Annotated in this window: 94 protein-coding genes and 1 pseudogene (2 of these 95 cut by a window edge); 50 read left to right on the top strand and 45 right to left on the bottom strand. The window is 71.5% G+C overall.

Translation table 11 applies throughout. The annotated features are described in order from the left end of the window. Window positions 1–335, top strand: the 3' end of a protein-coding gene (locus GT755_RS21590) for an AAA domain-containing protein (RefSeq protein WP_161481473.1). Its footprint begins 4,423 nt before the window's first position; only the last 335 of its 4,758 coding nucleotides appear in the window; the start codon falls outside the window, past its left edge; its stop codon occupies window positions 333–335. Window positions 336–345: 10 nt separating this feature from the next. Next, on the top strand, window positions 346–1,338 hold the full coding sequence (locus tag GT755_RS21585) for an ADP-ribosylglycohydrolase family protein (RefSeq protein WP_161481472.1): 993 nt from the start codon (window positions 346–348) through the stop codon (window positions 1,336–1,338). A 1-nt stretch (window position 1,339) separates the two neighbouring features. Here GT755_RS21585 and GT755_RS21580 read toward each other — a convergent pair whose 3' ends face one another. Then, a complete protein-coding gene (locus GT755_RS21580) occupies window positions 1,340–1,993 on the bottom strand; it encodes a DUF4328 domain-containing protein (RefSeq protein WP_161481471.1) in 654 nt (217 codons plus the stop codon). Window positions 1,994–2,125: 132 nt separating this feature from the next. Further along, entirely contained in the window at window positions 2,126–5,101 is a 2,976-nt protein-coding gene (locus GT755_RS21575) for a DEAD/DEAH box helicase (RefSeq protein ID WP_161481470.1), read from the bottom strand. Window positions 5,102–5,162: 61 nt separating this feature from the next. Between GT755_RS21575 and GT755_RS21570 the strand changes: the two genes are divergently transcribed. Then, on the top strand, window positions 5,163–7,247 hold the full coding sequence (locus GT755_RS21570) for a DEAD/DEAH box helicase (protein ID WP_161481469.1): 2,085 nt from the start codon (window positions 5,163–5,165) through the stop codon (window positions 7,245–7,247). Between the two features lie 49 nt (window positions 7,248–7,296). After that, window positions 7,297–8,445 (top strand): MFS transporter, encoded by a 1,149-nt coding sequence (locus tag GT755_RS21565; RefSeq protein WP_161481468.1) that lies wholly within the window; start codon window positions 7,297–7,299, stop codon window positions 8,443–8,445. Here GT755_RS21565 and GT755_RS21560 read toward each other — a convergent pair. The 4 genes from GT755_RS21560 to GT755_RS21545 form a co-directional block, all read right to left on the bottom strand. Further along, entirely contained in the window at window positions 8,406–9,260 is an 855-nt protein-coding gene (locus tag GT755_RS21560; RefSeq protein ID WP_062438616.1) for a carbohydrate ABC transporter permease, read from the bottom strand. The two genes, GT755_RS21565 and GT755_RS21560, sit on opposite strands and share 40 nt — an antisense overlap. Further along, the gene (locus tag GT755_RS21555) at window positions 9,260–10,285 is read right to left on the bottom strand and encodes a carbohydrate ABC transporter permease (RefSeq protein WP_161481467.1); all 1,026 of its coding nucleotides are present in this window, start codon (window positions 10,283–10,285) and stop codon (window positions 9,260–9,262) included. Before GT755_RS21555 ends, GT755_RS21560 begins: the two co-directional genes overlap by 1 nt. Window positions 10,286–10,359: 74 nt before the next feature. Continuing rightward, window positions 10,360–11,625: a sugar ABC transporter substrate-binding protein gene (locus tag GT755_RS21550; RefSeq protein WP_161481466.1), complete on the bottom strand. Its 1,266-nt coding sequence runs from the start codon at window positions 11,623–11,625 to the stop codon at window positions 10,360–10,362. Between the two features lie 39 nt (window positions 11,626–11,664). Then, on the bottom strand, window positions 11,665–12,693 hold the full coding sequence (locus GT755_RS21545) for a LacI family DNA-binding transcriptional regulator (RefSeq protein ID WP_161481465.1): 1,029 nt from the start codon (window positions 12,691–12,693) through the stop codon (window positions 11,665–11,667). Window positions 12,694–12,826: 133 nt separating this feature from the next. Between GT755_RS21545 and GT755_RS21540 the strand changes: the two genes are divergently transcribed. Continuing rightward, on the top strand, window positions 12,827–14,881 hold the full coding sequence (locus GT755_RS21540; protein ID WP_328794446.1) for an amylo-alpha-1,6-glucosidase: 2,055 nt from the start codon (window positions 12,827–12,829) through the stop codon (window positions 14,879–14,881). A 54-nt stretch (window positions 14,882–14,935) separates the two neighbouring features. Continuing rightward, window positions 14,936–15,469, top strand: coding sequence for a hypothetical protein (locus GT755_RS21535; RefSeq protein ID WP_161481464.1), 534 nt, complete (start codon window positions 14,936–14,938; stop codon window positions 15,467–15,469). On the opposite strand, the gene GT755_RS21530 is transcribed toward GT755_RS21535, so the two are convergent. Continuing rightward, window positions 15,466–16,275, bottom strand: coding sequence for a PIG-L family deacetylase (locus GT755_RS21530; protein WP_161481463.1), 810 nt, complete (start codon window positions 16,273–16,275; stop codon window positions 15,466–15,468). The genes GT755_RS21535 and GT755_RS21530 overlap by 4 nt on opposite strands. Window positions 16,276–16,432: 157 nt before the next feature. On the opposite strand from GT755_RS21530, the gene GT755_RS21525 reads away from it, so the two are divergent. Then, the gene (locus tag GT755_RS21525) at window positions 16,433–17,170 is read left to right on the top strand and encodes a hypothetical protein (protein ID WP_161481462.1); all 738 of its coding nucleotides are present in this window, start codon (window positions 16,433–16,435) and stop codon (window positions 17,168–17,170) included. A gap of 96 nt (window positions 17,171–17,266) precedes the next feature. On the opposite strand, the gene GT755_RS21520 is transcribed toward GT755_RS21525, so the two are convergent. The 3 genes from GT755_RS21520 to GT755_RS21510 form a co-directional block, all read right to left on the bottom strand. Further along, window positions 17,267–18,913, bottom strand: coding sequence for a solute symporter family protein (locus tag GT755_RS21520; RefSeq protein ID WP_161481461.1), 1,647 nt, complete (start codon window positions 18,911–18,913; stop codon window positions 17,267–17,269). After that, complete coding sequence (locus tag GT755_RS21515) at window positions 18,910–19,287, bottom strand: DUF485 domain-containing protein (protein ID WP_063765536.1); 378 nt, start codon at window positions 19,285–19,287, stop codon at window positions 18,910–18,912. Before GT755_RS21515 ends, GT755_RS21520 begins: the two co-directional genes overlap by 4 nt. A gap of 83 nt (window positions 19,288–19,370) precedes the next feature. Next, window positions 19,371–20,600 (bottom strand): amidohydrolase family protein, encoded by a 1,230-nt coding sequence (locus GT755_RS21510; RefSeq protein ID WP_161481459.1) that lies wholly within the window; start codon window positions 20,598–20,600, stop codon window positions 19,371–19,373. 91 nt (window positions 20,601–20,691) lie between these two features. On the opposite strand from GT755_RS21510, the gene GT755_RS21505 reads away from it, so the two are divergent. Genes GT755_RS21505 through GT755_RS21495 form a run of 3 tightly spaced genes read left to right on the top strand, consistent with a single transcriptional unit; the run spans window position 20,692 to window position 22,567 of the window. Next, window positions 20,692–21,012 (top strand): YciI family protein, encoded by a 321-nt coding sequence (locus GT755_RS21505; protein ID WP_161481458.1) that lies wholly within the window; start codon window positions 20,692–20,694, stop codon window positions 21,010–21,012. After that, a complete protein-coding gene (locus GT755_RS21500; RefSeq protein WP_161481457.1) occupies window positions 21,012–21,338 on the top strand; it encodes a YciI family protein in 327 nt (108 codons plus the stop codon). The genes GT755_RS21505 and GT755_RS21500 overlap by 1 nt, the downstream gene beginning before the upstream one ends. 5 nt (window positions 21,339–21,343) lie before the next feature. Next, entirely contained in the window at window positions 21,344–22,567 is a 1,224-nt protein-coding gene (locus GT755_RS21495) for an RNA polymerase sigma factor (protein WP_161481456.1), read from the top strand. Here the strand turns inward: GT755_RS21495 and GT755_RS21490 are convergent. Continuing rightward, the gene (locus tag GT755_RS21490; RefSeq protein WP_235967006.1) at window positions 22,564–23,427 is read right to left on the bottom strand and encodes an NAD(+)/NADH kinase; all 864 of its coding nucleotides are present in this window, start codon (window positions 23,425–23,427) and stop codon (window positions 22,564–22,566) included. The two genes, GT755_RS21495 and GT755_RS21490, sit on opposite strands and share 4 nt — an antisense overlap. 77 nt (window positions 23,428–23,504) lie before the next feature. Here GT755_RS21490 and GT755_RS21485 point away from each other — a divergent pair, with 77 nt between their 5' ends. Genes GT755_RS21485 through GT755_RS21475 form a run of 3 tightly spaced genes read left to right on the top strand, consistent with a single transcriptional unit; the run spans window position 23,505 to window position 29,060 of the window. Further along, complete coding sequence (locus GT755_RS21485; protein ID WP_161481455.1) at window positions 23,505–26,003, top strand: type 2 lanthipeptide synthetase LanM family protein; 2,499 nt, start codon at window positions 23,505–23,507, stop codon at window positions 26,001–26,003. Further along, on the top strand, window positions 26,000–26,200 hold the full coding sequence (locus tag GT755_RS21480) for a hypothetical protein (protein WP_161481454.1): 201 nt from the start codon (window positions 26,000–26,002) through the stop codon (window positions 26,198–26,200). The genes GT755_RS21485 and GT755_RS21480 overlap by 4 nt, the downstream gene beginning before the upstream one ends. Window position 26,201: 1 nt before the next feature. Then, window positions 26,202–29,060, top strand: coding sequence for a helix-turn-helix transcriptional regulator (locus tag GT755_RS21475; RefSeq protein ID WP_161481453.1), 2,859 nt, complete (start codon window positions 26,202–26,204; stop codon window positions 29,058–29,060). Here the strand turns inward: GT755_RS21475 and GT755_RS21470 are convergent. From GT755_RS21470 to GT755_RS21445, 6 genes are read right to left on the bottom strand one after another with little or no spacing between them, the layout of a single operon-like run. Beyond that, window positions 29,057–29,212 (bottom strand): hypothetical protein, encoded by a 156-nt coding sequence (locus GT755_RS21470; RefSeq protein ID WP_156045245.1) that lies wholly within the window; start codon window positions 29,210–29,212, stop codon window positions 29,057–29,059. The genes GT755_RS21475 and GT755_RS21470 overlap by 4 nt on opposite strands. A gap of 18 nt (window positions 29,213–29,230) precedes the next feature. After that, a complete protein-coding gene (locus GT755_RS21465) occupies window positions 29,231–29,383 on the bottom strand; it encodes a hypothetical protein (RefSeq protein WP_161481452.1) in 153 nt (50 codons plus the stop codon). Window positions 29,384–29,396: 13 nt separating this feature from the next. Next, on the bottom strand, window positions 29,397–29,546 hold the full coding sequence (locus GT755_RS21460) for a hypothetical protein (RefSeq protein ID WP_156045242.1): 150 nt from the start codon (window positions 29,544–29,546) through the stop codon (window positions 29,397–29,399). A gap of 16 nt (window positions 29,547–29,562) precedes the next feature. Further along, window positions 29,563–29,712, bottom strand: a complete 150-nt coding sequence (locus tag GT755_RS21455) for a hypothetical protein (protein ID WP_161481451.1) — start codon at window positions 29,710–29,712, stop codon at window positions 29,563–29,565. 22 nt (window positions 29,713–29,734) lie between these two features. Then, window positions 29,735–29,875, bottom strand: a complete 141-nt coding sequence (locus tag GT755_RS21450) for a hypothetical protein (RefSeq protein WP_161481450.1) — start codon at window positions 29,873–29,875, stop codon at window positions 29,735–29,737. A 10-nt stretch (window positions 29,876–29,885) separates the two neighbouring features. Then, window positions 29,886–30,026, bottom strand: a complete 141-nt coding sequence (locus tag GT755_RS21445) for a hypothetical protein (RefSeq protein WP_161481449.1) — start codon at window positions 30,024–30,026, stop codon at window positions 29,886–29,888. 199 nt (window positions 30,027–30,225) lie between these two features. Between GT755_RS21445 and lxmK the strand changes: the two genes are divergently transcribed. Genes lxmK through GT755_RS39825 form a run of 6 tightly spaced genes read left to right on the top strand, consistent with a single transcriptional unit; the run spans window position 30,226 to window position 37,449 of the window. Continuing rightward, entirely contained in the window at window positions 30,226–31,332 is a 1,107-nt protein-coding gene (lxmK, locus tag GT755_RS21440; protein ID WP_161481448.1) for a class V lanthionine synthetase subunit LxmK, read from the top strand. 2 nt (window positions 31,333–31,334) lie between these two features. After that, window positions 31,335–32,306 (top strand): T3SS effector HopA1 family protein, encoded by a 972-nt coding sequence (locus GT755_RS21435; protein ID WP_161481447.1) that lies wholly within the window; start codon window positions 31,335–31,337, stop codon window positions 32,304–32,306. Continuing rightward, window positions 32,303–33,322, top strand: coding sequence for an LLM class flavin-dependent oxidoreductase (locus GT755_RS21430; RefSeq protein ID WP_161481446.1), 1,020 nt, complete (start codon window positions 32,303–32,305; stop codon window positions 33,320–33,322). Before GT755_RS21435 ends, GT755_RS21430 begins: the two co-directional genes overlap by 4 nt. Next, window positions 33,279–35,015: an ABC transporter ATP-binding protein gene (locus GT755_RS21425; protein ID WP_161481445.1), complete on the top strand. Its 1,737-nt coding sequence runs from the start codon at window positions 33,279–33,281 to the stop codon at window positions 35,013–35,015. The genes GT755_RS21430 and GT755_RS21425 overlap by 44 nt, the downstream gene beginning before the upstream one ends. Continuing rightward, window positions 35,015–36,196, top strand: a complete 1,182-nt coding sequence (locus tag GT755_RS21420; RefSeq protein WP_161481444.1) for a M16 family metallopeptidase — start codon at window positions 35,015–35,017, stop codon at window positions 36,194–36,196. Before GT755_RS21425 ends, GT755_RS21420 begins: the two co-directional genes overlap by 1 nt. Further along, on the top strand, window positions 36,184–37,449 hold the full coding sequence (locus tag GT755_RS39825) for a M16 family metallopeptidase (protein ID WP_161481443.1): 1,266 nt from the start codon (window positions 36,184–36,186) through the stop codon (window positions 37,447–37,449). The genes GT755_RS21420 and GT755_RS39825 overlap by 13 nt, the downstream gene beginning before the upstream one ends. Before the next feature lie 33 nt (window positions 37,450–37,482). Here GT755_RS39825 and GT755_RS39820 read toward each other — a convergent pair. Continuing rightward, a pseudogene (locus GT755_RS39820) lies at window positions 37,483–37,878 on the bottom strand (helix-turn-helix transcriptional regulator); the annotation flags it as partial. A 1,647-nt stretch (window positions 37,879–39,525) separates the two neighbouring features. Between GT755_RS39820 and GT755_RS21405 the strand changes: the two are divergent. Together GT755_RS21405 and GT755_RS21400 are read left to right on the top strand one after the other, a co-directional pair. Beyond that, a complete protein-coding gene (locus GT755_RS21405) occupies window positions 39,526–40,143 on the top strand; it encodes a nucleoside/nucleotide kinase family protein (RefSeq protein WP_161481442.1) in 618 nt (205 codons plus the stop codon). Continuing rightward, the gene (locus tag GT755_RS21400; RefSeq protein ID WP_161481441.1) at window positions 40,140–40,598 is read left to right on the top strand and encodes a peroxiredoxin; all 459 of its coding nucleotides are present in this window, start codon (window positions 40,140–40,142) and stop codon (window positions 40,596–40,598) included. Before GT755_RS21405 ends, GT755_RS21400 begins: the two co-directional genes overlap by 4 nt. Here the strand turns inward: GT755_RS21400 and GT755_RS21395 are convergent. Continuing rightward, on the bottom strand, window positions 40,582–41,025 hold the full coding sequence (locus tag GT755_RS21395; RefSeq protein ID WP_161481440.1) for a hypothetical protein: 444 nt from the start codon (window positions 41,023–41,025) through the stop codon (window positions 40,582–40,584). The two genes, GT755_RS21400 and GT755_RS21395, sit on opposite strands and share 17 nt — an antisense overlap. 18 nt (window positions 41,026–41,043) lie before the next feature. Here GT755_RS21395 and GT755_RS21390 point away from each other — a divergent pair, with 18 nt between their 5' ends. The 6 genes from GT755_RS21390 (at window position 41,044) to GT755_RS21365 (ending at window position 51,229) form a co-directional block, all read left to right on the top strand. After that, window positions 41,044–41,658, top strand: coding sequence for a DUF998 domain-containing protein (locus tag GT755_RS21390; protein WP_161481439.1), 615 nt, complete (start codon window positions 41,044–41,046; stop codon window positions 41,656–41,658). An 84-nt stretch (window positions 41,659–41,742) separates the two neighbouring features. Continuing rightward, the gene (locus GT755_RS21385) at window positions 41,743–42,252 is read left to right on the top strand and encodes a hypothetical protein (RefSeq protein ID WP_161481438.1); all 510 of its coding nucleotides are present in this window, start codon (window positions 41,743–41,745) and stop codon (window positions 42,250–42,252) included. Between the two features lie 3 nt (window positions 42,253–42,255). Next, window positions 42,256–44,265: a flotillin family protein gene (locus tag GT755_RS21380; RefSeq protein ID WP_161481437.1), complete on the top strand. Its 2,010-nt coding sequence runs from the start codon at window positions 42,256–42,258 to the stop codon at window positions 44,263–44,265. After that, window positions 44,262–48,926, top strand: a complete 4,665-nt coding sequence (locus GT755_RS21375; RefSeq protein ID WP_161481436.1) for a DNA repair ATPase — start codon at window positions 44,262–44,264, stop codon at window positions 48,924–48,926. Before GT755_RS21380 ends, GT755_RS21375 begins: the two co-directional genes overlap by 4 nt. Before the next feature lie 312 nt (window positions 48,927–49,238). Further along, window positions 49,239–50,255 carry an LLM class flavin-dependent oxidoreductase gene (locus tag GT755_RS21370; RefSeq protein ID WP_161481435.1) on the top strand — a complete coding sequence of 339 codons (1,017 nt, stop codon included), beginning with the start codon at window positions 49,239–49,241 and terminating at the stop codon, window positions 50,253–50,255. Window positions 50,256–50,278: 23 nt separating this feature from the next. Further along, window positions 50,279–51,229 carry a nitronate monooxygenase gene (locus GT755_RS21365; protein ID WP_161481434.1) on the top strand — a complete coding sequence of 317 codons (951 nt, stop codon included), beginning with the start codon at window positions 50,279–50,281 and terminating at the stop codon, window positions 51,227–51,229. Here GT755_RS21365 and GT755_RS21360 read toward each other — a convergent pair. From GT755_RS21360 to GT755_RS21345, 4 genes are all read right to left on the bottom strand, one after another. Further along, window positions 51,226–52,266, bottom strand: a complete 1,041-nt coding sequence (locus tag GT755_RS21360) for a DUF2293 domain-containing protein (protein WP_161481433.1) — start codon at window positions 52,264–52,266, stop codon at window positions 51,226–51,228. The two genes, GT755_RS21365 and GT755_RS21360, sit on opposite strands and share 4 nt — an antisense overlap. After that, complete coding sequence (locus GT755_RS21355; RefSeq protein ID WP_161481432.1) at window positions 52,263–53,123, bottom strand: D-alanyl-D-alanine carboxypeptidase family protein; 861 nt, start codon at window positions 53,121–53,123, stop codon at window positions 52,263–52,265. The genes GT755_RS21360 and GT755_RS21355 overlap by 4 nt, the downstream gene beginning before the upstream one ends. Before the next feature lie 38 nt (window positions 53,124–53,161). After that, window positions 53,162–56,329: a S41 family peptidase gene (locus GT755_RS21350; RefSeq protein ID WP_161481431.1), complete on the bottom strand. Its 3,168-nt coding sequence runs from the start codon at window positions 56,327–56,329 to the stop codon at window positions 53,162–53,164. Window positions 56,330–56,415: 86 nt separating this feature from the next. After that, entirely contained in the window at window positions 56,416–56,643 is a 228-nt protein-coding gene (locus GT755_RS21345; protein ID WP_030451064.1) for a hypothetical protein, read from the bottom strand. Between the two features lie 153 nt (window positions 56,644–56,796). Between GT755_RS21345 and GT755_RS21340 the strand changes: the two genes are divergently transcribed. Continuing rightward, on the top strand, window positions 56,797–58,353 hold the full coding sequence (locus GT755_RS21340) for an AMP-binding protein (RefSeq protein ID WP_161481430.1): 1,557 nt from the start codon (window positions 56,797–56,799) through the stop codon (window positions 58,351–58,353). Here the strand turns inward: GT755_RS21340 and GT755_RS21335 are convergent. Then, the gene (locus GT755_RS21335) at window positions 58,326–59,690 is read right to left on the bottom strand and encodes an MFS transporter (RefSeq protein ID WP_328794445.1); all 1,365 of its coding nucleotides are present in this window, start codon (window positions 59,688–59,690) and stop codon (window positions 58,326–58,328) included. The genes GT755_RS21340 and GT755_RS21335 overlap by 28 nt on opposite strands. Before the next feature lie 222 nt (window positions 59,691–59,912). Between GT755_RS21335 and GT755_RS39815 the strand changes: the two genes are divergently transcribed. Together GT755_RS39815 and GT755_RS39810 are read left to right on the top strand one after the other, a co-directional pair. Then, window positions 59,913–60,758, top strand: coding sequence for a helix-turn-helix domain-containing protein (locus GT755_RS39815; RefSeq protein ID WP_161481428.1), 846 nt, complete (start codon window positions 59,913–59,915; stop codon window positions 60,756–60,758). Next, complete coding sequence (locus GT755_RS39810) at window positions 60,755–60,967, top strand: DUF397 domain-containing protein (protein WP_285589298.1); 213 nt, start codon at window positions 60,755–60,757, stop codon at window positions 60,965–60,967. Before GT755_RS39815 ends, GT755_RS39810 begins: the two co-directional genes overlap by 4 nt. 115 nt (window positions 60,968–61,082) lie before the next feature. Here the strand turns inward: GT755_RS39810 and GT755_RS21320 are convergent, their stop codons facing one another. The 6 genes from GT755_RS21320 to GT755_RS21295 form a co-directional block, all read right to left on the bottom strand. Next, a complete protein-coding gene (locus tag GT755_RS21320; RefSeq protein ID WP_161481427.1) occupies window positions 61,083–64,382 on the bottom strand; it encodes a PQQ-dependent sugar dehydrogenase in 3,300 nt (1,099 codons plus the stop codon). Between the two features lie 118 nt (window positions 64,383–64,500). Further along, window positions 64,501–65,673, bottom strand: coding sequence for a sugar phosphate isomerase/epimerase family protein (locus GT755_RS21315; RefSeq protein WP_202610327.1), 1,173 nt, complete (start codon window positions 65,671–65,673; stop codon window positions 64,501–64,503). Window positions 65,674–66,700: 1,027 nt separating this feature from the next. Further along, window positions 66,701–67,063: a hypothetical protein gene (locus GT755_RS21310; protein ID WP_161481425.1), complete on the bottom strand. Its 363-nt coding sequence runs from the start codon at window positions 67,061–67,063 to the stop codon at window positions 66,701–66,703. 111 nt (window positions 67,064–67,174) lie between these two features. Further along, window positions 67,175–67,600: a large conductance mechanosensitive channel protein MscL gene (gene mscL, locus GT755_RS21305; RefSeq protein WP_161481424.1), complete on the bottom strand. Its 426-nt coding sequence runs from the start codon at window positions 67,598–67,600 to the stop codon at window positions 67,175–67,177. 1,094 nt (window positions 67,601–68,694) lie between these two features. Continuing rightward, the gene (locus GT755_RS21300) at window positions 68,695–70,134 is read right to left on the bottom strand and encodes a serine/threonine-protein kinase (RefSeq protein ID WP_161481423.1); all 1,440 of its coding nucleotides are present in this window, start codon (window positions 70,132–70,134) and stop codon (window positions 68,695–68,697) included. Next, a complete protein-coding gene (locus tag GT755_RS21295) occupies window positions 70,121–71,125 on the bottom strand; it encodes a LacI family DNA-binding transcriptional regulator (RefSeq protein ID WP_030451054.1) in 1,005 nt (334 codons plus the stop codon). Before GT755_RS21295 ends, GT755_RS21300 begins: the two co-directional genes overlap by 14 nt. A gap of 286 nt (window positions 71,126–71,411) precedes the next feature. Here GT755_RS21295 and GT755_RS21290 point away from each other — a divergent pair, with 286 nt between their 5' ends. Beyond that, window positions 71,412–72,086, top strand: coding sequence for a DUF305 domain-containing protein (locus GT755_RS21290; RefSeq protein ID WP_161481422.1), 675 nt, complete (start codon window positions 71,412–71,414; stop codon window positions 72,084–72,086). A gap of 76 nt (window positions 72,087–72,162) precedes the next feature. Here the strand turns inward: GT755_RS21290 and GT755_RS21285 are convergent, their stop codons facing one another. Continuing rightward, window positions 72,163–72,744, bottom strand: a complete 582-nt coding sequence (locus GT755_RS21285) for a hypothetical protein (RefSeq protein WP_161481421.1) — start codon at window positions 72,742–72,744, stop codon at window positions 72,163–72,165. Between the two features lie 53 nt (window positions 72,745–72,797). Here GT755_RS21285 and GT755_RS21280 point away from each other — a divergent pair, with 53 nt between their 5' ends. The 4 genes from GT755_RS21280 to GT755_RS21265 all read left to right on the top strand — a co-directional run bounded on the left by GT755_RS21280 (window position 72,798) and on the right by GT755_RS21265 (window position 78,621). Then, window positions 72,798–73,478, top strand: a complete 681-nt coding sequence (locus GT755_RS21280) for a response regulator transcription factor (RefSeq protein WP_161481420.1) — start codon at window positions 72,798–72,800, stop codon at window positions 73,476–73,478. Continuing rightward, the gene (locus tag GT755_RS21275) at window positions 73,478–74,761 is read left to right on the top strand and encodes a sensor histidine kinase (RefSeq protein ID WP_161481419.1); all 1,284 of its coding nucleotides are present in this window, start codon (window positions 73,478–73,480) and stop codon (window positions 74,759–74,761) included. The genes GT755_RS21280 and GT755_RS21275 overlap by 1 nt, the downstream gene beginning before the upstream one ends. Window positions 74,762–74,785: 24 nt before the next feature. Then, window positions 74,786–77,860, top strand: a complete 3,075-nt coding sequence (locus GT755_RS21270; protein ID WP_161481418.1) for an AfsR/SARP family transcriptional regulator — start codon at window positions 74,786–74,788, stop codon at window positions 77,858–77,860. Between the two features lie 62 nt (window positions 77,861–77,922). Continuing rightward, window positions 77,923–78,621 (top strand): oxygen-binding di-iron domain-containing protein, encoded by a 699-nt coding sequence (locus tag GT755_RS21265; RefSeq protein WP_161481417.1) that lies wholly within the window; start codon window positions 77,923–77,925, stop codon window positions 78,619–78,621. On the opposite strand, the gene GT755_RS21260 is transcribed toward GT755_RS21265, so the two are convergent. Continuing rightward, window positions 78,618–79,532 carry an alpha/beta fold hydrolase gene (locus tag GT755_RS21260; protein WP_328794444.1) on the bottom strand — a complete coding sequence of 305 codons (915 nt, stop codon included), beginning with the start codon at window positions 79,530–79,532 and terminating at the stop codon, window positions 78,618–78,620. The two genes, GT755_RS21265 and GT755_RS21260, sit on opposite strands and share 4 nt — an antisense overlap. A 147-nt stretch (window positions 79,533–79,679) precedes the next feature. On the opposite strand from GT755_RS21260, the gene glgX reads away from it, so the two are divergent. The 3 genes from glgX to treZ are packed head-to-tail and all read left to right on the top strand — an operon-like array spanning window position 79,680 to window position 85,678. Further along, a complete protein-coding gene (gene glgX / locus GT755_RS21255; protein ID WP_161481415.1) occupies window positions 79,680–81,776 on the top strand; it encodes a glycogen debranching protein GlgX in 2,097 nt (698 codons plus the stop codon). A gap of 38 nt (window positions 81,777–81,814) precedes the next feature. Beyond that, window positions 81,815–83,995, top strand: coding sequence for a malto-oligosyltrehalose synthase (gene treY, locus GT755_RS21250; RefSeq protein ID WP_328794443.1), 2,181 nt, complete (start codon window positions 81,815–81,817; stop codon window positions 83,993–83,995). 3 nt (window positions 83,996–83,998) lie between these two features. Then, complete coding sequence (treZ, locus tag GT755_RS21245; protein WP_161481414.1) at window positions 83,999–85,678, top strand: malto-oligosyltrehalose trehalohydrolase; 1,680 nt, start codon at window positions 83,999–84,001, stop codon at window positions 85,676–85,678. Here the strand turns inward: treZ and GT755_RS21240 are convergent. From GT755_RS21240 to GT755_RS21225, 4 genes are all read right to left on the bottom strand, one after another. Continuing rightward, complete coding sequence (locus GT755_RS21240) at window positions 85,665–87,458, bottom strand: alkyl/aryl-sulfatase (RefSeq protein ID WP_161481413.1); 1,794 nt, start codon at window positions 87,456–87,458, stop codon at window positions 85,665–85,667. The two genes, treZ and GT755_RS21240, sit on opposite strands and share 14 nt — an antisense overlap. Before the next feature lie 38 nt (window positions 87,459–87,496). Beyond that, window positions 87,497–88,438: a YbgA family protein gene (locus GT755_RS21235; protein WP_161481412.1), complete on the bottom strand. Its 942-nt coding sequence runs from the start codon at window positions 88,436–88,438 to the stop codon at window positions 87,497–87,499. Next, a complete protein-coding gene (locus GT755_RS21230; RefSeq protein WP_161481411.1) occupies window positions 88,435–88,935 on the bottom strand; it encodes an RNA polymerase sigma factor in 501 nt (166 codons plus the stop codon). The genes GT755_RS21235 and GT755_RS21230 overlap by 4 nt, the downstream gene beginning before the upstream one ends. An 85-nt stretch (window positions 88,936–89,020) precedes the next feature. Further along, entirely contained in the window at window positions 89,021–89,950 is a 930-nt protein-coding gene (locus GT755_RS21225) for a MerR family transcriptional regulator (RefSeq protein WP_161481410.1), read from the bottom strand. A gap of 78 nt (window positions 89,951–90,028) precedes the next feature. Between GT755_RS21225 and GT755_RS21220 the strand changes: the two genes are divergently transcribed. The 4 genes from GT755_RS21220 (at window position 90,029) to GT755_RS21205 (ending at window position 93,293) form a co-directional block, all read left to right on the top strand. Next, a complete protein-coding gene (locus GT755_RS21220) occupies window positions 90,029–91,288 on the top strand; it encodes a cryptochrome/photolyase family protein (protein ID WP_161481409.1) in 1,260 nt (419 codons plus the stop codon). 71 nt (window positions 91,289–91,359) lie between these two features. Next, window positions 91,360–92,508: an inorganic phosphate transporter gene (locus GT755_RS21215; RefSeq protein ID WP_161481408.1), complete on the top strand. Its 1,149-nt coding sequence runs from the start codon at window positions 91,360–91,362 to the stop codon at window positions 92,506–92,508. Next, window positions 92,505–92,705, top strand: coding sequence for a glycoside hydrolase family 32 protein (locus GT755_RS21210; protein WP_161481407.1), 201 nt, complete (start codon window positions 92,505–92,507; stop codon window positions 92,703–92,705). The genes GT755_RS21215 and GT755_RS21210 overlap by 4 nt, the downstream gene beginning before the upstream one ends. Before the next feature lie 48 nt (window positions 92,706–92,753). After that, window positions 92,754–93,293, top strand: coding sequence for an MOSC domain-containing protein (locus GT755_RS21205; RefSeq protein WP_161481406.1), 540 nt, complete (start codon window positions 92,754–92,756; stop codon window positions 93,291–93,293). Window positions 93,294–93,304: 11 nt separating this feature from the next. On the opposite strand, the gene GT755_RS21200 is transcribed toward GT755_RS21205, so the two are convergent. From GT755_RS21200 to GT755_RS21185, 4 genes are all read right to left on the bottom strand, one after another. After that, window positions 93,305–93,592: a hypothetical protein gene (locus GT755_RS21200; RefSeq protein ID WP_232327006.1), complete on the bottom strand. Its 288-nt coding sequence runs from the start codon at window positions 93,590–93,592 to the stop codon at window positions 93,305–93,307. Between the two features lie 62 nt (window positions 93,593–93,654). Next, complete coding sequence (locus GT755_RS21195) at window positions 93,655–94,332, bottom strand: uracil-DNA glycosylase (protein ID WP_161481404.1); 678 nt, start codon at window positions 94,330–94,332, stop codon at window positions 93,655–93,657. Window positions 94,333–94,343: 11 nt separating this feature from the next. Further along, entirely contained in the window at window positions 94,344–96,050 is a 1,707-nt protein-coding gene (gene treS / locus GT755_RS21190; protein ID WP_161481403.1) for a maltose alpha-D-glucosyltransferase, read from the bottom strand. A gap of 154 nt (window positions 96,051–96,204) precedes the next feature. After that, the gene (locus GT755_RS21185) at window positions 96,205–97,863 is read right to left on the bottom strand and encodes an asparagine synthetase B family protein (RefSeq protein WP_161481402.1); all 1,659 of its coding nucleotides are present in this window, start codon (window positions 97,861–97,863) and stop codon (window positions 96,205–96,207) included. A gap of 144 nt (window positions 97,864–98,007) precedes the next feature. Between GT755_RS21185 and GT755_RS21180 the strand changes: the two genes are divergently transcribed. Continuing rightward, a complete protein-coding gene (locus GT755_RS21180) occupies window positions 98,008–100,047 on the top strand; it encodes a hypothetical protein (RefSeq protein WP_161481401.1) in 2,040 nt (679 codons plus the stop codon). Here GT755_RS21180 and GT755_RS21175 read toward each other — a convergent pair. Then, window positions 99,997–100,827: a PP2C family protein-serine/threonine phosphatase gene (locus GT755_RS21175; protein WP_161481400.1), complete on the bottom strand. Its 831-nt coding sequence runs from the start codon at window positions 100,825–100,827 to the stop codon at window positions 99,997–99,999. The two genes, GT755_RS21180 and GT755_RS21175, sit on opposite strands and share 51 nt — an antisense overlap. Before the next feature lie 61 nt (window positions 100,828–100,888). On the opposite strand from GT755_RS21175, the gene GT755_RS21170 reads away from it, so the two are divergent. The 7 genes from GT755_RS21170 to GT755_RS21140 all read left to right on the top strand — a co-directional run bounded on the left by GT755_RS21170 (window position 100,889) and on the right by GT755_RS21140 (window position 109,189). Next, a complete protein-coding gene (locus GT755_RS21170) occupies window positions 100,889–102,607 on the top strand; it encodes an HsdM family class I SAM-dependent methyltransferase (protein WP_161481399.1) in 1,719 nt (572 codons plus the stop codon). Window positions 102,608–102,616: 9 nt separating this feature from the next. After that, entirely contained in the window at window positions 102,617–103,504 is an 888-nt protein-coding gene (locus GT755_RS21165) for a serine/threonine-protein kinase (protein WP_161481398.1), read from the top strand. Next, the gene (locus tag GT755_RS21160; RefSeq protein WP_161481397.1) at window positions 103,501–103,989 is read left to right on the top strand and encodes a hypothetical protein; all 489 of its coding nucleotides are present in this window, start codon (window positions 103,501–103,503) and stop codon (window positions 103,987–103,989) included. Before GT755_RS21165 ends, GT755_RS21160 begins: the two co-directional genes overlap by 4 nt. A gap of 111 nt (window positions 103,990–104,100) precedes the next feature. Beyond that, window positions 104,101–105,483, top strand: a complete 1,383-nt coding sequence (gene lysA, locus GT755_RS21155) for a diaminopimelate decarboxylase (protein WP_161481396.1) — start codon at window positions 104,101–104,103, stop codon at window positions 105,481–105,483. Further along, entirely contained in the window at window positions 105,480–106,769 is a 1,290-nt protein-coding gene (locus tag GT755_RS21150; RefSeq protein ID WP_328794441.1) for a homoserine dehydrogenase, read from the top strand. The genes lysA and GT755_RS21150 overlap by 4 nt, the downstream gene beginning before the upstream one ends. A 152-nt stretch (window positions 106,770–106,921) precedes the next feature. Then, window positions 106,922–108,262 carry a hypothetical protein gene (locus tag GT755_RS21145; protein ID WP_161481395.1) on the top strand — a complete coding sequence of 447 codons (1,341 nt, stop codon included), beginning with the start codon at window positions 106,922–106,924 and terminating at the stop codon, window positions 108,260–108,262. A 150-nt stretch (window positions 108,263–108,412) separates the two neighbouring features. Beyond that, window positions 108,413–109,189, top strand: coding sequence for a polysaccharide deacetylase family protein (locus tag GT755_RS21140; protein WP_161481394.1), 777 nt, complete (start codon window positions 108,413–108,415; stop codon window positions 109,187–109,189). Here the strand turns inward: GT755_RS21140 and GT755_RS21135 are convergent. The 4 genes in view from GT755_RS21135 to GT755_RS21120 are tightly spaced (each overlapping or abutting the next) and all read right to left on the bottom strand, a layout consistent with a single transcriptional unit that may run on beyond the window. Further along, entirely contained in the window at window positions 109,186–110,619 is a 1,434-nt protein-coding gene (locus GT755_RS21135; protein WP_161481393.1) for a DUF2079 domain-containing protein, read from the bottom strand. The two genes, GT755_RS21140 and GT755_RS21135, sit on opposite strands and share 4 nt — an antisense overlap. Next, the gene (locus tag GT755_RS21130; RefSeq protein ID WP_161481392.1) at window positions 110,619–112,280 is read right to left on the bottom strand and encodes a glycosyltransferase; all 1,662 of its coding nucleotides are present in this window, start codon (window positions 112,278–112,280) and stop codon (window positions 110,619–110,621) included. Before GT755_RS21130 ends, GT755_RS21135 begins: the two co-directional genes overlap by 1 nt. Beyond that, a complete protein-coding gene (locus GT755_RS21125) occupies window positions 112,277–114,103 on the bottom strand; it encodes a glycosyltransferase (protein WP_161481391.1) in 1,827 nt (608 codons plus the stop codon). The genes GT755_RS21130 and GT755_RS21125 overlap by 4 nt, the downstream gene beginning before the upstream one ends. Next, window positions 114,100–115,343, bottom strand: the 3' portion of a protein-coding gene (locus GT755_RS21120; RefSeq protein ID WP_161481390.1) for a glycosyltransferase family 2 protein. Its footprint extends 283 nt past the window's final position; 1,244 of the gene's 1,527 nt are visible here — the last part of the coding sequence; its start codon lies beyond the right edge, outside the window; the stop codon is at window positions 114,100–114,102. Before GT755_RS21120 ends, GT755_RS21125 begins: the two co-directional genes overlap by 4 nt.

The following is a 115,343-nucleotide window of genomic DNA, read 5'->3' as shown; positions in this document are numbered from 1 at the left end:
AAGCGCCTGAAAAGCCGACTGACCTGATCGAACTCGTCCGCTTCTACGAGAGCGACGGCCGCACGCGAACCGTCGCAGAGCTCACGGAGTTGATTCTCGCCGACCTCGGCGTCGAGGAGACCCGCAAGTCCGTCGAGTTGGTGCACAGCGCCATCACCCGTTCCCGCCGAGACCGCCGTCGCCCCCTTCAGGATCGCGAGCCCACTGCTCTGACAGCCGGTACGGACGAGGTCCGCACCTGGGCCCGGAAGAATAAGTACGAAATGGACGATGGCCGGCTGGAGCCGCACATCGTCTTCGCGTACAACCGCGCCCACCCCGAACGGCCCTACTGATGGAGGCCCTATGAAACCCGGCCGTGTTCGCGGTTGTCTTATCGGCGGCGCCGTCGGCGACGCGCTGGGCGCCCCCGTCGAGTTCGACTCCCTCGGCCGCATCCGCGCCCACTACGGCCCCGGCGGCATCACCGACCTGACCGACGGCCTGGTCACCGACGACACCCAGATGACCCTCTTCACCGTCGAGGGCCTCATCCGCGGCTCCGTCCGCGACCGAGAGCGCGGCCACGTTCACGTCCCCTCGGTCGTCCGGCACGCCTACCTGCGCTGGCTCGACACCCAGGACCACCCCGCCCCGCCCGACCCGGGTGACCTCCTCCACCGCACCGGCTGGTTGCGCGAGCAGACCTGGCTCTACGCCCGTCGCGCCCCCGGCAACGCGTGCCTGTCGGGCCTGCGCGGCCAGGTCAACGCCGATTCGAAGGGCTGCGGCACGGTCATGCGCTCGGCCCCCTTCGGGCTCGGCCCGTGGCCGGTCGGCCAGGCCTACGCGTGGGCGGCCGAATGCTCGCGGCTCACCCACGGCCACCCCACGGCCGCCGCCTCCGCGGGCGCGCTGGCGGCGATCGTCCACCATCTCGTGAACGACACCACGCTGGAGAACGCCGTCGCGGCCACGCTCCCGCTCATCGACGACGACGCCACGGCCGACGCCCTGCGGGCCGCCGTCGCCCTCGCCCACACCGGGCCGCCGTCGCCGGAGAAGGTCGAGTCGCTGGGCGAGGCGTGGGTGGCCGAGGAGGCGCTGGCCATCGGCGTCTACTGCGCCCTCGTCGGCGGGTCGTTCACCGAGGGGCTCGTCCTGGCCGTCAACCACTCGGGCGACAGCGACTCCACCGGCTCCGTCTGCGGCAACCTGCTCGGCGCCGAGGGCGTGCGCATCCCGGCCGCGTGGATCGACCGGGTGGAGGGCCGCGACACGATCGAGCGGCTCGCCGACGACTTCGTGAGCGAGATGACCGCGGGCGGCGCGCCCGGCGACCGCTACCCCGGCCACTGACCTAGTTGAGGTACGGCGCCACGGGCCGGGGGAGCCTCTGCAACGAGGTGATCCGGTTGACCACCACGATGGCGAGGACCCCGGACACCAGGATCAGTGGGAAGACCAGCATCTCCACCAGCGCGGCGTTCCGCAGGTCGGGCAGCTCCGAGCCGCCGATCAGGAACCGGGCGACCAGGTTGGAGCCGAACACCGCCAGCACCCACGTCACCCACCAGGTCGTCACCAGCCCTCCGGGCTTGTGCTGCTGCGGGTGGGAGGCGGTCCAGATGTCGTCCACGATCTGCTTGGGGAACCAGAACGAGACGATCGGGACGATCCACCCGAAGACCAGCCAGAACCCGCCGAGCCGCTGTTTGACGTGCGGCGCCAGAGCTTGGGCGTTCGTGCGGACCCGGAACAGCCAGACCCAGTAGAAGATCCCGGCCAGCAGCAGGGTGCCGCCCTGGAGGATGCCGGTGAAGTCGTAGAGTTCGGCGCTCTCGGTCACCGCGGCCACGTCGAAGTCGAGCGGGCTCGCGATCACCTCGCCGATCTTCTGGTAGAGGTCGAGGCTGACGAAGACGGCGGCGGCCTCGACGAGCAGATTGAGGGCGATCGCGACCGTGGTCACGACGGCGAGCCCGCGGGCGGGGCGGACGGGAACGGGATGCATGCGGATCCTTGGATGGGGAGAGAAGGAGCGCACAACGCTAACTTTTCCGCACCCGAATCGAGGATTCCGTAAATGGTGTTCGCGGCTTAGTGGTGCATTTCCCAGCGTGAACGGAAACGAGAACGGGCCACTTCATCCGGCGGTGACCTTCGCGAAGTGGAAGACGTCCGGCGGCAGCGGATGCCGCAACTCCCACCGGAACCTGACGGGACGTTCCCCCTCGTCGGACAGGTAGGTCATCGGCCCGGCGTAGAGATAGGGCGGCGCGCCCTGTTTTGTCTCCCGGATGAACAGATGCACCGTCGTCTCACCGGAACGATAACGGTCGGCCGTCGGGGTGTTCCGCCGGAGTCCTGACTGCGACTCCCATTGGAACAGGGTGTCGGTGATGGCGCGGTCGGCGTACATCGTGGTCGGCGAATAATGCGTGGCGGATTTGTCGATGGTCACGAAGAAGACGTCGGCCCGGGCGTCGCGCACGAAGGCCACCCCCTCCCGCATGTGTTCCGGCCTGGCGACCCCGAAGGCGGCGAGAGCCTCGTTCTTCGTGTACGTCGCATGCACATGCAGCGGAACCGCGCCCTCGGCGGCGTGGGTGACCCGATGCCTGCGCTCGGCCAACAGTGAGGTCAGCTCAAGGAGTTCCCCGGCCCGGTCGGGATGCTCGCGGAGGTCGGCGAGGCCGGTCGTCCGCAACATCGCCAGCAACCGCTGTTCCCGGACGCTCCGGGGCGGGCCGCCCCGTACGGCGTGGGCGATGAAGTCGAGCCGTTCGGCGTCGTCGACGTGCAGGACCCGCCCCAGGGCGTTCCCGATCCGCTTGTCCTCAGGCCCCGGCGGGAGCCCGCGCCCGGCGGCCCGGAGGAGGTCCGACCAGCCGAGACGGTTGCCCCGATAGAGGTCGTCCAGGTCGATCCCGGTCGCCTCCAGGAAACCGGTCAGACGGGTGTCCTCAGGCAACTGGCGCAGCTCGGAGACGATGGCCGGCCAGCGCATGCTGAGGGTGGTCCGCAGATTGGCCAGCACCAGCCGGGAGACCTCGCGGTCGAGGTCGATGTGGCACCCGGCGGGCAGGGTGGGAAACTGCGCCTCGACCTCGGCGACCACGTCGGTCCGCCGCACCCCGGTCAGCGCCCGGAACCGCCGGTCGAACCGGAACTCCCGGTGCTGGTTGCCGATGAAGTCGAGCACCGTCAGGCACGCCTTGCCCTCGGCCAACCGCAGCCCTCGCCCAAGCTGCTGCAGGAACACCGTCGCGCTGTCGGTCGGCCGCAGGAACAGCACCGTGTCGATCGCCGGGATGTCGACGCCCTCGTTGAACAGGTCGACGGTGAACACGACGTTGACGGTCCGCTCGGCCAGCGCCCTGATCGCCGCGGCCCGGTCGGGCGTGCGCGAGGTGACGGCCACGGCCGGGATGCCCGCCTCGGTGAACCGGGCGGCCATGAACTCGGCGTGCGCGATGCTCACGCAGAACCCGAGCGCCCGCATCCCGCGCGGGTCGCCCACCTTGTCGCGCAGCGCCCGCAGCACCAGCCGCACCCGGGCGTCGTTGCCGGTGTAGACCTCGCTCAACGACGCCAGGTCATAACCCTGCCCCCGCCGCCACGGCACGTCGGCCAGGTCGACGCCGTCGTGCACCCCGAAGTACTGGAACGGCGCGAGCAGCTGCCGTTCGATCGCCTCCCACAACCGCAGCTCGGAAGCGATCCGCCCGCCGAACCAGTGCAGCACGTCCTGCCCGTCGGAGCGTTCCGGCGTCGCCGTCAGCCCGAGCAGCACCCGCGGCGTGATCCGGTCGAGCAGCCGCGTGTACGTCGTGGCGGCCGAGTGGTGGAACTCGTCGACGATCACCATGTCGGCGTCGAAGGGGTCGAGCCGGGCCAACGACTGGATGGAGGCGAACACGTGCCGCCACTCGGTGGGCCGCTGCCCGTCGACCAGCAGTTCGCCGAACGACCCGTCCCGCATGACCTGCCGGAACACCTCGCGACTCTGCCCGAGGATCTCCTTCGTGTGGGCCACGAACAACAACGAGTCGACCGTGCCCTCGGCCCGCAGCCGCCGGTAGTCGAGCGCCGACACGATCGTCTTGCCGGTCCCGGTCGCCATCACGACGAGGTTGCGCCACCGGTCGTGCAGCGCACGTTCGGCCGAAAGGTCGGCCAGCACCTCGGCCTGGTACCCGTAGGGCCGGACGTCGATCGTGGTGAGGATCTCCCGGTCGGCGAACCGCTGCTGGCCGAGCGCCCGGTCGAGCAGGTCGTGGTCGCGGGCCGGGTCGTAGGTCTCGAACGACGGATCGGCCCAGTACTCCTCGAAGGTGGCCGCGAACGTGTCGAGCAGGTGGGCCTGCTCCATGGCCGACAACCGGACGTTCCACTCCAGCCCGTCGACCAGCGCCGACTTCGACAGGTTCGACGAGCCGACATAGGCCGTCGAGTAGCCCGACATCCGGCGGAACAACCACGCCTTGGCGTGCAGGCGGGTGGTCCTGGTCTCGTACGAGATCTTGACGGTCGCTCCCAGCTCCACCAGCCGATCGAGGGCCCGCCGTTCGGTCGCCCCCCGGTAGGTCGTGGTGATGACCCGTAACTCGCCACCCCGGCGCACGAACTCGGCCAGCTCGCGTTCCAGGATCCGCACCCCCGGCCACCGGATGAACGCGCACAGCAGGTCGATCCGGTCGGCCGAGCCGATCTCCTTGCGCAGCTCGCTGCCCACGTTGGGCTGCCCGTGCCCGTTGACCAGCAGCGCGCTCGCGCCGAGCGGAGTGCTCGGCCGGATGGGGAACACCGCCTTCCCGTCGGGGGTCCGGGTCTGCGTCACCGCCAGCAGCAGATCGTCGACCGCCTGGTCGTCGGGGTCGCCGACGAGCGCGGCCAGCTCGTTCGCGATGGCGAGTTGCTCCGCGAGCCGTTCCTCGTCGGTGCCCCGCACGGCGCGCAGCCGCCGCCGGACCAGCGAGGCGAGATGAGCGGTCAGCACGTCGGCCGACTCGGCCGGATCGAGACGGCGCGACTGGGCCAAATCGCCATGTTTCGTTAGCTGCCGCTGCCATCCTTCAGTGACGAGTTTCTCGTAGACGCCGGGCGCGAGTTCCGTCATGGCCGGCACCGTATCCAACCGGGCCGGCCTGTTCGGTAGCTTTCCGGGCAGAGGAGGGATCATGGGTGTACGCGAAGCCGACGACCTCTGCCGCGTCGCGGAGGCCCTGGTGCGCAATGCCCGCACCCTCCTCGCCGACCACGCCGCCGTCCAGGCCGGGGCCCTCAGCGCCCTCGACACCCTCCGCCGGCACACCGTCCGCGACGACCTGGAGCAGATGCCCGTCGCCCGGCTCAAGGACGTCACCGGCGGACGCCTGCGCACCGGCATGCTCGAACGTTCCGGCATCACCACGGTCCTCCAGGTCCACGACCTGTCGGCCTACCGTCTCCAGCAGCTCCCGGGCGTCGGCGCGCAGACCGCCCGGCAGATCAAGGCCGCGGCCGACCAGATCGAGGAGGCCGCCCGGCAGCTGGCGAGCGTGCGGATCGAGCGCGGCGACTGGATGTCCGAGGCCCTCGTCGTCGCGCTGAAGCGGCTCCTCGACGTGGGGACCGAGTTGCCCTTTCACGTCAGGGCCGCCCGTGACGTCGACGCCACCCTCACGCCCCTCCTGAGGGCCGCCCATCCCGCCCGTTCCCGGTGGCGGCTGGTCACCACCGGCAGGCGGCGCCGGGCCGAAGCCCACGAGGCCGTCGCGGCGATCGACGCGCTGCTCGACGACGCGACCCGGGCCGGCAGGGAGTTTCCGCAGGCCATCACCGATCTGCTCCGGCCGCCGTCGAGTGGTCACGAAGCGTGGGCCGATTTCGAGCACCGGTCGGCCGACTACTACGCCCTGCTCGCCGACCTCGCGGGGGAGCGGGTCACCGAAGGAGTGCTGCCCGACGACGTCCTGGCCCGGGTGAACGCGCAGCCGCTCGACGACACCTTCCGCCGGGTGTCGTTGCGCGGCTACCAGTCGTTCGGGGCGCGGTTCGCGCTCGCGCAGAAGCGGGTGATCATCGGGGACGAGATGGGGCTCGGCAAGTCCATCGAGGCCATCGCCGCGCTCGCCCATCTGGCGGCCGAAGGGGCGAGCCGGTTCCTGGTCGTCTGCCCGGCCAGTGTCGTCGTCAACTGGGTGCGCGAGATCGAGACGCGCAGCACGCTGAAGGCGCAGAAGATCCACGGGACGCGCCGCGAGGCCGCCCTCGACGAGTGGGAGAAGGAGGGCGGCGTCGCCGTCGTCACGCTCGACGGGCTCCACCGGCTGACGCCCACGCCCGACGTCGCGATGCTGGTCGTCGACGAGGCCCACTACGTCAAGAACCCGGCCACCAAACGGGCCGGGGCGGTGGCCGCCTGGTGCCGCGTCGTCGAGCGGGTGCTGTTCCTGACCGGCACGCCGATGGAGAACCGCGTCGAGGAGTTCCGCGCCCTGGTCGCCCACGTCGACCCCGGGCTGGAGATCAGCCGGGGCGGGCCGCAGGCGTTCCGCAAGTCGGTGGCCGCGACCTACCTGCGCCGGAACCAGGAGGACGTCCTGCACGAGCTGCCCGACCGGGTAGAGGCCGACGAGTGGGTCGAGTTCTCCGGCGACGACCTCGACGCCTACCGTCAGGCGGTCGCCGACCGGCACTTCCCGAGGATGCGCCGTGCCGCGTTCGCCCATCCGGCGACGTCGGCCAAGCTCAAGCGGCTCACCGAGCTCGTCGAGGACGCCGAGGCCAACGGGCTGAAGGTGATCGTGTTCTCCTATTTCCGCGACGTGCTCGACGCCGTCGAGCAGACCCTGGGCACCCCGCACAAGCTCACCGGCGACCTCGATCCCGACCGCCGCCAGGAACTCGTCGACGCGTTCTCGGCCGCCGACGGCCACGCCGTGTTGCTGAGCCAGATCGTGGCCGGCGGGGTGGGGCTGAACCTCCAGGCCGCCTCCGTGGTGATCATCTGTGAGCCGCAGCTCAAGCCGTCGACCGAGACCCAGGCCATCGCGCGCGCCCACCGCATGGGGCAGACCCGGAAGGTCCAGGTGCACCGGCTGCTCGCCGTCGACTCGGTCGACCAGCGGCTGCTGGAGATCCTCGCGGCCAAGACGCGGAGCTTCGACGAGTACGCCCGCCGCAGCGATCTGGCCGAGTCGAGCCCGGCCGCCGTCGACATCTCGGAACAGGCGCTCGCGCACCAGATCATCGAAGAGGAACAACGGCGGCTTTTGAGTTAATGTTCTTGAGCGCTCCCAACGCCACTCCTCTCAGATGGGGTCCCCTGGGATGCGTTCCTCGATTTATCTCTCCTACGCGGCGTTCGTCCTCGTCGGGATCGGCGCCGCGGTCGGCGGGGTGTTGTTACCCGCGCAGATCGACGACTACGGCGTCGACAAGGCCCTGATCGGGCTCGGTTTCTTCACCAACTCGGCCGGGTTCCTGCTGGCCGGGCTCACCAACGGCGCGCTGATCGAGCGGCTGGGGCTGCGGCTGGCGCTCGTCGCGGGCAGCGGGGTGTTCGTGCTCGCCGCCGTCGTCACGGCGGCGCGGCCGTCGTTCTGGGTGCTGATCGCCGCCCAGGGCTTCTGCGGGTACGGGGTGGGGGTGCTCGAATCGGTGCTGAACGTGCACCTGGCGGCGCTCCCCGACGCGGCCACCCTGCTCAACCGGCTGCACGCCTTCTTCGGCGTCGGCGCCCTGGCCGGCCCGGCCGTCGCGGCGCTGACCCTCGGCTACGCCCCCTGGACGGCCGTCTGGTGGGGGCTGGCCGTGGCGACCGCCCTCCTGGGGGTCGCCTTCTACCTGACGTTCCCGAAGAGGGTCGTACAGGAAAAAGAGGAGAAGGAGCGCGGCCTGCTGCCGACCGCGCTGCGCAACAAGTACGTCCTGCTCGCGTCGGTGTTCCTCACGGTCTACTTGGGCGTGGAGATCGGGGTGGGCAACTGGGCCTACTCCTACCTGCGTGAGGTCAACCTGGAGACCCACCTGATCGCCGGTTACGCGGTCAGCGGCTACTGGGCCGGGCTCACCGCGGGCCGGTTCGTCATCAGCCCCGTCGCGAGCAGGCTCGGCCTGACCCCGGCGCGGACGACGCTCTGGTGCTGCGTCGGCGTCGCCGCCTCGACCGTGCTGATCTGGCTCGGCGTCGTGCCGGTGGCCGGGTTCGTGCTGCTCGGGTTCTTCCTCGGCCCGCTGTTCCCGACCACGATGGCGATCCTGCCCGAGCTGCTGCCGGCCCGGCTGGTGCCGACCGCCATCGGGGTGCTCAACGGCGGGTCGGTCATCGGCGGCTCGCTGCTGCCGTGGACGGCCGGGGCGCTGGGCCAGGGCGTCGGCATGCAGGCGCTGATGCCCTTCGCCCTCACGCTCGCCCTGGTCCAGCTCGCCGTCTGGTACTACTTGTCGGCCCCCTCGTTGGCGCCGCGCACGAAGTAACGCTGGAACACCACGAAGATGATCGCGACCGGGATCGTCGCCAGCACCGCCGCGCCCAGCTTGAGCGGATACTGGTTGCCCGATCCCAGCGATCCGCTGACCAGCACCGCCAGGCCTCGCGGCAGCGTGTAGAGATCGGGGCTCTGCACCGCCACGAGGCTGTGGGGGAGCTCGTTCCACGAGCTCTGGAACGAGATGATCGTCAGCGTGATCAGCGCCGGGCGGCCCATCGGCAGCACCACCGACCAGAACGTGCGCCACGTGCCGGCGCCGTCGATCCGGGCCGCCTCCTCCACGCTGCGGGGGATCGACTCGAAGAACTGCTTCATGATGAACACGCCGCCCGCGTCGGCGATGATCGGCAGGATCAGGGCCGTGTACGTGTCGTACATGCCGAACTGCTTGAGCACCAGGAACTTCGGGATGAACAACACGACGCCCGGGACCGCCAGGATGGCGATCACGGCCGAGAACAGCGCCTTGCGGCCCCGAAAGCGCAGCCGCGCCAGCGCGTAGCCGGCCATCGAGTCGAGCAGCACCCGGCCCAGCGTGATCGCGATCGTCACGATGAGCGAGTTGCCCAGCCACAGCGGCATGTCGGTGCTGAGGAACACCTTGTGGTAGGCGTCGGTGACGAACGGGTCGGGCACCGGGTTCAGCGGGTTGAGCGCCGCGTTCGGCTCGGTCTTGAACGACGCCGAGAGCTGGATGACGAACGGGTAGATGAAGACCAGCGCGAAGAAGATCAGGATGAAGTAGCCGACGAACGTCGACGCCACGGTCCGCGCCCCGTGGTCGGCCCTGACGGTGGCCATCAGGCGTTCCTTTCCCTCAGCAACCACCGCTGCACGATCGTGAACAGCACGATGATCGCGAACAGCACGAACGAGATGGCCGTCCCGGTGCCGTACTCGAAGTTGTCGAACGCCTGCGTGTAGGACAGGTACGCCGGCGTCAGCGTCGTCTTGCCGGGGGCGCCCTGGCTCATGACGTACACCTGGTCGAAGACCTGCCAGGTGGCGATGATGCCCATGGTCAGGACCAGGAACAGGGTCGGCTTCAGCATCGGGAGCGTGACGTACCGCAGGCGCTTCCAGCGGCCCGCGCCGTCGAGCATCGAGGCCTCTTCGAGGGTGACCGGGATGTCCTGGAGGGCGGCCAGGAACATCAGCATGAACGTTCCCGAGGTCGTCCAGATGACCAAGAGCATGATCGTCGACATCGCCACCGACGGACCGGCCAGCCACTCCCACCAGCTCAGCCCGAACGGGCCGCCGCCGGTCAGCCACGCCGGCGGGTTGTCCACGTCGACCAGGCCGAGGCCGCCGAGGGCCAGGTGCAGGATGCCGCGCGCGTCCGCGAACCACTGCGGGCCCTGGATCCCGAAGAACGCCAGCAGGTTGTTCACCGCGCCCGAGCTGGCGAAGATGAACAGGAAGACCACGCTGATCGCGACCGAGCTGGTCACCGACGGGAAGAAGAACGCGGCCCGGAAGAAGCCCTTGCCCTTCAGCATCCGCGAGTTGACCACCAGCGCCAGGCCCAGCGCGAGCACCGTCTGCACCGGCACGACGATGCCGACGTAGTAGATGTTGTTGCGCACGCTGGTCATGAAGTCCTGCCGCGTCAGCCCCTCTTCGGTGAACAACCTCGCGTAGTTGTCGAAGCCGACGAACGGGACGCCCGACTTGAACGGGCTGCCCTGCCCGTTCCAGCCGGTGAGGCTGACCCACATCGCCATCAGGATCGGCAGCAGCATGAACAGGCCCAGGATCACGATCACCGGGGCGACGAACAACCAGCCCGCGATGTTCTCCCTGGCCTTCGCCGAGAGCCGCATGGGCGGTACCTCCTCTTGCGCGGGACGACCGCGCCCGGCACCCTCCCCGATGAGTGCCGGACGCGGAGACTTGCCTAGTTGCCGAGCGCGGCCTGGGTGTTCTTCTGCACCCGCTCGAGCAGCGTCTTGGGCACGATGGAGGTGAGCTGCTGGATGCCCGTGTCGAAGTCGGCCAGCACGCTGTCCATCTTGGGGGCGTTCACCGGGCCGTGGGCGTACTCGGCGCCGTTCACGAACGGGGCGTCGTCCGGGAACTCGGCGGTGTAGGCGTCCTTGGCCGACTGGCGCGAGGGCATGACGCCGAACGCCTTGGCGTAGGTCATCTGCTGCTCGGCGGTGGTCATCGCCTCGACGAAGCTGATGGCCGCCTCCTTGTTCTTGGACTTGGCGGCGATGCCCCAGCAGGTGGTGAACGACAGGGTGCCCTTGCCCGCCGGCCCGGCCGGGAGCTCGTGGACGCTGTACTTCACGTCGGGGTAGTCGTTGGTCAGCGCGCCCTTGATCCAGTTGCCCTCGATCGTCATGGCCGCGCTGCCCTTGCCGAACGCCTCGCCGCCCCAGCCCGCGCTGAGCTGCTTGGGGTACTGGGCGGTCTTGTCCTTGACCAGCTTCTGGACGTACGTCAGGGCTTCCAGGTTCTCGGGGGAGTCGGCCGTGGCGGTCTTGCCGTCGGCGCTGGTGATCCAGCCGCCCGCCTGCACCATGAACGCGCCCACCCGGTCACGCGTGTCGCCCAGCGCCAGCGGGGTGATGTCCTTGGCCTTCAGCTTCTCGCCGACCGCGGTGAGCTGGTCCCACGTGGTGGGGATGTCGGCGTCGGTCAGCCCGGCCTTGCTCCACAGGTCGGTGTTCACGATGAGCGCCAGGGTGGAGAAGTCCTTGGGCGCGCAGTAGAACTTGCCGTCGAAGGTGAAGGTGGTGCGCAGGCTCTCGTAGAAGTCGGTCGGGTTGGTGATCCGGTCGCCGTACGGCTCCAGCGCGCCGACGCTGGCGTAGTCGGCGAAGCGGCCGGCGTCCACGTAGAACACGTCGGGCGGGGTGTCGCCCGCGAAGGCCTGGCCGAGCTGCTGGCCGAGGTCCTGCGCCGGGGTCACGGTCGCGGTGTTGCCGGTGGCCGCGCCCCACGCGGCGGCGGCGTCGGTCACCGCCTTGGTCTCGGCGTCGCCGGAGGAGCCGATGAGAACCTGCAGCTGGGCGGGGCCGGCCGAGGCCTGGCTCGGCTGCGCGGCCGGGTCGTCGGTCTCCTCGAAACCACTGCCGCCGCCGCATGCGGAGGAGGACAACAGGACGGCGCCGACGGCCGCCGACAGGGCCGCCTTCCGGACGTTGCTGCGCTTCATCGCGTTTCCTTTGTTTCTCTTCTTCGGGGTGGTGACCGGTCAGCCCGACGCGCGGACGACCAGGGAGGGCGGAAGCAGGAGGTACTCCGGAGGCGCCCCCGCGCCTCCGTCGAGCCGGGTGGCCAGCAGCCGCAGGCAGCTCGACGCCACCTCCGCGATCGGCTGGCGGACACTCGTGAGACCGATCGCCTTGGCGACCGGGGTGTCGTCGAAGCCGACGACCGCGACGGGACGGTGGGACTGGCCGCCCGCGAGCCAGGCGGGGCCGGGGGCGCGCGCGACGTGCAGGGCGCCGAGCGCGAGCGAGTCGCTGGCGCAGACCAGGGCGGTGATCCCGGGGTCGCGGTCGAGCAGGTCGCGGGCGGCGTGTTCGCCGGGGGCGACGTCGTCCTCGGTCTCGCGGTGCAGGCCGGTGACGCCGAGGCCGACCTCGGCCAGCGCCCGCCGCCAGCCCTCCCGCCGGTCGTCGCCGACGCCGGAGCCCTCGGGCCAGCCGAGGAAGCCGATCCGGCGGTGGCCCTGGGCGAGCAGGTGGCGGGTGGCGGCCTCGGTGCCGGCGGCGCCGTCGACGTCGACCCAGCAGTGCGGGGCGGCCGGGTCGCTCCAGGCCCGGCCGAAGGTGACGAACGGCACCCCGCGCTCGGCCAGCCAGCTCGTGCGCCGGTCGCCGTGGTGGGTGGCCATCAGCACGAACGCGTCGGGCTCGTACGCGCCGAGCAGGTCGTCGAAGGCGGCGGTCTCGGCGTCGTCGCCGTCGGCGGTATAGAGCAGCACCCGGTAGCCCTCACGGGCGGCCGTCTCGGTGAGGCCGTGCAGGAAGCGGTCGCCGACCGAGCCGTTGATGCCGTCCTGCTCGGGGTCGATGCGGGCGGCGATCAGCCGCGACCGGCCGGTCCTCATCTGGCGGGCCGCCTGGTTGACCCGGTAGCCGAGCTCCTCGACGACGTCGAGGACCCGGCGGCGGGTCTCCGCACGGACCACCTCGGGGGTGTTCAGCGTGTTGGAGACCGTCTGGCGAGATACGCCCGCGGCGCGCGCCACGTCGGCGATCGTCACCTTTTCGGCCATCTGTGTACCTTTCGGGGGTTGAACGATCAAACCGAAGTAATGCATGATTTGATCGTTCAAGTTAGGGAATTGTTTCGCAATCTGCACCCCTGCTCTTGATCTGTCAAGACACAACTTCGTGAAGGACCACCGCGTGCCTGCCGACTCCCCCTCCGCCACCGACGTCCGGTTGCAGCCGCTCCTGCACGACCTGGTCAGCACCGTCATGGCGCCCACGAGCGCGCTCAGCGGGGCCGACGGCCAGATACGGGCGGCCGGGGTGCAGGGGACCTTCCACGCCGACCGGCGGGTCGTCTCGGAGGCGGTTCTGCTGATCGACGGCCGGGAGGCCGAGCCCATCGCGCACGCCGCCGCCGGTCCCGGCCGCAGCCGGTTCACCTCGCTGGCGCGCTGGCTCGGCGACGTGCAGCCCGACCCGGTGGTGCGCGTCGACCGGCTGCGCGAGATCCGCGCGTACGGCATGGCCGAGGAGATCACCATCACCTCGACCGCGACCATGCCCGTGGCCATGACCGTGGCGATGCGGGTGAACTGCGACCTGGCGGCCATCGAGACCGTCAAGTCGGGCTACGACGCCGAACCGGTCACCCCGGTCGGCGGCGAGCTGACCTGGACCTCCGGCGGCACCACCGTGGCGATGACGGGGGAGGGGGCCGAGGTGCGCGGGCGGGAGCTGCGCTGGGAGGTGGCCCTCGAAGCCGGCGGGACCATGACCTTGTGCTGGCGCGTGATGGTGACCGACCCGGCCGCCGTCGTGGCGGCCCCTGCCGGCCCGGTCGAGTGGTCTCCGCTGAAGGTCGCGGCGGCCGACCGCCGGATCCCGGCACTTCTCGCGCAGAGCCTCGACGACCTCGCCGGCCTGCGCCTCACCGAGACCGGCCACCCCGGCGACACCTTCCTGGGCGCGGGCGTGCCGTGGTTCCTGACCGTGTTCGGCCGCGACAGCCTGTGGGCCGCCCGCATGCTGCTGCCGCTCGGCACCGACCTGGCGCGGGGCACCCTGCGGGTGCTCGCCCGCCGCCAGGGCGTCCGGCACGACCCGCTGACCGGCGAGGCCCCCGGCAAGATCATGCACGAGCTCCGCAGGGGCGAGTTCGTGGTGCCCGTGAACGGCCTCCGGCTCCCGGCCGCCTACTACGGCACGATCGACGCCACCCCGCTGTGGATCTCGCTGCTGCACGACGCCTGGCGCTGGGGCCTGCCCGACGGGGAGGTCGAGGCGCTGCTCCCGGCCATGGAGGCGGCCCTGAGCTGGCTCGCCACCGACGCCGACCCCGACGGCGACGGCTTCCTGGAGTACATCGACACCAGCGGGCGCGGCCTGGCCAACCAGGGATGGAAGGACTCCGGCGACTCGGTCAGGTTCCACGACGGACGCTTGGCCGAACCGCCCATCGCCCTGGCCGAGGTCCAGGGCTACGCCTACGAGGCCGCCGTCAAGGGCGCCGCGCTCCTGGACGCCTTCGGCCGCCCCGGCGCCGACGTCTGGCGCGCGTACGCCGCCGCGATGGCCACCAGGTTCCGCGAGCGGTTCTGGGTCGAGGGCGGTTACCCCGCTCTCGCGCTCGACCGCGACAAGCGGCCGGTCGATGCGCTGACCAGCAACATCGGCCACCTGCTCGGGACCGGCATCCTCAACCACGAGGAGTCGGCCCGGGTAGCCTCCTTCCTCGCCTCACCCGAGATGGCGGCCGGGTTCGGTCTGCGCACCATGTCGTCGGCCGACAAGGGCTTCAGCCCACTGTCCTACCACTGCGGCTCGGTCTGGCCGCACGACACCGCGATCGTCATCGCCGGCCTGGCCCGCGACGGCTTCGGCGCCGAGGCCGCCGTGCTCGCCGAGGGGCTGCTGGCCGCGGCCGAGCCGTTCGAGAACCGGCTGCCCGAACTGCTCTCCGGCGACGCCCGCGACGCGGTCGGCCGCCCGGTGCCCTACCCGGCCTCCTGCCGCCCGCAGGCCTGGTCGGCGGCGGCCGCCGTGGTGATCACCCACGCCGCGCTCGGCCTCCACCCCGACGTGCCCGGCGGCACGGTCGAGCTGCGCCCGATGACCGGCGCGCCCCTCGGCGCGCTCTCCGCTGACGGGTTCGTGGTCGCCGGTACGCCGGTGTCCGTATCGGTCGACGCCGCCGGGGCCGGTGAGATTGATCGGTTGCCCGGCCGATTCAAAGCGGTAACCGCGGGTTAACCGGCCGACCCGACACTGGGCTGTCCTGACCATCGACGCCCAGGAGCGTTCCACATGGCCGAGCCGGTGCAGCCGCCGCGCCCCGCGATGTTCTCCCTGACCGACACGCGGGACGCGGAGGAGGTCTCGGTACGCGGCCTGGTCTTCACCGGTCTGCTGCTCACGGCGCTGGTCACCACGTCGTGGATCCTGCTGACGGTGCCGACCACCCTCACCGAGCAGTGGATCGTCGGCGCGACGGTCACGCTGACCGGCATCGTGGCGTTCTTCGGCCTCTACACGTCGGTCCGCAAGATGCGGGTCGCCCTGGCGGGCGCGCTGTTCGTGGCGTGGCTGCTGCTGAACACCTACGCGTTCGTCATCGGCCCGCTCGACGACCGCAAGGAGTTCTGGGACACACTGCGCCAGTTCATGACGGTCGCCGTCGCCTTCTACTTCGGCTCGGAGACGATCGTGCAGGCCACGAAGGTCTTCCAGGCCGGGAAGATCACCTCGGAGACCATCCGCCGGACCGGCGTGGCGCCCGATCCGGCGGGGGTGCGGGCGGCGCTCAACGTCGACGCCGAACGCGCCCGCCGCAAGGTCTAACGGAGCCCGCGGAACAGGTCGTCCTCGACGCCGTCGGCGGCCGGGACCGTCGACCTGACCAGGGTGTAGGCCTCACCGGAGAACATGCTCCGCTGGACGTCGGGCGGCAGGCCCAGGAAGAACGCGCTGTCGCCCTGGCTGCCGTGGGCGGTGATCGCCTTGATCTTGTGCTCGACGTAGGCCGAGGTGTCGAGGATCGCGCTGATCTCCTCGTCGGGGGTGGTCCAGCTCTCGTACTCGTCCCAGCCCTCGGTCTCCATGCCGGCGGCGACCATGCCGTCGTACATGTCCTTCATCCAGCTGCGCGGGGTCGCGGTGTAGTAGAACTTCGCCGGTACGCCGCTCAGCTCGACCGCCCGCGCCGCCACCCGGTGGGCCTGGATGTGGTCGGGGTGGCCGTAGCCGCCGTTCTCGTCGTAGGTGACCACGACCTGCGGCCGGTAGGTCCGCATCAGCTCGGCCAGCCGCTCGGCCGCCTCGTCGACCGGGACGTTGGCGAACGCGCGCTCGTGGCGGTTGCCGTCCCAGCCGTCCATGCCCGAGTCGCGGTAGCCGAGCAGTTCCACGTCGGAGATGCCCAGATGGGCGGCCGACTCGCGCAACTCCGCCAGCCGGATCTTCGCCACCGCCTCGTCGTCGTGGCCCGGCTCACCCGGTTTGACCCCGTCGGGCCCGTCTCCCTGCTCTCCATTGGTGCACGTCACCAGCACCGTGCGCACGCCCTGGGCGGCGTAGTGGGCGAACGTGCCGCCGGTCCCCATGACCTCGTCGTCGGGATGGGCGTGCACGGCCATCAGTGTGAACATCTCATTACCTCCACGAATTGCTAGAACATCCCGCCCCCATGGGCGATTCCAGTTGCGTCACGGCCGTCGAGGGCCATGAACTTTCACCGTCATCGGCGAGTCCCACTCCCCGAGAGACGTTTTTCAGCACGAACCGACCACCCCCGGGGGAAACCGAATGACCCGCCCGCTGATCGCCGCCGCCGTGACCGCCCTGGCCGCGAGCACACTCATGGCCACACCCGCCGCCGCCACCGCGAAGACACAGACCATCTACGGCTACGCCTGGGCGGACGGTTCCAACCACCTGCGCATCACCCCGACCAAGGCCAGGCTCGTGACGCAGCACGGCGTGCGCCGCTACCAGCTGACCACCGTCGCGGGCGCGAAGGAGCGCCGGATCTTCACCGACGGCGTGCGCTTCCGCCGCATCACCACCGCGTGTGACCTCAAGGAGACCGAGGGCCGGATCAGGCAGGACAAGAAGGGCCTGGGCACCACCGACTGCGACGCCCTCGACCTCAAGTTCGTGCTCAGCCTCGGCCCCGCCCCGGTCAAGATCACCATCACGCCGTCGCTCACCACGGTCGCCGAGTTCCTCGCCGTCCCGACCAACCCGGTCACCGCCTACGGCACGATGAAGCGCGTCGACGACCGGACGGTGCTGTTCAAGCGCCCCGGCAAGGCCGCCGTGAAGCTGCGCTACACCCACCTCGGTTTCAACCGCGTGACGAAGAGCTGCTCCGACGGCTGGACCGCGAACGTGCCGAACGAGGACGCCGGCATCGGCACCAAGCCGTGCAGCGCGACGGCCTTCCGCAACGCCATCAGGCACGCGGGCCCGGTCACGGTGAAGGCCTATTACCAGCCGGTCAGCGGTCACCTGTGGGAGGTCTGGGAGGCTCTGGGCGACTGACCCGCCACCGCGAACGCCTTCGGCCCGAGCACACTCACCTCGGGCCGGAGGCCGTGGCGGGCGAACACCTCGTCGCGGAACCCCCATGCCGCCACGCTAACGAGCACCACCGACATTCTTCGTCGGCTGGCCGTGGGCCCCGGCGCCGGTGAGGGCGCGCACCGACAGTTCCGAGTAGCGGCCCGGGTCGGACTTCTCCCGGCTCAGGAGGGTTCCGGCGACCGCGCACAGGAACGCGAACGGGATCGACACCAGGCCGGGGTTCTCCAGCGGGAACACGTGGAAGTCGACCGGCGAGGGCAGCAGCGAACGCGGGCCGCCCGACACCACCGGTGACAGCGCCACCAGGACGATCGAGCCCAGCAGGCCGCCGTAGACGCCGCAGACCACCCCGGTCGAGTTGAAGCGCCGCCAGAACAACGACAACACGATCGCGGGCAGGTTCGCCGAGGCGGCCATCGCGAAGGCCAGCGCCACCAGGAACGCCACGTTCATGTCGCGCACCAGCACGGCCAGGAACACGGCGAACACCCCGATGACGAACGCCGAGAAGCGGGCAACCGCGACCTCCTGCGACTCCTTCGGCTTGCCGAACATCAGCACGTGCCCGAAGAAGTCGTGGGCCAGCGAGGTCGACGACGCCAGCACCAGGCCCGACACCACGGCCAGGATGGTCGCGAACGCCACCGCGCCGATGAACGCGAGAAGGATCTCGCCGCCGACCGGGCCGGCGACCGACGCGCCGACCGCCTGCGCCAGTTGCAGCGCGGCGGTGTTGCCCGACGGGTCCTGCGCGGTGATGGCCTCCTGGCCGACCAGCGCGGTCGCCCCGAATCCGAGCGCGAGGGTCATCAGGTAGAAGGCGCCGACCAGGCCGATCGCCCAGTTCACCGACGTGCGGGCGGCGCGGGCGTCGGGCACGGTGAAGAACCGGCCGACGATGTGCGGGAGCCCGGCGGTGCCGAGCACCAGCGCGACCGCCAGGCTGGCGAAGTCGAGTTTGCCGACGATGCCGTCGGCGTCCTTGGCGTAGCGCTGGCCGGGGTTGAGGAACTGGCCGGGCCGGCCGCTGCGGGCGTCGGCCGCGCCCAGCATCTCGCTCAGGTTGAAGCCGAACCGGCTGAGCACCAGGACGGTCAGCGCGGTGGTGCCGGCCATCAGCAGCACGGCCTTGATGATCTGCACCCAGGTGGTGCCCTTCATGCCGCCGTAGCTGACGTAGAAGATCATCATCATGCCGACGACGAGGATCGTGATGACCTGCGCGGCCTCCGGCGAGATGCCCATGAACGTCTCGCCGGGATGGATGCCGAGCAGCAGCGACACCAGCGCGCCCGCGCCGACCATCTGGGCGACCAGGTAGAACACCGAGACGGTCACCGTCGAGACGGCGGCGGCGGTGCGCACCATCGGCCGTCTGCCCACCCGGTAGGAGAGCACGTCGGCCATGGTGAACCGGCCCGCGTTGCGCATCAGCTCGACCAGCAGCAGCGTCAGCAGCCACGCCACCAGGAAGCCGATCGAGTAGAGGAACCCGTCGTAGCCCGACAACGCGATGATGCCGGCGATGCCGAGGAACGACGCCGCCGACATGTAGTCGCCGGCGAGGGCCAGGCCGTTCTGCGCGCCCGAGAACGCCCGGCCGCCGGCGTAGAAGTCGTCGGTGCCCCTGGTGTTGACGCGGGCCCAGACCGTCACCCCGAGTGTGATCACGATGAAGACGGCGAACAGCCCGATGGTCATCGGCGGGTCCAGTTCTCGATGCGGTGGCGCTCGGCCAGGATGCGGCGTTCCCGTTCGCGTTCGGCCTGGCGCTGGCCGGCCTCGTCGCGCAGCTCGGCCGACAGCGGGTCGAGCTTGCGCCGGGCGTACCGGGTGTAGCGCCAGGCCAGCACGAACGTCGAGACGAACTGCAGCACCCCGAGCAGCAGCGCGACGTTGACGTTGCCGATCGCGGGCAGGGCCATGAAGTCGCGGGCGAACGCCGACAGGGCGATGTAGAGGAAATACCAGCCCAGGAACGCTCCAACGATCGTCAGCGCCAGTCGCCGGAACCGTGCTTTGAGCAGGCGGAACCGCTCGTCGGTCGCCAGCCCGGCCAGGTCGTCCGCCTGCACGGGGCCTCCATCAGGGGAAAGGTCTCTTGCGGTGACCGTCCGTACACGCGTCACTCCGCACCGAGACCTCACCATAAAGGGGGTTACGCCGATTTTCCGGGGAACGCGGGAAAGTGGGTCGCGGACTTCGTCGAGGCGACCACCCGGCCGCCCACGACGACGTGCCGGGGCGGGTTGTGGCGGGTCAGCGCCTCCCTGATCGTCGTGCCGTCGAGGACGACGAAGTCGGCCGCCGCGCCCTCCTTCAGGCCCTCCGGGTCCCGGCCGATCACCTGGGCGGCGGTGGTGGTGATCATGTCGTACAGGTCGTCGAGGCGGCTCGGGCCCAGGACGTGCGCGGCCAGGAAGGCGACCTCCAGCAGGTTGTGGCGGCCGAAGGGGTAGTAGGCGTCCTCGATGTCGTCCTGGCCCAGCGCGACCGGGACCCCGGCGTCGGTCAGCGGGAAGACGGGCAGGTGCAGCGGGCCGGTGTGGGGATCGCTGACCAGGCCGAGGCCCGCCTTGGTGATCAGTGCGGTCAGCCGGCGCAGGTAGGGCTCGGGGTAGAGGGCCATCGCGCGGGCGTGCTGGGCGCTCGCCCGGCCGGTCATGTCCTGGGCGAGGAGTTCGGCGGCGAGGGTCTCGGTGGTGCGCAGGCCGGGGTCGCCCGCGTCGTCCACGAGCATCGCGACCCTCTTCCCGGTGCGTCGCGCCAGCGCCACCATGCGCCGCACGTGCTCGGCGGCGTCGGCGTCGGTGAACTCGATCCACGGGATGCCGCCGACCACGTCGGCGCCCAGGTCGACCGCCCGCTCGACGAGCTCCTCGGTGCCGGGGGCCTTCAGCAGGCCGTCTTGGGGGAAGGCGACGACCCGGACGTCCACGAACTCCCGGAACTCCTCCTTGAGCGCGAGCAGCGCCCGCACGCCGGTCAGCCCGGCCACCGGGTCGACGTCGGCGAACGCCTGCACCGCCCGCACCCCGTGGCGGACCGACTCGACCAGGGCCGAGCGGGCGCGCTCGGTGACGGCCTCCTCGGTCTGGTGGGTCTTCACGGCCGAGGCGCCGTCGATGGCGTCCATGGCCGCGCCCATGGTGCCCTTCGTGTACGCCGCCAGCGGCCCCTCGCCCGCCAGGTCGAGCGTGTGGACCTTGCAGAGGTGGAGGTGGGCGTCGACGAAGGGCTCGGTGACCAGGTTGCCCTCGGCGTCGAGCGAGGGGGTGGCGGGGGTCGGGCCGGAGTCGGGGCGGATCGAGGTGACGCGGCCCCGCTCGGCGGTCAGCGACCACCGGCCGGAGCGGCCGCGAAGGGCGGCGTTGTGCACGGTGAGCATGCGGAATATTTTCTTGGCTCCGGTGTCCATCTGAAGAGGGCCCGTTCGTCGTCATCCCGTCAGACCACAAGAACCGAGGAGCGTTGGCTCGATGAAATACATGCTCTTGATCTACAGCGGCGGCGCGGCGGGCGACTTCGAGGCCTGGATGGACTACGACAAGTCGGTCAAGGAGGCCGGCGTCTACGTCTCCGGCGAGTCCCTCACCGACGTCGCCCAGGCCACCACCGTCCGCGTCGACGGCGCCGAGCGGGTCGTGACCGACGGCCCGTTCGCCGAGACCCGGGAGGTGCTCGGCGGCTACTACGTGCTCGACGTCCCCGACAAGGAGGCCGCCCTCGACTGGGCGGCCCGCTGCCCCGGCTCGTGGGAGGGCGGCGCGATCGTGCTGCGGGAATGCGAGGTGTACTGATGAAGTACCTGCTGCTGATCCACGGCGCGAGCGACGCCTGCACGCTCCAGGAGTGGGCCGACTACGACAAGTCGCTGCGCGACGCCGGCATCCACGTCGACGGCAACCCCCTGGGGGAGCCGTCGTTGTCGACCACCGTCCACATCACCGACGGCGGCGAGAAGGTCGTCACCGACGGCCCCTACGCCGAGGCCCGTGAGGTGCTCGGCGGCTACTACATCATCGACGTGCCCGACCTCGACGCCGCCACCGACTGGGCGGCCCGCTGTCCCGGCGCCCGATACGGCGGCTCGATGGTGGTGCGGCCGATCATCGAGTACACCTGACGTCCATGACCGGCGACGTCAACGCGTCGGTCGAGGCGATCTTCCGTGAGGAGCGCGGCCGGCTGCTGGCCGCGCTCGTCCGGCGGTTCGGCGACCTCGACCTGGCCGAAGAGGTGACCTCCGAGGCGATCGAGGCGGCCCTGCTCCACTGGCCCGCCGACGGTGTCCCGGCCAGCCCGGGGGCCTGGCTGATGACCACCGCCCGCCGCCGCGCCGTCGACCGGCTCCGCCGCGACAAGACCTACGCCGCCCGGCTGGCCCTGCTCCAGGTCGAGGCCGACCGGAGCGGGCCGCCGGTCTTCGAGGGCGCCCTGCCCGACGAGCGGCTGCGCCTGTTCTTCACCTGCGCCCACCCCGCTCTCCCGGAGGCCGACCGGGGCGCGCTCACGCTGCGCTACCTGGCCGGGCTGACGACGGCCGAGGTGGCGCGGGCCTATCTGGTGCCGGTGGAGACCATGGCCAAACGCCTGGTCAGGGCCAAGAAGAAGATCAGCGTGGCGCGCATCCCGTTCCGCGTGCCGGAACCCCACGAGCTGCCCTCGCGGCTGCCCGGCGTGCTCCAGGCGATCTACTCGATCTTCACCGAGGGCTACGCCGCCAGCGCCGGCCCCGACCTCGTCCGCCACGACCTGGCCGAGGAGGCGCTGCGCCTGGCCCGCATCCTGCACCGCCTGCTGCCGGGCGAACGCGAGGTCACCGGCCTGCTGGCGCTGCTGCTGCTCACCCACGCCCGCCGCGCCGCCCGCACCGGCCCCGACGGCGGGCTGGTCCTCCTCGAAGACCAGGACCGCTCCCTGTGGGACCGCGCCATGATCGACGAAGGCGAGCCCCTGGTCGTCACCGCCCTGACCGGCGGCCCGCCCGGCCCCTACGGCGTGCAGGCGGCCATCGCCGCGCTGCACGACGAGGAGCCCACCGACTGGCCCCAGATCGTCGGCCTGTACGACGTCCTCCGGTCGCTGACCCCCTCGCCGGTGGTCGACCTGAACCGCGCGGTCGCCGTGGCCATGCGCGACGGCCCTGAGGCGGGCCTGGCCCTGCTCGACGCCCTGGCCGGGGAGCCCCGGCTGCGCAGCCTGCACGTCTACCCGGCCGCCCGGGGCGAGCTGCTGCGCCGGCTGGGCCGTCCGGCCGAGGCGGCGGAGGCGTTCCGCGCGGCCCTGGAGCTGGTCGGCAGCGAGCCGGAACGCCGCCACCTGCTGGCCCGCCTCGACGAGGTGACCGGCTAGTCGACCTCGGCGCTCCCGTTGACGCGCAGCTTCCGCCGGGCCCGCTCGTAGAAGGACGTCGACCCCAGCCGCACCACCCGCGCCGCCGCCCGGACCGCCGTGACGGTGATCCGGTGCCCGGGAGACAGGTGCCCGGCGATCGTCCCGTCGACCTCGACCGCGATGTGGCCGCTGGTCGGCAGCACCTCCAGCGTCACCTCCTCGTCGGCCGACAACACCAGCGCCCGGTTGAACGTCGAGTGGGCCGCCGCCGGCACCACGAGGAACCCCTCGACGTTGGGCGAGACGATCGGCCCCCCGGCCGAGAAGCTGTAGGCCGTCGACCCGGTCGAGGTAGCCACGATCACCGCGTCGGCCGCCAGCCGGACGAACGGATGCCCCGCCACCGACACCGCCACGGCCGCCATCCCGTCGCCGGGGTGCCGGACCAGCGCGATGTCGTTGAACGCCAGCACCTCGCCGTCGTCGGGCAGCAGCGTCCGGACGGCCATCCGCGCCTCGACGAAGTGCTCATGGGCGTCGATGGCCGTCAGCGCCGGAGGCAGCTCCTCGACGTCGATCTCGGCGAGGAAGCCCAGCTTGCCCAGGTTGACCCCGAGGACCGGCGTCGGCAGCCCCGCGATCAGCCGCATCGCCCGCAACATGGTCCCGTCGCCGCCGAGGCTGACCATCAGGTCGGACCGCGCGGCCAGCTCGGCGGGCCCGACGGGCAGGGCGCTGCAGTCGATCCGCCCGACCTCCTCGGGCAGCCCGACCACCGTCACGCCCCGTCCGCGAGCCCACTCGATGATCGTGTCGATGGCCTCTTTCGAGTCGCGGCGCGGATGCAGGACCAGCCCGACCGTGTTCACCATGCCCATCCGCCCACTGTAGATCGCCCATTTCCGTACCTGTTCGCCCCCCTTATCGGGAACTCCAGGTCGACATAATCGCGGGCGTGACCCACCCCTTCGCCACCGTCGTCGAACCCGTCGCCCGCCGTGCCGCCGAGCGCCTGGTGGCCGCCCACCCCGGGATGGCCGCGTTCGCCGAGGCCTTCGCGGCCGACCTGGTGGGCCGGTTGTCGGAGCGGGCCGCGCCGGGGCTGGCCGTACGGCTGGCCGAGGCCAGGTCCCGGGGGGAGTTGTCCGGGGCGACTCCGGAGGAGAGGTACGCCGACTTCGCCAGGCGGGAGGCGCGTGCGCCGGATCCGGCCGTCGCCGGCCTGGCCGACCTGGCGTTACGCCACGCGACGGAGCTGCTGGACCGGCTCGGGCAGGACGAGGCGGCCGTGCGCGGCCTGCTGCCCGCGGACGCGGGGGCACCGGTCGGGTTCTCGGCCGCGGGTGATCCGCATGCCGGAGGACGGCCGGTGTCGGTGGTGCGCTTCGCCTCGGGCGCCCGGGTCGTCTACCGGCCGCGACCGGTCGAGGCGCATCTGTGCCTGAACGCCGTGATCGGCTGGCTGAACGGCCGGGTGCCCGGCCTGGGGCTGCGGACGTTGCGGGTCGTCGCCCGCGAGGGCCATGGCTGGGTCGAGTTCGCCGAGGCGCGGCCCTGTGCGTCCGCGGCGGAGGTGGCGCGGTTCTATCGCCGGATGGGGGCGCTGCTCGCGTTGGCGTACACGCTGGACACGATCGACCTCCACTTCGAGAACGTCGTCGCGGCCGGGGACCAGCCCGTCGTGGTCGACGCCGAGACGCTGTTCCATCCGGTGCTGGGAGGAGACCTGGCCGATCCGGCCCACGACGCGCTGGTGCGTTCGGTCGACGCGACCGCGATCCTGCCCCGGCCGCTGATCGGCGACCAGGGGGTCCAGGACGTCTCGGCGCTGGGCGGCGAGCCCGGCGTGCACGCCTTCTCGGGGATCGGGTGGGAGGACCGCGACACCGATCTCATGCGGCCGGTGCGGGGGCCGCTTCCGTTCGCGGGGGCCGCCAACCGTCCCCGGCTGGACGGGCGGCCCGCCGACCCCGCCGCGTACGCGGACGACCTGCTCGACGGCTTCCGCGCGGCCTATGACGCCGTCGCCGAGGGTCGGCGGGACCTGGACCGGTTGTTGTTCCCCCGGTTCGGCCCCATGCGGGTGCGACTGCTCCTGCGGCCCACCCGAATCTATTCCGAGCTGTTATGGCGATCGGCCCTCGACGACTCGGGCGAGCGCACACATGCCCTGCTCATGGAGCTGTCGGGGCACGATTCCCTCCAGACGGCGGCGGTGCCGTTCGAGGTCCAGGACATAAATTCCTGCGATGTCCCTTATTTCTGGACATCACCTGACTCCTCTACGATCTACGCTGGGGACGGCACGGGGGTGCCGTGGCAGTCGGCCCGTACGGGCCGTGAATCGGTGGCCGAGAAGCTGACGGGGCTGGGGCCTGCCGACCGGGGCAAGCAGGAGTGGATCATTCGCGCGTCACTGGCAACGCGGGCGGGGGCCCCGAGCCATGACCCGAAAGGGGTCGATGGCGATCCGCCACGCCCTGACCAGCCGGACGGACACCGCGCCGGTTACCTGGCGGCGGCCGTCGCGATCGCCGATGAGTTGCTCGCCACCGCGCACCGCCGGGGTGCGGCCGTCAACTGGCTGGGGCTGGAGGCCGTCGACGGCGACCGGCTCGCCGTCATGCCCCTGGGCGGAGGGCTGGCCTCCGGGTATCTCGGGGTGGCGTTGTTCCTGGCCCAGGCCGGCACGGTCACCGGGCGCGGCGACCTCCTGGAGACCGCGCGGCAGGCCGTCTCCCCGCTGCCCGCGCTGCTCGACCACCTTGCCGCCGAGCCGTCGCTGGCCGAGATCGTGGGGTGCGGCGGGTTCGGCGGGCTGGGGGGAATGGCGTACGGCCTGACCCAGATCGGGCGCCTGCTCGGGGACGCGGAGGTGCTCGCGTGGTCCGGCCGGGCGGTCGAGCTGGCCGGGGCGACGATCTCCGAGCGGAGCGCCCTCGACGTGCACGACGGGCTGGCCGGGTGCCTGGCGGCGATGCTCGCCATCGGGGCGGAGCCGGTCGCGGCGGCCTGCGCCGACCTGCTGACCGGCCGTGACCTGCCGCCGGACCTGCCCGAGGGGTTCGCGTTCGGGCGGGCCGGCATCGCCTGGGCGCTCGGCCGGTACGGGCTCGACGTCCCGATCGGCCCCGTGGAGGCCCACACCTGGTGCGGCGGGTTGCCGGCCCGCCGGACGGCCCCTCCGCATGTGCTCCTGCCCGACGACAGCCTGTGCCACGGACGCGTGGGCAGGCTCGACGTCCCCGAACTCCAGGAACGCGAGGGCCCGTCGGTGCTCGCGTCCCTGCGCCGCCATGGAGCACGGTGTGCCACCCCCGGCCACGTCTCCACGCCCGGCCTGCTTCTCGGGCTGGCCGGGATCGGGCACGGTCTGCTCAGGCTGGCCGCGCCCGAGCAGATTCCATCGGTGCTGTTGCTGCACCCTTTTCGAGAGGTGACGAAGAGCAGATGAACACTGAGCAGAATCCGGTGCTCGCGGCCGGCGCGCGGCTGGCGAACGTCAGGCCGGTGACCCGGGCGCTCGTGCTGGCGGGGCTGACCGCCGGGGCGACCCTGATCCTGAAGTCGCCGGACACCGCCGCGGGCGCGACCGTCGCGCTCGGACTGGAGGGCGACCCCGTCAACCCCGTCTCGGTGTCGCACAAGTAACGTGCCCAGGTCGCCGGTCCTGATCGGGCGGGAGCCCGAGAAAGCGCTGTTCGACAGGTGCCTGAAGCAGGTCGGGGACGGTCACGGGAGAACCGTCTTCCTGGTCGGCGATCCCGGCATGGGGAAGTCCCGGTTGACGTCGGAGGTGCTCCGGCAGGCCGGTGACCTGGGGCTGGTCAGCCTGCGCGGGCGGGGAAGCGCGGTCAGCGCGGACATTCCGTTCAAGCCGCTGAGTGAGGCCCTGTTCTCGCTCGCCCGCTCGCGCAGGCCGCCCGACGACCCGCTGCTGCGGCCCTACCTGCCGGCGTTGACGACGCTGGTGCCCGAGTGGCGGGAGGAGGGAGGCGCGCAGCGGCTGGAGTCGGCGGTCATCCTCGCCGAGGCCGTGTTGCGGCTGCTCATCGTTCTCGGACGGGAGTCGCGCGGCGGCGTGCTGGTGCTGGAAGACCTGCACGACGCCGACCCGGGCACGCTGGGCGTGGTCGAGTACCTGGCCGACAACCTGGCCGGCGTGCCGGCGCTGCTCCTGGTGAACCTGCGCGGGCACGCCGGTCCGGCGCGGAAGCTGGCCGACGACTGCGCCCGCCGCCAGGTGGCGGACGTCGCCGAGTTGCCGCCGCTGTCGCCCGGCGAGACCCGCCGGCTCGTCGCGGCCTGCCGGGGACGTCCGGACGAGTTGCCGGCCGAGGTGCTGGACCGGCTCGTGGCCGACACCGAGGGCGTGCCCTACCTGGTCGAGGAGTTCGTCGACGCCCTGGACGACGACCCGGGCGCACGCGGGATCGCGGCGCGTCTGGCGACGCTCGTACCGGCCGCCCACGAGCTGCTGCTCACCGGGGCGGTGTTCGGGAACCGGTTCCCGGTGCCGGTCATCAAGGACGTCTCCGGCCTGGACGACCGGGAGACCGAGGCGATTCTGCGGGCGGCCACCACGGCGCGGCTCGTCGTGCCCGACGAACCGGCCGGCGAGTGGTACGCCTTCCGCCACGCCCTGACCGCCGAGGCCCTGTCGGCGGAGCTGATCCCGGCGGAGCGGGCCCGGCTGGCCCGCCAGGCCGCCCGGTCGGTCGAACGCCTGCATCCCGGGCTCCCGGGCGAGTGGCTCCAGATCGCCGCGAGCCTGCGCCTGACGGCCGGGGAGGTCCACACCGCCGGGGCGCTGCTGGCCGAAGCGGGCGAACGTTACCTCAACGGCGGCGCCGCCGACGTCGCGGCGACCCTGCTCGAACGGGCCGACCGGCTCCAGGAGGGCGGGCCCGCCGAGCGCCGGGCCCACACGCTGCGGCGGCTGCTGCACGCGCTGACCGAGGGCGGCCGGGCCGACCGGGCGCTTGAGCTGGTCCGCGAGGGCTTGTCGGACGACCTGTCGATGGGCCTGTGGCAGGAGATCGACCTGCGCACCAAACTGGCCTGGGTCGCCGCCGAGATCGGCGAGCTGCCCGCCGGGCGCGTCCACGTGGCGGCCGTGCGGCGGTTGCTGGAGAGCCTGCCCGACGAGGCGCGCGGCGCCGCGATCGACGTGATCGAGGCGCAGTTGTTGTTCCCCGACCACGGCGTCAACGAGGCCGGGCCGGCCGAGATGGCCGCCGCCGAGGCGCTGTCGCGACGGGCCGCCGAGGTGGCCGAGCGGATCCCGCTGCCCGAGGTGGCCTGCCAGGCGTGGGAGCGGCTGGCCATGCTCACGAGGGTGCACGGGTTCGGCGAGCCCGACCGGTGCCTGACCCGGATGATGGCCATCGCCGAGGTGCACGGGCTGAGCCTGTGGCGGTTGCGGGCGATGTACCGGCTGGCGGCCAACCACAACATGCGTACCGGGGAGAGCGAGCCGCTTGAGGAGGTGCTGCGGGCGGCCACCCAGGCGGGCGCGATCAGCCTGGTCCACAGCGCGGAGGCGTCCCTGGTCATGACGCGGGTGTTGCGGGCGGAGTACAAGAGCGCCGCCGAGACCGCCGCCGCCTGCGTCGAGACCACGATCCGGCTGGGGCACACGGCGTACACGCAGTACCTGCTGATGGCGCAGGCGACGCTGGCCGCCCACCAGGGGCGGCGCGACGCCATGGAGCACGCCCTGGCCGAATTCCGCAGGTGGGGCGGCGAGCAGAGCCTGCACACCCCCGTCGTGTACGGCCTCTGCCAGGCGTTCTGCGCCCTGCTGGAGGAGGACCGCGAACAGGCGGCGGAGTTGCTCGAAAGGGCTCGCGCGTGGGAGGACGACCATCCCACGCTCTACTACATGACGGGCCGCTACGGCCTGGCCGTGCTGCTGGGCGCGCTGGCCGGCGAGCTCACCCTGGACGACTGGGCGGCCGTGCACGCGCGCCCGGCCGCCGAACTGCGGTGGAACCGGCACTTCCTGCTGCTCGCCCGCGCGGTGCTGCTGGGCAGGCGAGGGGAGCACGCGGCGGCCGGCCGGACGATGGCGGAGGCGCGGGCGGCCGGGGAGCCGTTTCCGCAGGCGGCGCACCTGGGAGCCCGGCTGGTCGCGGAGGCCGCGCTGGCCGACGGGTGGGGCGAGCCGGTGGTGTGGTTGCGGGCGGCCGAGGACCACTTCCACGAGGCGGGCGTGACGGCGGTGACGGCGGCCTGCCGGACGTTGCTGCGGCAGGCGGGGGCGGCGGTGTCGTACCGTCGGGCCGGGCGGGAGGGGGTGCCCGGCGAACTGCGCAACCTCGGCGTGACCGTTCGTGAGCACCAGGTTCTGCTGTTGCTCGCGGAGCGGCTCGGCAACGTCGAGATCGGCCGACGGTTGTTCATCTCACCGCGGACGGTGGAGAAGCACGTGGCCAGCCTGCTGGCCAAGACCGGGCTCCCCAACCGGGCGGCGCTGGGGGAACACGCCGCGGTGCTGCGCGATTCCTAGTAGGACCAGGAGTAGGACCAGGAGACGGTGAGGGTCCAGGTGACCGTCACGGTCGCGCTGATCGATTCGGCGTCGCGGCTCGCGATCTGCCGTTCGTGCAGGATCGCCTCGGTGGAGGCGTAGTTGGCGTATCCGGCGATGAGGTCGTTCATGTGCGTGTTTCCCTTCGGTCAGAGGGTCGAGGTCCAGGACAACGTGACGGAGTTCGGCGCGGTGACGCTGAAGATGGTCGGGTAGTAACCCGCTTCGAGGCCGGAGAGCTGCTCCCGCAGGAGGGCCTCGGTCGAGGCGTAGTTGGCGTAACCGGCGACGAGCTCGTGCATCGGGACCTCCGGGTCAGAGACTGATCGTGACCGTGATGGTCAGCGAGATGGTGATGGTGAGCGTGAACAGGCCCGTCTCGGGCTCACGGGCGGCGAGCTGCCGCTCCTGGAGGATGGCCTCGGTGGAGGCGTAGTTGGCGTAACCGGCGATGAGGTCGTTCATTTCCCGTTTCCTTTTGTCAGATGGAGAAGGAGATGGAATTGCTGTGGGTGAAGCTGAAGGTGACCGAGAAGAACAGACCCGCTTCGAGGACGCGCCCGGCGGCCTGTTCCTGGAGGATCGCCTCGGTGGAGGCGTAATTCGCGTAGCCGGCGATCAGCTCGGACATGGTCTTCCTTTTTCAGCGCGGTTCAGTAGGACGTGGTGGGGGTGACGCTCATGGTGACCGTGAACCAGAGGGTCCACTCGGTCCAGTGACCGGCCTCGGAGTGTTCCTGGAGGAGCGACTCGGTGCTGGCGTAGTTGGCGTATCCCGCGATCAGCTCGGACATGGCGCGCTCCTCAGATCCAGATCGAGGTGGTCGTCGTGGAGAGCGTGACGGTGTACGACGTGATCGGCCACCACTCGGCGGTCGTGTTCTCGCTGAGGACCGATTCGGTGCTGGCGTAGTTCGCGTATCCCGCGATCAGTTCGCCGGGCATGAGATCTCCTTTCGTCGGAAGAAAGGAAACAGGGCCGCCGATCCCGGCGGAATGACGAGAATCTGCGCGCCCTCGTCACCGGGTTTCTGCCATTCGGGAACGCCGACCGGCAAGGATCTGCCAGGCAACTGCCATATGCCTGCTGCCGGTGCATATCTGGGATGTCGCGGGGCCTTTCCGCGTCCGTAGGTTTCGGCGCATGGACCTGAAAGAGGAAACACGGACGACCCGGCTGGTCGCGGCCCGGCCGGTGGCGCGTCCGGAGGAGTTCGTCCAGGCCGTCGCCTCGCTGAGCGGGGCCACGCCCGTCGTGGAGGGCATGCGCGGCTTCCTCGGCCGCAACGACAACTGGCTGGTGCCGACCGCCGAAGGGCCCGAGCTGTTCGTCAAGCGCCTGCGGGGGGACCGCGCGCACGCCGCCGCCCGGATGAACCGGGTGCTGGCCTTCCAGCGGCTGATCGCCGGCCACCCGACGGCCGAACTGCGGGTGCCCGAGTTCCACGGGGCCGACGCCGACGAGTGCCTGCTTGTCTTCGGGTACGTGCCGGACTCCCGCGCCGCCTCCGACCTGCTGGCTGCCGGGGAGCTCGACGTCGAACTGGCGTACCGGATGGGCCGGGTGCTGGGGGAGGTGCACTCCCTGCCGCGCGCCGAGGACGTGCCCGAGTCGGCCGACGACCGCCGGGCCAACGCCTTCTACGCGCTGAGCCCCGAGGACTACGCCAACTGCAGCGGCGGCGAGGTCGAGGCGTGGGCGCTGCTCCAGCACGACAGCGTGCTGGTCGAGGCGCTGGCCGCGCTGCACCGCGTCTCGGCCGCCGCGCCCGCCACCGTCACCCACGGCGACCTGCGCCTGGACCAGTTCCTGTGCTCGGGTGAGGACCTCTACGTGATCGACTGGGAGGAGTTCCGGCACCACGACCCGGCCCGGGACGTCGGCGGCTTCGCGGGCGAGTTCGTGCACCACGCGGTGGCGCGCATGTTCCGGGAGCTCGACCTGGACACGGGCCTGTCGCCGGGCGCCGCCCACGCGGCGATCGTCGCCGCGGGCGACCGGCACCTGTCGGCCGTGCGCGAGCACATCCGCCGCTTCTGGCAGGGCTACCGCGAGGTCGCCCGGCCGGACGACGGCCTGGCCGTGCGGGCCACCGGCTACATCGGGTGGCACTTCTTCGACCGGCTGCTCGCGGGCGCCGTGCACGGCGCGCGGCTCAGCGCGGTGGAGCGCGGCATGGCCGGGATCGGCCGCAACGCGCTCACGACGCCGGAGAAGTTCGCCCCCACCATCGGCCTTGGAGAGAACTGATCATGACCATCGCCCACCAGGGTCTCCTCGACCGGCTCGACCACCTGCTCGGCGACCTGCGCCTCGACCCGGACACTCATTCGGTGACCGTCGGGGACGAGACGGTCACCGGCGACAACCGCACCCGGCTGCGCCAGGACCTCGGGCCGGTGCTCTACCGCCGCTGGCACAGCGGCTCGGCCGCCAGGCCCGGCGAGTGGGACCCGCGCCGCGACTACGACTTCGAGGACCTCCTGCGGGAGGCCACCCCCCACCGCACCAGCCGCACCCCCGCGGTCGTGCGGTCGGCCCTGATCGACAGCCCGCTCGGCCGGCACGTGCTGTTCGACGTCGGACGGGTGCGCCTGCGGGTGCCCGGCGACGAGAGCCCGACGCCGCTGCCCGAGATCGGCACCCGCACCACGCTGGAGCTGCCCGCGATCAGGCCGACGCTCTCTCCGGGCTTCTTCCTGGTCAACGGCTCGGCGGGCGGTCACGAGACCGGCGGCCACATGCTGAGGCTCTACCTGCACGTCGACGAGCCGTCGATGGCCCCCGCCGTGTGGCACGCGGTGCTGAGCCGGTTGGAGGGCGCCGGGGCGACGTACCGGGCGAAGGTGCTGGCGAAGGCCGACCAGTATCCGCGGCGGGACGCGATCGTCGTCTACCTGACCGAGGAGTCGTGGCACGCCGTGGGCGGCGTCGTCGCGGCGGTGCGGAACCTGCCCGGCCTGAACCCGGCCCACTCGGTGATGACCAGCCCGATCGCCGACGGCGTCGCCTACGGCTGGGAGCCCCGCGACACCCGGCCCGGATGGGACCGCATGAGCCTGGGCCAGCACCGCACGATGGCGGTCGCCGACGGCGTGGCGCGGCACCTGTTCGACGGCCGCGACCTGGCCGAGGCCGTCGCCGAGGCGCTCGCCGACGCGAACGCCGACCCGCTCGCGCCGCACCGCAACGCCGACAGCCCGCTGGTGGAGGTGGCGTCGTGAGCTCGCGCAAGGTGTCGTTCATGTTCCCGCACCAGCCGACGGACCCCGAGACGATCGTCCCGTACGGGCGGCTGACCGAGGAGATCGGCGCGGCGCGGTTGTGGCTCGGGCAGTCGTTGCGGATCGAGTCCCACCCGGCGGTCGCCTACCTGGCCGGGACGGGCTGCCGGATCTCGATCGGCATGGCCGTCGGGCTGATCGTGCTGCGCCATCCCTATGACGCGGCGTTGCAGGCCCGGTCGCTGGCCCGGCTCATGCGGCGGCCGGTGGCGATCGGCTACGGCGCCGCCTACCCGCAGTACGTGACGCAGCTGCGCGGCGAACCGTACGCCAAACCGGCCGCGATCGTCGGCGAGTTCATCGACGTCGCCCGCAGGCTGGCCCGCAACGAGCACGTGCGGCACCGGGGCGAGCACTTCACCGTCGACGCCGCGCTGCCGCCGATGGACTGCCCGCCGGTGGAGATCGGCGCGGGGGTGCTGCGGCCCGCCATGGCCCGCGTCACCGGCCGCTGCGGCGACCTGGCGATGACGTGGCTGACGCCGCTCAAGTACATCGAGGACGTCGTCATGCCGGCCGTCGCGCAGGGCGCGGCCGGGGTGCAGCCGCCGCCGCGCATCGTCTCGGTCGTGCACGCGGCCGTCGCCCGGCCCGGCCGTTCGGCCAACCTGCTGGCCCAGTACGGCAGCATCAGCCACCTGTCGGCCCCCCACTACACCGACATGCTGCGCAAGGCCGGCCTCGACGTGGACGCTTCGGACCCGGTGTCGGGCGCCAGGGAACTCGTGCAGGCCGGGGTGTACGTCTACGGCGACCCCGACCACATCGCCGCCGAGATCGCCAAGTACCACGACCTGGGTGTGGACGAGGTCGTCGTCAACCCCAGCTCGGTCAACAACATGTACGGCCAGGAGGAGTGCATGCGCGACCTGCGCGAGATCTTCGCCGCCGTGCGCGCGAGGGGAGGGTCCGATGGCGGAGTCGCCGACACTCGGGTTGTTGTCCCGGTCGGTTAGGGCGCGGCGCGGCCGGCTGGCCGCCTCCGTCGTGCTCGCCCTGGTCTCGGCCGCGGCCGGGATCGTCACGCCGCTGCTGATCGCCCGCATCCTGGGCGTGATCGGCGGGGCGGGCGGCGACGTCGTCTGGCCGGTGGCGCAGCTCGTCGTGATCGTGCTGGCCGGGGCGTTCGCCGGAGGCTGGTCGTCCTACCTGCTGAGCGCGGCCGGGGAACGGGCCATCGAGGACGTGCGCCTGGCCGTGGTGCGCCGGGCGGTGCGGTTGCGGGTGCCGGTGATCCGGCGGATCGGCGTGGGCGAGGTCGTCTCCCGGATGGGGCCGGACGCCGCCCAGATGCGCGCGATCACCGACACGGGCGTCACGGTCATGCCGGTGTCGGCGGTGATGGTGACGGCGTACCTGATCGTGATGGGCATCCTCGACTGGGTGATGCTGGCCGTGACGGTCGGCACGTTCGTCGTGGCCGCGATCGCCATCAGGGCCTTCCTGGCGGGCATGCGCCGGGCCGCCGAGGCGCAGCAGGCCGCGCTCGGCCGGCTGGCCCAGGCCGCGCAGTCGGTGTTCACGATGGTGACGACGGTCAAGGCGTACCGGGCGGAGGACCGGGCCATCGCCCCGCTGGAGGACGAGATCGGTGAGGCGGCGGCGTCGGCGGTGCGCTCGGCGCGGGCCCAGGCGGCGATCAGCCCGCTGATGGGCCTGGGCCAGCAGGTCGCCATCATCGGCGTGCTGGCCGTGGGCGGGGTGCGGCTGGCCTCGGGCGCGCTGGAGACCACGGCGTTCATCGCCTTCCTGATGTACCTGTTCCAGCTCGTCAACCCGCTGATGGCGCTGGCGCAGGGCGCGGGCCGGATCGCCGTCGGCAAGGCGGCCGCGCGGCGGGTCGACGAGGTGCTCGGCGCGGAGACCGAACCGGCCGGGGCGGCGCGCACGCCCGAGGTGGCGCCGGGCGCGCCCGCGTTGCGGCTCTCGGACGTCGAGGTGTCGCTCGGCGGCAAGCCGGTGCTCGACCGGGTGTCGCTCGAGGTGCCGCGAACCGGGGTGCTCGCGATCGTCGGGCCGTCGGGGGCGGGCAAGTCGACCCTGCTCAACGTGGTCGAGGGCTTCGTCGAGACCGAGGCCGGACGGGTGGAGCTCCTCGGCGTGCCCCTCCAGGAGTGGCCGACCGCCGAGGTCCGCCGCCGGGTCGCCCTGGTCGAGCAGGGGTCGGCGATCCTGTCCATGAGCGTGCGCGAGAACCTGGCGCTGGGCCGGTCGGACAGCCCGTCCGACGACGAGTTGTGGTCCGCGCTGCGCGACGTCGGCCTGGAACAGGCCGTGCGCGCCCTGCCCGCCGGGCTCGACGCCGTGCTCGGCGCGGGCGACCAGATGTCCGGCGGCGAGGAGCAGCGCCTCTCCATCGCCCGCGCCCTGCTGATCGACGCCGAGGTCCTGCTGCTCGACGAACCGACCGCGCACATGGACGGCGTCAACGAACGGCGGCTCACCGACCTGCTCGCCGCCCTGGGCCGCGACCGGGCCGTGGTGATGGTCACCCACCGCCTCTCGACGGTCGCCGCGGCCGACACGATCGTGGTCGTCGACGCCGGGCGGGTCACCGCCGTGGGCGACCACGGGACGTTGTCGTCGGCCAGCCCCGCCTACCAGGCGTTCGTGCACGCCCAGGCGGCCCCCGACCCCGTGGGCGCGTGATGGACGGGCTGCTCACCCGCCGGCTGCCGGGCGGCGCCACCCTGGTCGTGCGGCCCGACCCGGGGCTCGGCTTCGTCGCGGTCAACGCCTGGCACGGCGCGGGCTCCCTGCACGACCCCGCCGGCAGGTCGGGCCTGGCCCACGTGGTCGAGCACGTCATGTCCGAGGGCGGCTCGGCGCACGCCACGACCGGCTACGAGTGCACCAACTATGTGGCGACCGGCCCGCCGGCGGCCCTCCCGGCGCTGCTGGCCGAGGCCGGCGACCGGGTGCGGCGCGGGCGGCGCGGCGTGCGCGAGGACGTGCTGGACGGGCACCGCCGGATCGTGCTGGAGGAGATCCGCGAACGCGACGAACCCGGCCGGTTCGGGTCGGGGCTGCGGCGCGGGTTGCGGTTGCTCTTCGGGCGCGACCACCCGGCGGGCCGCCCGCCGGTCGGCGACCCCGCCGAGGTCGCCGCCGTGACGCCCGACGACGTGGCCGCGTTCGTCGAGGCCCACTACGGCGCCGACCGGCTGGTCGTGTCGGTCGTCGGCGCGGCCGACCCCGACGCGGCCGTGGAGATCGCCGGGAACCACCTGGCCGGGTTGCCTTCGGGGCGGCCGGCCCCGCCGCCGGTCACCGGGGAGCCGCTGGGGGCGCGGGAGGACGTCGAGGAGGGCCAGCCGACGTCCATGGTGCGGCTGACCTTCGCCCTGCCGCCGGGTTCGGCCGCGGCCGAGGTGGTGATGGCGGCCCTGGCCAGTGCCCCGTGGTCGGTGCTCGGGTCGCGGCCCGGCCTGCTCGGCGCGCTCGGCCAGCACGCCCGGTGCGCGCTCGGGCCCGCGATCGGCCTGGTCAAGCTGTCGGCCCCGGCCTCGGCCGACCTGGCCGGGCTCGAACGGGACGTCGCCGCCCGCCTGGCCGCGGTGGCCCGGGACGGGCTGCCGCCCGACGTGCTGGCCGCCGCCAAGGCCCTGCGGATCAGGGAACAGCTGGGCGTCCTCGGGGCCGCCCGCACGCTCGCCGAGGAGTTGTGCCGGGAACACGCCTGGTCGGGCGACGCCGCCGGGGTCACCGCGCGCCTCGACGCCGTCCGCCGGGTCACCAACGCCGAGGTGGCCGCGCTGGCCGCCGGGCCGATGGCGCGGCCGTCGGTCGTCGCCTTCCACGCCGCCGGAGAACCCTCATGGATCCTGTGACCTGGCGCTTCCCGCAGCCGGAGACGTTCACGCTGGACAACGGCCTGCGGGTGCTGCTCGCCGACATGCCCGGACGGCACGTCGCCACCGCCGCCCTGTCGATCGGGCTGCCGACCACGGCGGTCGAACGCCCGGAGACCGAGGGGGTGGTGGCGGCGTACGCCGCGCTGCTCAACGCCGACGCGCCGCACCACCGCGACGGGACCGTCGGCGCCCTCGCCCTGGCGGGCGGGATGGTCACCACGCGGTGCGGGCACCGGGGCCCGATTGTCATGGGCGACTGCCCGGCCGCCGAACTGCCCCGGCTGTTCGAGGCGATGGCCGCGACGGTCCACCCCTTCACGCCGACGACCCGCTCGTTCGAGGCGCTGCGCCGCCAGGTCGTCGCCGAACGGGCCATGGAGTCCGACGACCCGATCGCGCTCGGCAACAAGCTCATCCACGAGTCGGTGCTCGCCCCCGGCTCCCGGTACGGCCGCCCGCTCGGCGGCACGGAGAAGGCCTGGCGGGCGCTGACCCTGGACGACGTCACGGCCGTCGTGCCCGGCGCCGCCCGGATGACCCTGATCGTGGCCGGGGACCTGGCCGGGACCGGCGCGGCCGACGCCGCCGCGAAGGCGTTCGACGGCGTGCCCGCCGGAGACGACCTGCCCCTCGCCGACGTTCCGCCGCTCCCGGCGGACCGGCCCGGACGGGCGCACCGGCCGGGCCGGGGCGGCCCCCAGACCCGGCTGGTGCTCGGCTGCTTCGCGGTCGACCGGCTCGACCCGCGCTGGCCGTCGGCCCGGGTCGCGGGCGAGCTGCTCGGCGGCGGCCCCGACTCGCTGCTCAACCGCGAACTGCGCGGCCGGATGGGGGCCAGCTACGGCATCGAGGCCCGTTTCATGCCGTTCTTCTCCGGCGGGGTGTTCGTCGTCAGCGGCTTCGTGGACGCCGCCCGCGCCCCGGCCGCGGCCGAGGCGATCACCCGGGTGTTAACGCGGTTCCGCGAAGGTGACGTCGACGGGGGGCTGGTCACGCGGGTCAGGGACCGCATGCTCGCCGCCGCGCCCGAACTGTACGAGTCGACCCTGGCCGTGACGCAGCAGTACGCGGAACTCCTCTCCTGCGGAATCGACCCCCCGGCGTACGTCGACCGGCACCTCGGGCTGATGGGCGCGCTGGACGCCGGCCGCGTCACCGCCGACTTCGCCTCGCTGGTCGACCCGGCCCTGCTGCACACCGTCGCCGTCGGCCGGTTCGAGACGGGCTGACCCGGCCTCCAGGTCGTGCACCCAGCGCGCGACCTGGACCCGGGAGGCGCAGTCGAGCTTGCGCATCACCTGGCGCAGGTGGTTGACCACCGTCCACTCGGAGATGCGCAACCGGCGGGCGATCTGCTTGTTCGTCAGGCCGGTCGCGACCAGCCCGGCGACCTCCGACTCGCGGGCGGTCAGCCGCGACCGTTCCCGCAACACCCGCGGGTCGACGCCGCCCTGGAGCACGGGCCGAGGGGCGGCTGGGTCGTCGCCGAACCGGCGCTGGAGGATCTCGCACAGCAGGTCGGCGAGGTCGACCCCCTCTCCCGCCGTCACCCAGCGGCGCACCGGCCGGACGCCGATCCGCCCGGCGAGCAGGGAAGCGGCCTCCACCGGACGCTCCGACTCGGCCGCGCAGGCCCGGCCGAGCGACCCGGCGACCATCGCCAGGTCGACGGCGCTCTGCTGGAGGTCGCGCTGGTGGCGTCCGTCGAGCACGGCGCTGATCGCCGACATGGCCGCCGCCGGGCCGAGGGGCAGCAGCTTGGCGAGGGCACGCTCGACGTACAGGCGGCCGTCGCCGGTGGCCAGGGCGGTGGCGGCGGCCGCGCGCCAGAGCAGCAACGACCCCGCGGCGTGGTCGTCCCCGCCGCACATCGCCTCGAACAGGGCGGTACGGCACTCGGCGTCGGCGTGGTCGAACCGGCGCAGCCGGACCAGGCAGGCGACGTACTCGCCGACCGACTCGCCCAGCCGGACCGCGTCACCCTGGTCGCGGGCGGTCCGCACGCAGGCGGCCAGCGCCTCCGGGTCGGGCCCGGCCTGCACGAGGGCCGCCAGCAGCGGCACGTCCGGATCGGTCTGCGGCAGCGCGTCGAAGCAGACGGCGGCGGCCTCCTGCTCCCCTCCGGCCGCGAACACCCGGACGGCCAGCCGCGACAACGTGTGCCGTTCGGCCGGGGTCGCGGGTGTGTACCTGCGGATGACCGGCAGCAGGTGCGGCAGCAGCCCGGCGACGCCGGAGGTGCGGGCCAGCAACGGCAGGGCGTCCCGCATGAGGGCGACGGCCTGGGCGTACCGGCCGCCGCCGACGAGTTCGGCGAGGGTGGCGTTGAGATTGCGACGTTCGTGGTCGAACTCGGCGAACACGGCCCGCTGGTTGTCGGTGAAGACGCCGGCGGCCAGCCGTGCGACCTGGCCGGACAGGTAGTCGGCCTGCGCCTGGCGGATCGCGTCGAGCGACACCTCCGGTCGCGCGGCGCACCAGCTCGCCGCCGGGAAGCCGCTCACTCGCAGGTGCCAGCGCCGGGGTTCGGCGCGCACCACCAGGCCACGCTCGACGAGCGAGGCGGTCAGCCCGCCGATGTCGCACCGAGGCAAGGAGTGGCGCAGCACGTTCTCGCTCGCTCCGCCCGGCAGGGCCAGGATCGAGGCCAGCACCACCATCTCGTCGCCGCTCAGGTCGTGGTGGCCGTGGGCGTCGCCGAGCAGCCCGGCCAGCCGGGTGCGCTGGTGGTCCTCGGCGACCGCGTCGCGCACGGCCGCCAGGCCGTAGCGGGCGACCAGCCCGGCCAGCAGGTCGACGTCGGCGGAGAGCCCGAACGAGGCCGCGCAGACCTGGCTCACCTGGGACAGGTCCTCGGCCGCGACGACGGCGGTCGGGTCGCGGCGGCGCAGGCACCGCAGGAAGTGCCGGACGACCTCGCTGTCGGGGCCGTGGCCGCGCAGGGGCCGCACCGGAAGCGAGAGCGGCCCGTCGTGCCGGCGGCGGGCCCGGGTGATCACCCGGAGGCCCGGCCGCGCGGGCAACCGGGCGGGATCGTCGCAGAGGTCGTCGCAGACGACGACGGACGGCTCTCCGGCGAGGTGCTCGCGGAGCCGGGCCAGCAACGCCGCGGTGCCGCTGCCGGGCGGCCCCGTCAGCACCAGCGGCCGGGGATCGGCGGAGGAGAGCCAGGCGCGCACGGTGTCCAGGACACCGGGGAACTGCGGAAGGTCGGCCGAATCGCTCACGTTCAGCAGTATTGGGGGGCGCTGCCCCCCGTACATGGGGGCACTGCCCCCATCTTGTCAGCAGGGCATGATGGTCTGGTGGGTGTACGTCCGGTCTCCGTCGAGGGACTCGTCACGGAACTGGCCGAGACGATCTCGGAACGGCCCGGCTGGGTGCGGGTGGCCGTCGACGGCGCCGACGCGGCCCGGCCGTGGGAACTGGCCGACAAGATCGCCGAGCGGCTGCGGGTCCGCCGCCACGTCCTCAGGGTGTCGGCCCGCGACTTCCTCAGAGCCGCCTCGCTCCGCTACGAGTTCGGCCGGCAGGACCCCGACTCCTACTACGACGGCTGGCTCGACGTGAAGGGCCTGACGCGGGAGGTCCTCCAGCCGCTCGAACCCGGCGGCACCGGCCGGGTCATCCCCTCGTTGTGGGACCCGGTCAGAGACCGGGCCACCCGCGCGCCCTACCAGGTGCTCCCGGAGAACGCCGTCGTCGTCCTCGACGGGCCGCTGCTCCTCGGGCAGGGGTTGCCGATCGACTTCTCGATCCATCTGAACCTGTCGAAGAAGGCGCTGGAACGGCGTACCGAGGAGAAATGGACGTTGCCCGCCTTCGACCGATACGCCGAGGAGGTCCGGCCGCAGGATTGGGCGGATGTGGTGGTGCGGGCAGATGATTCCCGACACCCCGCACTGGTAGAAAGTGACGCATGAAAATCGGTGAACTCGTCGCGGACTTCGCGCTTCCGGACGAGAACGGGGAGACCCGTCGCCTGAGCGAGTTCCTCAAGGAAGGGCCTGTGGTGCTCTTCTTCTATCCGGCGGCGATGACGTCCGGGTGCACCACCGAGACCTGTCACTTCCGTGACCTGGCCGCCGAATTCACATCCGTTGGAGCGGTCCGCGTCGGGATCAGCAAGGACAAGGTGAAACGGCAGAAGATGTTCGCCGAGGGCAACCGGCTCGACTTCCCCCTGCTGTCCGACGAGGAGGGTCTGGTCGCCAAGCAGATGGGGGTACGCCGTTCGGTCGCCGTCGGGCCGTTCGTCACCCGGCGGGTCACCTTCGTCATCGACACCGACTTCCGGGTCGTCGACGTGATCCACAACGAGGTCGTGATGACCGACCACGCCGACCGCGCCCTGAAGACCCTCAGGGATAGAGCCTGACCCGGTCGTCGACCTCGTGGTCGAATCCGCCCTCCAGGCCGACGTCGTGGGCGAGCGTGACCGTCCACTGTTCGTAGTACCACTCCAGGCTGTAACCGCTGAAGCGGAAGTTGGCCCGGTAGCGCGCCCGCTGGCCGGGGGCCAGGGTGAACAGGTCGACCGGCCGCCGGTCGCGGGGATGGGAGGCGGGCACGGGGGCCCGGGACACCCGGCCGCCGGGATGGATGCGCAGGCCGGCCACCGTCGCGGGCAGGGTCAGCTCCCGGAGCGTCTCGGCGCGTGGTGAGAGCGTCACGTCGTGGAAGACGGCGTCTCCCGTGCAGGCCGGCAGCGGCACCCGATCCGGCAGCGACCCCCGCAGCGTGGCCGCGGCCGCACCGCGACCGGCCTTGTCCCAGCGAGTCAGCACCCGCTGCACCACGAGCATGGTGGCATTTTAGAGAGCATGCGCGTTCCCGCCCAGGCCGGTCTCGGTGCCATCACCGTGGCCGCGGCCGCCATCCTGACCCTTGAGTTCTCCTCGGGCATCGACCTGGCCCGCCGGACGATCAGCGAACACCAGCTCGGCGAGCACGCCTGGTTGTTCGGCGTCTCGGTCGCCCTGATCGCGCTCGGGTCGCTGGGCATCGGGGCGACCCTGGTCGCGCAGCGCCGGGCCCGGCCGCTGGGGCTCGTGGCCCTGGCCGGGTGGAGCCTCGGGCTGCTGATCGTGGCGACCTTCCCCAAGCACGACTGGTCCGTCGGGCCGTCGTTCTCCGGGTCGGTCCACCGCGTCGGCAGTGTGGTGGCGTTCGTCTGCCTGCCGGTGGCCGTGCTGCTGCTGGCCCGGCCGTGGCGCGACCCGATGGCGAGGGTGGCGGCGGCGCTCGGGTTCGGGGCCGTGGTGTGGATCGCCGGGATCGCCATGGTCGGCTACACCGCCGCGCGCGACGGGATCCCCTGGTGGCGGGCCATGCCGGTCGGGCTCGGAGCGGTCGAGCGCGGGCTGGTGTTCACGGAGATCGCCGCGCTGGCGGCGTTGGGGATTTGGGCCGTCGCGCGGCAGGGGCGTACGGCATAAATGACCCTATTCCCTGCGGAACCCCGCTGATAGATTCCACGTTTGCAAGAGGGGGCGGCACAAATGCCGTAAAGGGGATAGAAGTTGCGCGATTTCCTGGACGCCGCATTAGGTTTCCCGGCTGTCCTGTTCAGCTTCGCGCTGATCGTCGTCATCGGGTTCTGGCTGCTCGTGGCCTTCGGCGTGGTCGACCTCGACGGTCTGCCCGCGGGCGAGGTCTCGGGGTTCGTGGCCGCCGGCTGGTTCGCCGCGCTGGCCGGATCCGTGGTGTTGCCCGCGCTCGGCTGGGTGGTCCTGGCCGCCGCGCTCGTTCTGGGCCTCGGGGCCGCGTTCCTGGTACGCCGCCTCACGCCCGCGCCCGAGAAGGTGCCCTCACGGCACGACTTCGTCGGGCGGATCTGCGTCATCAGGACCCAGTCGGTCTCCACCGACTTCGGTCAGGCCGAGATCCGCGCCGTCGACGGCTCGACCTCGGTCATCCAGGTGCGCCAGACCGGCGCCGACGTCTTCCGCGCGGGCGGGGCCGCGCTGATCTTCCAATATGACGCGGAAGGCGAGTTCTTCTGGGTCATGCCTTACGAAGGGGGCCTGTAGTTCATGGACGTCATCTCGGCGGGAGCCGGCATACTCATCGCGGTCGTGCTGATCGTCGTCATCGCGCTGGTGATCGTGATCAGCCGGTTGTTCCGCAAGGTCGAGCAGGGCAAGGCCCTGATCGTGTCGAAGGTGCGCCGGGTCGACGTCACCTTCACCGGCGCCGTGGTCTTACCGGTGCTGCACAAGGCCGAGTTCATGGACATCTCGGTGAAGACCATCGAGATCGAGCGATCGGGCCACGAGGGCCTGATCTGCCGTGACAACATCCGCGCCGACATCAAGATCACCTTCTTCGTGCGGGTCAACAAGACCGCCGAGGACGTCGTGAAGGTCGCCCAGGCCATCGGCACCGCCCGCGCCAGCGACGAGTCGACCCTCCAGGCCCTGTTCAACGCCAAGTTCTCCGAGGCGCTCAAGACCGTCGGCAAGCAGCTCGACTTCGTCGACCTCTACACCCAGCGCGACGAGTTCCGTGACCAGATCATCCGCGTCATCGGCACCGACCTCAACGGCTACTCGCTGGAGGACGCGGCCATCGACTACCTGGAGCAGACCCCGCTGTCCAAGCTCGACCCGGCCAACATCCTCGACGCCCAGGGCATCCGCAAGATCACCGAGCTGACCGCGATCGAGCACGTGCGGACCAACGAGTTCCAGCGCAACGAGGAGAAGGAGATCACCCGGCAGAACGTCGACGCCCGGGAGGCCATCCTCGAACTGGAGCGCCGCCAGGCCGACGCCGAGATCAAGCAGAAGCGCGAGGTCGAGACCATGCGGGCCCGCGAGGAGGCGGAGATCTCCCGGGTGCGCGCCGAGGAGCGCCTCAAGGCCCAGGCCGCGGCCATCAAGACCGACGAGCAGATCGGCGTCCAGAGCGAGAACAAGGCCCGCGAGGTCGCCGTCGCCGAGAAGAACCGCGAGCGCGTGATCGCCATCGAGAGCGAGCGGATCGAGAAGGACCGCCTGCTGGAGGTCATCGCCCGCGAGCGGGAGACCGAACTGTCGCGCATCGCCAAGGAGAAGGAGCTCGAGGTCGAGAAGCGCTCGATCGCCGAGGTCATGCGCGAGCGCATCGCGGTCGAGAAGACGGTGGCCGAGCAGGAGGAGCAGATCAAGCGCCTGCGCGTCATCGAGGAGGCCGAGCGCACCCGCCAGTCGGTCATCATCGCCGCCGAGGCCGAGGCGCAGGAGAACCTGGTCAAGGACATCAAGGCCGCCGAGGCCGCCGAGGCCGCGTCCAAGTTCAAGGCGCGGGAGGCGCTGGTGCTGGCCGAGTCGCGCCAGCAGGCCGCCGAGCTCGACGCCCGCGCCAAGATCCGTCTCGCCGAGGGCGTGCAGGCCGAGGCCGCCGCGACCGGCCTGGCCGAAGTTCAGGTCAAGGAGCGCGAAGCCGCCGCGATCGAGAAGGTCGGCAAGGCCGAGGCGATCGTCGAGCGCGAGAAGGCCCTGGCGTCGGCCGAGGGCACCCGCGAGCGGCTGAAGGCCGAGGCCGACGGCGAGCAGGCCAAGGCCGTGGCCGCCGCGATGATGGTCGGGGAGAAGCTGAAGGCCGAGGCCGAGGGTCTCACCGAGAAGGCCGCCGCGCTGGCCGCGATGTCGGACGCGAGCCGCGTCCACGAGGAGTACCGCCTGCGGCTGGAGGCCGAGAAGGAGATCCGCCTGGCCGGGGTCGAGGTGCACCGCAGGGTCGCCGAGGCGCAGGCCGAGGTCCTGTCGGCCGGTCTGTCGAAGGCCAACATCGACATCGTCGGCGGCGACAGCGTCTTCTTCGACAAGCTCGTCGGCGCGGTCACCATGGGCAAGAGCATCGACGGCTTCGTCGAGAACTCCGAGGTGGCCCGCACCCTCGCCGAGCCCTACCTGAACGGCGACGCCAGCCTCAGCGCCGACCTCGCCAAGATCGTGTCCGGGGTCGACTCGGGCGCCGTGCGTGACATGACCGTGTCGGCGTTCCTCGCCACCCTGATGAAGAACGGCGGCGGCCCGGCGATCACCCCGGCCGAGAAGTGACGGGACTCGACGCCGGCACCTACGAGATCCTCCGCGCCCGGCTGGCCGAGCAGGCCAAGGAGCTGGCCGGCCGGGCCGAGGAGCTCAACACCCGGCGCCTGGCGGTGTTCGGCGGCTCGGAGATGCGGCTGGTGGGGACCGAGCGCATCCGTACCGAGAACAACTGCGTGCCCCGGGACGTGGTCTCCGCCGGCGACACCATGATCTTCGGCTACAACGTGTTCATCGGTCTGCGCCCGCAGACCAGCGTCTCCGACGTGTTCTCCTTCCACCACTTCTCGCGCGACGGCGACGCGTTCACCTTCTCCAACTCGGAGAGCGTGTTCGGCGACCCGGCCTTCGAGAAGGACTTCGGCGAGCTCTACCGCTACTACAAGGACACCCGGCTGCTGCAGCTGCGGAAGATCGAGGGCAAGCTCCTGGCGATCTTCCAGACCGGGCCGCAGGACATCCGGGTGCTGCGCTGGACGATGACCACCGACGGCGTGTTGTCCTATCTCGACTCGCGGGGCGAGCGCGACCACGTCCTGCCGCCCTCCCACGACTTCGAGTGGGTCGAGACGACCCGCGACGACCACGTGCTCGGGCGGCACCCGCACATCTCCATCGGTGGCGAGTTGTTCGTCGAGACCGTCGGCGGCGACCTGACCATCAAGGTCGAGAACAACACCGAGTCGGGGGAGGGCGTCTACTCCGAACCGGTCGCCGAGCGGCTGCAGAGCCTCGCCGACGCCGACGTGTTCCACGCGCGGGTCGGGCCGCTGATCCTGCTCAAGATCCGGCCCTACAAGGAGACCGACTGGCGCTACCTGGTCTTCAACACCCGTACCAAGAGCGTGACCAGGCTGGATGGGATCGGGCAGGCCTGCCAGCGGCTGCCCGAGGACCAGGGCGTCATCTTCCCCGGCGGCTACTACCTGACGACCGGCGTGGCCAAGACGTTCGAGACCGACGTGGCCGCGCTGGAGTTCGAGCGGGTCATCCGGGGCGAGGAGGACGTGCTCTACGTCTTCCACGCGCGGGAGGAGGGGCGTTACCTCCTGCTTCCGTACAACGTGATCCGCAAGGAGGTCGCCAACCCGCTGCCCTGCCACGGCTACTCGTTGTTCGACGACGGCACGCTGGTGGTGTTCCGGGGCACCTCCGACGAGCCGTCGCGGGTGCACCCGATGCAGGTGTGGGACACCCCGTTCGCGGTCGAGTCGGCCACCCCGGTCGGCACCGGCCCGCTGGAGCGCATCGGCAACGGCGAGCTGGTCAGGGGCGTCTCCGACTGCCTGTCCGTGGCGCGGATGGTCGGCGAGATGGCGCCCGCGCAGGCCGTCTTCGAGGCGCTGATCGCCGCCTGCGACCGCATCTCCGACGCCTACCACTGGCTCGGCGACCACGACCTGGCCGAGCCGCTGGCCGCCCTGCGGGCGACGGCCGAGCAGGTGCTCGACGAGTTCGAGAACGTGCAGCGCCTCACCGAGGACGCCGCCCAGGCGGTGGCCGAGGCGCACGAGCGTTTCACCACGATCCGCTCGACCGGCGTCGCCCGGCTGGCCGAACTGCGGCAGACCCAGGGCCACCTGGTGACACTGCGCGAGCGCCGGTACGCCGACCTCCCGGCCCTCGACGCGCTCGCCTCGGCCGTCGGGCAGCAGGTCACGGAGACCGCCGCCCAAGTGGTCGCCGACCTGCAGCGCGACGACGCGTTCGCCGGCTTCCACGCCACGGTGTCCGCGCTCGCGGAGGAGGCCGAGGCGATCGCGACCGTGGCCGAGGCGGCGCCGCTGTCGGAACGGCTGGCCGCCCAGTCCGACGGCCTTGAGACGCTGATCGAGGTGGTCGGCACGCTGGAGGTCGAGGCGACCGCCCGCACCGTCATCCTGGAGAAGGTCGGCGCGGTGCTCGCCGAGATCAACCGCGTGCGCGCCACCCTCGACGCACGACGGAGGGAACTCCTCGCCGCCGAGGGCCGGGCCGAGTTCGCCGCCGAGTTCGGCCTGCTCGGCCAGGCCGTGACGGCCGGGCTGACCGGCGCCGACAGCCCCGAGAAGTGCGACGAGCGCCTGGGCCGCCTGCTGCTCCAGATCGAAGGCCTGGAGTCGCGTTTCGGCGAGTTCGACGACTTCCTCGCGCAGCTCGAACGCAAACGCGAGGAGGTCTACGAGGCGTTCTCGGCCCGCAAGCAGACCCTCCTCGACGACCGCGCGCGGCGCGCCGACCGGCTCGCCGAGTCGGCCGACCGCATCCTCGGCACCGTCCGCCGCCGCTCCTCGACGCTGGCCTCCCTGGACGAGGTCAACGCCTACTTCGCCGCCGACCCGATGGTGGCCAAGCTCCGCGCGGTCGCCGCCGACCTGCGGGAACTCGGCGACTCCGTGCGCGCCGACGAACTCGACGGCCGGGTGCGCGCCGCCCGCCAGGAGGCCGGCCGCGCCCTGCGGGACCGCACCGACCTGTTCGACGGCGACACCGTGAAACTGGGCCGCCACCGCTTCGCCGTCAACACCCAGCCGCTCGACCTCACCCTGGTGCCCCACGAGGGCGCGTTGTCGTTCGCCGTCACCGGCACCGACTACCGCGCCCCCGTCACCGGCTTCGACGACACCCGGCCCTTCTGGGACCAACTGCTCGTGTCGGAGACGACGGAGGTCTACCGGGCCGAATACCTGGCGGCGTCGTTGTTCCCCGTCGAGGGCGACGTGGCCGAGGCGGTCCGCCGGGCGGCGGATTCACGGTACGACGAGGGCTACGAGCGGGGCGTGCACGACCACGACACCGTGCGCATCCTCGACGTCGTCACCCGGCTGCACGCCGCCGCCGGCCTGCTGCGCCACCTGCCGTCGGCGCGTGCGACGGCGCAGTTCTTCTGGGCGCACGGCAACCCCTCGGCGACCTGGGAGATCAGGGCCCAGTCCCTCACCCGGGCCAGGGAACTGTTCGGCGGCGGCACCGAGGCGCTCAACGCACTGGCCGAGGAGCTCGCTTCGGCGATCGAGGCCCACGGTTGTCTCGACGGGCCCGCCTCCCTCGCCGCCGACTACCTGATCGAGGAACTCGCCGCCGCCCCTGCGGGATTCGTCACCTCCACGGCGGCCCGGTCCTTCCTCGACGCCTTCCGCGAAGCCCTCGGCCCCGAACGCTTCGCCGCGTTCACCGCCGAACTGTCGACACTCGATCTGCCCGCCCGCATCCAGCTCGCGCGGGCCTGGCTGGCCGCTTTCGGCAAGGGTGAGGTCTCGCCGGAAGTCGTCTCGCTCCTGCTGTGCGACCTGCCGCGCTACGAGTCGGCCGCCACGTTGGACGGCGTCGTCGAAGGACTGCTCGGCGCGCATCCACGCATCCAGGGCCGGTCGATGAAGATCCGGCTCGACGAGTTCCTGGCCCGCACCCGGATCTTCCGGGCGGAGCGGGTCCCGGCCTACCGGGACTACCAGCGCCGCCGCGCCGAACTGGTCGCCGCGGAGAAGAAACGCCTGCGCCTGGACGAATACCGCCCCAAGGTCATGGACTCCTTCGTCCGGAACGCCTTGATCGACCAGGTGTACCTGCCGCTGATCGGCGACAACCTGGCCAAGCAGCTCGACCACGGGATGGGATTGCTGCTGCTGATCTCCCCGCCCGGGTATGGCAAGACGACTTTGATGGAGTACGTCGCCAGCCGCCTGGGCCTGGTGTTCGTCAAGGTCAACGGCCCCGCCCTCGGACACGAGGTGACCTCCGTCGACCCCGCCGACGCGCCCGACGCGACGTCGCGGTCGGAGGTGGAGAAGATCTCGTTCGCCCTGGAGATGGGCAGCAACGTGCTGCTCTACCTGGACGACATCCAGCACACCTCGCCTGAGCTGCTGCAGAAGTTCATCTCGTTGTGCGACGCGCAGCGGCGGATGGAGGGCGTGTGGAACGGGACGGCCCGGACGTATGACCTGCGGGGCAAACGATTCGCGGTCTGCATGGCCGGCAACCCGTACACCGAGTCGGGGCAGGTGTTCCGGGTGCCCGACATGCTGGCCAACCGGGCCGACGTGTGGAACCTGGGCGAGGTGCTGAGCGGCAAGGACGACCTGTTCGCGCTGAGCTACATCGAGAACGCCCTGACGGCCAACTCCGTGCTGGCCCCCGTGTCCGACCACGGGGAGGTCGAGAAGCTGGTGCGGCTGGCGCGCGGCGAGGGCAGCGCCGACCAGCTGTCCCATCCGTACAGCACGGTGGAGCTCGACCAGATCCTCAGCGTGCTGCGGAAGATGCTGCGGCTGCAGGAGGTGGTGCTGGCCAACAACCGCGCCTACATCGCCTCCGCCGCCCAATCCGACGCCGGCCGGACCGAACCTCCCTTCTTGTTGCAGGGGTCGTACCGGAACATGAACAAGCTCGCCCAGCGGGTGGTGCCGGTGCTGTCGGACGCCGAGCTGGAAGCGATCATCGACGACCACTACCTGGGGGAGGCCCAGACCCTCACCTCCGGGGCGGAGGCGAACCTGCTGAAGCTGGCGGAGCTGCGGGGGGTGCTGACGGACGAGCAGAAGGTCCGGTGGGAGGAGGTCAAGGCGGCCTACCGCAGGGCGAAGGCGATGGGCGGCGAGGACGACGACCCGACGACCCGGACCGTCTCCGCCATCACCCACCTGGCCGACCGCCTCGGCGGCGCGATCACCTCCCTGAAGGACCGATGACCTGGCGCTCCGCAGAGGAGATCCGCGACTACCTGACGAGATCGCCCTCCGGGTCGTCTTCGACCACTACGCCTACGTCGACGGCAGGGAGGAGACGTGGAAGGGGGAGCTGGAAGCGATGCGCTCGCGGGGCGCATTCGCGCCGACCGGCGTGCAGGGAGCGATCAGGTACGTCTTCTGAACCCCTGACGGAGATCCGACGGCAGCTCTCCTGACGACTGGGCATGGTCGAGGAGCGCTACACCGCCCCGGAGTGAGCACGCCGACGGGTCCTGGGAGGATGGTCTCCTACCGTGCCACTGGGGGTGTCCGTTGACCTCGCGACCTCTGCGCAAGCTGGGTTTTCTCACCATCGGCCTGTTCGACGAGGCCGACCCGCGCCGGGGCCACGAGTCGACGCTGGAGATCATCGAACTGGGCGAGCGCCTGGGCTTCGACAGCGTCTGGGTCCGGCACCGCCACTTCCAGTACGGCATCTCCTCGCCGGTCGCCGTGCTGGCGGCGGCCTCCCAGCGGACCAGCCGCATCGAGCTCGGCACGGCCGTCATCCCGCTGGGCTGGGAGAACCCGCTGCGGCTGGCCGAAGACCTGGCGACCCTCGACGTGCTGTCGGGCGGGCGCCTCAACCCAGGCGTCAGCGTCGGGCCGCCGATGCGCTACGACGAGGTCAAGGACGCGCTCTACCCGGCCAGCGCCGACACCGAGGATTTCAGTTACGAGCGGGTCAGGCGGCTGCTCGGCTTCGTGCGCGGGGAGAAGGTCACCGGCTTCAGCGGCGTCGACGGGTTCGAGGTGTTCTCCGACCGGGTGCAGCCCCACTCTCCCGGCCTGGGGAAGCGGCTCTGGTACGGCGGCGCCAGCCTCGGGTCGGCCCGGTGGGCCGGGGAGAACGGGATGAACTTCCTGACCAGCAGCGTGGTCAAGGCCGAGGAGTCGGAGGACTTCGCCGAGGTGCAACTGTCGCACATCCGCGCCTTCCGGGCCGCCCACCCCGACGGCGACCGCGCACGTGTCTCCCAAGGGCTCGTCGTCGTCCCGACCGACTCCGCGACCCCGGAGCAGCGGGCCAAATACCTGGAGTTCGCCCAGAAGCGCCTGCCCCGGACCGCGTCGCCCCAGGGGCCGGCCCGCATGATGTTCGCGCCCGACCTCGTCGGGACCTCCGACGAGATCGCCGAGCGCCTGCACGCCCACGCCGCCTACCGGGAGGTCGACGAGGTCGCATTCGCGCTGCCGTTCACCTTCGATCACGACGACTACGTCCAGATCCTCACCGACATCGCGACGAGACTCGGTCCGGCCTTGGGGTGGCGGCCCGGCGGCTCGTAGGCCGGCCGGGTCATGATGATCACATGGCATTGACGACGAGTTTCACCAGGTTGGTCGGGGTGCGGCAGCCGATCGTGTCCGCGCCGATGGCCTTCTCGGCCGGTGGGGAGTTGGCGGCGGCCGTCTCGCGCGGCGGCGGGTTCGGGTTCGTGGGCGGCGGATTCGGCGTTCGCGACTGGCTCGAACGGGAGTTGCCGATCGTCGCCCACAGCACCCGGGAACCATGGGGCGTCGGGTTCGTGTGCTGGGCGGCCGACGTGGCCGGGGTCGAGTACGCCCTGGAGTTCGGCCCGGCGGCGGTGCTGCTGTCGTTCGGCGACCCGACCCCGTTCCTGCAGCCCATCAGGCGGGCCGGGGCGCTGCTGATGATCCAGGTCACCGACCTGACCGAGGCCAGGCAGGCCTTGGACGCCGGGGCCGACGTCATCGTGGTCCAGGGCACCGAGAGCGGCGGCCACGGCGCGCGGAAGGGCCGCTCGACGTTGCCGTTCGTGCCCACCGTGGTCGACATGGCGGGCGACACGCCGGTGCTGGCCGCCGGGGGGATCGCCGACGGGCGCGGGGTGGCGGCCGCGCTGGTGCTCGGGGCGGCCGGGGCACTGCTGGGCACCCGCTTCCAGGCCACCGCCGAGGCGATCGTCGACTCCGCGATCAGCAAGGCCATCGTCGAGAGCCAGGGCGGGCAGACCGCGCGCAGCAGCGTGCTCGACATCGTCAAGGGAGTCGACTGGCCGGAGAAGTACGACGGGCGCAGCCTCGCGCACCCGTACATCGACCGATGGCACGGCCGGGAGGCCGAGCTCACGGGGGAGACCCGGCAGGCGGCCAGGGCCGAGATGGCGAGCGGCGCCGTCCCGCCCGCCGTCTGGGCCGGGGAGGCCGTCGACCTCATCGGCGACCTGCCCTCGGCCGAGGACCTCGTCGCCGCCTTGGCAGCGGAGGCCGAAGAGGCGCTCGACCGGGTCCGGCGCTAAACCGGTGCGGCCCGCCACGACTCCAGGACCGCGTCGATCCGGTCGCGGATCTGGGCCCGCGCCGTCATCCGGGGCACGCCCTTCATCAGCAGTTCGTCGTAGGCCGTGTCCTTGTGGCGGACCGAGGCCACCACCGCCAGCGTGATGGCCGACTCGTCGAGGACCTTGGCCGCCGACGTGCGCCCCACCCGGCCGCTGCCGCGCACCGCCGCGTGGGCGGCGATCTCGTCGGCTCTCGGGCAGCCGGGGAACAGGCGGAGGATCTCGGCCGCCATCCGGGCCTGGAACTCGACGTCCTGGTGGGCGCGGCGTTCGGCGTCGCGGTCGCGGCGGCGGGCGCGGAGTTCCTCGTCCTCCAGGCAGAGTTCCTCGGCGCGGGCGAGCGCGGCCTCCTCGACCAGGACGCCGCGTCGTTCGAAGCGCTTGCGGCGGGGGTTGTACTCGACGACGACGGCCGACAGGCCGCTCTCCTTCTTGGCACGGCGGCTGAGGGCCGCGTTGCCGGCCGGGAGCATGACCAGATGGTCCATGTCGGCGCAGGTCAGGCAGTGGGGAGAGGCGTCTTCCATGATCAGGTAGGGGCCGGTGTCGCGGCAGCCGGCGCAGCGCCACGGCTCCTGGGGGACCAGCACCCGCAGGTCGGGCGGGCGGTTCTGGGTCTCGGTCAGGCGGCGGCGGCGCGCCTCGGACATCGCGGGGCTGATCCACTGCCGGTGGAAGTTCCGCTCCTGCTCCTCCGAGCCGTCGCGGGTGAAGCGCAGCGCCGAGCGGTCGCGGCTGCCGGAGACGTAGACGGTCTCCCCGGCGATCAGGCCCTTGTCGCCCGCCCATTCGGCCAGCAGCGCCGCCGCGTCGGTCATGCGGGCGGCGTCGACGGCGGCCAGTTCCTCCAGGGAGCCCGCCCGGCCCTGCCGCCAGCTCTCGATGTGGCGGTGGTGGACCCAGCGCAGGCCCGTCAGCACGTCGACGACCGTCACGTATTTGCGGGTCGCCAGCGCGATCTCGGCCGCCTCGGCGACCCGTCGTCCCAGTCTCATCGGGTGAGGGCCGCCCGGTGGACGTCCCGGGCCAGCCGGGTGATCTTCGTGACGGAGTCGGACCAGCGGGAGGTCTGCGTGGTCAGGATGACCTCGATGTAGCGGTCACCGGAGCCGACGACGCCGGTCGTGTGGAGCACCGCGTTGCGGAAGTCGACGGGGGCCGGGGCCGTGTAGGAGGCGGCCGCGCCGTTGCCCTTGCAGCGGACCGGCGGGACCGTGCCGTAGCCGGACCAGCCCTGCTTCACCGCCCACGGCCGGGCGACGCCGCGCGGGATGCCGAAGTACTGGTCGAAGCCGTCGCTGCCGCACGGCCCGGCCTGCCGGAGCTGGCCCATGATCGTGTTCCGGACCGTGGGGGAGGCCTGTTCGAGGATGTAGCGGTAGACCTTGGCGATGTCGAGCGCGCTGATCGCGGTGTAGCCCCAGAAGCCCGGCTTGCCGGCCGGGGGCGGGCCCGAGTCGGTCAGCCTGAGCTTCTTCGCCACCCGCTGGATGATCTTCCCCTGGCCGCCGAGCGACCACAACCGGGTCGCCGCGTCGTCGTCGCTGACCCGCAACATCGGCTTGAGCAGCGCCAGGTCGGGCTTCTTCACCCGCTCCAGGTGGTCGATCGCGATCATCAGCTTCACGACGGAGGCGGACCGGAAGCGCTTGTGGGGGTTCCTGCTGACTGTGATCTTCTTCTGGACCCGGTCGTACACGACATAACCGGTCGTGACGCCGGAGGGCACGCCGACCGGCTTCGGCGCGAGCTCCGTGGTCTTCGCCGCGGCCGCCTTCTCGACGGCCGTCTTCACGACGGTCGTCCTCCCGACGGCCGCGTCGCCACCGGGCGCGGCGGAACAGGCGGTCACTAAGAGCAGGGATACGAGTAGCAGGCGCGGCACCCGGCCTACGCTAGCCGACCCCGACCACGGCGATCGTCGCTTTCCCGCCAGGCGGCCACCCGGGGCGGCAGCGTGGGCACCACCCGGCGGGGGCGGTCGGCCGGGTTGGCGGTGTGGGCGGGGGTCCGGCCGAGGCGGTCGAGGGCGATCTCGACGGCCCGTTCGAGCTGGGCGTCGACCCCCATCGCGTACTCCTGGGGGGTGATGTCGACCTCCACGTCGGGGTCGGCGCCGTAGTTCTCCACCCGCCAGCCGACGTCGTCGAAGGCGAAGGAGAACTCGGGCTGCGTGGTCAAGGTCCCGTCGGCCAGGCGGTGGCGGGGCCAGACCCCGACGACCCCGCCCCAGGTCCGCCTTCCGACCAGGGTGCCCAGTCCGAGCAGCTTGAAGGTGTGGCAGAAGATGTCTCCGTCGGACCCGGCCCACTCGTTCGTGAGCCCCACGATGGGCCCGCGCGGCGACTCGTCGGGGTAGGGCGCGGGCACGCCCCAGCGCGGGAAGTCGTAGCCGAGCCGCCGCCGCGACAACTTCTCCAGCAGCAGCGCCGACACGTTCCCCCCGCCGTTGAACCGCACGTCGACGATGAGGGCCTCGCGGTCGTATTCGGTCAGGAAGCCCCGGTGGAACTCGGCGAAGCCCTCGGGGCCCATGTCCGGGACGTGCACGTAGCCGACGCGGCCGTTCGTGTGCTCGTGGACGAGACGGCGGTTGCCGTTGACCCAGTCGCGGTAGCGGGCCGGCTGCTCGTCGCAGAGGGCCCGGACGACCACGAGGTGGTATTCGTCGTCGCGCTCGATGGTCAGCTCGACCTCCTCGTCGGCGAGGTTCACCAGCAGCCGGCCGGGTGAGGCGTCGGGGCCGACGGGCATCCCGTTGATGGCGGTGACGACGTCGCCGGGGGCCGCGTCCACCCCGAGGCGGTTGAGCGGCGAGGTGGCGAGCGGGTCCCACGGGTCGCCGGTGACGATGCGGCCGATGATGTAGCGGCCGTCCTCGTAGAGCCAGTCGACGCCGAGTTTGCCCTGCCAGTAGTGGGGGCGGTCGCGGTACTCGCCGCCCGACTCGAAGGCGTGGGAGGTGCCGAGTTCGCCGAGCAGCTCCCACAGCAGGTCGGAGAACTCGCCCCGGGTGCCGACCCGGTCGACCAGCGGCAGGTAGCGGGCGTAGACGCCGTCCCAGTCGATGCCGGCCATGTCCTCGTCCCAGAAGTTCTCGCGCTGGAGCCGCCAGGCCTCGCGGAACATCTGCCGCCACTCCGCCTCGGGCGCGACCGACACCTTCACGCGGTCGAGGTCGATCCAGCCGTCGTTGCGGTCGCTCTCGTCGTCCTCCGACGGCGACTCCCCGGCCTTGACCACGCGCAGCCGGTCGCCCGACCGGTAGAGCAGGGTCGAGTGGTCGCGGCCGAGGCTGAAGTCGGCCACGTCGGAGACGAGCTCCTCGGCCTTCTGCTTGGCGAACTCGTAGCAGTGGAGGGTGGAGGCGTGGTCGCCGACCACCGGGGTCGTGGTGTAGATGACCTTGCCCTTGAGGCCCGCGACGCGTTCGTAGCGGTTCTCCTCGACGGGGAAGGCCACGATCCGGTGGGGCAGGCCGTCGGTGTGGATCTCGAAGTCGGGCTCCTCGTGATCCTCGTGGTCGAGCGGCCGGGGTTCGGGCACGAACGGCGACCCGACCCCCTCGCGCAGCGCCACGGCGTAGGGGCGGGTGCCCATCGGGAAACCCAGGTCGAACTGGAGCTCGTCGTAGACCGGGTTGAACACCCGCTGCCCGATGAAGTAGAGGTAGCGGCCCTCGGGGTCGAAGGCGGGCCGCCGGTCGACCAGCACGGGGTCGGTCGCGGGGGCGATCTCGCCGGTCTCGGCGTTGAACAGCTTGATGATCGTGGTCTGCCGGGCGACCGGGCACGCGTACGCCAGCCACGTCCCGTCGGGCGACCACGCCGGGTCCTCGATGGCGCCGAACGGGCTGGCCTCCACCTCGGTCACCGTCGCGCCGTCGTCGTGCAGCTCGACGACCAGCAGTTCGTTGCGGTGGTTGGTGACGGCGAACCGGTCGCCCCTGGGGGAGACCTCCAGCTCGGTGATCCGGCCGGTGTCGGCGTCGTCGAGCCTGACCGGGCCGTCGTGGGACAACACGACCAGCACCTCGCGGTCGCCGTCGTCGCTGGCCGCCGCGACCAGCCGTTCGCCCTCGTCGTCGAGCCAGGTCAGGAACCGGTAGCGGACGCCGTCGGGCTCCCCGTGCTGGAGCACGGGCCCCTCCCAGCAGGCGAAGGAGAAGGCCTTGCCCCGCGTCGTGACGGCCAGCCGGGAGCCGTCGGGGCTGAGGGTCGCGCTGTCGAGGTAGGCCGCCGCCGGCACGAACCGGCGGTTGCGCTGGGTCAGCGAGCTGCCGAGCCGCACGTCGACGCGGCGCGGCTCGTCGGCCCCGGGGTCGAGCAGGAACAGTTCGGCGCCGCAGTGGTAGACCAGCCGGCGTCCGTCGGAGGACAGGTTGCGGGCGTAGTAGTCGCCGTGGTCGGTGTGCCGGCGCAGGTCGTCGCCGTCGGGGGAGCACGAGTAGACGTTGCCGACCCCCTCGTGGTCGGACAGGAAGAAGACGCGGTCGCCCACCCAGCAGGGCGAGGCGAGGTTGCCCGGCAGGGCGATCAGGCGGCGGAACCGGCGCGCGCCGATCCACAGGTCACCGACCGTGCCGCCCCGGTAGCGCTTCCAGCGGGCCGGGTCGGAGGTGTTGCGGCCGAGCACGATGCCGCCGGGGCCGTAGGTGATGGCGGAGGCGGGGCCGTACGGCAGCGGCTCCGGCACGCCTCCCGGGACGACCCGGTGCAGCCAGCGGTAGCCGTGGAAGGGCTGGCCCTCGTCGCCGGTGTAGACGATCGCGCCGTGCGGGTCCCAGCCGGTGACCTGGCAGTCGGCGCCGTGGAAGGTGAGGCGTTCGGCCGCGCCGCCGTCGGCGGGCATGACGTACACCTCCTCGGGCCCCTCCTCGCGGCCGACGAAGGCGATCTGGGTGCCGTCGGGGGACAGGCGCGGGTAGGCGGCCTCGGCGACCCCGGCGGTCAGCCGGAAGGCCCGGCCGCCGTCGGCGTGCACCATCCAGAGGTCGTCTTCGGCGGCGAACACCACCACGTCGCGGAAGATCGTGGGAAAGCGCAGATAGCCCGCCATCCGTCCCTCCCTGAGAAAGCGGAACAGGCCCGGGGAACGGGTCGCCCCCTTCCCCGAGCCTTCACCTCAGACCCCCACTAGGCGGGTCAGTGGTGCTGACCACCCTGGCGCTGCTGATGCTGCTGCTGCGAGGAGTGCCCCGGCTGCTGGCGCTCCCCACCGCCCATGCGGTTGCCCATCGAACCGCCCCCCATGCCCTCACGCTCGGGACGGCCGTCGCCGCCCTCGCGCTTCTCCTGCTTGGCCGCACGCTGGTCCTTGATGGTGGCGCGCTTGGCCTTGCCCGAGACCTTGGGCTGGCGCTTCTGAGGCATTTCAGCCATATTTTCCCCCGAAAGTGGCTTTGATGGCCCTATGTGGGTCATCGATGGCATTCATACCCATTCGACCGAAAGTAATCACACATGCGGTTTGTGTGAGAATGGTCGCCGACGATTGTTCTGGACTATTGTTCTGGAGGGCGTGCGGTGACCCAGTTCGACCTGGCCACGCTGCATGAGGCGATCGCGGCGGCGGTTCCCGAGCGGGAGTGCCTGGTGTGGCGCGACCGGCGCTGTTCGTGGCGGGAGACGACCGAGCGCACCCGGCGGCTGGGCAACCTGCTGCACGCGCGCGGGCTCGGCCCCGGCGCGCGGATGGCCGTCTACCTGCACAACGGCCCCGAATACCTGGAGGCCCTGCTCGGCGCCCACAAGGCCCGGGTGACCCCGTTCAACGTCAACTACCGCTACACGGCCGACGAACTGGCCTACCTGTTCGCCGACGCCGGACCGGCCGTCGTGGTCTTCCACGCCGCCTTCGCGCCGCTCGTCGCGAAGGTGGCGCCGCCGTCGGCCCTCCTGCTCCAGGTCGCGGACGACACAGGCCACCCCCTGGTGCCCGGAGCCCTCCCCTATGAGGAGGCGCTGGCCGCCGCGTCGCCGGAACCGGTGCCGGCCACCCCCTCGCCCGACGACCACCACATCATCTACACCGGCGGCACGACCGGCATGCCCAAGGGGGTCGTCTGGCGGATCGGCGACCTGCTCGACGGCCCGGTGGGCGTGCGCCGCAGGGACGGCTCGCCGTTCCCGTCCCTGGCCGCCCTGGTGGAGCACGCCGCCGCCAGCCGCCGCCGCATCCTTCCCGCCGCGCCCCTCATGCACGGCACCGGAGTCTGGTTCACCCTCAACGGCTGGTGCCTGGGCTCGACGGTCGTCATCGCCGACCGCGTCGACCGCTTCGACGCCCCGAGTCTGCTGGCCACCCTGGAACGCGAGCGTGTCACCGGCACCGTCATCGTCGGCGACGCCTTCGCCCGCCCCCTGGTGGAAGAGCTCCAGAACCGGGTGTACGACCTGAGGCTCGGCATGATCGGCACCAGCGGGGCCTTCCTGGGCGAGGCCCTGCGCGCCCGCCTGGCCGAGCTGATCCCGGGCGTGCGGACCGTCGACACCCTCGGCTCCTCCGAGACCGGCAACTCGGCCGTGCGCATGGACGGCGGGAGGTTCGAGGCGGGCCCGTGGACGGTCGTGCTGAGCGCCGACCTGACCCGCGTCCTGTCCCCCGGCGACCCGGAGGAGGGCTGGCTGGCCCGCTCGGGCCCGATCCCGCTCGGCTACCTCGGCGACCCGGAGAAGACCGCCCGCACCTTCCGCACGGTGGACGGGGTCAGGTACGCCGTCCCCGGCGACCGGGCGGTCTGGCGCGAGGACGGCACCGTCGACCTGCACGGCCGCGAGGCCACGGTGATCAACACGGCGGGCGAGAAGGTGTTCGCGGAAGAGGTGGAGGGCGTCCTGCGCGAGGTCGAGGGGGTCGTGGACGCCCTGGTGGTCGGGCGGCCCAGCGAGCGGTGGGGGCAGGAGGTCGTGGCCGTCGTACAGACGCGGGAACCCGGGGAACCGGACGACGCCACGCTCAAGAGCGCGTGCGCCGCTCGGCTCGCCGGGTTCAAGGTGCCGAAGGCGTTCGTCCGGGCCGACCGGGTCCGGCGGCATGCCAACGGCAAGGCCGACTACGCCTGGGCGCGGTCGATGGTCTGAGCGCTGAGCGGCTCGGCGATGTCCTCCAGGGACCGCCGGGCCGCCTCGACGCCCAGGAACCACTGCACCAGACCGGCCGCGACCATCAGCCCCGCGCCGATCAGGTAGCCCACCGTCACCTGCCCGACCTGCTCGCTCTCCACCAGCCGGCCGAACAGCACCGGCCCGATGATGCCGCCGAGGCCGGTGCCGACCGCGTAGAACAACGCGATCGCCAGCGCCCGCGTCTCCATCGGGAAGATCTCCGACACCGTCAGGTAGGCCGACGAGGCCCCCGCCGAGGCGAAGAAGAAGACCACCATCCAGCAGACGGTCAGCGTCATCGCGTTGAGGACCCCGGCGTCGAACAGCAGGGCCGTGCCGACGAGCAACAGGCCCGACAGCACGTAGGTGCCCGCGATCAACGGACGGCGTCCGATCGAGTCGAAGAAGTGGCCCAGCAGCAGCGGCCCCAGGAAGTTCCCGATCGCGATGGGGATCAGATACCAGGGGGTCGAGCCGTCGGGCACCCCGAAGAAGGTGGCCAGCACCAGGGCGTAGGTGAAGAAGATCGAGTTGTACAGGAACGCCTGGCCGACGAACAACGACAACCCGACGACGGTACGCCGCGGATAACGCCGCACCAGCGTCATCGCGACCTCCGACAGCGGGGTGTGGTCCCGCTGGTTGACGGTGATCTGCCGGTCGGCCTTCGGCAGCTCCTGGTGCACCGACCGCTCGATGTCGGCGACGATCCTCTCGGCCTCCTCGTCCTTGCCGTGGATGAACAACCAGCGCGGGCTCTCCGGCACCAGCCTGCGGATCAGCAGGATGCCGATGCCCAGGATCGCGCCCAGCCCGAACAGCACACGCCACCCGACGTCCTCGGGCAGCACCTCCGGGTTGAGCAGCGGGATGGCCACCAGCGCGCCGAAGACCGTGCCCAGCCAGTAGGAACCGTTGATGATCAGGTCGATGCGGCCCCGGAGCCGGGCCGGGATCAGCTCGTCGATGGCCGAGTTGATGGCGGCGTACTCACCCCCGATTCCGGCGCCGGTGAAGAACCGGCACAGGAAGAAGTACCAGGGCTCGAACGAGAACGCCGTGGCCACCGTGGCGGCCAGGTAGAGGGCCAGTGTCGCCAGGAACAACTTCTTCCGCCCGAACCGGTCGGTCAGGTGGCCGAAGAAGAGCGCGCCCAGGCACGCGCCGAGCACGTAGATGCCCGCCGCGAGGCCCACCTCGGAATCGGTCAGGTTCAGCCCGCCGGCGTCACTCGTCAGCCGGGGCCCGATCACTCCGACGATGGTGACCTCGAGACCGTCGAGCACCCAGACGGTGCCCAGCCCGAGCAGCACGAGCCAGTGGAAACGCGACCATGGCAGTCGGTCTAACCGCGCGGGAATGTCAGTCGTGATCTGCTTCATGCAAGGCCAGCTACCCCAAGAAGGACCTGGGATTCTCCGGCGGTGCAGAAATGTCCACCGTCACTAATCCGCATTACCTGGAGTCCCTAACGCGGCGTGGCAGACTTCGTGACACCGGCATTACCAGTAAATCGGCTGGGGGGTAATTCGTAAATGGGAACTGGGCGACTGCCGACGATCCGGTTACGCCGCCTCGCCGGTGAACTGACCCGCCTGCGCACCGAATCCGGCTACAGCCGCGAAGAGGTCGCGAGCCACCTCGGTGTCGCGTTCTCCACCGTCTACCGCATCGAGACCGGGCTCACCCGCCCCCGCGCCAGAACCCTTCGTGACCTGCTCGAACTGTACGACGCCGACCCCGCCCACCGGGACGCCCTGACCGACCTCGCCCGTGACGCGGGGGACCGCGGCTGGTGGCACGCCTACGGTGACGTCCTCCCCGGGCCCTACGTGGGGCTCGAATGGGAGGCCGTGTCGGTGCGCAACTACGAATCGGTGGTCATCCCCGGACTCCTCCAGACCGCCGACTACGCGCGGGCCGTCATCAGCGCCGCTCTAGAGGAGACCCCGAAGGCCACCGGCCGCCGGGTCGCCCTGCGGCTCCAGCGGCAGCGCAAACTCGACCAACGAGACTTCGCGATGTGGGTGGTGCTCGACGAGGGAGTCGTCTGGCGCCGCGTCGGCGGCCCGCGGGTGATGGCGGAGCAGCTCCGTCACCTGCACGAACTGGCCAACCGCCCGAACATCACGATCCAGGTGCTCTCTCTGCGTGGTGGCGCCTATCTCGGCATGGGCAGTCCGTTCAGCATCCTCAGCTTCGCCGGACCCGCCGACGGGGAGGTCGTGCTGCTCGAGAACCCGGGCGGCGAACTCTACCTGGAGGCGCCCGACCAGCTCAGGCGCTGCGCCCACATCTTCGACCATCTACGGGCGGCGGCTCTCAGCCCGGAACGGTCGTTGGAAGTACTCGAATCCGCAGAGAAGGAGATGACCTCGTGAAGTTCACCGACCTCGACGTTTCCGCCGCCACCTGGCGCAAGGCCGAGAAGTCCAACAGCCAGGGAGACCAGTGCGTGGAGGTGGCGCTGATGGGCCACGCCATCGCGCTGCGCGACTCCAAGAACCCGACCGGGCCCATCCTCGCCTTCACCCCGGCTGAATGGGACGCGTTCGTCCACGGGGTGAAGGGCGGCGAATTCGACGTGTAGAAACCGCGAAAGCGGCGGAAGGACGCGCGCTCCTTTCGCCGCTTTCGTCGTGCCGGAAATGGAAAAAGGCGGGGGGCCACGGGGGCCTCCCCACCTTCTTCCTGAGGGTTATGGACTAGATCTCGGAGAGGAGCTGGTTGGCGTCCCTTTCGAGGGCCGCGCGCAGTTCCGCGTCCTTGACGTAGTCCCGCTGGGACAGCGTGCGGATGAAGCCGTTGAGCTCCGACCTGGCCGCGGACGGCTTGTTCAGGCTGAGGCTGTGCTGCGCGTCGCGCAGGTGGTTCAGCAGCGCCGTGGCGCCGTTGGCGGTGATCTTGCCGGCGTCGCGGAGCCGGGGGATCAGCGTCTCCAGGTCCTCGTACGAGGTCGTCACCGTGAACTTGACCTGGGCGGTCGTGGTGCGGCCGGCCTTGTCCTTCACCGTGCCGACGAGCGTGTGCTCGCCGAGCGACAACTTCCACAACTCGAACGGCTGGCCGGGGGTGACCGGCTCGCCGTCGATGGTGGCGGTCATGGTGTCGATCCCCGAGTGGGCGTCGGCGCCGGTCACCACGGGGGTGACGACGTCGGCCGTGCCGTACTCGGTGGCGGTGACGCCGGTGACGCCGGCGGTCGGGTTGGTCTTGTCGATCCGCACCGTGAGCGTGCCGACCGCGGAGACGTTGCCGCCCGAGTCGGTGGCGCGGTAGAGGAACGTGGTCACGCCCTCGGCGGTGATGTTGACCGGGTTGTTGGCGTTCTGCCAGGTCTGGCCGCCGTTGATGGAGTACTGGCGGCTGGAGACGGTGCCGTTGTCGGTCGCCGCGACGGTGACGCTGACGTTGCCGTCGTTCCACCCGTTGGCGTTCGGCGCCGGGTTCGGCGTCGCGGTCACGGTCGGGGCGGTGGTGTCGGCCACGCCGCCGCCGACGTAGGTGAACGAGTCCAGTTCGACGCCGCCGGTGGAGGTGACGTACAGCTGACCGGTGCCGGTCGGGGCGTTGGCGAGGGAGGTGGTGACCTCCTGCCAGCCGGCGCCGGCCGGGATGGTGGCGGTGGCGAACGGCGCGGCCGTGGCCGAGTTCCAGCGCAGCGACAGGGTGCCGGCGCCGGAGGCGCGGACCTTCACGCTGTTGATGCCGGCGAAGTTCACCGGGTCCCAGGCGATCGAGTCACCGGGGTCGAGCGAGGTGATCTTGCCGAGGCCCGAGGCGTTCGGGTCGTCGGTGTCGACCGCGCCGTTGATGATGTCGGCGTGCTCGGCCTGCTGGAGCTTGGGGTTGAGGATGATGCTGGCCTCGCCCAGCGCCGGCGGGAGGCCGTTGGCCCCGTTGTCCCGGTAGGAGATCACGACGACGCCGAAGATGTTCTCGGTCTCACCGTGCTCGGGGGCGTTGGCCGGGGTCGGCCAGGCGCCGGTGCAGCCCGTGCCCAGGGTCTCCGGGTGGGCGTGGTTGTCGTGGCCGAGGCCGAAGTTCCACTGCATCCGGGAGCAGACCGCGTTCGGGCCGTCTTCGGCGTCGGTGGCCGAGAGGTTGAACGGGATGGCCTGGCCCCAGTCGAAGAAGCCGCCGTTGCCCGGCGTGTTGACGCTGACCTCGGGTGCGGTGTTGCCGACGGAGACCTCGACCGAGGTCAGCGCCGAGCGGCCGCCCGCGTCGGTGACCTTCAGCCGGGCGAAGTACAGGCCGTTGGTGGTGTACGTGTGGCTGACCTGCACGCCGGTCTTGTCGAAGGTGCCGTCGCCGTCCACGTCCCACTCGTAGGTGAGCGTGCCCGGCTCGGTGTCGGTCGAGCCCGAGGCGTCGAAGTTCACGGTCAGCGGCGGGCCGCTCGACGAGCGCTTGTCGGTCTTGATCTTCGCCTGCGGCGACTTGTTGTCCGGCGAGTAGTCGATCCGGTAGAGACCGGCGTCGGGGTTGGCGCGGAAGAAGCCGTCGCCGTAGTCCAGGACGTAGAGCGAGCCGTCGGGGCCGAACTCGATGTCGATCGGGCTGTCGGTGATCGGCATGGCGGCCTGGGTCAGCGCCTTGTTCGGGAAGAACTGCTCGATCTTGGTGACCGGTCCGTCCGGGCCGGCCAGCGTGAAGGCCGCCAGGTAGTCCTGCGAGAACTCGGCGAAGAACGCCTTGCCGTCCCAGTACTGCGGGAACTTGTGGGCGGACGGGTTCGCGGGGTCGTAGTGGTAGATCGGGCCGCCCATCGGGCCCTGGCCACCCTGCGGGTCGAAGTCCGTCAGACCCGCCCACTCGGCCGGCTGGTGGGTGTTGTTGTCGCCGTAGTACAGGTCGGCCGGGGTGGCCGGCGGAAGCTGCGCGATACCGGTGTTGTGCCGCGAGCCGCTGATCGGGCCGGCGGCGCAGTCGAAGAACTCACGCGGTGTGTTGGTCGCGAAGTTCCAGTTGTTGTAGTTGAAGTTGTTGCCCGTGCAGTACGGCCAGCCCGCGTTGATCGGCTTGTTCGTCGGGGTGGTGTTCCACTCGACGTAGCCCATCGGACCGCGGTCGGGGTTCGGCGCGCCGGCGTCGGGGCCGTAGTCGGCCCACGACAGGGTGCCGGTCGCCGGGTCGACGTCCAGGCGGAACGGGTTGCGCACGCCGGTCACGAAGACTTCCGGACGGGTCTTCTCCGTGCCGACCGGCCACAGGTTCCCGGCCGGGATCGTGTACGAGCCGTCGGCCTGGACCTTGATGCGCAGGATCTTGCCCCGCAGGTCGTTGCTGTTGCCGGCGCCGCGACGGGTGTCGTTGCCCGGGTTGACGCCGGGGGCGTCGTTGTTCGGGGCGTAGCCGTTGGCGCCCGGCGCGGAGGCCGGGGTGTTGTCACCGGTGCCGAGGTAGAGGTTGCCGTCGGCGTCCCAGTCGATGTCACCGGCGACGTGGCAGCACTGGCCGCGCTGGGTCTCGACCTTGATGATGACCTGCTCGGTCGACAGGTCGAGCTTCTCGCCGTCCCACTTGAACCGGGAGAGCTGGTTGTAGCCCTTCCACTGGTCCCAGTAGGCGTCGGTCTGGCCCGCCGGCAGCGTGTTCGGCGCCGAACCCGTCGGGGTGGTCGCGACGTAGGGCGGGGTCATCGTGCGCGGGGCGTAGTAGAGGTACACCCACTTGTTGGTCGCGAAGTCGGGGTCGAGCGCTACGGTCTGCAGACCGTCCTCGGAGTTGTTGTAGACCGGGATCGTGTTGACGATCTTGGTGATGCCGGTCGACGGGTCGGTCAGGCGGAGGTCGCCGGTCCGGGCCGTGTGCAGGACGCGCAGGTCCGGGAGCACGGCCATGTCGACGGGCTCGCCGACGTTCTTGGTGAGGGTGATCTTCTCGTAGTTCGACCAGGTGACGGCGGGGTCGTCGGCGGCCTGCGCCGGGGCGCCGAGCATGCCTAACGGAAGCGCCAGGGCGGTCACGAGGACCCCCAGCGCCCTTCGGGTACGCTGCATGGAAGGTACTTCTCCTTGGACGAGGAGTATTGATGACCGGACCGCCGTGCCCGCCGGGGCAACGGCGGATCCGCGCGGCGGTCCGGTGGAGAAACGGGGCTGCGAAAACGGCGAACGGTTACTCGTAGTACCGGTCTTCGCGCATGTCGGCCCAGTTGTTCCAGCTCAGCTGGGCGAGCCCGAGAGACTGCGCCGGGTCGGCGCCGTTGGGGGCGTTGTCCTGCTCGTACATCGGGTGGTGCTTGTCGCGGATCTTGACCCGCTCGAAGAACTCCCGGTAGTTGATGTTGCCGGTGCCCAGCGGGACCATGTCGTAGCCGTTGGGGATCGCCGGGTTGACCTTGCCGTCCTTGATGTGGAACAGCGGGTAGCGCTTCTGGTTCTCCCGGATCAGGGTGAACGGGTCGAAGATGTCCTGCACCACGGTGCCGTCGGCGGCGGTGTAGTTGCTGAACTTGTACTGGGCGACGTGGGCCCAGAACAGGTCCATCTCCAGGAAGACCAGGTGCTTGTCGGTCTGGCTGAGGAAGTACTCGAGCTTGCGGATGCCGGACGAACGGGTCGGCCGGCCCAGGGCGTCGAGCGGCCCGCTGTCGAGCAGGAAGTTGTAGGCGGCGTCGTGGTTGTGGGTGTAGAGCTTCAGACCGGCGGCGGTCGCCAGCTCGCCCAGGGCGTGCCACTTCTCGATGGCGACGTCCCAGTCGGCCTTGAAGTTGCTGCCGGTCGGGTCGTTGCCCGTGCCGACGTGCTGCATGCCGAGGATGTTGGCGATCTCCAGCGTGCGCTTCCACCGGTCGAGGTCGGCGGTGCTGAGCGGCCAGGAGCCGGGGATGAAGCCGTGGTTGCCCTGCGCGCGCAGGCCGTTGGCGTCGAGCCACGACCGCAGTAACGTCGCGCCGGCGACCGACTCGAGGTTGTTGCCGCCCTCGGAGTTGGCGTGCTGGGTGTAACCGGCGAACTCGATCTGCTTGTAGCCGATCGCCGCGAGGGCCGCGAAGACCTCCTTGAAGCCCGAGGGGTGCGGGCTCGCGTTCGGGTCACGGCTGATGGCGTCGCGGACGGTGTAGAGGATGATGCCCCGCTGCGAGGCGGGCACCAGGGCGCTCCGGTCGTCGGGCAGCGCCGTGGCGGCGGGGTCGGCCACGGGCACCTCCTCGGCCTGGGCGGTTCCGGGCAGGGCGAGCGGCAGCGCCGTGGCCGCGGCCACGCCGGTGGTCGCCGCCATGAACTGACGCCGGTTCAGCCCCAGGGTGCGGCGGAGGGAGTCTTGTTGGGCATGCGTGTCGCTCACGCTTACTCCTCTTCGGTGAGGGACGCGTGCGCCGATCACGTCTCTGTGACTCTGTGTCGACCCGCAGGCTGCCACCGCCCTTGAGCTGATCGATGACATTGTTACTACGGGATATGAGGGTGGTCAACGGGCCCAGACCCGGGTTGTGATCCCCGGTCGGACCGTTCCCGAACCGTGTGGGAGCGTGTTCCCGCTGGCAGTCGCGGACAGTGCAACGTCACATGGGGCCCGGCGAGGCTAATTAATCTCGTCCATCGGCAGACTTCTGTTGACAAAAATCATAAGTCGCATCTATCGTCCCGAAACATGTAGGACATCTGTGGTTTCTCCTACAAAACGTCCGATGTATCCCGGGTGACGGTTCCTCCAGAACCGGGCTCCCGCAGTCCCCCCGCCATTCCGTCTCCTGGTGGATTCGGTTCGGTCCCTCCCGTCGTCGCGCCGAGTCGACGGGTCACCAGGGAATGCCACCCCGGCCTGGATCCCCAGCCTGACTGTCCGGAAAACACCGAGATCGCCGTACCGGTTTGATGGGTACGGCGATCTCGGGTTGACCTATGTGAAGCGTCCGACGACCCGCCGGCTGGTTGAATCGCCGGCCGGTCGTCTGGCCGGGATATGCGCCTGCCGGAATTTTGGCTGGTGGGGCCGCTTTTATTCGTTGCTGGACGAGCTGCTGCCGGTGCGCCTGGCTGGGGCCTTTTTGTTGGCGTTATCGACTGGGGCGGCCGATTCCCGGTTCGGGCGGCCTTGGCGCGTTCGAGGCGCCGCTGAATCTTTCGCGGCCTGACCTGTTCCCTCGCGGAGACACGCGCCCTTGCGGGGCCTTGGCGGTCCCGCCCTGTTTTCTCGCGGTCCTGGGCCGGGCGTTCGTCCCTTGGCGTTGCGGGGTGGGGCTGCGCGGCCGGTTGGCGCCGGGGGCGGTGAGGCATTCGGGCGGCGGGCGGGGTTGTGGTGGGCGGAGCCGTAACGGAAGAAAGAATGTGCCCCGCCGGGCCGTCGTGGCGGCCCGGCGGTGTGGCCGGCGTCAGCCGCCGCAGGCGACGGCGAGTTCCTGGGTCGCCTCGGAGGTCTTGGTGGCGAACTCCGTGATCGCCGACGGGTTCGCCGGGTCGATCTTGAGGGTCGCCCACGTGTCGGCCATCTTGGTGAGCGACGACTTCAGGTCGCCGTCGGCCTTGTCGGCCAGGCCCTTCAGCTGGGTGGCGAGGGCCTGGGTCTCGCTGTTGATCCCGTCGAGGTTCCCGGCGGCCTGGCCGACCTTGGTGCTGTAGTCGGTGAACGCCTTCATGGCCTCGTTGCAGACCTCGGTCGTGCCGCCGCTGCACGCGGCGACGCCCATGAGAAGGGAGGTCGCACCGGCGACGAGGATGAGGCGAGCGGTCTTCATTGGGAGAGTGCCTTCCTAGTTGTCTTTGACAAGACGGGACACTAGGAGAGCCCACTTGCGGCGGCCTTTCACGCCGCTTACAACTTTTACGCCGCCCTTATGTATGAACCCTTACGCGGGCGGCCGCTCCGCCGCCGCCGGGGTCAGGTCGCTCGTGCAGAAGGCACACCTGCGGGCCTCGATCGGTACGTCGCTTAAACACTCCGGGCACTTCTTCTCCGTGGCGACCTTGTCCTTCTCGAACATGGCGATCAAACGGGTCATGGGGGTGACCACCAGCCAGTAGACGACCGCCGCGATGATCAGGAAGCTCAACAGGGTGTTGAGGAAGTGGCCGTAGGCGAAGTCGCTGCCGTTGACGGTGAACTTGAGCTCGCCGAAGCTCTGCTCCGCGCCGCCGGTGATGGCCTTGACCAGGGGAGTGATGAAGTCGGCGACCACGGCCTGGACGAGCCCGCCGAACGCGGCGCCGATGACCACGGCGACCGCCAACTCCACGATGTTGCCGCGGAGGAGGAACTTTTTGAATCCGCTCATGGGCCCGCAGGCTACCCAATGAAAGGCGCAGAATCCGTACGAAAGATTCGGCAGGCTTGCGGGAAGGTGAAGGGTGGGTCCGGCAACCGAGGCGATACGGGGAGGAAACACATGCTTATTCTGGGAGCGCTCCCATTGACGGGAGCGCTCCCACGGGATATCGCGGGTTTTGCGCGGAGGGAATCGCGGATCGTGCGGACACGTGCGGGGGCCCGCACGATCTGGGTTTACTCTGCCGGGTCAGGACGCAGGTCCGCCAGCGGGCGTTCCACAGAGTGGACTCCGGAAGGCCGGTACGGGGTTTTGGCGCATGGCCCGGCGGATGGACTGGCCGGCGATTGTCGCGGCTTTTCGCGGGGCGGAGGGAATGGCCCGCCCGCCCTGGGGGTCGAGCATCTCGTGCGGGGCTGACACTTTCTGAGAGCACGGCAACGGGATGGGGAGGACGGGCTCTGCCGCCTCTTCTGCGCGCTTTCGGGTCGGCGCGGAAGGTGAGGCGTTTGTTCTGCGCCGCGGGCCGTGAGACGGACGTCCAAGTTGTGCGAGGCCTCGGAGGTAGCGGTCGGCGCTGATCGGTTCGGTGACGAACTTGGCATCGCGCAGCCGGAGGCCCGTCTCCTGGCGGACGAGTTCAGATCGCGTCCACGACGCGGCCCTCGGCGGTTCCGCATGCTTGGTCGCACGGTGGAGGGGCGAAGGTTTGTCTGCCTCGGCGTCGTGTGAGCGGATGCCCAAGCTGCGGGAGGCGAGGCCTGTTCTGTGCGCTTGGTTGCACGGTGCAGAGGTACAGGCTTGTCTGTCTCGGCATGCGTGAGGCGGATGCCCAGGCTGTGGGAGGCGGTGGGCGCGGGGCCTTCGTTCAGCATTGGGACACCGTTCTCAGCAGGCCTTTAGGCGCATGGAGTCTGCCCGAACGCCTGGAGGGCGCAACCCCTCACGATCGGGTCTCCGGTGTCGCAATGCCGGCTTCGAAGCAGAGAGTCACCCCGCTTGTAGACGCCTGCCGCCTGTTCCCGGCGGTCACCCAGGGGGCCGGGACACGCGCGAGAACCCCGCCCTGGGCCAGGCGCAAGCCAGTCCGAGGAAGGTCGCTCTCAGGCGCCCTTCGCGGCGAAGGCCGCGGACAGGCGGTCGAGGGCTCTTTCCAGGCGGGACTTGAAGGCCGGGGTGAGGACCTCTTCCCTCAGGCGGTCGTCGAGTTTTCTGCGCAGGTTGCCGATCGCGTTCGCGTCGTCGTTGGCGATCATGTTGCGCAGTTCCAGCCGCAGGTCGTCGGCCGCGTAGCCGATGATGTGGCCCGACTTGTCGCCCTCGGCCACCAGGCGGTCGAACTCCGCCGCCGCCGCCTTCACGGTCGGGACGCCGGGGGCGGGGCTGGCCAGCGGGATGGGGCCCAGCGTCGAACCGGGACGCGGGGTCGGCCGGGGCGGCGGGCTCGTCGGCGGATGCTCGGGCTCGTCTTCCGCGATCGGCGGTGAGCCCGCGTCGGTAGCCCTGGGCTCGGCCGTCTCGGGGGCCGGGTCCATGACGGGGACGCTGTGGTCGGCGGGGGTGCGCGCGGTGGCCTGGCTGGTGGGGGTCACGCTCAGGCTGATGTCGGCGGCCAGGCCGGCCGGGGTGCCCGGCTGCTGGACGAGCAGGATGCCGAGTGCCAGCACCCCAGCGACGGCCGCGCCCCACTTCACCCAGCCGGGCTCGCGTTCGGCCTCGCCGGGCATCAGAGCGGCGGCGACCTCCCGCGCGCTGGGGCGTTCTGTCGGGTCAGGCGACAGACACCGGCGGCAGAGGGCGGCGATCTCGGAGGGGAGGCCGGGCACGCCGTCGGGGACCGGGGGAGGGCCGTCGCGGCGGGCCTGTTCGATGCCCTCCCAGGTCGTCTCGGGATAGGGCGGCCGGCCCTTGAGCATCTCGTACAGGAGCACGCCCAGGGAGTAGACGTCGACCGCGGGTGCGGCGGGTAACTCCCTGAGGCGTTCGGGGGCGACGTAGGGCGGCGTGCCGAAGTCCTTGACCAGCTCGTCGTCGGCCTCGCCGGCGAACGCGGCGATGCCGAAGTCGAGGAGCTTGGCGCCCTCGGGGGTGAGCAGGACGTTCTCCGGCGTCACGTCCCGGTGCACGATGCCGCGTTCGTGGGCGGCGGCGAGCACCAGGGCCAGGCGGGCCGCTGTGGCGGCGGCCTCCTCCCAGGGGAGCGGGCCCTCGGCCAGGCGGTCGGCCAGGGACCGGCCCTCCAGGAGGCGCATGACGACGTAGGCGGCCAGGCGTCCCCGGGGGGTCACCGTCTCGCCGTAGTCGTAGACCTCGATGGCGTCGGGGTGGATCAGCCGGGCCGTCGCCCTGGCCTCCCGGCGGATGAGTTCCCGGCCGGGATTGTCGCCGTCGAGGGACGAGTCGAGCAGCTTGATGGCGACGGTCCGCTGGAGAGACTGGTCGAACGCCTTCCAGATGACCGACATGCCGCCCGTCGCTATCCGCTCCTGGAGCAGATAGCGACGGGTCAGGACATCGCCTTCGGCCAGCTCAGGTCGATTCACGGACGATCAGTTCCGTGGGCAGGACGGGGTTCCCCTTGGGCGCGTCGCCTTCGGCGAGCGCCATGAGGAGCATCCGGGCGGCCAGGGCCGCCTGTTCCTCTACGGGCTGGCGGACCGTGGTGAGCGTCGGCGAGGTGTGCCGGGCGATGGGGGCGTCGTCGAACCCGACCACCGCGACGTCGTCGGGCACCTTGCGCCCGGCCCGCCGCAGCGCCTGGATCGCGCCGGCCGCCATCACGTCGGACGCGGCGAACACCGCGTCCAGCCTGGGCGCGCGTTGCAGCAGCCATTGCATGGCGTGCGCGCCCGAGGCGTGGGTGAAGTCGCCGTACGCGACGGGCATGTCGGTGACCCCCGCGTCGCGGAGGGTCTCCCGGAACCCGTCGAGCCGGTCTCTGGCCGCCGGGAGAGTCGGCGGCCCCGCGATCGTGGCGATCACCCGCCGGTTGCCCAGCAGCAGGTGCTCGGCGGCCTGGCGGCCACCGTCGCGGTTGTCCATGTCGACGTAGGGGAGGTCCACGCCGTCCGGTGGACGCCCGGCGCTGCGCACCGGGATCCCCGAGGCGGCGAGCGTCACGGCGAGCGGGTGGCGGGCCCGCGCCCCGATCAGCAGCACCCCGTCGACAGCCCCCGCCACCAGTGGCGGAGCGGCGATCGCGGCGGTCGCCGGAGTGGCCGTCATGACCACGAGGGGTACCCCGTGGCCGGCGAAGACCTCTTCGGCGGCCGACAGCAGTCGTGCGTAGTACGGCTCGGTGAACAACCGAGGCGTCTGCTCACAGACCACTGCGGCGACGATCTGGTCCGTACGGCGCGCGGTGGAACCCCGGGGGGCTCGCCGGCGGACGTACCCCAGGCGCGACATGGCGTCGTGGACCTGTCGCCTGGTGCTTGTTGTCACTCTGACCGAGCCCGTCAGGACTCGGGAAGCGGTTGCCGGGGAGACGCCAGCAGCGGCGGCTACCTCTGCGAGGGTGGGAAGATCGGCCATCCGGTCTCCTCAGGCCCGAAGTGTGTTACGCGGCGGCTTGGGAGCGCTCCCAAGAACGTATCACTGTTTCGTGCGTGTCAACAGAGGTTTCAAGTGGATGAAACCTTTCATCGATTTTCTGCCCACTTGCGCATGATCGCAGGTTAGAACACGTGCTCCGGAAGCGCACCATGGTTTGACCGAAAGAGTTAGGAGAGTGCGGTGAGAGGCATGATTTGGCCGGTCTGTGGCTCTTCGCCCTTTGGCTGAACACTCCCTTATGTGGGTTTCGGTAGGGTCTCGCCCCATGACGACCTTCCGCCGGATCGCCCTGCCCGCCGTCGCGGCCATGGCCCTGATCTCCGGGTGCTCCGCCGAGAGCGGCACCGACGCCACGCCTTCCCCGGCCGCTTCCTCCTCCGCGGCCGCCATCCCCACCGTGACGGCGTCGCAGGAGACCCAGGAGCCACCGGCGACCGAGGCTGCCGAGGAGCCGACGGCCACCGAGGAGCCCGCGGTCGTCGCCGACGCCGGGCCCAACGAGACGGACAAGACCTTCGCCGCGACGTTGATCACCCACAACCTCCAGGCCTACGACCTGACCGGGCTCGCCGCGACCGCCGCCGGTGACCAGTGGGTGCGCGACTTCGCCGCCGAGATCCGTGCGGCTCGCGAGCCCGAGGTGGCGACGTTGAAGAGCTGGTTGTCGGAGTGGGCGGTGGAACCGCTGGAGCGCGGGAAGCCGATGCCGGGGCTGATCTCGGACAAGGAGATGGCCGACCTGGCCGGGTCGGCGGGGGCGGCCTTCGACGAGCGTTTCGTGGCGTTGATGATCAAGCACCAGAAGGGGGCGCTGGCCCTGGCCGAGGAGGAGGCGGCCGGCGGCGAGTACGGGCCGGGAATCCAGATGGCCAACGCGATCACCGAATCGGGTCAGAAGCACCTGAAGGAGTTGCAGAGGTATCAGAAGTCGCTCAAGTAGCGCTTCCAGCTGAAAAGGGCGGCCCTGCCGCCCTTTTTCTATGGAGAAGGAAACCCTTCATCGCTACGCGCCGCCGCTACCTCTCGTAGGTGTCTAGCCTCGGTGGCAGTGCGTTCCACGTGCAGAAGGCCGACGACTCCTGGTTGTCCTTGAGGAACGTGATCCGCAGCCAGTACGGCTCCGTCCACGTCTTGAGCTCCCAGCCCTCCGCCGGTGTGGCCGACACGATCCGGCAGTCGGTCTCGCCCACGGCCACCGTCGCCCGGCCGCCCTTGAGGGTGAAGGTGTGCAGCCTCTCCTCCGTGACCGGTGAAGGCGCGGGGGCCGGGACCGGGTCCCGCGCCGGGGTGCTGGTCGTGCGCGTGGGCGTCGGGCGGTTGCTCGCGGCGGGCTTCCTCCTGGGCCGGGGAGCCGGGGTCGCCGCAGGGGCGGCGGAAGAGGGCACGGCGGCCGGGGTGGGCGGCGGCTCGTCCACCGGCGCGGGGGGAAGGTCGCGCTGGGCTCCCGAGACCAGGTTCGGGGCCGCGACCACCAGCGGCGTCAGCGGTTCTCCTTCGCCGAGGGCGGTCCGCAGGACGCCGCTCACGCCGAACCAGGCCACTCCGACGGCGAGGGCGGTGGCCCCGCACCACGCCACGATGTACCCGATCGCCCGCATATGGCGGCATTATCCCCGAAAGACCATTGAAACGTGTCGTAACGTGTGGGGCCATGGCGACGGTTCTGGTGGTGGAGGACGACGAGTTCGTCCGGTCGGCGATCATCCGCGATCTGGGGGGCCGCAGCCACGCCGTGCGCAGTGCGGGTGGCGCTCTCGACGCGCTGCGCGACATCGCGCACTTCCCGCCCGACGTGGTCGTGCTCGACCTGGGCTTACCCGACCTCGACGGCGCCGAGGCGCTGAAGATGTTGCGGGCCATCTCCGACGTGCCGGTCATCATCGCCACGGCCCGTGACGATGAGGCCGAGATCGTGCGGCTGCTGCGGGACGGCGCGGACGACTATCTCGTCAAGCCGTTCTCCGGCGACCATCTCAACGCGCGCATCGAGGCGGTGCTGCGGCGGGCGCGGACCGTCCCGGCGACGGCGGCGATCCGGATCGGCGGGCTGACCGTCGACCCGGCGCGGCGTGAGGCGGCGCTCGACGGCAGGCCGCTGGAGCTGACCCGCCGGGAGTTCGACCTGCTGGCCTATCTCGGGGCGCGGCCCGACCGGGTCGTCTCGCGGAAGGAACTGCTGACCGAGGTGTGGCGGCAGTCCTACGGCGACGACCAGACGATCGACGTGCACCTGTCATGGTTGCGGCGCAAGCTCGGGGAGAGCGCGTCGAGTCCCCGCTACCTCCACACGGTGCGGGGCGTCGGAGTGCGCCTCAGCGCCCCGAGCGTCTAGTGCGCAGGAGCCTGGCGCTCGTCGCCGTCGCCGTGACGGCCATGGTCGCGCTCGCGTTCCTGGTCCCGCTGGCCGCCGCCGTCAAGCAGGCCGCCGAGAGCCGGGCGCTCAACGACGCCGAACGCCAGGCCAGCATGATCGTCCCGGCGCTCGTCGTCACCACCGACCCCGACCGCCTCGAACCGGCGCTGGCCAGCACCGCCGCCGGGGGCGCGAGCCGGCTGGCCGTCCACCTCGACGGCGTCTCGGTCGGCGTCTCGCGGGTCGGCGGCGTCGACCTCGCCACCGCGCGGGCGCAGACCATCAGGGTCGGGGGCGGGTTCGCGGTGCTCCGACCGGTCGCGCTCGACCGGGGGAGAAGCGCGGTCATCGAGGTGTACGTCCCCGACGCCGCCCTCAGCGAAGGGGTCGCCGCCTCCTGGGCGGTCCTCACCGGGGTGGCCGTCGCGCTGGTCGCGGGCTCGGTGGTCGTGGCCGACCGGCTCGGGTCGCGGATGGTGAAGGCGACCCGGTCGCTGGGCGAGGCCGCGGGCGCGCTCGGCGCCGGAGACCTGTCGGTCCGCATCACCCCGGCCGGGCCGCCCGAGCTGGTCGCCGCCGGGCAGGCCTTCAACACCATGGCCGACCAGGTCGCCGGGCTGCTCGCGGCCGAGCGGGAACTCGCCGCCGACCTGTCCCATCGGCTGCGCACCCCGCTCACCGCCCTGCGCCTGCACGTCGGCACCCACGGCCCGGCCGCCGAGCAGGTCGACCGGCTCGAACGCGAGGTCGACGCCATCATCGAGACCGCGCGCCGGCCCTCCCGACCGGTGCAGGGCTGCGACGCCGCCGCGGTGCTGAAGGAGCGGCTGGCCTTCTGGTCGGCGCTGGCCGAGGACCAGGCCAGGCCCTGGGATCTGTACGGCACCGAGGAGCCCGCCAAGGTCCCCGTCGCGGCGGCCGACCTGAGCGCGGTCATCGACGCCACCCTCGGCAACGTGTTCCGGCACACCCCCGAACGGACCGCCTTCACCGTCACCCTCCACCAGGGGTCCGGCATGGTGGGCATCCTCGTCGCCGACGCCGGGCCGGGCATCGACGATCCGGCGGGCGCGCTGAAGCGCGGCCACAGCGGCGCGGGGTCGACCGGTCTCGGGCTCGACATCGCCCGCCGGCTGGCCGAGTCGACGGGCGGCCACCTCAAGGTCGACCGGTCGCCGCTGGGCGGCGCGGCCATCCAGATCTGGTTGCGCACGACCGGTCCGCGACCGGCACGCCGGTTGTTGCGCAGAGCCGGACATTAGCCCTTTTTTCGGTAGCATCCCCCAATGGAATTCCGGGTGCTCGGGCCCATCACGGTGATCGGCGCGGACGGCGCCGCCCTTGACATCGGACCGCTCCAACAACGGTCGGTGCTGGCGCTCTGCCTGCTGGCCTCACCCCGCCCGGTGACCGTGACGCGCATCATCGACGCCCTGTGGGACGAGGAGCCGCCGGCCAGCGCGGTCAACACCGTCCAGGCGTACATCTCCAAGCTGCGGCGGGTGCTCGAACCGGGCCGGTCGCGCCGGGGGGCCGCGGCCGTGCTGGTGGGGCGGGCCGGCGGCTACGCCCTCGACATCGCCGACGGCGACGTCGACCTGCGCCGGGTGGCCGGGCGGGTCGACGAGGGGCGGCGGCTGCTCGCGGCCGGAGACGCGGGGAAGGCGGCCCGGGAGTTCCGGCTGGCCCTCAGCGAGTGGCGCGGCGACGCGCTGACCGGGTTCGAGAACCTGCCCTGGGCGCGTGAGGAGCGGGTCGCGCTCGACGAGCTGCGGCTGACCGTCGTCGAGGAGGCCAACGAGGCCGACCTCGCGCTCGGCCGGGGTTCGGAGCTGGTGCCGGAGCTGGTGCGGCTGGTGGCGGCGTACCCGACGAGAGAACGTGTCAGAAGACACGCCGCGCACGCCCTCTACCAGGCCGGACGCCAGGCCGACGCGCTCGCGCTGCTCGCCGAGGGGCGGCGGCTGCTCGTCGACGAGCTCGGCCTCGACCCCGAGCCGCGCACCCGCGAGCTGGAGGCGCGCATCCTCGCGCAGGACGCCGCGCTCGCCCCGTCGGTCCCGGTGCGCCTGGTCGCGCCGCCCCCGGAGGCGGAGATCCTGGGCCGCTCGGCCGAGCTGGCCCGGCTGGCCGCCGCCGTCGAGGCGCCCGGGCACCGGATCGTGCTGGTCGCCGGGGAGCCCGGCATCGGCAAGACGAGCCTGGTGGAGGCCGCGGCCCACCGCGCGACCGGCGCGCGGGCGGTCGTCGGGCGGTGCTGGGACGGCGGAGCCGCGCCGCCGTTCTGGCCGTGGGTGACGGCGCTGCGCGAACTGACCGGCCGCGACGGCGAGCTCGCCGAGATCACCGCCGCCACCGGCGAGTTCCCCATGTACGAGGCCGTCGCCCGCCTGGTCAACGCGGCCGGCCCGGCGGTGGTCGTGCTCGACGACCTCCAGTGGGCCGACGCCGCCTCGTTGCGCCTGCTCGACTTCCTGGCCACCACCCGGTCGTGCCCGGGGCTGACCGTGCTGGCGACCTACCGGGACACCGAGGTCGGCGAGCCGCTGGCCCGCGCGCTGGCGGCGCTGCGCCGCCTGCCCCACGTCGAGGGCGTGACCCTGGGCGGGCTGCCCGAGGACGCGGTGGCCGAATACCTGGCCCGCTCCGGCGGCGACCCGCTGCGCGCCGGGGTGGAGCTGCGCCGGACCGGCGGCAACCCCTTCTTCCTCGGCCTGGGCGACTCCCCGGGCGCGATGGCCGAGGTGCTGCGCGGACGCCTGGCCGCCCTGCCGCCGGGAGCCCACGACGTGCTGAGCGCCGCCGCGCTGATCGGCCGGGAGACCGAGCTGGGCGTGCTGCTCGACGTGCTCGACCTACCCCAGGACCAGGTGCTCGACGTGCTCGACGCGGCGGTCCAGGCCCGGCTGCTGACCGAGCGGTCGCTGACCTACTCGTTCAGCCACGACATCGTGCGCGACGTGCTGCGCGACGGCCTGGCCCCGCTGCGCCGCCGCCGGATGCACGCCCGGGTCGCGGCCGTGCTGGAGGGCCGGGGCACCCAGCCGGGGGAGCTGGCCTACCACTACCGCGAGGGCCTGGTCATCTCGGGGATGGCGGCCAAGGCCATCACCTACGCCCGCGCCGCCGCCCGGCACGCCGCCGGCCAGTTCGCCCACGAGGACGCCGCCGTCCACCTGGAGCACGCCGTGGCCCTCACGGGCCAGCTGCCCGTCACCGACCTGGCGCTCCGGTGCGACCTGCTGATCGAGCTGGCCGAGGCACTGACCGTGGCGGGGCTCAACTCCCGCGTCCACCCGGTTCTGGACGAGGCCGTCGCGGTCGCCGACGAGCTGGGTGACGGCGAACGCCTCGCCCGCGCGGCGCTGGGCTTCTCCGACCCCCTGGTCTGGGCCATGTACGAGGAGCTGAACGCCACCGCCGTCCTGGTCGAGCGGATCGACCGGGCCCTGAGCGGGGCCGGCGCGCGCTGGCGCTCCATGCTGCTGTCGGCCTCGGCGATCATCGGCGCCTTCACCCGCCCGATGGACGCCAGCCGAGCCCTGGCCGCCCAGGCCGTCGAGGAGGCCGCCGACGACCGCTCGCTGCTGCGGGCGCTGAGCGCGGCCGAACTCCTCTCGCGGGGCGTCGCCCCCGTCGAGGAGCGCGCGGCGCTGCTGGCCCGCATGCGCGGCGTCGGCGTCGACCTGGTCGACGAATGGCTGGTCCAGGAGGCCTGGTACGTCGAGCTGTTCACCCAGGGACGCTTCGACGAGGGCCGCCCGATCCTCGACTGGTTGCGCCGGACCGCCACCGAGCTGCGCCGTCCCGCCCTCGTGGGCCTGGCGGCCTGGCAGGCGGCGATCAGGGCCTACATGCTCGGAGACCTGGCCGGGGCCGAGGCCGAGGCGGCGGAGGCCGCCCGCGCCCACCCGGAGGGCGGCCGGGGCCCGAAGTCACGCGCCGACCTGATGCGCGCCCTGCGGCTGCGCGCCGAGGGCGACTCGGCGGCGGCCCTGGAGATCGAGCACCAGGAGCAGATGTGGACGGTCCTGCGCTGCGCCCTCCTGCTCGACGTCGGCCGGAAGGAGGAGTCGAGGGAGATCTTCGCCGCCCTGTCGCGCGACGGCTTCGCCGTGATGGTCGGCGACCTCGCCTACCGGATCGTGCCCGACCTGCTCACCGAGCTCATCGTGGCCTTCGACGACCGGGAGGCGGCGCGGGCCCTCTACCCCCACCTGGAGGTCTGCGCCGGGCGCGTGCTCGGCTGGGCGGTCGCCGACCGCTGCCTGGCCCGCCTGGCCGACGTGCTGGGCCGTGACTCCTCCGCGCTGCGGAAATCGGCCGAGGAGTTCGCCCGGAGGGCCGGCATGCCGCACTGAGCGGTCCGGCGGCCAAGTGCCCGGCAAGAAACGGCCAAGCCGGAGCCGCGACGCTGGACCGCATGCTCGAACCGCATCGCATCGCCCCCGACACCGTGCTGGTCCCACGCCTCGTCCCGGCCGCCGACGGGTTCGGCTTCGTCAACACCATGGTGATCACGGGCCGGGAGCCGGTGCTGGTGGACACCGGCTCGGCCGTCCACCGCGACCAGTGGCGCGAGGACGTGTTCTCCGTGGTCGACCCGGCGGACGTCCGCTGGATCTTCGTCAGCCACGACGACGCCGACCACGTGGGCAACCTGACCGCGGCCCTGGAGACCTGCCCCCGCGCCACCCTGGTGACCGGCCGCCTGCGCCACCCGCCGCTCGACCCGCGCCGCCGGATCCGCCACATCCGCGACGGCGAGGCCTGGACGGTGGCCGGCCGCACGTTGACGGCCGTCCGACCGCCACTCTTCGACGCCTCCGCCACCCTGGGCCTCTACGACGGCCGCACCGGCGTCTACTGGTCGGCCGACTGCTTCGGCGCGGTGGTGCCCCACCCCACGGCCGACGCCGCCGACCTGCCCGCCGACGAGCACCTGGAGGCGGTCGACCGCTTCGCGACCGGCCTGAGCCCCTGGCGGGCCTGGCTCGACCCGGTGGTCTTCGGCGGGTACCTCGACCAGCTCGCCGCCATGGAGGTGACCGCCCTCGCGACGGCCCACGGCCCGACGATCACCGGGCGGCGGGTCAGGCTCGCCTTCGACGTGCTGCGCTAGCTGCCGCTGGAGGTCTCCGGAGGGAAGGTGTGGCCGGTGCGGAGGAACTCGCGCCACTTCTCCTGGTCGTATCTCTGGGGGTGGGTCGCCTTGACGAACTCGACGACGGTTTCGACGAAGCGTTCGGGCTGGTCGTGGTGGGGGAAGTGGCCGGTCTGGGGGAAGACGGCCAGCCGGCTGCCGGGCATGGCCTGGTGGGCGACGGTCGCGTGGGTGGCCGGGATCACCGTGTCGTTGGCGCCCCAGATGATCAGGGTGGGCATGCCGGCCGTCAGGTAGCAGCGGTCGAGCATGGTGATCACCTGGCCGCGCATGTCGACGCCCGCCCGCAGCGTGCGCATGAACGCCTGACGGGCCGTCATGCTGGTCAGCCCCTGGTAGCGGGCCAGCACGTGGTCGAAGTCGGGGCCCATCCGCAGGCCCCGCTTCAGCAGCGGGGCGGCGAGGCGGACCAGCCGCTGGACGGGGGCCGAGGTGGCGACGGCCAGGCCGGTCTCGGCGGCGAGCGGGCCGGTGGCCAGGCGGAGCAGGGGATGGACCTCGCGGCCGACGCCGCCGCTGCTCACCAGGACCATGCGCTCGCAGCGCTCGGGGAACTGGTAGGCGAACTGCATCGCGATGCCGCCGCCGAGGGAGTGGCCGACCACGGTCACCTCGTCGACGCCCAGCACGCCGAGCAGGTCGCGCATGCCGCAGGCGTAGGCGGCCACCGAGTAGTCGGCGCGGGGGCGGTCGGACTCGCCGTGGCCGAGGAGGTCGGGGGCGATCACGGTGTGGTGCTCGGCCAGCATGTCGATGACGGGCTTCCACGTCTCGGAGCTGTCGGCGATGCCGTGGATCAGCAGCAGAGGCGGTCCCGCCCCGGCTATCCGGTAGGCCCGCCTGTACCCGTGGACTTCAAGGAAGCGCACCTCGCTACTGTCCATACAAGATTGTTCTGCCAGGTTGTTGCTGGTTTGTAACGCGTCCGTTTCTCCACGAAACCGAGGTTTTCCCGGCCCGTGGGAGTAACTCGCGATATGCGGGCAAAGAGAGTTCCCGCGATGGAGCATATGAAGATGCGAGAGATCTGGCCGGGGGATCCCTATCCCCTCGGCGCGACATATGACGGCGCGGGCACCAACTTCGCGCTCTTCTCCGAGGTCGCCGACCGGGTGGACCTCTGCCTGTTCGACGACGAGGGCGAGGAGGAGCGCGTGACCCTCTCCGAGGTGGAGGGCCACGTCTGGCACTGCTACCTGCCGGGCATCCAGCCGGGGCAGCGCTACGGCTACCGCGTCCACGGCCCCTACGACCCGAAGCAGGGCATGCGCTGCAACCCGCGCAAGCTGCTGATCGACCCCTACGCCAAGGCCATCGAAGGCTCCGTGACCTGGGACCAGGCGGTCTACGGCTACACCTTCGGCGACCCGTCCAGCCGCGACGACAGCGACTCGGCGCCCTACGTGCCGCGCAGCGTCGTCATCAACCCGTTCTTCGGCTGGGGGCACGACCGCCCGCCGCAGACGCCCTACCACGACACCGTCATCTACGAGGCCCACGTCCGGGGCCTGACGATCCGGCACCCGGGGGTGCCCGACCGGATCAAGGGCAGCTACGCCGCCATCGGCCACCCGGCGATCATCGACCACCTGACCTCGCTGGGGGTCACGGCGATCGAGCTCATGCCGATCCACCAGTTCGTCACCGACCACATCCTCGAGAAGCGCGGCCTGTCGAACTACTGGGGCTACAACACCATCGGATTCTTCGCCCCCCACAACGCCTACTCCTCCTCGGGGCAGCGCGGCGGGCAGGTGCTCGAGTTCAAGGCCATGGTCAAGGCCCTCCACGAGGCCGGCATCGAGGTCATCCTCGACGTCGTCTACAACCACACGGCCGAGGGCAACCACCTCGGGCCGACGCTCAGCATGCGGGGCATCGACAACGCCAACTACTACCGGCTGGTCGAGAGCGACAACCGCTACTACATGGACACCACGGGCACCGGCAACAGCCTGCTCATGCGGTCGCCCCACGCGCTGCAGCTGATCATGGACTCGCTGCGCTACTGGGTCACCGAGATGCACGTCGACGGGTTCCGGTTCGACCTGGCCTCGTCGCTGGCCCGGGAGCTGCACGACGTCGACCGGCTGTCGGCCTTCTTCGACCTCGTCCAGCAGGACCCGGTGTTGTCGCAGGTCAAGCTGATCGCCGAGCCCTGGGACGTCGGTCCCGGCGGCTACCAGGTCGGCAACTTCCCGGCCCGCTGGACCGAGTGGAACGGGCAGTACCGCGACACCATCCGCGACGTCTGGCGGGGCGAGCCGGCCCGGCTGCCCGAGTTCGCCTCCCGGCTCACCGGGTCGAGCGACCTCTACCAGCTCGACTCCCGCCGCCCGGCGGCCTCGATCAACTTCGTCACGTGCCACGACGGGTTCACGCTGGAGGACCTGGTCTCGTACAACGACAAGCACAACGAGGCCAACGGCGAGGAGAACCGCGACGGCGCGAACGACAACCGGTCGTGGAACTGCGGGGTCGAGGGCCCCGCGACCGGGCCGGTCGCGCAGCTCCGCGAGCAGCAGAAGCGCAACTTCCTGGCCACGCTGTTCCTGTCGCAGGGTGTGCCGATGCTCTCGCACGGCGACGAGCTCGGCCGCACGCAGGGCGGCAACAACAACGCCTACTGCCAGGACAACGAGATCGCCTGGGTCGACTGGACCGAGAACTGGTTGTTCCTCGACTTCACCCGGCGGGTCTCCAAGCTGCGCCGCGAACACCCCGTGTTCCGGCGGCGGCGGTTCTTCTACGGCCGTCCCGTCCGGGGCTCCGGCGACTCCCTCTCGGACATCGCCTGGCTGACCCCCTCGGGCACCGAGATGACCGACCAGGACTGGAACAACGGCTACGCCAAGGCGCTGGCGGTGTTCCTGAACGGCGAGGCGATCACCGAGCCCGACAGCCGCGGCCGGCGGATCGTCGACGACTCGTTCCTGCTGCTCTTCAACGCCCACTACGAGGCGATCGAGTTCACCATCCCCGACGACTACGGCGAGATGTGGGAGACCGAGCTCGACACGGCCATGCCGATCGCGACCGGGACCCGGATGTGCCGGGCCGGTGAGGCGGTGCCCGTCGCGGGACGATCCGTGCGGGTTCTGCGGCGCTTGTGACGTTTCTGCCCGCTGAGGAGCGGGGTAAGGGGCCAATCGTGACGTCGACCTACCGTGTCCAGCTCACGCCTGAATTCGGCTTCGGCGAGCTGTCCGAGCTGACCGGTTACCTGCGCCGTCTCGGCGTCGGCGGCCTCTACCTGTCGCCGACGCTCCAGGCGGTCGCCGGTTCGCAACACGGCTACGACGTCACCGACCACTCGCGCGTGCGCGCGGAGTTCGGCGGCGTCGACGGCCTGCGGAAGCTGGCCGGGCAGGGGTTGCGGATCGTCGCCGACATCGTGCCCAACCACATGACGGTGCCGGTGCCCGAGTCGGGCAACGCCCAGCTCTGGTCGGTGCTGCGGCTCGGGCCCGAGTCGCCGTACGCCGCCTGGTTCGACCTGACCTTCCCGGTGGCGCTGCCGGTGCTGGGCGACAACCCCGAGTTCACGGTCGACGGCGACGTGCTGCGTTACTGGGACCACGAGTTCCCGCTGCGGCCCGGCACCGAGGGGTTGCCGCTCGACGAACTGCTCGCGGCCCAGCACTACCGGCTCGTGCCGTGGACCGAACCGCCGGGGTACCGGCGGTTCTTCGACGTCTCGTCGCTGATCGGCCTCAGGGTCGAGGACAACGAGGTGTTCGAGGCCACCCACCGGGTCACCCTCGACCTGATCGACGAAGGGGTGATCGACGGGTTGCGGGTCGACCACCCCGACGGCCTGGCCGATCCGCGCGGCTACCTGCGGCGGCTCCGGGACTTCACCGACGTGCCGGTCTGGGTGGAGAAGATCGTCATCGGCCGCGAGCGGCTGCCCGCCGACTGGCCCTGCGAGGGCACCACCGGCTACGAGGCGCTCAACGCGATCACCCGGCTGTTCGTCGACCCGGCCGGCGCCGACAAGCTGATCACAACCTTCACCCAGCGCACCGGCGTCTCCGCCGACTACGACGCGGTCCGCTACGAGGCGAAGAAGCACGTGTTGTCGCTGTTCTTCAAGGGCGAGGTCGACCGTCTCGAAAGCGCCCTGGGCGAGCCGGGCCTGCACGACGCGCTCATCGAGATGCTGGCCGCGATGCCCGTCTACCGCGCCTACGTGAACCCCGGCGAACCCCCGTCGGCCGAGGCGGTCCGGATCATCGAGACGGCCGCCGCCGAGGCGGGCCGCCGCACCGACCCCGGCGCCGTCGCCAGGGTCGCCCACCAGGTCCTGTACGGCCCCGCCGAGGCCGTGACCCGCTTCCAGCAGACCTGCGGCCCGGTCATGGCGAAGGGCGTCGAGGACACCGCCCTCTACCGCTGGTTCCCGCTGGCCTGCCTCAACGAGGTCGGCGGCGAGCCCGACCACTTCGCGGTCACCCCGGAGGAGTTCCACGCCTTCTGCGCCGTGATGACCCCCACGACCATGACGACCCTCTCGACCCACGACACCAAGCGGTCGGAGGACGTGCGGGCCCGGCTGGCCGTGTTGTCGGAGCTGCCCGACGTGTGGGCCGACGCGGTCGAGTCGTGGAGCGGCCAGGTCAGGTTCGACCCGGCCCTCGACTACCTGGCCTGGCAGTCGCTGATGGCGGCCTGGCCGATCGACGTCGACAGGTTCACGAACTACCTGCTCAAGGCGGCCCGCGAGGCGAAGACCTCGATCTCGTGGATCAAGCCCGACCCGGTCTACGAGGCCGGGCTGCGCGACTTCTGCCGCAAGGCCGTCGAGGTCTGCGGCTTCTCGGTGGCCTCCTTCACCGCCGTGGTCGACCGCTACGCCCGCGCCAACTCGCTGGGCCAGAAGGTCGTGCAGCTGCTGATGCCGGGCGTGCCCGACCTCTACCAGGGCAACGAGACCACCGACTTCTCCCTCGTCGACCCCGACAACCGCAGGCCGGTCGACTACGGGTTCCGCCGCGCCCTGCTGGACGACCCCGACGACACCTGGGACGGGCAGAAACTCCAGACGGTGACCGCCTGCCTACGTGTGAGAAAACGGTTCACGGCGGATGAACCCTATGTTCCGATCGAGGCGGGGCGTAACGCCGTCGCCTTCGCGCGCGGTGACAAGGCGGTGGCCGTGGCGACGCGGCTGCCCGCCGCACTGGAGCGGCGTGGCGGGTTCGGCGGCGACACGATCATGTTGCCGCCCGGCCGATGGAGGTGCCTGCTGACCGGGGCCGAACACACCGGCCGGGTGCCCCTGGCCCACCTGCTCTCCCGTTTTCCCGTCGCCGTCCTGGAAGGCAGCTGAAACATGTTCGAGGTGTGGGCCCCCACGGCAGAACGGGTCGAGATCGAGAGCGACGGCGACCGCCGCGACCTGACGGCCGACGGCGAGTGGTGGCGCGGCCCCGACCTGCCCCACGGCACCGATTACACCCTGTACGTCGACGGCGAGGGCCCCTTCCCCGACCCGCGCACCCTCCGCCAGCCCTACGGCGTCGAAGGGCCGAGCCGGGCCTACGACCACGACCACTTCCTGTGGGGCGACCAGAACTGGCGCGGCCGCGACCTGCGCGGCTCGGTGATCTACGAGTTGCACATCGGCACGTTCACCCCCGCGGGCACCTTCGAGGCCGCCGTGGCCAAGCTCGACCACCTGATCGACCTGGGCGTCGACTTCATCGAGATCATGCCGGTGGCGCCCGTACCGGGGAAGCGGAACTGGGGCTACGACGGCGTCGACCTGTGGGCGGTGCGGGAGGACTACGGCGGCCCCGACGGGCTGAAGACCCTCGTCGACGCCTGCCACCGGAACGGCATCGGCGTCATCCTCGACGTCGTCTACAACCACCTGGGCCCGTCGGGGAACTACCTCGGCAGGTTCGGGCCCTATTTACACGACTACAAGGGCTCCTACTGGGGCGACGCGGTCAACCTCGACGGGCCGCGCTCCGACGAGGTGCGGCGCTACTTCATCGGCAACGCCCTCCAGTGGCTGCGCGACTACCACATCGACGGGTTGCGGCTCGACGCCGTGCACGCCCTGCACGACAAGCGCGCCGTCCACTTCCTGGAGGAGCTGGCCGTCGAGGTCGAGCTGCTGTCGGCCATCCAGGGCCGCCCGCTGACGCTGATCGCCGAGTCCGACCTCAACGACCCCGGGCTGATCACCCGCTACGGCCTGCACGCCACCTGGAACGACGACGTCCACCACGCCGTCCACGCCAACGTGACGGGGGAGACCCACGCCTACTACGCCGACTTCGGCGGCCCGGCCTCGCTGGCCAAGGTGCTGACCTCGGCCTACTTCCACGACGGGTCGTTCTCGTCGTTCCGCGGCCGGTCCCACGGCCGCCCGGCGACGGGGCTGCCCGGATGGCGGTTCGTGGTGTGCGCGCAGAACCACGACCAGATCGGCAACCGCCCGGCCGGCGACCGGATGACCGTCGACCAGCTGTGGGTGGCGTCGGGGCTCGTGCTGACCTCGCCCTTTACTCCGATGCTCTTCATGGGTGAGGAATGGGGCGCCTCGACGCCGTTCTATTTCTTCACCGACCATTTCGACCCGGCCCTTTCCTCGACCGAGGGAGAACGCAGGGAAAAGGAGTTCGTCGATTTCGGATACGACTGGAAGGCCCCCGATCCGCAGGACGAACTGACGTTCCGGCGGTCGAAACTCGACTGGGCCGAGAACACCGAAGAGGAACACGCCGCCCTGCTCGGCTGGTATCGCGACCTGATCGCGCTGCGCAAGTCCCACCCCGATCTGGCCGACCCCCGGTTCGAGCTGGTCAAGGTCGACTACGACGCCGACCGCCACTGGGTGGTGATCGAGCGCGGCTCGATCCGCGTCGCGGCCAACCTGGGGGAGACCTCGGTGCCGATCCGGGTGCCCGCGGGCCGGATCCTGCTGGCCTCCGACGAGGCGATCATCCTGACCGGCCAGGACCTCTACCTGCCGCCGCTGTCGCTGGCGATCATCCAGGTGTGACGATGGCGAACCCCGGGTCGGGGTCGTCGAGCAGGTTCAGCAGCCGGGTGAGCACGCCCAGGTCGCCTTCGTGGTCGCCCGGCTCCTGTCCGTTCAGCACCGCGAGGAACTCCGGTTTGGTCAGGCGCAGGCTGAGGTCGGCCGGGCCGCCGGGGCCGATGATCAGGGCGCCGTTCGACAACGTGGTGCGGCGCAGTTCCCCGGTGTCGGTGAGGTTCCAGTCGATCGACAGGCTCTCGTTCCACGCCTTCGGGCCGTTGACCCGGACCGCCACCGCGTCGAGGAGCTGGTCGAGGGTGAGCGCGGTCAGCACGTCGGGGGCGGCCGTGTCGGCGCCTGCGGGGAAGGTGCGGCGGGCGGTGAGCTCCAGGGCGGCGGTCAGGTAGAAGTTGCGCCAGACCCCGTTCTCGGCGCTCTGGCCCAGGCGGGTGTAGACCTCGGTCAGCCTCCGGCGGGCCTCGGCGTGGCCGGGGGAGGCGAAGACGGCGTGGTTGAGCAGGGTGGCGGCGAACCGCAGGTCGCCGTCCTGGATGTAGCGGGTGGCCATCGCGACGGTGGCCGAGGGGCCGCCGAGGCACTCGACGTAGCGTCGCGACTGCTCGACCGGCGGGTGTTCCCACAGGTGGGCGGGGTTGCCGTCGAACCAGCCGAGGTAGCGCTGGTAGATCGCCTTCACGTTGTGGCTGGCCGAGCCGTAGTAGCCGCGGGTGTTCCAGGCCGTCTCCAGGCCGGGCGGCAGCTCGATGCGCTCGGCGATCTCGGCCGCCGTGAGGCCCTGGTTGATCAGGCGCAGGGTCTGGTCGTGGAGGTAGGCGTACAGGTCCCTCTGGTCCTGGACGAACTTCGTGATCCGTTCCCGGCCCCAGGTCGGCCAGTGGTGGGAGGCGAAGGCGACCTCGGCGTGCGGGACGAACAGGTCGAGCACCTGGTTGAGGTAGCGCGACCACGACCGGGCGTCCCTGACCTGGGCGCCGCGGAGCGTGCCGAGGTTGTGCTGGGTGTGGGTGGCGTTCTCGGCCAGGCACAGGGCGTGCCTCTCGGGCAGCAGGAAGTTCATCTCCGCCGGGGCCTCGGTGCCGGGGGTGAGCTGGAAGACGATCCGGACCCCGTCGACCGTTTCGAGCTGGCCCGTCGTGGTGACGTCGACCGTCGGCGGGAGCAGGCTGACGGTGCCCTGCGAGGCGGTCAGGCCCAGGCCGCAGCCGATCTGGCCCTCGGGGGAGATCGGAAGGGCCAGGCCGTACATGTAGACGCCGCGGCGGACCATGGCGGTGCCGGCGTAGACGTTCTCGGCGACGGCGTGCTCCAGGAAGCCGGCCGGGGCGATGATCGGGATGCCGGCGCCGTCGGTGACGCCGCGCACGCCGCCGTAGTGGTCGGCGTGGGAGTGGGTGTAGATCACGCCGGTGACCGGCCGGGGCCCCCGGTACCCCCGGTAGAGGGCGAGGGCCGCCACGGCGCATTCGGTGGACAGCAGCGGGTCGACGACGATCACGCCGCGTTCGCCCTCGATCAGGGTCATGTTCGACAGGTCGAGGCCGCGGACCTGCCAGACGCCGTCGGTCACCTCGTACAGGCCCTGCCGGGCGCACAGGCGGCTCTGCCGCCACAGGCTCGGGTCGGCGGAGCCGGGGGTGTCGTGGTCGAGGAACCGGTAGGCGTCGGCGTTCCAGACGATCCGGCCGTCGGCCGACCTGATCAGGGCCGGATCGAGGCGGGCGGCGAAGCCCCGGTCGGCGTCGGCGAAGTCGGTCTGGTCGTGGAAGGGAAGGTCGGCCATGAAATCCGGCATTCCCTGACAAAAGTAACGCTAGTGGTTCAATTTGGTACGTGGTTGCGGAGCCTTAGATCCGCCGGGAACGGGGCGAAGAAGGTCTGGTCGCGCACGTAGTCGGCGGCCTCGCCCTTGGCGTGGTGCAGCAGCAGCGTCATCGGCACGGTGATCGCCACCTGGTGCTCCTGGTAGGCCGCGATGATTTCCCGCAGGTCGGCCCGCCGGGCGTCGTCGAGCGCGTGGCCGACCATGCCCAGGCAGTGGTGCAGGGCGTTGACGTTGCGGCCGATCGAGGCCTTGCGGGCCAGGGCGCCCTGGAAGGCGACCGTGTAGTCGCGCTCGAGTTCCTCCCTCGGGGCGCTGCCCGCCCGGGAGACCACCCGCCCGGCCGCCCGGTAGCCCTCGGGGTCGTGGGCGAGCAGCTGCATCTTGTGGCACGAGTGGAAGGCGACCAGGTCGCGCGGCCTCCAGTCCGACTCGAACAGGACACGCAGGCGGGCGTGCGCGAAGATCCGCTCGACGAACTGCTCGCGGAGCACGGCGTCGTTGAGGCGGCCCTCGTCCTCCACGGGCAGCAGCGGGTAGGCGTCGATGATGCGCTGGGCGAAGACGCCCCTGGTCCGGCGGACGGGGTGGTCGTCCTCGTACACGGGGATGCCGTGGATGCCGCACGAGGGGCTCTTCGACTTGAAGACGTAACCGTCGACCTCGAGGGTGGCGATCCGGCGGCCGGCGACCTCGCGCATGGTCGCGGTCAGGTCGACGCGGCTCTTGCGCAGCATCAGCCGCTCGCCCTCCTCCGGGCGCGACTCCAGGCGGAGCGTCTCGCGCGGGGTGCCCAGGCCCGCCTCGATCTCGGGGCAGAACGGCACCCAGTCGACGTGGTCGGCGAGCTCGCCGGCCAGGAAGCGGTCGCGGCTGTGCCCGCCGTTGAACCGGACCGGCTCCCCGATGAGACAACTCGACACGCCGACCCGGGGTCTCATGCGGCCTCGGTCAGCACATCGGTCAGCACGATGGAGAGCTTGTGCAGCGCCCGCGCGGTGCGGGCCTTGACGGTGCCCAGCGGCACGTCGAGGCGTTCGGCGATCTCGCGCTGGGTCAGGTCGCCGTAGTAGGCCAGCGTGATCGCCTCGCGCTGCACCTCGGGCAGGTGCCGCAGGGCGCGGCGCACCTGGTCGCGGTCGTCGAGCCGGCGGGCCGGGTCGGCGTGGTCACGCGGCTCGGGCACCCCGTCGAGCGGCACGGTCGCGGGGTGGCGGGCCCGCAGGTAGTCGATGGCCCGGTTGCGGGCGATGCCCAGCACCCAGCCTTCGAGGCTGCGGCTCGGGTCGTATCGCCGGCGCGACCGCCAGACCTCGCCGAACACGATCTGCAGCACGTCCTCGACGTCCTGCTGCGGGACGAAATGCCGCAGGTACCCGCGGACCAGCGGCGCGTGGCTCCGATAGCACTCCGTCACCGCGATCTCCTCGCCGTCCATGCGACCTCCCCGAGTTGAGAACCTACTCAAAACCTACTCACGGTCGGGCGCGAGGTGCAAGTGGTTCGACGGGAATATGCCCTGCTCAGCGCAGGACAGCGCAGATCGACGTGATGGCGTCGTCAAGAGATCGCAGGTGGACGACGCCCGCAGGGAGATCGCCCCACCCGGGCCCGCCCACGAAGACGGCGGCGGCGGGGCGCAGCCTGGGCAGCCCGGCCAGCGGCGCCGGGTCGCCGGTGCCGGCCTGGTGGGACCACAGGAACACCGCGGCAGGGGCGAGCCGCCGGATGGCGTCGGCGAGGGCGTCGTAGGGCATCCGGGCCCCCATGACCCGGCACTCCACGCGGTGCTCCACCGTCAGCGCGGCGGCCAGCGCGAACAGGGGCAGGCTGTGCTGCTCCTCCTCGGCGCAGGCCAGCAGGACCGGGCGCGGATGGACCGGCGCGGCGGGCCGCTCGACCAGCGGCGCGAGGGCGGCAAGCACCCGTTCGGAGAACAGGTGCTCCAGGTCGATCCCGGCGCCGGTGTCGTCCTGGCGGCGCGAGATCGCGGCGAAGACCGGGATGACGAGGTGGTCCCAGGTGTGCGCGACCCCCCGCTCACGCAGCCAGTTGTCGAGGGCGGCGGTGACGAACCAGGAGTCGAGGGACAGCGCGGCCCGCACGACCTGGGTGACGGAGTAGAGGGGCTCCTCCCACCCGGCGGGCGACCGGCTCTCGTCCGCGCGCGGAGCCTCGGCCGCCGGGCGTCTGGGCGCGGAGCCGGGCCGCAGGATCCTGAGGGCCACCTCCGCCGCCTCGGCCGCGGGTGCGCCGGCCCGCACCAGGCGGTGCATCTCCTCGATCCGGCGCACATCGAGCTCGGTGTAGCGCCGGTGGCCGCCTGCCGTGCGCAGGCTGGGACCCAGACCGTAGCGCTGGTCCCACGTGCGGAGGGTGGGGGCGGGCAGGCCGAAGCGCCGGGCCACCGCGCCTATGCCGTAGCTCGGGGCTGTCGGTTCCCGTTCCGGCACAGTCCCCTACCTCCTCACCCGTGCTTTCGCAGGGGGTCGACGATCGGATGCAACCGGTCACATGGCGTTCACGAAAGTATGGTCGTGCCGGAAGTCATCATTGTCCTCTTCAACCGCGATCTGCGGATCACCGATCATCCCGCGCTGCACCAGGCCTGCCAGGACGCGCGCCAGGTGGTCCCGCTGTTCGTGATCGACCCGGCCATCCCCCCGCGCGGCCGCGCCGGCTTCCTCGCCGAGTGCCTCGAAGACCTGCGCCGGTCCCTGCGCGAGCGGGGCGCCGACCTCATGGTCCGGCGCGGTGACGTGGTCGAGGAGACGATGAAGGTGGCGGCGGCGACCGGCGCCACCGCGATCTACGCCAGCGGCGACGTCACCGCCCGCGCCAGGAAGAGGGAGGGCCGGTTCGCGCGGGAGAACATCGGCTTCCAGACCTTCCCCGGCATCACGATCGTCCCGCCCGCCCAGCTCAGGCCCGCCACGGGCGACCACTACCGGGTCTTCACGCCCTTCTACCGCGCCTGGTCGGAGATCCGCTGGCGGCCGCTCGTGGAGACCCCAGAAACGATCTCCATGCCCGAGGTGCGGCCCGGCGACATCCCCCCGCCCCGCCGCAGGCCCCACCTGCCCGGCGGCGAACGCGAGGTGCGCCGCCGCCTCGACCTCTGGCTCCGCCACTGCCTGCGCGACTACGCCGACGGCCACGACGACCTGGCCGGCGACCACACCTCCCGGCTCAGCCCCTACCTGCGGTTCGGCTGCGTCTCCCCGCTGGAGCTGGCCACCCGGTCGGGGGCCTCGGAGGAGTTCGTCCGGCAGCTCTGCTGGCGCGACTTCTACGCCCAGGTGACCTTCGCCTTCCCGCGGATCAACCGCGACGACTACCGGCCCGGCCGGGGCGAGTGGCGCCACGACAAGGAGGTCGAGGACGCCTGGCGCGAGGGCATGACCGGCGTGCCCGTCGTCGACGCCGGGATGCGCCAGCTCATCGCCGAAGGGTGGATGCACAACCGGGCCCGCCTGATCGTCGCCTCGTTCCTGACCAAGACGCTGCGCATCGACTGGCGCGTGGGGGCCGACCACTTCGAGGAGCTGCTGCTCGACGGAGACGTCGCCAACAACTACGGCAACTGGCAGTGGGTGGCCGGCACCGGCAACGACACCCGGCCCTACCGGATGCTCAGCCCGGTCCGCCAGGCCAAGAAGTTCGACAAGGACGGCGAGTACATCCGCCGCTACGTGCCCGAGCTGGAGAACGTCCCGACGGCCACCTTGCACGAGCCCTGGCGGGCGCCCTCGCCGATCCTCGGCTACCCCTCACCCATCTGGCGAGGTTGACCCCAAATAAATATCGGGCATTGACCTGTTTCAAGGCATAGAACGGGCGTCGCACCCTAATCTCGGTGAATATGAACGGTGACCTGGTTCTCCTGATCGTGGTCGTCATCACGGCACTCTCGTTCGACTTCACCAACGGCTTCCACGACACGGCGAACGCGATGGCCACCTCGATCGCCACGGGAGCGCTGAAACCCAAGGTCGCGGTCGCGTTGTCCGCGGTGCTGAACTTCGTCGGCGCCTTCCTGTCGCTGAAGGTGGCGGCCACGATCGCCAACGGCATCGTCGACAGCGGGGCGATCACCCTCACGGTCGTCTTCGCCGGACTGGTCGGCGGCCTCGCCTGGAACCTGATCACCTGGTACTACGGCATTCCGTCGAGCTCCTCACACGCCCTGATCGGCGGCGTGGTCGGCGCCACCTTGCTCGCGTCGGGCATCAAGGCCGTCAAGGGAGAGGGCCTGATGTCCCATGTCATCATCCCGGCCGTGCTCGCGCCGGTCGCCGCCATCGCGGTCGCCACCGTCGGCACCTTCCTCGTGTACGTCCTGACCAGGCAGGTCGCCGAGAAGACCCGCACCAAGGGCTTCAAGATCGGCCAGATCGGCTCGGCCTCCCTGGTGTCGCTCGCCCACGGCACCAACGACGCCCAGAAGACGATGGGCATCATCACCCTCGCCCTGATCGCCAACGGCACCATCACCCAGCACGCCGGCACCCCGTTCTGGGTGGTCGTGTGCAGCGCCACCGCCATCGCCGCCGGCACCTACATCGGCGGCTGGCGGGTCATCCGCACCCTCGGCAAGGGCCTGACCGAGATCGAGACCCCGCAGGGCTTCGCGGCCGAGACCTCGTCGGCGACGGTCATCCTGACCTCCACCCACTTCGGCTTTCCCCTCTCCACCACCCAGGTGTGCACCGGCTCGGTGATCGGCGCCGGCCTCGGCAAGCGGCTCGCCCAGGTCCGCTGGAGCGTCGCGGCCCGCATGGGCCTCGCCTGGCTGATCACCCTCCCGGCGGCGGCCCTGGTCGGGGCGGTCGCTTTCGGCGCGGCCCACCTCATCGGCGGCGCCCTCGGCGTGATCGTGGTCTTCACGGCGGCCGTGGTCTTCGCCGCCCTGCTCTACCTGGCCTCCAGGAAGACGGCCGTCAACGCCGGGAACGTCAACGACGAATGGGTCGGCAGTGGCACGCCCACCCAGGTGGGGACACCGGTATGAGCTGGATCGACACAGACGCCCTGTGGCGGGTCATGGTGGCCTCCCTCGTCGGCGGCGTCGGCATCGCCGCCCTGTTCTCGGTCGGCCTGATCGGCCTGTCCTCGGGCCGGACGGTGGGCCGCGTCGCGGGCGGCGTCTGCTTCGTGCTCGTGATCGCCGGCGTCCTGCTGGGCGTGTACGTCATGCTCGACAAGTAGCGGAATGGGACAATCGTCCCGTAACGGCCGTCCAGGGAAGGATGTCGGGTGGGCTTCATCGAAGCGGTCAGCAGATCGGCGCAGTACACCTTCAGCAAGCCCAACGAGGGCGTCATCCGGCTGATCGCCGGGCTCGGCGTCGAAGGCGACGCCCACTACGGCGAGACGGTGCGCCACCGCAGCCGGATGGCCCGCACCCCCGGCGCCCCCAACCTGCGCCAGGTCCACCTCATCCACGCCGAACTCTTCGAGGAGCTCGCGGAGCGGGGCTTCACCGTGGCGCCCGGCCAGATCGGCGAGAACGTCACCACACGGGGCGTCGACCTGCTCGGCCTGCCCGCGGGCACCCTGCTGCGCCTCGGCCCGGAGGCGGTCGTCGAGGTGACGGGCCTGCGCAACCCGTGCGCCCAGATCGACGGGTTCCAGCAGGGCCTCATGAAGGAGGTGCTCGGCCGCGACGCCGACGGCGAGGTCGTGCGCAAGGCCGGGATCATGGGCGTCGTCGTGACGGGCGGCGAGATCCGCCCGGGAGACGAGATCAGGGTGACCCTGCCCGACGGGCCCCACCGGAAGCTGGAGCCCGTCTGACAGGTGGCGGCTCACACGTGGTCGTGGTCGTGCTCTTCGTCTTCTTCGTCGTCGAGGGCGCCGTCTGACGGCTCGACACCCAGCATCGCCTCACGCGGCTCGACCTCGTCGATGTGCTCGACGAGACTGAGCACGTGGTCGGGCTCGATCAGCCACTGCAGGGCGGCGGCGCCCGTCTCGTCCGCGTTCACCAGGTCGATCTGCTCCTGGCGCTCGGACTCCTCGAGGTCGGACTCCGGGCTGCGGATCTCCTTCAGCGCGGCGGCCTGAAGGGCGCCGACATCGGTGACTTCAACCACGAGATCCACCGTGAGACGGAGATAGCGTGCGGTATCCGTAACATCGCTCATGGTCGCAGATCCTAGGGGAGTTTCCAGTCGACAGGCGTCGCGCCCTGCCGTTCCAGCATCTCGTTGGCCTTGCTGAACGGCTTGGAGCCGAAGAAGCCGCTCCGGGCCGACAGCGGGCTCGGGTGGGCCGACTCGATGCACGGGACCTGGCCCAGCATGGGGCGCAGGTTCCGGGCGTCGCGGCCCCACAGGATCGCCACCAGCGGGCCGCCGCGCTCGACGAGCGCCTTGATGGCCTGTTCGGTGACCTCCTCCCAGCCCTTGCCCCGGTGGGAGGCCGGCTTGCCCGGCATCACCGTCAGGACGCGGTTGAGGAGCAGGACCCCGTTCTCGGTCCACGGGGTCAGGTCGCCGTTGGAGGGCTTGGGCAGACCCAGGTCCTCCATCAGCTCGGTGTAGATGTTGCGGAGGCTTCCGGGGATCGGCCGGACGTCGGCGGCCACCGAGAAGCTCAGCCCGATGGGGTGCCCGGGGGTCGGATAGGGGTCCTGGCCCATGATGAGCACCCGCACGTCGGCGAAGGGCTGCTTGAAGGCCCGCAGGACGTTCTCGCCCGCGGGAAGGTACTGCCTGCCTTCCGCGATCTCATTGCGGAGGAAGTCGCCCATCTCGGCGATCTTGTCCGCGACCGGTTCGAGGGCCTTCGCCCAACCGGGTTCCACCAACTCGTTTAAGGGACGGCCTGCCATGCCGCGAAAGCCTAGTCCTCCCGCTCGGTGAGCGAGAACCAGAAGAAGCCGTGGGAGGGCAGCGTCAGCAGGTAGGGCAGATCGCCGATCACCGGGAACGGCACGCCGCCCCGGCACTCGACGGGGGTCATGCCCATGAAGCGGCGCAGGTCGAGTTCGACCGGCTGCGGGTGGCGGGACATGTTGTTGACGCACAGCACCCGGTCGTCGCCGTCCTCGCGGAGGAAGGCGAGGATGGCGGGGTTGTGCGACCACAACTCGATGTAGTCGCCGGTGCCGAAGACGGGGTGCTCGCGGCGGATCTGGAGCATCCGGCGGGTGAAGTGGAGCAGCGAGCTGGGGTTCTTGAGCTGGGCCTCGACGTTGACGGCCTGGTAGCCGTAGATCGGGTCCATGACCGTCGGCAGGTAGAGGCGGCCGGGGTCGGCCTTGGAGAAGCCGGCGTTGCGGTCGGGGCTCCACTGCATGGGGGTGCGGACGGCGTCGCGGTCCTCCAGCCAGATGTTGTCGCCCATGCCGATCTCGTCGCCGTAGTACATGACCGGGGAGCCCGGCATCGACAGCAGCAGCGCGGTGAACAGCTCGATCTGGTCGCGGTCGTTCTCCAGCAGGGGGGCGAGGCGGCGCCGGATGCCGAGGTAGGCGCGCATGCGCGGGTCCTTGGCGTATTCGGCGTGCATGTAGTCGCGCTCCTCCTCGGTGACGGTCTCGAGGGTGAGCTCGTCGTGGTTGCGGAGGAAGATGCCCCACTGGCCGGTCTCGGGCAGCTTGGGGGTGCGCGACATGATCTCGGAGATCGGCTCGCGGGACTCGCGCCGCACGGCCATGAAGATGCGCGGCATGAGGGGGAAGTGGAAGGCCATGTGGCACTCGTCGCCGCCGACCGACGGGTCGCCGAAGTACTCGACGACGTCCTCGGGCCAGCCGTTGGCCTCGGCCAGGAGCACCCGGTCGGGGTAGAGGCGGTCGACCTCGGCGCGGACCCGCTTGAGGTAGGCGTGGGTCTCGGGCAGGCCGGAGCACTGGGTGCCCTCGCGCTCGAACAGGTAGGGCACCGCGTCGAGCCGGAAGCCGTCGACGCCGAGGTCCAGCCAGAAGCGCAGGACCTCCAGCATGGCCTCCTGGACGGCCGGGTTGTCGTAGTTGAGGTCGGGCTGGTGGTGGAAGAAGCGGTGCCAGTAGTACTGGCCGCGGACCGGGTCGTAGGTCCAGTTCGACTCTTCGGCGCCGACGAAGATGATCGGCACGCCCTCGTACGTCGTGGGGTCGTCGGTCCAGACGTAGAAGTCGCCGTAGGGGCCCGTGGGGTCGTGGCGGGAGGCCTGGAACCAGGGGTGGCGGTCGCTGGTGTGGTTCATCACCAGGTCGGTGATGACGCGCAGGCCGCGCTCGTGGGCCGCCTCGATCAGGTTCACGAAGTCGGACAGGTCGCCGAACTCCGGGAGGATCTTGAGGTAGTCGCTGATGTCGTAGCCGCCGTCGCGGAGCGGGGACTCGTACAGGGGAAGGAGCCACAGGCAGTCGACGCCGAGCCACTGGAGGTAGTCGAGCTTGCCGGCCAGGCCGCGCAGGTCGCCGGTGCCGTCGCCGTTGGAATCGTGGAAGCCGCGGACGAGGATCTCGTAGAAGACGGCCTTCTTGTACCAGGCGGGGTCCTGGACCTCGTATTCCTCAATGGGCTCTGACACGGGTTCAGGGCAGGGCGCAGCCGCAGTCATCAGACCTCGCTCCACGGGGAAAGAAATTTGGGTATGTCCGCAGCTCAGCGCGGCCTTCCGGAGAAGGTACCACCCGGTAGCCCCTGACAAAGAACGGTTACGTAGCCCTTACTGCGGGCTTTCCGTCGGTTGTCAGACGACTACTCCGCGTGGTCTAACGGGCGCTCCACGGAGGCGTGAGATCGCCCAGGACCTCGTCGTAGTCGGTGAGCCAGGCTCCGAAGAGCACCAGCCCGCGCAGCCAGAACCGCGAGTTCCACGACCCGAACGCGGCCAGCGCGTCGGGCCCGGCCTCGACCACGTCGGCCATCTGGGGCGACAGCAGTCCCGGGACGCGGGCCACCCGGCGGAGCATCGTGTGGTTCCACTCGCGCGCCCAGACCGAGGCCGAGCGCAGCGGCACGCGGCGGTGCGGCAGGCCGCCGTTGGTCGACGGCAGCGAGGCCACGCGGGGGTTGGCCGCCCACAGGATCTCCCGGTAGAACTTCCCGCCCTCCTTGCGGCCGACCGGCACCGACAGGGCGGCGTCGAAGAAGCCGGGGTGCAGGAACGGGAAGACCGGGGTGGCCTCGGGGCCGACGAGGTTGACGGGGGAGCGGGCGATGCCCCGGGCGGTGCGGGTGTGCAGCACGCTCAGGGCCAGTTCGCTCCGGTGGCCGTTCAGCATCGAGACGGCCTGCGCGAAGGTGGTCTCGACGACGTCGTCCATCCAGGCCAGCGCGCCCTCGCCGAGCACCGGGATGTGGGCGTCGCCGGTGGTCATCGACTTGAGCAGCGCCTGGCGGCGTTCCAGCGGGGTGGTGGCCGCCGCGGCGGCCGACATCAGGAAGTTCTTCATCAGGGGGCCGCCGGCCAGGCCGTCGACCACGGGACGGCCGCCCTCGTGGACCTCGCGGGCGAACGGCGAGTACCAGGCGTGGTGGCTGGTCAGGAACTCCAGCCTGCGGGCGGCCCACAGGGCCTCGGCCGGGAAGTCGGCCGCGTTCTGGTCGATGACCCGGTGGGGGATGCCGAGCTCGCGGGTGACCGCGACCGCGAAGTCGATGTCGTTGTCGAGGCCGTCGTCGGGGCTGGTCGTCCACGAGACGACGTCCTTGCCCTGCGCCACGGCCACGCTCGCGAGCAGCCGGGAGTCGTAGCCGCCGCTGACGGGCACCAGCACCTTCTCGTACGGCTTCAGCGACTCGTGCAGCAGGCTGACGATGTCGTGGGCGGTCACCCCGTGGTCGAACGGCTCCTCGCGCACCCAGCGGGGGGCCCGCTTGTCGACCGACAACCGCCGCCGGTCGCGCGACCACGACAACGCGGTCGCCCCCGGGAGGCGCCTGACCTCGGCGTAGGGGGTGTCTTCGAGCAGCGGGTACGTCAGCTTGAGGATCGCCGCCCAGGCGTTCCAGTTCACCACGTAGGGCTTGCGCGCGAGGGCGAGCAGCGGCTCGATCAGGCCCGAGAAGTAGACCGCGTCGCCGTCGGTCAGGTAGTAGACGTCGATCAGCCCGAACGCGCCGGTGTGCAGGGTGACCGACGACGGCTCGTCGATGAAGCCGGGGGCCTCGTAGTGCTCGGCCACGTGGAGCCAGTCGCCGCCCGCGATCGGGGTGCGGTCGCCCCACGAGAAGGCGGCCATGGTGGGCGAGGAGTCGTACATGGTGAGCGGGCCCGACGACAACACGGCGGCGTCACGGGTGACGTAGGCGGTCTCCACGGTGGGTCCCGACCGGGCCAGCAGGTCGAGCCGCTCCTGGGAGAACGGCCCGAAGGCGCCACAGACGTACGGCCTGGCCCGGAACGACGGCCACTCTCCCTTGCGCACCTCAGGTCCCTCCCCGATCGGTGGTTTCCGACGAGTTTACGGACGTCAGATGGACTCTTGGTGCCTTAATGACGGTTTCCATGCAGGTAGACCATGATCTGAGATTATGGTGACTGTCGCCGTTACCTGGAGGAGTGGGCGTTTATGAGTGAGCTGGAGAGCCTGCGGCGGGCGCTGGCACAGGCGGTCGAGAAGGCCGAGGGCGCCGCCGAGCTGGCCCGTCTGCTCGCCGACTACCAGGCCCGGCTGGACGAGGCCGCCCGCACCGAGGCCGAGGCTCTCACCCGGGCCCGCGACGCAGAGGCGGCCCGCAAGGCGGTCGAGAAGCAGGCCGACCGCCAGATCACCCAGCTCGCCAAGCAACTGGCCGAGCAGAAGTACCAGACGGCCGTGGCCGAGTGGAAACTGGCCAAGCTCCAGGGCAACCGCTGGATCAAGATAGGGGAGGCGGTCCAGGCCAAGAAGCCCGGTTCGGTCGCCCGCGCGGTGCGGGCCTCCTCCCCGAACGCGGGCAAGGCCCCCAAGCGCACCGACTTCCCGGTCGAGAAGCCCGCGGTCCAGCCCCCGGCCGCCGAGACCAAGGCCCCGCCGGTCGAGCCCGACCCCCGCGCGCCCCTGTTCTCCACCCCGCTCACCGAGTACTTCGCCGTGCCGAAGGGGCCGCTGACCCGGCCCTACATGACGGTCGCGGCGATCGTCGACCGCCGGACCGAGGCCCTGCTCCGGTACGAATGGCGCCAGGTCACCAACTTCGGCCCGGAGAACTGGGCGACGATGCTCGACACCTACCGGCCCTCGATGTTGTTCGTCGAGTCGCTGCACGCCGGGCCGCGCCAGGGCAACGGCGGGCGCTGGCTCGACTCGATGGCCGGGAAGGACCGGGCGCTGCGCGACCTGGTGGAGGCGTGCAAGAAACGCGGGATCAAGACCGTCTTCTGGCACTCGGGCGGCTCGCTCGGCAAGGCCGTGCCGGTCGCCGAGCTGTTCGACCTGGTGCTCGCCACCACCGAGCAGCGGGCCCGCGAGTGGCGGGCGGCGCTGCGGCACGACCGCGTGCTGGTGCTGCCGCACAGCGTGCAGCCCCGGGTGCACAACACCTTCCGCGCCGAGGGCGGCCGGACCGGCGGCGTCGCCACGCTCGGCACCGCCGAGGGCGGCGACCCGCTGCCCGCCCAGGGCGACGACAAGACCAGCTACGACGACTTCCTGACCGCCGTGCGCAAGGTCGAGGTGGTCGTGGCCGGGCCCGACGCGAGCGACCGCGAGATCGCCGAGATCGAGGCCTGCGGCACCCCGGTCGTCGCCACCGGCGCCGCCGAACTCGCCGCCGACCCGCAGGAGCGCGACCGCCGCGCCCACCTGGCCTGGCGGGCCACCGTCCCGGTCACCGCCCGGCTGGAGCCGGTGTTCTCCGCCGTCGGGCTGCCCGACGTGCGCAACACCCAGGTGGTGACGGCGCTGGTGGCCGTACGCGACCAGATGGAGCTCGACCAGGCGGTGACGCAGATCGTCGGCCAGCGCCGGCGGCCCGACCAGCTCGTCGTGGTGGCCGAGGGCGTCGACGCGGGGGTGGTCGAGAAGACGGCCCGGCAGGCGATGAAGCGAGACGCGGACGGCCGAAGGCCGGCCGTGGCTCGCGCCGGGAATCTGCCTCAAGAACAGGCCCGGGAGGAGGGCTACAACAAGGGCGTGCTGCCCGAGCTGGTGGTCCGGTCGACGCCGATGTCGACCCGGGGGGCGGCGCTGGCCCACGCGCTGCTGCTGGCCGACGGCGACTACGTGGCCGTCATCGACCCGCGCGACCTCTACGGCGAGCACTACCTGGCCGACTCGCTGCGCCGGTTCGCCGAGGTCGAGACCGAGATCGTCGGCAAGGCCGCGTTCTACGCCCACGCGGCCGGGGCGACCCTGCTGCGCCAGCCCGACGCCGAATTCCGCTTCCTGCCCGAACTCGGCGGCGGCACGATCGTGTCCCGCCGGTCGGTGCTGGTGGACCTGGGCATCGCCGACCTCAGCGAGGAGTGGGACGAGACGCTGATGCGGCAGTGCCGCTCCGGCGGGATCCGGGTCTACTCGGGCGACCGCTTCTCCTACGTGTGCGTGCGCGCCCGCGCGGAGGGCCGCCTGTTCGGCTCAGCTCGTCTGGAGGGGTACGTCCCCGCCGGCCCCCTCGCCCTGATCTAGCCGCGCGTCTTGATCGGCGGACGCCGACCCGACCATGATGGGATGTCCGTCGCCGCTCCAGCCCGCCACGACGTCGGCCACGACACAGGTGATGTTGTCGGGGCCGCCGCCCCGGTTGGCCAGGTCGACGAGGGTCGTGACCAGTTGCTCGAGGTCGGCGACGGAGGTGAGCAGCTCGTGCAGCGTCTCGGGCGAGACCACGCCCGCCAGGCCGTCGGAGCACAGCAGGTAGCGGTCGCCCGCGAAGGCGGCCCGGCGCGACACGTCGGGGCTCACGTTGCCGGTGCTCTCCAGCGCCCGCATCAGCATCGACCGGCGCGGGTGCTCGGCCGCCTGCTCGGGGGTCATCCGGCCGTCGTCGACGAGCGACTGCACGAGCGTGTGGTCGTGGGTGATCTGGTAGAGCACGCCGTCGCGCAGCATGTAGCCGCGCGAGTCGCCCACGTGGGCCAGCGCGAAGCCGCTGCCGTCGAACAACATCGCGGTCAGCGTGGTGCCCATGCCGTTGAGCGCGGGGTTGGCGTCGGCCATGCCCTTCAGGGTCTGCGCCGCCTGCTGGATGGCGCCTTCGAGCGCGACCACGGGGTCGCCGTCCAGGTGGGCGCCGGACAGCACGCGGATCGCGGTCGCGCTGGCCACCTGGCCGTAGTTGTGGCCGCCCATGCCGTCGGCGACGACGAGCAGGCGAGGGCTGGCGTAGGCAGCGTCCTCGTTCTCCGGGCGGCGCCGGCCGACGTCGGAGCGGGCGGCGTACCGGAGGCCCAGCGTGCTGTGGTTCATGTCCACAGTAAAACATTGGTTGAAGCACTTCACAAGTGGACGCTTCGTGTAGAGTAACCACGTGACTTACGTGAACGCCGGTGACATCGCCCGCCTCGCCGACGTCGGCCGGGCCGCGGTGTCCAACTGGCGTCGCCGTCACGACGACTTCCCCCAGCCGGTCGGCGGTACCGCCGCCAGCCCGCTGTTCTCGCTGACCGAGGTCGAGAACTGGCTGCGCCGCAACGGCAAGCCGTTCTCCTTGTCGGCCGCCGACCTGGCCTGGCAGCGTCTCCGGGCCAGCGGCGATGACCTGAGGCTAGGGGAGCTGGTGGCGGCCGCGGGCGATTTCCTCGAAGGGCGTCCGTCGGCGTTGCCCCGCGAGGTCACCCAGCTCGTCGCCGGGCTGGCCGAGGAGCGCGGGCGGCTGGAGGCCTTCGAGTTCCTCTGCGAGCGCTACGTCGAGGCCCACTCGCGCCAGCTGGCGGTCACCCCGCCCGACCTGGCCGACCTGATGGTGCGCCTGTCGGGCGGCGGGGTGCTGCTCGACCCCGCCTGCGGCCTCGGCACGCTGCTGCTCACCGCCAAGGCCGCGCGCGGCCAGGACGTCTCCGGCTCCGCCGCCCGCATCACGGCCACCCGGCTGCGGATGCGGGGCATCGCGGCGACCGTCCACACCGGCGACTCGCTGCGTGCCGACCGGCTGCCGGGCGGCGCCGACGCGGTCGTCTGCGACCCGCCCTTCAACGAGCGGACCTGGGGCTACGAGGAGCTCACCGCCGACCCGCGCTGGGAGTTCGGCCTGCCGCCGCGCGGCGAACCCGAGCTGGCCTGGGTGCAGCACTGCCTGTCCCGGGTGCGTCCCGGCGGCACGGTGACCGTCCTGATGCCCCCGGCCGCCGCCGCGCGCCGTCCGGGCCGCCGCATCCGGTCGAACCTGCTCAGAGCCGGCGCGTTGCGGGCCGTGATCGCGGCCGGGACCAGCGACGTCTGGCTGCTGCGCCGCCCCGAGCCCGGCGAGCGCGCGCCGTCGCGGGTGCTGCTCTTCGACGCCGCGGGCGACCTCGGCTCGGTCGAACCGGCCTGGCGCGAGTTCCAGCGCACCGGCAGGGGCGGCACGAGCGTGCTCGACCTGCTCGACGACGAGGTCGACGTCAGCCCGCTGCGCTTCGGCGCCACCGCCGGGCCGCCCGACTACGCGGGCGCCCGCGCCCGCTTCACCGCCGCCGTCGACGGCCTGACCGGCGCCCTGCCCGCGCTCGCGCCGGTCGACCCGCCCCGCGAGCCGCCCATGACGACCATCGCCGAGCTGGCCAGGGGCGGTTCGCTGGCCATCCACCACTCCTCGGCCCGCCTGGGTGCGGGCGACCAGCCCGTGCTGACGGCCGACGACCTGGCCGGCGGCGGCCCGCCCACCGGCTGGGCCGAGCCCGGCCCCGGCCTGGTCATGATCGAGCCCGGTGACGTGGTCGCCACCCCGACCGGCCTGGTCCGGGTCGTCCACGAACCCGGCTGGGCCCTCGGCCCCCAGCTCACCCTCTACCGCGTCGACCCCGCGCGCCTCGACGCCGACTTCCTGGCCGGCTTCCTGCGCGCCGGTTCGAGCCTGTCCCGCGGCGCCAGCCGCCTCGACGCCCGCCGCACCAAGGTCCCCCGGCTGCCCCTGGCCGAACAGCGCGAATACGGCGCCTCCTTCCGCCGCCTCGCCGACCTCGACACCGCCCTCCACGAGGCGGGGAAACGCGGCCAGGAACTCATCCGCCTCGCTTTGGACGGTCTGGCGGCCGGACATCTGCAATAAAGTTGCCGCATGGTCATCGGTGACCGCTATGAACTGGACGACCTCCCGCTCGGCCAGGGCGGGATGGGCGCCGTCTACGGCGGCCACGACAGACATCTCGACCGCAAGGTGGCGGTCAAGTTCCTCCGTCCCCCCGGCGGGCCCGACCGGGAGCTGGAACGCCGGTTCATCCGCGAGGCCCGCATCCTGGCCCGGCTCGACCACCCCGGCGCGCCCGTCCTCTACGACTTCGGCACCCACGAGCAGCGGCTCTTCCAGGTGATGCAGTTCATCGAGGGCGTCACCGTGGCCGACGTGGTCAGCGAGCACGGGCCGCTGCCCGTCCCGTGGGCCGCCGCCATCGCCGCCCAGGCCTGCGCCGTCCTGTCGGCCGCCCACGCGCTCTCGATCTGCCACCGCGACCTCAAGCCGACCAACCTGATGCTCTGCCCCGACGGCACCGTCAAGGTGCTCGACTTCGGCCTCGCCATCCTGCGGGAGGCCGACGCCGGGCAGTTCACCCGGACCGGCCAGATCCTCGGCACGCCCGCCTACATGGCCCCCGAGCAGATCAAACGCGGCGTGGCCGACCCCCGCAGCGACCTCTACGCCCTCGGCTGCGTGCTGCACGAGATGCTCACCGGCCGCCAGCTCTTCACCGGCCCGACCGACTACGCCGTCTACGAACGCCAGGTCAAGGAGCGCCCGCCGAGGGTCCGCGACATCCCGGCCGGGCTGGCCGACCTGGTCGGGGCGCTGCTGGAGAAGTCGCCCGACCAGCGCCCGCCGACCGCCGACGCGCTCTACACCGACCTCCAGCGCTACGCCGTCGACCTGCCGGCCCTGCCGGGCTTCCTGACGGCCGCGGTGGCGCCGACCCGGATGTACGCCCGCGTGGTCGGCCGGATCCCCGGATGATCCCGGTCGGCGACTGGGCCAGTGAGGCCACCTATCTCGTCCGGGGCGAGCTGGTCGTCGGGGAGTATCCCTGGGACCAGATCGCCAAGGTTCCGGAAAATCTGGCCGCCGAGACCTGGCCCGACTTCCCCCGCACCTGGGCCAACCCCGGCTTCGTGGTCCGCTACGCGTTCGCCCGCGCCCGCTGGGCCCGCCGGTGGGCCGGCACCGCCGACCCCGAGTGGGAGTCGCTGCCCGCCGAGTGGAGGGCCGTGGTGCGGCTGCTCGCGGAACTGCCCAGTCGGAGGCGGAGCCGTAAAGGAAAGTGGAAGACCTTCGCCGAGCACCTCGCCGCGCGTTATCACGACGCGTTCGAGGCCGCGAACCCCCTGCCAAGGGGGGACGCGGCGTTCACGGGCGCGTCGGCGGCGCGGGTGGCGACCGGCGACGCGGTCGCCGCCGTGCTCGCGGCGATCAGCGCGGAGCGGCTGCCGGAAAGGATTTAAGAGATCTTCCGGGCATGATGCCGTCAGACGACCGAATTTCCACTTTTCGTCACGTCTCGCTACGTGAGCACCTGTCTCGGGAGACACCTCAAGTCGGATAGCCTGCTTCGGGTGAGTCGATTCGCCCATCCCGCCGGTGACCGGCATGCCGAGGTGCTCCCGGAGGACCGGCCTCCCCACGCGCCCGCCGACCTGAACTCCATCGACCCGGTCATCTGGCCGCGAACGTCCGAGCGGATTGCGGGATCGCTCACGATCGGCGGGCTCGACGTCCGTGACCTGGCGAAAGAGTTCGGAACGCCGCTCTACGTCCTCGACGAGCACGACTTCCGGGCCCGCGCCGTCGACTTCCGGCAGGCCTTCCACGACGGCGAGGTCCACTACGCCGGCAAGGCGTTCCTGTGCCGCGAGGTCGCCCGGTGGATCATGCAGGAGGGCCTCGGCCTCGACGTGTGCAGCGCCGGTGAGCTCGCCGTCGCGCTGAGCGTCGGCTTCCCGCCCGACCGCATCACCATGCACGGCAACAACAAGTCGATCGCCGAGCTCGAGAAGGCCGTCACGGTCGGGGTCGGCCACGTCGTCGTCGACTCCTTCGAGGAGATCGCCCGCCTCGGCTACCTGGCCGAGAAGCACGGCGCGCGGCCCAAGGTCCTGATCCGCGTCACGGTCGGCGTCGAGGCGCACACCCACGAGTTCATCGCCACCGCCCACGACGACCAGAAGTTCGGCCTGTCGCTGAGCAGCGGCGCCGCCGCCGAGGCGGCCCGCCGCATCCTCGCGATGCCGTCGCTGGAGCTCGTCGGCCTCCACAGCCACATCGGCTCCCAGATCACCGACACCGCCGGGTTCGAGGTCGCCGCCCGGCGGCTGGCCACCCTGCTGGTGCAGATCCGCGACGAGCACGGCGTCGAGCTGCCCGAGCTCGATCTCGGCGGCGGCTACGGCATCCCCTACGTCGACGGCGACGAGTCGCCCGACATGAAGGTCATCGCCGACGCGCTGCGCGAGATCGTTTCGACCGTCTGCCGGGGCAAGGGCCTGCCGGTCCCGCGCCTCACCGTCGAGCCGGGCCGCTCGATCGTCGGCACCGCCGGGGTCACCCTCTACGAGGTCGGCACGGTCAAGGACGTCGAAGGCCTGCGCACCTACGTCTCGGTCGACGGCGGCATGAGCGACAACGTCCGCACCGCCCTCTACGGCGCCGACTACACCGCCCGCCTGGCCTCCCGCGAGAGCACCGCCCAGCCGATGTTGTCGCGCCTGGTCGGCAAGCACTGCGAGAGCGGCGACATCGTGGTCCGCGACCTCTACCTCCCCGCCGACCTGGTGCCCGGCGACCTGATCGCGGTGGCCGGCACCGGCGCCTACTGCCGGTCGCTGGCCAGCAACTACAACTACCTGCCCAAGCCCGCGGTCGTCGCGGTCGCCGGCGGCAAGGCACGAGTCATCGTGGCGCGCGAGACCGAAGAAGACTTGCTCAGGGGGCAGCTGTGAGTAAACCCGTCAAAGTGGCGCTGCTCGGCTGCGGCGTCGTCGGCTCCCAGGTCGCCCGCCTGCTCCAGGAGCAGGCCGACGACCTGGCCGCCCGGGTGGGCGCCCCGCTGGAGCTGGCCGGGGTGGCCGTCCGGAAGATGAGCCGCAAGCGCGACGTCGACCTCGACCCCGAGCTGCTCACCACCGACGCCCACGCCCTGGTCACCCGCCCCGACGTCGACGTCGTCGTCGAGGTGATCGGCGGCATCGAGCCCGCCCGCGGCCTGATCCTGGCCGCCATGGCCGAGGGCAAGTCGATCGTCTCGGCCAACAAGGCCCTGCTGGCCGAAGACGGCGCGACCCTCCACGCCGCCAACCAGGCCGACCTCTACTTCGAGGCCGCCGTGGCCGGGGCGATCCCGCTGATCCGCCCGCTGCGCGAGTCGCTGGCCGGCGACCGGGTCCACCGGGTGCTCGGCATCGTCAACGGCACGACCAACTACATCCTCGACAAGATGGACTCCACCGGCGCCTCGTTCACCGACGCGCTGGAGGAGGCCCAGTCGCTCGGCTACGCCGAGGCCGACCCGACCGCCGACATCGAGGGCTTCGACGCCGCCGCCAAGGCCGCCATCCTGGCCGGGATCGCCTTCCACAGCCGGGTCACCGCCGCCGACGTCCACCGCGAGGGCATCACCGGGGTCTCCGCCTCCGACGTCGCCTCGGCCAAGGCCATGGGCTACGTCATCAAGCTGCTGGCCATCTGCGCCCGCTCCGACGACGGCCGGTCGATCGGCGTTCGGGTGCATCCGGCGATGATCCCGCGCACCCACCCGCTGGCCGGGGTGCGCGAGGCCTACAACGCCGTGTTCGTCGAGGCCGAGTCGGCGGGCCGCCTCATGTTCTACGGCGCCGGCGCGGGCGGCGCGCCGACCGCCTCCGCCGTGCTGGGCGACATCGTCGCGGTCGCGCGCAACCGCATCGCCGGCACCCGCGGCCCGTCCGAGTCCGTCTACGCCGACCTGGCGGTCCACCCCATGGGCGAGACGGTGACGCGCTACCACGTGTCGCTCGACGTGGCCGACAAGCCGGGCGTGCTCGCGACCGTGGCCGAGATGTTCTCCCGCCACGACGTGTCGATCCAGACCGTCCGCCAGGAGGGCCGGGGCGACGACGCCCAGCTCGTCCTGGTCACCCACCGGGCCTCCGACGCGGCGCTGTCGGCGACGGTCGAGGGCCTGCGCGAGCTCGACATCGTCCGCGCGGTGGCGAGTGTCATGCGCGTCGAAGGCGACGAAGCGCCCTGACCTTCGGGTCGCCGGTGTGACGGCGGCGTTCGGACCCGAGCGCCGCCGACCACGGGGCGACCTCCAGCGGCGAGCAGGCCCCGACCCCCGCCTCGGCGGCCGTCCCAGGGCGTCGTTTGCGCCCCTTGCGGCGCTTACGCCAAGGTAAGACGGTGCTCGCCCGTCCCGTCCCCCTGCTCGGCCTGGTCGCGCTGGGATACCTGGTGTTGCAGGCGCTGCTGGTCCCGGCGGACATGACCCTCGAATGGGACGAGGCCGTCTACACGAGCCAGGTCGCCCCGGGGGTGCCCGACGCCGTCTTCTCCGCCCCCCGGGCCAGGGGCGTGACCTGGCTGGTCGCGCCGATCGTCCAGATCACCACCGATCCGGTGGCGATCCGCTGGTGGATGATGGTCCTGGCGTCGGCGGGCCTGTTCCTGGCGTTCCTGCCGTGGACGAGGCTGCTCACGCCCAAGGTGCTCGTCCTGGCCGCCGGGTTGTTCGCCACGCTCTGGGTGAGCGTCTGGTACGGCCCGCAGGTCATGCCCAACCTCTACGTCGCCTTCGGCGCGGTGCTGGCGATCGGATCGTTGCTGGCCGTCCGGGAGTCGCCGTCCGCGTGGGGCTACGCGGGCCTCGCGGCCGGGTTCGCCGGGGTGGCGATGCTGCGGCCGAGCGACGTGCTCTGGCTGGGGGTGGTCGCCGGGCCGGCCGCGCTGCTGTGGCGGAGGTGGGCCGCCGCCGCGACCATCCTCGTCGCGGCCGCGCTGGGGTCGGTGCCGTGGGTGGTGGAGGCGTACACGAGCTTCGGGTCGCTGCTCCAGCGGTGGGCGGCGGCGGGGGAGGTGCAGGGCGGGATCGCGCCCGCGCCCGGATTCTGGTACGAGTTCAAGGCCGCCAGCGGGCCCGCCTTCTGCCGGCCGTGCGACATCCCGCTGGACAGGCCCTACCTGCTGATCTGGTGGCTCGCCCTCCCCGCGCTGGCGCTCGTCTCGGCCCGACGCCATCCCGTCCCGCTGCTGGCGGGTTTCGCGATGGCCGCGCCCTATCTGTTCCTGGTCGACTACGCCGCCCCCCGGTTCCTGCTCCCGGCCTACGCCCTGCTGATGATCCCCGCCGCCGCGACGGCGGCGCGGTTCCGGCCGCCGTTCGCGGTCCTGCTGGCCGCCTACCTGGTCGTCCAGTTCACGGCGTTCGCCGGGGTGAAGGGGCAGGACTACCCGCTCCGGCAGTTCCAGGCGGCGTTCGTGCAGAAAATGATCGCCGCCGGGGTCACCCGGCCCTGCACCCTCGTGGGCGTCTCCGTCAACCCGGCCCACCAGTTCCTGACCGGCTGTGAGGTCCGCATCGTGAAACCCGGGGAGTCGGTCGCCGAGGCGGCCGAGGGCATCCCCGGCGTCGTCGCCACCCTCAGCCAGAAGACGCCGCCGAAGGGCGCCGAAGAGTGGGACCGGCACGTTCTGGCCAGTAGCAACGGCAAACCGACCTGGATCACCATGATCCGCCCGAAGTGATGCGTGTGTACCGATTGCGTCTAGCAGCCGGTTTCGGGGGCATTAGCCGCTAGCCTGGTCCCCTTCCCACCACCTTGATGACAGGAGTCGGTCATGCGGTCTTCGCTCCGCTTAGGAGCAGTGGGCGTCCTGTTGGGAACGCTCCTTCCGATGCTGCTGGTCACCGTGCCCGCGCAGGCCGCCCGCCCGAAAGCCAAGGTCAAGACGGTCGTCGCACTCGGCTTCGACGACGGGGACGCCACCCACTTCACCGCCGCGAAGATCCTCGATTCACACGGTGTACGCGGAACGTTCTACATCAACAGCGGCGACCTGAACACCAAGGGAAAACTCAGCGTCGGCCAGGTCCGCGCGCTCGCCCGGCAGGGCCACAAGATCGGCGGTCACACCCTCCACCACGTGCGGCTGACCGACCTGCCCGCCATCGACCAGCGGGTCGACATCTGCGCCGACCGGGCCGCCCTCCTCAAGCTCAAGATCCCGGTCACCACGTTCGCCTACCCCTTCGGCGCGAACAACGGCGACTCCCAGCACGCCGCCCGCTTCTGCGGCTACAACGCCGCCCGCACCGTCGGCGGCCTGGCCCTCAGCGCGTGCGACTACTGCGCGCCGGTCGAGTCGATGCGGCCCGCGATGCTCTACTCGATCCGCACCCACGGCTCGGTCAACTACGACACCACCCTCAACGACCTCAAGAAGCAGGTCGTCACGGCCGAACGGGCCGGCGGGGGGCTGCTCCCGGTGGTGGTCCACAAGGTCTGCGCCCGCGTCTGCGGCGACTACTCGACCACCGAGAAGCTGCTCGACGACTTCCTGACCTGGCTCGACGCCCGCAAGAAGCACGGCACGACGGTCCGCCCCCTCGAAGACGTCATCGGCGGGAAGTCCCGCCCGGTCCCCGACAAGTCGACCTGGGAAGAGTTCTAGGACCTGCGCAGGACGACGAAGCCGCCCTCGTCGAAGACCGTCGCATAGCCCGTGGAGCGGAGCCGCGCCACCTCGGCCACCTGGTCTTCGACGCGGTCGAACGGCGTGGTCTTCCAGCGGGTGAAGGCCACGATCCACGGCGGGTTCTCGTAGTCGGGCTCCGGCTGCCACAGGATGACCGGGTTGCGCGCCGTCAGGCTCGCCCCCACCGGCAGCGCCGCCGCGACCATCGGCCCCGGCGGCACCGCCGCGACCGCCCTGCGGGCGACCGCCACATAGGCCGGCTCGGGGCCCAGTTCGGTCGTCAAGATCGGCCCGTACGCGAACATCGGCGCCGTGACCAGCCCGGTCACCAGCACCCCGGCCGCCCATGTCACCCTCACCCGGGGCCCGAACCGGGTGATCCCGTCGACGGCGGCCAGGAACAGCGGGATCGCCAGGAACGCGTTGTAGTGGAACTCCACCCCCCACCAGTGGGGATACGACGACAACATGCGCTCGGCCAGCAGCGGCAGCGACAGCAGCGCCAGCGGCGACAGCAGGCACGCCCCCAGCACCATCAGCAGCAACCAGCCCATCGTGACGAGCTTCTCCGGCGGGCTGCCCACCAGGGCCAGCGTCTGCAGCGGATGCGTCAACACGTGGACGAGGGCCGCGAACGGCCCGTCGCCCAGGTCCTCGTAACGCCAGTAGAAGCCGTCGCGGCCGCCGAAGAACGGGATGAGCACCTTGGTCGCCACCAGCACGGCCACCACCCCGCCCCCGACCAGCAGAACTCCGGCCCTCCACCGGCCCCGGGCCGCCAGGTAGAGCCCGAACCCGGCGACGACCAGGCCCATGTCCTCTTTGGTGAGCAGCAGCAGGCCGCCCATGACCAGCGCGGCGCGGATCCGGCCGGCGTCGTGCCGCTCGACCATCCACGCGATCAGCGGCGGCGCGAACGCCACCTCGTGGAAGTCGAACTCGACGGCCTGGGCGACCGGCCAGCAGACGACGTACGCGACCGACACCAGATGCGCGGCGGCGGCGCCGAGGCGGCGGCGGGTGAACATCCACAGCGGCGGCACGGCCAGCGCGAACAGCACCCCCTGCGCGACGAGCAGCGACAACGGGCCGTCGTTGAGCCAGTAGAGCGGCGCGAGCAGCGCCAGGATCGGCGACCAGTGGTCGCCCAGCAGCGAGAAGTCCTCGTCGTGGAAGCCGTCGAGATACTCCTTGGTCACCGACTCGGGCAGCCGGAACTCCGAGTAGCTCCGCACGCCCTGGTCGAAGATCGCGAGGTCGAGCACCCCGGCCCGCATGCCGCGCAGCTCCAGGTAGCCGACGAGGCCGTATCCGGCGGCCGCGATCAGGACGATCAGGCCGACCCAGGGGCCATGGCCACGAGCGGCCTCCCGCACCGGGAGGCCGCGACTCACCGTGAGGGTCATCAGCCCAGCAGCCGCCGGGCCTTGCGCAACGCGCGCTTGAACACCGTGCGCTCGCCGCTCCGTTGCAACCGCACCGTCTGCACCCGCCAGTTCTCCGCTTTCGCCCGCCATCGGGCCGTGTCGGCGGTGCTCTTGGCGGCCTTCTTCTCCAGGGCGGCGACCTGCCGTTCCAGCGCGTGGACCTGCTTCTCCAGCCGCCCGGCGGCGATCTTGCGGTCGATGGCCAGGGCCCGCCAGTGGGCCGCCTCGGTGTTCCGGCTCACGATGGGCGGCTTGACGCGGGTGTCGACCACGCCGAACCCCAGCTCCTCGCCGTCGAGCCATTCGGAGCCGTACAGCTCGTGGACGACGTCGTCGAACTCCTCGCCGTCCTTGATGACGTGATGGGCGCGGGCGACGGCGGACGTGCGTTCGAGCCGGGCGGTGACGATGCCCTCGTGGGTCTCGGTCAGCGCGATGTGCAGCAGCCCGAGGTCGGCCGTGTCGGCCTTGGCGATCAGGGTGGCCAGGGTCTCGGCGGCGACCGTCCAGCCGGGCGGGCAGACCAGCCGGAAGGGGGCCGGCGCCGACGTCGGGCCAGGGTCCTCGACGAGGCGGACCCGGCCGTCGTGCTCGTAGCCGCCCTTGATCAGCCGGGCGTCGAGCATCGGGTCGTCGAAGGCGGAGCGCCGGCCGTCGTGCAGTTCGGGCCAGTCGCCCACCAGGGTCACCCGCACGTCGGGCAGCGTGCTGACCAGCGCCGCGTCGGCCGTGCCGCGCACGTTCTCGTAGCTCGCGCCCCGGGTGTCGACGACCACGTCGACGTAGGGCACCAGCCACTGGCGGCCGCCTTCGGTGCGCAGGAAACGCCGGTAGGGGATGCGGTCGGCGACGAACGGCGCGTTGTAGCGCTTGACCTCAGGCTGCCGCCGCATCAGCGTCGACCGGCCGAGATGCCAGGCCGGCGCGTCGAGCTCGGGCACGAACACCGCGCCCGCCTGGGTGAGCCGGTAGCCGAGATCGGTGTCCTCGGCCAGCACGAGCGAGGTGTCGATGCCGCCGGCCTGCGTCCACAGGGCGTGGTGCTGGGAGACGCTGGCCCCGACGTGGAGGCGGTGCAGCACCGGGCTGGGGGCCTTCCGGAGACCGTCGTGCTCGTCGACGAGCTTGTGCCACCAGGCGTGGCCCTCGCACTCCTCGAACAGGGCGCCCTCCCGCCCCTCGCGGACGGCCTGGGCGAGCTCCGCCGCCGGCGGCAGGTCGGACTCCGAGGTGGTGAACCGGAGCGAGCCCAGCACCACCAGGTAGTCGGCCGCGTGGTGCCACCGCATGTGGGCGCTGACGTGGCCGCGCGAGGGCACCACGTCGGCGTCGAGCCGCAACACGACCTCGCCGGTGGCGTGGCCGAACCCGGTGCGGACCGCCCAGGCGATGCCCCAGCCCTCGTTGGGCACCAGCCGCACCCCCGGCGGCACCGAGAGGGGCCCGCCGTCGTTGACGACGATCACCTCCATGAGGTGGGCCGGGTAGTCCTGCGCGGCCAGCGCGGCCAGCGTCAGGTCGAGTTTCGGCTGGCAGTCGCGGGCCGGGATGACGACCGACACGGTCTTGCCGGGTCGCCAGGAGCCGGCACACGGCGGCACCAGCACGCCGTAGTCGTTGCGGGGCACGCGAGCCGTCATGACCTGCCTCCCGGGAGCTCCATCAGGGCGTTGGGCCGGAACCCGCGCCACTGCCGCTTGTTGCGTTTGAGGAAGGTGCCGATCGGCTCCCGCCAGGTGTGCTCGGTGGCCTTGCCCCGCCGCAGGATGTAGCCGAGGCCGTGACCCCGGTAGATGGTCCCCCCGGCGGCCTGGACGGCGTGCTGGAACTGGGTGTCGACCGATCGGGGCAGCGGGCGGAAGCCGCCCACCGCGTCGAAGGCCGAGCGGGTCGCCAGGATCGTCCCGCCGGCGATGAAGTTGGTGACCTGTTCGGTGATCTGCTGGTGGTGGACGGTCACGTCGATGGCCGCCAGATACACGAACTCCGGCGAGGTGCCCATCACGTCGGCGCCGCTGTAGGAGTGGGCGAGCAGCAGGTCGGCCAGGAAGTCGGGGCCGTACCAGTCGTCGTCGTCCATCTTCAGCAGCATCGAGCCGGAGGCCCGCTCGGCGGCGGCGTTCAGCACCGACCCGAAGGTCTGGGCGTGCGGCGCCTGGTAGACCGTCAGCGGCCGGTCGAACTTCTCGATCGCCGCCGCGACCCCGGGGTGCTCGCGGGGCACGCCGTGCAGCGCCAGCACGACTTCGAGGTCGGCCTCGCGCTGGCGTCCGGCCTGTTCTAGGGCGAACGCCACCTGGTCGGGCCGCCGCGTGGCCAGCAGGATCGAGGTGGTCGGCAGATACGACCCGACCGCGCCGAGCCGCGCCCAGCGCTCCTTCACCCCGTGGTCGCGCAGCGCCCGCCGCCGAAGCCGGATGCTGTGCTCCTCGCGGGTCAGGTCGTCGTCGAGCACGCCCTCCGGGGCGTCGCCCAGCAGGGCGACCAGCCCCGGGCCGAGCGCCCCCGCCCACGCCGGGACGTGGTCGCACGTCAGCGGCACCCCGGCCGCGGCCAGCCCGGCCACGATCCTGACGGCGGTCAGCGGGCCCGTGCTGCCCAGCGTGTGGGCGCGCCGCCAGTCGATCGTGACGCCGCGCAGCTTGCGGACCCGGTTGACGTCCACGACGGTCACCGCGCCCGACCTCGCGATCCGGGTGAGGACCGCGCCGTCGTACCGGATCACCCAGGCGTCGTCGGCGACGGTGAGCTCCCCGACCCCCTGCGTCGGCACGCTGACGAACCCGATCGGATTGACCGACCGGTCGTCGACGGGCGGCACCAGCGCGGGATCGGTCAGCCCGGACGCCAGCAGCCGCTCGCCGCCGGGACGCCCGATCTCCTCCCAGCTCGGCGAGCCGGGCCGGTCGACGACCACGGCGTCGCCGGCCCAGGGGGCCGACGCGTCGGTGCGCACCACCAGGTCACCGGCGGGCGCGCCGATGCGGATCGGCACCGGGCCCGCCGGGTCGGCCAGGGCCGCGTTGGGGTCGCCCGGCCGCCAGTGGGCCGCGCCCGGACCGGCCAGCACCGGCACCGGCGAGGCGACGGCCTCCAGCCGGTTCCCGGCGAACGCGCGGGCCACGGCCGCCACCACCCGGCCCGAGGGCGTCGGGGCGTTGAAGGTCACGTCGACCTGCCAGCCGGCGCCCTTCTTGAACGTGCGGACCTCGGTCAGCGCCCGCCACCGGTGGGCCGGGGTGAGGGACGGGTTCGGCGCGGTGAACCAGTGGGGCGCCTCGGCGACCACCACCGACACCTTCGCCGCCCTGGGCAGCGCCGCCTGCAGCGTCATCGCCCGGCGCAGGTCGGTCGGGGTCTTGGCGAGCACCGTCACCTCGGCGACCTCGGCCTCCGGATCGAGGTGGAGATCGCCGTCGAGGTCGTCGTCGCCCTCGTCGAAGCCGATCCGGTAGGTCGTCATCGGCCCCTCCATCGCCGCTTGGCCGGCGGCTGGGCGGCGAGCTTCGCGGCCTCCGCCTTCCACCGTTCGGCCTCGGCACGGTGCTTGCGCGCCTCCGCCTTGTGCTTCTCGGCCAGGGCCCGCCAGGTCTGCGCGTCGCCCTTGATCGGCTCGGCCTCCTCCAGCGGCACGATGCCGAACTCGCCCCCGTCGACCCAGTGGGCGCCGAACAGCTCGTCGACCACGTCGTCGGGGTCCTCGCCGGGGAACAGCCGGGCCCGGTTGTAGGCGGCCGTCCGCTCCAGGCGGGCCGTCGCCACGCCGTCGTGGGTCTCGGCGAGGGCGGCGCAGACCAGCCCGTGGCCCTGCGTCTCGGCGAGCTTGACCAGCCGGGCCACGCTGTCGGCGCCGAGCGACCAGCCCGCCGGGAGGGTCAGCCGGTAGGGGGCCCGCACCGCGCGGTTCACGCGGGGTTCGCCGGCGTAGAGGTTGCCGAGCAGCCGCAGGTCGAGCATCGGCTCGTCGAGCGAGGCCCGACGGCCGGTGGGCAGCTCCTGCCAGGGGCCCTCGATGGTGACCGAGAGGTCGTGGATCGTCCCGGCCAGGGCGCTGTCGACGGTGCCCCGGGTCTCCTCGTAGGTGGTGGCGGCGACGACCACCTCGACGTACGGGACCGAGTAGACCCGCCGTGGATGGGTGCGCAACCAGCGGAGGTCGGGGATGCGGTCGGCGAACAGGGTCCAGTTGTGCCGGTGCACCTCCTTCTCCCGGAGCATCACGGTCGACTTGCCGACGTGCCAGCTCAGCGCTTCGGCGTCGGGGATGAACACGGCCCCGGCCTGGGTCAGCCGATAACCGAGCTCGGTGTCCTCACCCATGTTCATCGTCACGTCGACGCCGCCCGCCCGCGCCAGCATGGCCGCCCGCACCGAGGTGGTGGCGCCGGAGTGCAGCCGCGACGGGTTCGACCGCGCGTCGCGCAGGTGCCGCGTCTCGGAAAGCGTCTTCTCCAGCCACACATGAGGGTGGACGTCCGCCCCCGGGAACAGGTTGGCCGACCGCCCGGCGGCGACCTCGGCGTAGACGTGGCCGGGGGAGGGGTGCTCGGCGGAGACGAACCGGATCGTGCCGTGCACGACCAGGTATTCGGCCAGGTGGTGCCAGCGCATGTGGGCCTCGACGTGCTCGCGGTCGAGCAGCATGTCGGCGTCGAGCCAGTGGATCACGTCGCCGGAGGCGGCCGAGGCCCCGGTCTGCCGGG

Source organism: Herbidospora solisilvae, from assembly GCF_009901565.1.
Taxonomy (GTDB): domain Bacteria; phylum Actinomycetota; class Actinomycetes; order Streptosporangiales; family Streptosporangiaceae; genus Herbidospora; species Herbidospora solisilvae.
This window is presented reverse-complemented; position numbering and strand designations above follow the sequence as displayed.

What these genes read in the sequence shown, in the direction of transcription:
- GT755_RS21585 (WP_161481472.1), top strand. Translation starts at nt 346, where the DNA reads ATGAAACCCGGCCGTGTTCGCGGTTGTCTTATCGGCGGCGCCGTCGGC.
- GT755_RS21580 (WP_161481471.1), bottom strand. Translation starts at nt 1,993, where the DNA reads ATGCATCCCGTTCCCGTCCGCCCCGCCCGCGGGCTCGCCGTCGTGACC.
- GT755_RS21575 (WP_161481470.1), bottom strand. Translation starts at nt 5,101, where the DNA reads ATGACGGAACTCGCGCCCGGCGTCTACGAGAAACTCGTCACTGAAGGA.
- GT755_RS21570 (WP_161481469.1), top strand. Translation starts at nt 5,163, where the DNA reads ATGGGTGTACGCGAAGCCGACGACCTCTGCCGCGTCGCGGAGGCCCTG.
- GT755_RS21565 (WP_161481468.1), top strand. Translation starts at nt 7,297, where the DNA reads ATGCGTTCCTCGATTTATCTCTCCTACGCGGCGTTCGTCCTCGTCGGG.
- GT755_RS21560 (WP_062438616.1), bottom strand. Translation starts at nt 9,260, where the DNA reads ATGGCCACCGTCAGGGCCGACCACGGGGCGCGGACCGTGGCGTCGACG.
- GT755_RS21555 (WP_161481467.1), bottom strand. Translation starts at nt 10,285, where the DNA reads ATGCGGCTCTCGGCGAAGGCCAGGGAGAACATCGCGGGCTGGTTGTTC.
- GT755_RS21550 (WP_161481466.1), bottom strand. Translation starts at nt 11,625, where the DNA reads ATGAAGCGCAGCAACGTCCGGAAGGCGGCCCTGTCGGCGGCCGTCGGC.
- GT755_RS21545 (WP_161481465.1), bottom strand. Translation starts at nt 12,693, where the DNA reads ATGGCCGAAAAGGTGACGATCGCCGACGTGGCGCGCGCCGCGGGCGTA.
- GT755_RS21535 (WP_161481464.1), top strand. Translation starts at nt 14,936, where the DNA reads ATGGCCGAGCCGGTGCAGCCGCCGCGCCCCGCGATGTTCTCCCTGACC.
- GT755_RS21530 (WP_161481463.1), bottom strand. Translation starts at nt 16,275, where the DNA reads ATGTTCACACTGATGGCCGTGCACGCCCATCCCGACGACGAGGTCATG.
- GT755_RS21525 (WP_161481462.1), top strand. Translation starts at nt 16,433, where the DNA reads ATGACCCGCCCGCTGATCGCCGCCGCCGTGACCGCCCTGGCCGCGAGC.
- GT755_RS21520 (WP_161481461.1), bottom strand. Translation starts at nt 18,913, where the DNA reads ATGACCATCGGGCTGTTCGCCGTCTTCATCGTGATCACACTCGGGGTG.
- GT755_RS21510 (WP_161481459.1), bottom strand. Translation starts at nt 20,600, where the DNA reads ATGCTCACCGTGCACAACGCCGCCCTTCGCGGCCGCTCCGGCCGGTGG.
- GT755_RS21505 (WP_161481458.1), top strand. Translation starts at nt 20,692, where the DNA reads ATGAAATACATGCTCTTGATCTACAGCGGCGGCGCGGCGGGCGACTTC.
- GT755_RS21500 (WP_161481457.1), top strand. Translation starts at nt 21,012, where the DNA reads ATGAAGTACCTGCTGCTGATCCACGGCGCGAGCGACGCCTGCACGCTC.
- GT755_RS21495 (WP_161481456.1), top strand. Translation starts at nt 21,344, where the DNA reads ATGACCGGCGACGTCAACGCGTCGGTCGAGGCGATCTTCCGTGAGGAG.
- GT755_RS21490 (WP_235967006.1), bottom strand. Translation starts at nt 23,427, where the DNA reads ATGGGCATGGTGAACACGGTCGGGCTGGTCCTGCATCCGCGCCGCGAC.
- GT755_RS21480 (WP_161481454.1), top strand. Translation starts at nt 26,000, where the DNA reads ATGAACACTGAGCAGAATCCGGTGCTCGCGGCCGGCGCGCGGCTGGCG.
- GT755_RS21470 (WP_156045245.1), bottom strand. Translation starts at nt 29,212, where the DNA reads ATGAACGACCTCATCGCCGGATACGCCAACTACGCCTCCACCGAGGCG.
- GT755_RS21465 (WP_161481452.1), bottom strand. Translation starts at nt 29,383, where the DNA reads ATGCACGAGCTCGTCGCCGGTTACGCCAACTACGCCTCGACCGAGGCC.
- GT755_RS21460 (WP_156045242.1), bottom strand. Translation starts at nt 29,546, where the DNA reads ATGAACGACCTCATCGCCGGTTACGCCAACTACGCCTCCACCGAGGCC.
- GT755_RS21455 (WP_161481451.1), bottom strand. Translation starts at nt 29,712, where the DNA reads ATGTCCGAGCTGATCGCCGGCTACGCGAATTACGCCTCCACCGAGGCG.
- GT755_RS21450 (WP_161481450.1), bottom strand. Translation starts at nt 29,875, where the DNA reads ATGTCCGAGCTGATCGCGGGATACGCCAACTACGCCAGCACCGAGTCG.
- GT755_RS21445 (WP_161481449.1), bottom strand. Translation starts at nt 30,026, where the DNA reads ATGCCCGGCGAACTGATCGCGGGATACGCGAACTACGCCAGCACCGAA.
- lxmK (WP_161481448.1), top strand. Translation starts at nt 30,226, where the DNA reads ATGGACCTGAAAGAGGAAACACGGACGACCCGGCTGGTCGCGGCCCGG.
- GT755_RS21435 (WP_161481447.1), top strand. Translation starts at nt 31,335, where the DNA reads ATGACCATCGCCCACCAGGGTCTCCTCGACCGGCTCGACCACCTGCTC.
- GT755_RS21425 (WP_161481445.1), top strand. Translation starts at nt 33,279, where the DNA reads ATGGCGGAGTCGCCGACACTCGGGTTGTTGTCCCGGTCGGTTAGGGCG.
- GT755_RS21420 (WP_161481444.1), top strand. Translation starts at nt 35,015, where the DNA reads ATGGACGGGCTGCTCACCCGCCGGCTGCCGGGCGGCGCCACCCTGGTC.
- GT755_RS39825 (WP_161481443.1), top strand. Translation starts at nt 36,184, where the DNA reads ATGGATCCTGTGACCTGGCGCTTCCCGCAGCCGGAGACGTTCACGCTG.
- GT755_RS21400 (WP_161481441.1), top strand. Translation starts at nt 40,140, where the DNA reads ATGAAAATCGGTGAACTCGTCGCGGACTTCGCGCTTCCGGACGAGAAC.
- GT755_RS21395 (WP_161481440.1), bottom strand. Translation starts at nt 41,025, where the DNA reads ATGCTCGTGGTGCAGCGGGTGCTGACTCGCTGGGACAAGGCCGGTCGC.
- GT755_RS21390 (WP_161481439.1), top strand. Translation starts at nt 41,044, where the DNA reads ATGCGCGTTCCCGCCCAGGCCGGTCTCGGTGCCATCACCGTGGCCGCG.
- GT755_RS21380 (WP_161481437.1), top strand. Translation starts at nt 42,256, where the DNA reads ATGGACGTCATCTCGGCGGGAGCCGGCATACTCATCGCGGTCGTGCTG.
- GT755_RS21365 (WP_161481434.1), top strand. Translation starts at nt 50,279, where the DNA reads ATGGCATTGACGACGAGTTTCACCAGGTTGGTCGGGGTGCGGCAGCCG.
- GT755_RS21360 (WP_161481433.1), bottom strand. Translation starts at nt 52,266, where the DNA reads ATGAGACTGGGACGACGGGTCGCCGAGGCGGCCGAGATCGCGCTGGCG.
- GT755_RS21350 (WP_161481431.1), bottom strand. Translation starts at nt 56,329, where the DNA reads ATGGCGGGCTATCTGCGCTTTCCCACGATCTTCCGCGACGTGGTGGTG.
- GT755_RS21345 (WP_030451064.1), bottom strand. Translation starts at nt 56,643, where the DNA reads ATGCCTCAGAAGCGCCAGCCCAAGGTCTCGGGCAAGGCCAAGCGCGCC.
- GT755_RS39815 (WP_161481428.1), top strand. Translation starts at nt 59,913, where the DNA reads ATGGGAACTGGGCGACTGCCGACGATCCGGTTACGCCGCCTCGCCGGT.
- GT755_RS21320 (WP_161481427.1), bottom strand. Translation starts at nt 64,382, where the DNA reads ATGCAGCGTACCCGAAGGGCGCTGGGGGTCCTCGTGACCGCCCTGGCG.
- GT755_RS21310 (WP_161481425.1), bottom strand. Translation starts at nt 67,063, where the DNA reads ATGAAGACCGCTCGCCTCATCCTCGTCGCCGGTGCGACCTCCCTTCTC.
- mscL (WP_161481424.1), bottom strand. Translation starts at nt 67,600, where the DNA reads ATGAGCGGATTCAAAAAGTTCCTCCTCCGCGGCAACATCGTGGAGTTG.
- GT755_RS21295 (WP_030451054.1), bottom strand. Translation starts at nt 71,125, where the DNA reads ATGGCCGATCTTCCCACCCTCGCAGAGGTAGCCGCCGCTGCTGGCGTC.
- GT755_RS21290 (WP_161481422.1), top strand. Translation starts at nt 71,412, where the DNA reads ATGACGACCTTCCGCCGGATCGCCCTGCCCGCCGTCGCGGCCATGGCC.
- GT755_RS21285 (WP_161481421.1), bottom strand. Translation starts at nt 72,744, where the DNA reads ATGCGGGCGATCGGGTACATCGTGGCGTGGTGCGGGGCCACCGCCCTC.
- GT755_RS21280 (WP_161481420.1), top strand. Translation starts at nt 72,798, where the DNA reads ATGGCGACGGTTCTGGTGGTGGAGGACGACGAGTTCGTCCGGTCGGCG.
- GT755_RS21270 (WP_161481418.1), top strand. Translation starts at nt 74,786, where the DNA reads ATGGAATTCCGGGTGCTCGGGCCCATCACGGTGATCGGCGCGGACGGC.
- GT755_RS21265 (WP_161481417.1), top strand. Translation starts at nt 77,923, where the DNA reads ATGCTCGAACCGCATCGCATCGCCCCCGACACCGTGCTGGTCCCACGC.
- glgX (WP_161481415.1), top strand. Translation starts at nt 79,680, where the DNA reads ATGCGAGAGATCTGGCCGGGGGATCCCTATCCCCTCGGCGCGACATAT.
- treZ (WP_161481414.1), top strand. Translation starts at nt 83,999, where the DNA reads ATGTTCGAGGTGTGGGCCCCCACGGCAGAACGGGTCGAGATCGAGAGC.
- GT755_RS21240 (WP_161481413.1), bottom strand. Translation starts at nt 87,458, where the DNA reads ATGGCCGACCTTCCCTTCCACGACCAGACCGACTTCGCCGACGCCGAC.
- GT755_RS21235 (WP_161481412.1), bottom strand. Translation starts at nt 88,438, where the DNA reads ATGAGACCCCGGGTCGGCGTGTCGAGTTGTCTCATCGGGGAGCCGGTC.
- GT755_RS21230 (WP_161481411.1), bottom strand. Translation starts at nt 88,935, where the DNA reads ATGGACGGCGAGGAGATCGCGGTGACGGAGTGCTATCGGAGCCACGCG.
- GT755_RS21220 (WP_161481409.1), top strand. Translation starts at nt 90,029, where the DNA reads ATGGTCGTGCCGGAAGTCATCATTGTCCTCTTCAACCGCGATCTGCGG.
- GT755_RS21215 (WP_161481408.1), top strand. Translation starts at nt 91,360, where the DNA reads ATGAACGGTGACCTGGTTCTCCTGATCGTGGTCGTCATCACGGCACTC.
- GT755_RS21210 (WP_161481407.1), top strand. Translation starts at nt 92,505, where the DNA reads ATGAGCTGGATCGACACAGACGCCCTGTGGCGGGTCATGGTGGCCTCC.
- GT755_RS21195 (WP_161481404.1), bottom strand. Translation starts at nt 94,332, where the DNA reads ATGGCAGGCCGTCCCTTAAACGAGTTGGTGGAACCCGGTTGGGCGAAG.
- treS (WP_161481403.1), bottom strand. Translation starts at nt 96,050, where the DNA reads ATGACTGCGGCTGCGCCCTGCCCTGAACCCGTGTCAGAGCCCATTGAG.
- GT755_RS21180 (WP_161481401.1), top strand. Translation starts at nt 98,008, where the DNA reads ATGAGTGAGCTGGAGAGCCTGCGGCGGGCGCTGGCACAGGCGGTCGAG.
- GT755_RS21175 (WP_161481400.1), bottom strand. Translation starts at nt 100,827, where the DNA reads ATGAACCACAGCACGCTGGGCCTCCGGTACGCCGCCCGCTCCGACGTC.
- GT755_RS21165 (WP_161481398.1), top strand. Translation starts at nt 102,617, where the DNA reads ATGGTCATCGGTGACCGCTATGAACTGGACGACCTCCCGCTCGGCCAG.
- GT755_RS21160 (WP_161481397.1), top strand. Translation starts at nt 103,501, where the DNA reads ATGATCCCGGTCGGCGACTGGGCCAGTGAGGCCACCTATCTCGTCCGG.
- GT755_RS21140 (WP_161481394.1), top strand. Translation starts at nt 108,413, where the DNA reads ATGCTGCTGGTCACCGTGCCCGCGCAGGCCGCCCGCCCGAAAGCCAAG.
- GT755_RS21135 (WP_161481393.1), bottom strand. Translation starts at nt 110,619, where the DNA reads ATGACCCTCACGGTGAGTCGCGGCCTCCCGGTGCGGGAGGCCGCTCGT.
- GT755_RS21130 (WP_161481392.1), bottom strand. Translation starts at nt 112,280, where the DNA reads ATGACGGCTCGCGTGCCCCGCAACGACTACGGCGTGCTGGTGCCGCCG.
- GT755_RS21125 (WP_161481391.1), bottom strand. Translation starts at nt 114,103, where the DNA reads ATGACGACCTACCGGATCGGCTTCGACGAGGGCGACGACGACCTCGAC.